The sequence below is a fragment of the Allobosea lupini genome (assembly GCF_900109525.1).
In the GTDB taxonomy this organism is placed as follows: domain Bacteria; phylum Pseudomonadota; class Alphaproteobacteria; order Rhizobiales; family Beijerinckiaceae; genus Allobosea; species Allobosea lupini.
This window is the reverse complement of record NZ_FOAN01000002.1, coordinates 713,466-825,574: the sequence shown is the minus strand read 5'-3', so window position 1 is coordinate 825,574 and position 112,109 is coordinate 713,466. Positions and strand designations below refer to the sequence as shown.

Annotated in this window: 108 protein-coding genes (2 of these 108 cut by a window edge); 63 read left to right on the top strand and 45 right to left on the bottom strand. The window is 66.9% G+C overall.

Translation table 11 applies throughout. The features are described 5' to 3' along the window. From BMZ21_RS09440 to BMZ21_RS09390, 12 genes are all read right to left on the bottom strand, one after another. Positions 1 to 1,184: the 5' portion of an aldehyde dehydrogenase family protein gene (locus BMZ21_RS09440; RefSeq protein WP_091832260.1), read on the bottom strand. The gene continues 208 nt to the left of window position 1, outside the view; the window shows 1,184 of its 1,392 coding nt (coding positions 1–1,184); it begins with the start codon at positions 1,182 to 1,184; its stop codon lies beyond the left edge, outside the window. Positions 1,185 to 1,200: 16 nt separating this feature from the next. After that, entirely contained in the window at positions 1,201 to 2,574 is a 1,374-nt protein-coding gene (locus tag BMZ21_RS09435) for a glutamine synthetase family protein (RefSeq protein ID WP_091832489.1), read from the bottom strand. A 589-nt stretch (positions 2,575 to 3,163) separates the two neighbouring features. Next, positions 3,164 to 3,295 carry a hypothetical protein gene (locus BMZ21_RS30990; RefSeq protein ID WP_280141472.1) on the bottom strand — a complete coding sequence of 44 codons (132 nt, stop codon included), beginning with the start codon at positions 3,293 to 3,295 and terminating at the stop codon, positions 3,164 to 3,166. A 132-nt stretch (positions 3,296 to 3,427) separates the two neighbouring features. Continuing rightward, on the bottom strand, positions 3,428 to 3,637 hold the full coding sequence (locus BMZ21_RS09430; RefSeq protein WP_091832257.1) for a hypothetical protein: 210 nt from the start codon (positions 3,635 to 3,637) through the stop codon (positions 3,428 to 3,430). 119 nt (positions 3,638 to 3,756) lie between these two features. Continuing rightward, the gene (locus tag BMZ21_RS09425) at positions 3,757 to 4,740 is read right to left on the bottom strand and encodes a TAXI family TRAP transporter solute-binding subunit (protein WP_091832254.1); all 984 of its coding nucleotides are present in this window, start codon (positions 4,738 to 4,740) and stop codon (positions 3,757 to 3,759) included. A gap of 33 nt (positions 4,741 to 4,773) precedes the next feature. Beyond that, positions 4,774 to 5,475 carry an RraA family protein gene (locus tag BMZ21_RS09420; RefSeq protein ID WP_091832251.1) on the bottom strand — a complete coding sequence of 234 codons (702 nt, stop codon included), beginning with the start codon at positions 5,473 to 5,475 and terminating at the stop codon, positions 4,774 to 4,776. Between the two features lie 8 nt (positions 5,476 to 5,483). After that, positions 5,484 to 5,879 carry a carboxymuconolactone decarboxylase family protein gene (locus BMZ21_RS09415; protein WP_091832248.1) on the bottom strand — a complete coding sequence of 132 codons (396 nt, stop codon included), beginning with the start codon at positions 5,877 to 5,879 and terminating at the stop codon, positions 5,484 to 5,486. Continuing rightward, positions 5,876 to 7,270, bottom strand: a complete 1,395-nt coding sequence (locus BMZ21_RS09410) for an FAD/NAD(P)-dependent oxidoreductase (RefSeq protein WP_091832245.1) — start codon at positions 7,268 to 7,270, stop codon at positions 5,876 to 5,878. Before BMZ21_RS09410 ends, BMZ21_RS09415 begins: the two co-directional genes overlap by 4 nt. Continuing rightward, complete coding sequence (locus BMZ21_RS09405; RefSeq protein ID WP_091832242.1) at positions 7,267 to 7,578, bottom strand: (2Fe-2S)-binding protein; 312 nt, start codon at positions 7,576 to 7,578, stop codon at positions 7,267 to 7,269. Before BMZ21_RS09405 ends, BMZ21_RS09410 begins: the two co-directional genes overlap by 4 nt. Beyond that, entirely contained in the window at positions 7,553 to 8,677 is a 1,125-nt protein-coding gene (locus BMZ21_RS09400; RefSeq protein WP_091832238.1) for an NAD(P)/FAD-dependent oxidoreductase, read from the bottom strand. Before BMZ21_RS09400 ends, BMZ21_RS09405 begins: the two co-directional genes overlap by 26 nt. Positions 8,678 to 8,686: 9 nt before the next feature. Beyond that, positions 8,687 to 9,409, bottom strand: a complete 723-nt coding sequence (locus BMZ21_RS09395; RefSeq protein WP_091832235.1) for an aspartate/glutamate racemase family protein — start codon at positions 9,407 to 9,409, stop codon at positions 8,687 to 8,689. After that, a complete protein-coding gene (locus BMZ21_RS09390) occupies positions 9,406 to 11,331 on the bottom strand; it encodes a TRAP transporter permease (protein WP_091832232.1) in 1,926 nt (641 codons plus the stop codon). Before BMZ21_RS09390 ends, BMZ21_RS09395 begins: the two co-directional genes overlap by 4 nt. Before the next feature lie 286 nt (positions 11,332 to 11,617). Here BMZ21_RS09390 and BMZ21_RS09385 point away from each other — a divergent pair, with 286 nt between their 5' ends. Genes BMZ21_RS09385 through BMZ21_RS09375 form a run of 3 tightly spaced genes read left to right on the top strand, consistent with a single transcriptional unit; the run spans position 11,618 to position 15,062 of the window. Continuing rightward, entirely contained in the window at positions 11,618 to 12,346 is a 729-nt protein-coding gene (locus tag BMZ21_RS09385) for a GntR family transcriptional regulator (protein WP_167561583.1), read from the top strand. Between the two features lie 14 nt (positions 12,347 to 12,360). Continuing rightward, positions 12,361 to 14,697, top strand: coding sequence for a molybdopterin-dependent oxidoreductase (locus BMZ21_RS09380; protein ID WP_091832225.1), 2,337 nt, complete (start codon positions 12,361 to 12,363; stop codon positions 14,695 to 14,697). Between the two features lie 8 nt (positions 14,698 to 14,705). Further along, positions 14,706 to 15,062 (top strand): RidA family protein, encoded by a 357-nt coding sequence (locus BMZ21_RS09375; protein WP_244543762.1) that lies wholly within the window; start codon positions 14,706 to 14,708, stop codon positions 15,060 to 15,062. Between the two features lie 69 nt (positions 15,063 to 15,131). On the opposite strand, the gene BMZ21_RS09370 is transcribed toward BMZ21_RS09375, so the two are convergent. From BMZ21_RS09370 to BMZ21_RS09340, 7 genes are all read right to left on the bottom strand, one after another. Next, a complete protein-coding gene (locus BMZ21_RS09370) occupies positions 15,132 to 15,707 on the bottom strand; it encodes a LolA family protein (protein WP_091832219.1) in 576 nt (191 codons plus the stop codon). An 8-nt stretch (positions 15,708 to 15,715) separates the two neighbouring features. After that, entirely contained in the window at positions 15,716 to 16,423 is a 708-nt protein-coding gene (locus BMZ21_RS09365; protein WP_091832215.1) for a C39 family peptidase, read from the bottom strand. A gap of 2 nt (positions 16,424 to 16,425) precedes the next feature. Then, on the bottom strand, positions 16,426 to 17,556 hold the full coding sequence (locus tag BMZ21_RS09360) for a hypothetical protein (RefSeq protein ID WP_143079682.1): 1,131 nt from the start codon (positions 17,554 to 17,556) through the stop codon (positions 16,426 to 16,428). Positions 17,557 to 17,635: 79 nt separating this feature from the next. Continuing rightward, positions 17,636 to 17,953, bottom strand: coding sequence for a hypothetical protein (locus BMZ21_RS09355; protein ID WP_091832209.1), 318 nt, complete (start codon positions 17,951 to 17,953; stop codon positions 17,636 to 17,638). A 629-nt stretch (positions 17,954 to 18,582) separates the two neighbouring features. Beyond that, the gene (locus BMZ21_RS09350; RefSeq protein ID WP_091832206.1) at positions 18,583 to 19,440 is read right to left on the bottom strand and encodes a PCC domain-containing protein; all 858 of its coding nucleotides are present in this window, start codon (positions 19,438 to 19,440) and stop codon (positions 18,583 to 18,585) included. Continuing rightward, a complete protein-coding gene (locus BMZ21_RS09345; protein ID WP_091832203.1) occupies positions 19,437 to 21,077 on the bottom strand; it encodes an acyl-CoA synthetase in 1,641 nt (546 codons plus the stop codon). The genes BMZ21_RS09350 and BMZ21_RS09345 overlap by 4 nt, the downstream gene beginning before the upstream one ends. Then, positions 21,074 to 21,949, bottom strand: coding sequence for an IclR family transcriptional regulator (locus BMZ21_RS09340; RefSeq protein WP_244543761.1), 876 nt, complete (start codon positions 21,947 to 21,949; stop codon positions 21,074 to 21,076). The genes BMZ21_RS09345 and BMZ21_RS09340 overlap by 4 nt, the downstream gene beginning before the upstream one ends. 152 nt (positions 21,950 to 22,101) lie before the next feature. On the opposite strand from BMZ21_RS09340, the gene BMZ21_RS09335 reads away from it, so the two are divergent. Then, on the top strand, positions 22,102 to 24,012 hold the full coding sequence (locus BMZ21_RS09335; protein WP_091832200.1) for a TRAP transporter large permease: 1,911 nt from the start codon (positions 22,102 to 22,104) through the stop codon (positions 24,010 to 24,012). A 145-nt stretch (positions 24,013 to 24,157) separates the two neighbouring features. Further along, positions 24,158 to 25,171 (top strand): TRAP transporter substrate-binding protein, encoded by a 1,014-nt coding sequence (locus tag BMZ21_RS09330; protein ID WP_091832197.1) that lies wholly within the window; start codon positions 24,158 to 24,160, stop codon positions 25,169 to 25,171. A gap of 144 nt (positions 25,172 to 25,315) precedes the next feature. Here the strand turns inward: BMZ21_RS09330 and BMZ21_RS09325 are convergent, their stop codons facing one another. Then, complete coding sequence (locus BMZ21_RS09325) at positions 25,316 to 26,491, bottom strand: hypothetical protein (RefSeq protein WP_143079681.1); 1,176 nt, start codon at positions 26,489 to 26,491, stop codon at positions 25,316 to 25,318. 257 nt (positions 26,492 to 26,748) lie between these two features. Here BMZ21_RS09325 and BMZ21_RS09320 point away from each other — a divergent pair, with 257 nt between their 5' ends. The 5 genes from BMZ21_RS09320 to BMZ21_RS09300 all read left to right on the top strand — a co-directional run bounded on the left by BMZ21_RS09320 (position 26,749) and on the right by BMZ21_RS09300 (position 32,429). Then, positions 26,749 to 27,021 (top strand): hypothetical protein, encoded by a 273-nt coding sequence (locus BMZ21_RS09320; protein WP_091832191.1) that lies wholly within the window; start codon positions 26,749 to 26,751, stop codon positions 27,019 to 27,021. 146 nt (positions 27,022 to 27,167) lie between these two features. Beyond that, positions 27,168 to 28,343 (top strand): acyl-CoA dehydrogenase family protein, encoded by a 1,176-nt coding sequence (locus tag BMZ21_RS09315; RefSeq protein WP_091832482.1) that lies wholly within the window; start codon positions 27,168 to 27,170, stop codon positions 28,341 to 28,343. Continuing rightward, complete coding sequence (locus tag BMZ21_RS30985) at positions 28,340 to 28,939, top strand: TetR/AcrR family transcriptional regulator (protein ID WP_091832187.1); 600 nt, start codon at positions 28,340 to 28,342, stop codon at positions 28,937 to 28,939. The genes BMZ21_RS09315 and BMZ21_RS30985 overlap by 4 nt, the downstream gene beginning before the upstream one ends. Before the next feature lie 59 nt (positions 28,940 to 28,998). Continuing rightward, positions 28,999 to 31,317, top strand: coding sequence for a putative bifunctional diguanylate cyclase/phosphodiesterase (locus tag BMZ21_RS09305; protein WP_091832184.1), 2,319 nt, complete (start codon positions 28,999 to 29,001; stop codon positions 31,315 to 31,317). A 71-nt stretch (positions 31,318 to 31,388) separates the two neighbouring features. Continuing rightward, positions 31,389 to 32,429, top strand: a complete 1,041-nt coding sequence (locus BMZ21_RS09300) for a histone deacetylase family protein (protein ID WP_091832181.1) — start codon at positions 31,389 to 31,391, stop codon at positions 32,427 to 32,429. A gap of 212 nt (positions 32,430 to 32,641) precedes the next feature. Here the strand turns inward: BMZ21_RS09300 and msrA are convergent, their stop codons facing one another. Together msrA and BMZ21_RS09290 are read right to left on the bottom strand one after the other, a co-directional pair. After that, on the bottom strand, positions 32,642 to 33,148 hold the full coding sequence (gene msrA / locus BMZ21_RS09295) for a peptide-methionine (S)-S-oxide reductase MsrA (RefSeq protein ID WP_091832178.1): 507 nt from the start codon (positions 33,146 to 33,148) through the stop codon (positions 32,642 to 32,644). 76 nt (positions 33,149 to 33,224) lie between these two features. After that, positions 33,225 to 34,781: an acetolactate synthase large subunit gene (locus BMZ21_RS09290; protein ID WP_091832175.1), complete on the bottom strand. Its 1,557-nt coding sequence runs from the start codon at positions 34,779 to 34,781 to the stop codon at positions 33,225 to 33,227. Positions 34,782 to 35,120: 339 nt separating this feature from the next. On the opposite strand from BMZ21_RS09290, the gene BMZ21_RS09285 reads away from it, so the two are divergent. The 10 genes from BMZ21_RS09285 (at position 35,121) to BMZ21_RS09240 (ending at position 45,150) form a co-directional block, all read left to right on the top strand. Beyond that, complete coding sequence (locus tag BMZ21_RS09285; protein WP_425285427.1) at positions 35,121 to 36,074, top strand: ABC transporter substrate-binding protein; 954 nt, start codon at positions 35,121 to 35,123, stop codon at positions 36,072 to 36,074. Then, a complete protein-coding gene (locus tag BMZ21_RS09280) occupies positions 36,071 to 36,586 on the top strand; it encodes a mismatch-specific DNA-glycosylase (RefSeq protein WP_091832168.1) in 516 nt (171 codons plus the stop codon). Before BMZ21_RS09285 ends, BMZ21_RS09280 begins: the two co-directional genes overlap by 4 nt. A 2-nt stretch (positions 36,587 to 36,588) precedes the next feature. Continuing rightward, positions 36,589 to 37,362, top strand: coding sequence for an ABC transporter permease (locus BMZ21_RS09275; RefSeq protein WP_091832165.1), 774 nt, complete (start codon positions 36,589 to 36,591; stop codon positions 37,360 to 37,362). Next, positions 37,359 to 38,144, top strand: coding sequence for an ABC transporter ATP-binding protein (locus tag BMZ21_RS09270; protein ID WP_167561582.1), 786 nt, complete (start codon positions 37,359 to 37,361; stop codon positions 38,142 to 38,144). Before BMZ21_RS09275 ends, BMZ21_RS09270 begins: the two co-directional genes overlap by 4 nt. Positions 38,145 to 38,216: 72 nt before the next feature. Continuing rightward, entirely contained in the window at positions 38,217 to 39,023 is an 807-nt protein-coding gene (locus tag BMZ21_RS09265; protein ID WP_425285419.1) for a FadR/GntR family transcriptional regulator, read from the top strand. 43 nt (positions 39,024 to 39,066) lie between these two features. Beyond that, a complete protein-coding gene (locus tag BMZ21_RS09260; RefSeq protein ID WP_091832159.1) occupies positions 39,067 to 40,038 on the top strand; it encodes a sialic acid TRAP transporter substrate-binding protein SiaP in 972 nt (323 codons plus the stop codon). Positions 40,039 to 40,190: 152 nt separating this feature from the next. Continuing rightward, positions 40,191 to 40,769 carry a TRAP transporter small permease gene (locus BMZ21_RS09255; protein WP_091832156.1) on the top strand — a complete coding sequence of 193 codons (579 nt, stop codon included), beginning with the start codon at positions 40,191 to 40,193 and terminating at the stop codon, positions 40,767 to 40,769. Positions 40,770 to 40,772: 3 nt separating this feature from the next. Then, the gene (locus BMZ21_RS09250; RefSeq protein ID WP_091832153.1) at positions 40,773 to 42,179 is read left to right on the top strand and encodes a TRAP transporter large permease; all 1,407 of its coding nucleotides are present in this window, start codon (positions 40,773 to 40,775) and stop codon (positions 42,177 to 42,179) included. A 173-nt stretch (positions 42,180 to 42,352) separates the two neighbouring features. Next, positions 42,353 to 43,576, top strand: coding sequence for an SAM-dependent methyltransferase (locus BMZ21_RS09245; protein ID WP_483065099.1), 1,224 nt, complete (start codon positions 42,353 to 42,355; stop codon positions 43,574 to 43,576). A 110-nt stretch (positions 43,577 to 43,686) separates the two neighbouring features. Further along, entirely contained in the window at positions 43,687 to 45,150 is a 1,464-nt protein-coding gene (locus BMZ21_RS09240) for a lyase family protein (RefSeq protein WP_244543759.1), read from the top strand. Between the two features lie 8 nt (positions 45,151 to 45,158). Here the strand turns inward: BMZ21_RS09240 and BMZ21_RS09235 are convergent, their stop codons facing one another. Then, positions 45,159 to 46,298 carry a citrate synthase family protein gene (locus tag BMZ21_RS09235; RefSeq protein ID WP_091832143.1) on the bottom strand — a complete coding sequence of 380 codons (1,140 nt, stop codon included), beginning with the start codon at positions 46,296 to 46,298 and terminating at the stop codon, positions 45,159 to 45,161. A 96-nt stretch (positions 46,299 to 46,394) separates the two neighbouring features. On the opposite strand from BMZ21_RS09235, the gene BMZ21_RS09230 reads away from it, so the two are divergent. After that, a complete protein-coding gene (locus BMZ21_RS09230) occupies positions 46,395 to 47,471 on the top strand; it encodes a citrate synthase/methylcitrate synthase (RefSeq protein ID WP_091832140.1) in 1,077 nt (358 codons plus the stop codon). Positions 47,472 to 47,634: 163 nt separating this feature from the next. Here BMZ21_RS09230 and BMZ21_RS09225 read toward each other — a convergent pair whose 3' ends face one another. The 5 genes from BMZ21_RS09225 to hutI form a co-directional block, all read right to left on the bottom strand. Continuing rightward, positions 47,635 to 48,195, bottom strand: a complete 561-nt coding sequence (locus BMZ21_RS09225; protein ID WP_091832137.1) for a HutD/Ves family protein — start codon at positions 48,193 to 48,195, stop codon at positions 47,635 to 47,637. Positions 48,196 to 48,206: 11 nt separating this feature from the next. Then, a complete protein-coding gene (gene hutU / locus BMZ21_RS09220) occupies positions 48,207 to 49,874 on the bottom strand; it encodes a urocanate hydratase (protein ID WP_091832134.1) in 1,668 nt (555 codons plus the stop codon). After that, complete coding sequence (gene hutG / locus BMZ21_RS09215; protein ID WP_091832131.1) at positions 49,871 to 50,677, bottom strand: N-formylglutamate deformylase; 807 nt, start codon at positions 50,675 to 50,677, stop codon at positions 49,871 to 49,873. Before hutG ends, hutU begins: the two co-directional genes overlap by 4 nt. Positions 50,678 to 50,798: 121 nt before the next feature. Further along, positions 50,799 to 52,325: a histidine ammonia-lyase gene (gene hutH / locus BMZ21_RS09210; protein ID WP_091832128.1), complete on the bottom strand. Its 1,527-nt coding sequence runs from the start codon at positions 52,323 to 52,325 to the stop codon at positions 50,799 to 50,801. Further along, a complete protein-coding gene (gene hutI / locus BMZ21_RS09205) occupies positions 52,322 to 53,488 on the bottom strand; it encodes an imidazolonepropionase (RefSeq protein WP_091832476.1) in 1,167 nt (388 codons plus the stop codon). The genes hutH and hutI overlap by 4 nt, the downstream gene beginning before the upstream one ends. Positions 53,489 to 53,648: 160 nt before the next feature. Here hutI and BMZ21_RS09200 point away from each other — a divergent pair, with 160 nt between their 5' ends. After that, a complete protein-coding gene (locus BMZ21_RS09200) occupies positions 53,649 to 55,016 on the top strand; it encodes a formimidoylglutamate deiminase (protein ID WP_342029026.1) in 1,368 nt (455 codons plus the stop codon). 10 nt (positions 55,017 to 55,026) lie between these two features. Beyond that, complete coding sequence (gene hutC, locus BMZ21_RS09195; RefSeq protein ID WP_091832126.1) at positions 55,027 to 55,776, top strand: histidine utilization repressor; 750 nt, start codon at positions 55,027 to 55,029, stop codon at positions 55,774 to 55,776. A 108-nt stretch (positions 55,777 to 55,884) separates the two neighbouring features. On the opposite strand, the gene BMZ21_RS09190 is transcribed toward hutC, so the two are convergent. After that, positions 55,885 to 56,166, bottom strand: coding sequence for a glycine zipper domain-containing protein (locus BMZ21_RS09190; RefSeq protein ID WP_208862240.1), 282 nt, complete (start codon positions 56,164 to 56,166; stop codon positions 55,885 to 55,887). Between the two features lie 306 nt (positions 56,167 to 56,472). Between BMZ21_RS09190 and BMZ21_RS09185 the strand changes: the two genes are divergently transcribed. The 5 genes from BMZ21_RS09185 to BMZ21_RS30315 all read left to right on the top strand — a co-directional run bounded on the left by BMZ21_RS09185 (position 56,473) and on the right by BMZ21_RS30315 (position 59,894). Further along, entirely contained in the window at positions 56,473 to 56,856 is a 384-nt protein-coding gene (locus BMZ21_RS09185; RefSeq protein ID WP_244543758.1) for a PRC-barrel domain-containing protein, read from the top strand. A gap of 233 nt (positions 56,857 to 57,089) precedes the next feature. Beyond that, positions 57,090 to 57,977 carry a transglutaminase-like domain-containing protein gene (locus tag BMZ21_RS09180; RefSeq protein ID WP_091832120.1) on the top strand — a complete coding sequence of 296 codons (888 nt, stop codon included), beginning with the start codon at positions 57,090 to 57,092 and terminating at the stop codon, positions 57,975 to 57,977. 1 nt (position 57,978) lies between these two features. Continuing rightward, on the top strand, positions 57,979 to 58,962 hold the full coding sequence (locus tag BMZ21_RS09175) for a diacylglycerol/lipid kinase family protein (protein WP_091832116.1): 984 nt from the start codon (positions 57,979 to 57,981) through the stop codon (positions 58,960 to 58,962). An 8-nt stretch (positions 58,963 to 58,970) separates the two neighbouring features. Further along, positions 58,971 to 59,666, top strand: coding sequence for a phosphatase PAP2 family protein (locus BMZ21_RS09170; RefSeq protein WP_167561581.1), 696 nt, complete (start codon positions 58,971 to 58,973; stop codon positions 59,664 to 59,666). 75 nt (positions 59,667 to 59,741) lie between these two features. Next, positions 59,742 to 59,894, top strand: a complete 153-nt coding sequence (locus tag BMZ21_RS30315) for a hypothetical protein (protein ID WP_167561580.1) — start codon at positions 59,742 to 59,744, stop codon at positions 59,892 to 59,894. 15 nt (positions 59,895 to 59,909) lie between these two features. On the opposite strand, the gene BMZ21_RS09165 is transcribed toward BMZ21_RS30315, so the two are convergent. Beyond that, positions 59,910 to 61,124 (bottom strand): polyhydroxyalkanoate depolymerase, encoded by a 1,215-nt coding sequence (locus BMZ21_RS09165; RefSeq protein ID WP_091832110.1) that lies wholly within the window; start codon positions 61,122 to 61,124, stop codon positions 59,910 to 59,912. A gap of 139 nt (positions 61,125 to 61,263) precedes the next feature. Here BMZ21_RS09165 and BMZ21_RS09160 point away from each other — a divergent pair, with 139 nt between their 5' ends. Continuing rightward, positions 61,264 to 61,920 carry a glutathione S-transferase family protein gene (locus BMZ21_RS09160; protein WP_091832107.1) on the top strand — a complete coding sequence of 219 codons (657 nt, stop codon included), beginning with the start codon at positions 61,264 to 61,266 and terminating at the stop codon, positions 61,918 to 61,920. Between the two features lie 12 nt (positions 61,921 to 61,932). Here the strand turns inward: BMZ21_RS09160 and BMZ21_RS30575 are convergent, their stop codons facing one another. Further along, positions 61,933 to 62,103 (bottom strand): hypothetical protein, encoded by a 171-nt coding sequence (locus BMZ21_RS30575; protein WP_208862239.1) that lies wholly within the window; start codon positions 62,101 to 62,103, stop codon positions 61,933 to 61,935. Positions 62,104 to 62,195: 92 nt separating this feature from the next. Here BMZ21_RS30575 and BMZ21_RS09150 point away from each other — a divergent pair, with 92 nt between their 5' ends. Continuing rightward, positions 62,196 to 63,641: an aldehyde dehydrogenase family protein gene (locus BMZ21_RS09150; protein ID WP_091832101.1), complete on the top strand. Its 1,446-nt coding sequence runs from the start codon at positions 62,196 to 62,198 to the stop codon at positions 63,639 to 63,641. 225 nt (positions 63,642 to 63,866) lie between these two features. Here BMZ21_RS09150 and BMZ21_RS09145 read toward each other — a convergent pair whose 3' ends face one another. From BMZ21_RS09145 to BMZ21_RS09130, 4 genes are read right to left on the bottom strand one after another with little or no spacing between them, the layout of a single operon-like run. Next, entirely contained in the window at positions 63,867 to 64,577 is a 711-nt protein-coding gene (locus BMZ21_RS09145; protein ID WP_425285426.1) for an HAD family hydrolase, read from the bottom strand. Between the two features lie 11 nt (positions 64,578 to 64,588). Then, the gene (locus BMZ21_RS09140; RefSeq protein WP_091832093.1) at positions 64,589 to 65,467 is read right to left on the bottom strand and encodes a transglutaminase family protein; all 879 of its coding nucleotides are present in this window, start codon (positions 65,465 to 65,467) and stop codon (positions 64,589 to 64,591) included. 10 nt (positions 65,468 to 65,477) lie between these two features. After that, positions 65,478 to 68,000, bottom strand: a complete 2,523-nt coding sequence (locus tag BMZ21_RS09135) for a circularly permuted type 2 ATP-grasp protein (RefSeq protein WP_091832090.1) — start codon at positions 67,998 to 68,000, stop codon at positions 65,478 to 65,480. Between the two features lie 8 nt (positions 68,001 to 68,008). Beyond that, positions 68,009 to 71,392 (bottom strand): transglutaminase family protein, encoded by a 3,384-nt coding sequence (locus BMZ21_RS09130; protein ID WP_091832087.1) that lies wholly within the window; start codon positions 71,390 to 71,392, stop codon positions 68,009 to 68,011. A 257-nt stretch (positions 71,393 to 71,649) separates the two neighbouring features. Between BMZ21_RS09130 and BMZ21_RS09125 the strand changes: the two genes are divergently transcribed. From BMZ21_RS09125 to eda, 8 genes are all read left to right on the top strand, one after another. Next, positions 71,650 to 73,239, top strand: a complete 1,590-nt coding sequence (locus BMZ21_RS09125; protein ID WP_091832084.1) for an ABC transporter substrate-binding protein — start codon at positions 71,650 to 71,652, stop codon at positions 73,237 to 73,239. Between the two features lie 116 nt (positions 73,240 to 73,355). Continuing rightward, positions 73,356 to 74,426 (top strand): ABC transporter permease, encoded by a 1,071-nt coding sequence (locus BMZ21_RS09120; protein WP_091832080.1) that lies wholly within the window; start codon positions 73,356 to 73,358, stop codon positions 74,424 to 74,426. An 11-nt stretch (positions 74,427 to 74,437) separates the two neighbouring features. Beyond that, positions 74,438 to 75,349, top strand: a complete 912-nt coding sequence (nikC, locus tag BMZ21_RS09115) for a nickel transporter permease (RefSeq protein WP_091832077.1) — start codon at positions 74,438 to 74,440, stop codon at positions 75,347 to 75,349. A gap of 5 nt (positions 75,350 to 75,354) precedes the next feature. Next, complete coding sequence (locus tag BMZ21_RS09110) at positions 75,355 to 76,194, top strand: ABC transporter ATP-binding protein (RefSeq protein WP_091832074.1); 840 nt, start codon at positions 75,355 to 75,357, stop codon at positions 76,192 to 76,194. Further along, positions 76,191 to 76,946, top strand: a complete 756-nt coding sequence (locus tag BMZ21_RS09105) for an ABC transporter ATP-binding protein (protein WP_091832467.1) — start codon at positions 76,191 to 76,193, stop codon at positions 76,944 to 76,946. The genes BMZ21_RS09110 and BMZ21_RS09105 overlap by 4 nt, the downstream gene beginning before the upstream one ends. Before the next feature lie 109 nt (positions 76,947 to 77,055). Then, entirely contained in the window at positions 77,056 to 78,564 is a 1,509-nt protein-coding gene (gene zwf, locus BMZ21_RS09100; protein WP_091832071.1) for a glucose-6-phosphate dehydrogenase, read from the top strand. Further along, positions 78,561 to 79,250 (top strand): 6-phosphogluconolactonase, encoded by a 690-nt coding sequence (pgl, locus tag BMZ21_RS09095; RefSeq protein ID WP_167561579.1) that lies wholly within the window; start codon positions 78,561 to 78,563, stop codon positions 79,248 to 79,250. Before zwf ends, pgl begins: the two co-directional genes overlap by 4 nt. A gap of 25 nt (positions 79,251 to 79,275) precedes the next feature. Further along, entirely contained in the window at positions 79,276 to 79,920 is a 645-nt protein-coding gene (gene eda / locus BMZ21_RS09090) for a bifunctional 4-hydroxy-2-oxoglutarate aldolase/2-dehydro-3-deoxy-phosphogluconate aldolase (RefSeq protein WP_091832065.1), read from the top strand. On the opposite strand, the gene BMZ21_RS09085 is transcribed toward eda, so the two are convergent. Further along, positions 79,917 to 80,480 (bottom strand): DUF2239 family protein, encoded by a 564-nt coding sequence (locus tag BMZ21_RS09085; protein ID WP_091832062.1) that lies wholly within the window; start codon positions 80,478 to 80,480, stop codon positions 79,917 to 79,919. The genes eda and BMZ21_RS09085 overlap by 4 nt on opposite strands. 98 nt (positions 80,481 to 80,578) lie before the next feature. Here BMZ21_RS09085 and BMZ21_RS09080 point away from each other — a divergent pair, with 98 nt between their 5' ends. Next, positions 80,579 to 80,914 carry a GIY-YIG nuclease family protein gene (locus tag BMZ21_RS09080; RefSeq protein ID WP_091832059.1) on the top strand — a complete coding sequence of 112 codons (336 nt, stop codon included), beginning with the start codon at positions 80,579 to 80,581 and terminating at the stop codon, positions 80,912 to 80,914. A gap of 184 nt (positions 80,915 to 81,098) precedes the next feature. Here BMZ21_RS09080 and BMZ21_RS09075 read toward each other — a convergent pair whose 3' ends face one another. Together BMZ21_RS09075 and BMZ21_RS09070 are read right to left on the bottom strand one after the other, a co-directional pair. Further along, entirely contained in the window at positions 81,099 to 82,205 is a 1,107-nt protein-coding gene (locus tag BMZ21_RS09075; protein WP_091832056.1) for an NAD(P)/FAD-dependent oxidoreductase, read from the bottom strand. Beyond that, a complete protein-coding gene (locus tag BMZ21_RS09070; protein WP_091832053.1) occupies positions 82,202 to 83,377 on the bottom strand; it encodes a M20 aminoacylase family protein in 1,176 nt (391 codons plus the stop codon). The genes BMZ21_RS09075 and BMZ21_RS09070 overlap by 4 nt, the downstream gene beginning before the upstream one ends. 227 nt (positions 83,378 to 83,604) lie before the next feature. Between BMZ21_RS09070 and BMZ21_RS09065 the strand changes: the two genes are divergently transcribed. Both BMZ21_RS09065 and BMZ21_RS09060 read left to right on the top strand, forming a co-directional pair. Beyond that, complete coding sequence (locus tag BMZ21_RS09065; protein ID WP_091832050.1) at positions 83,605 to 84,555, top strand: phosphoribosylaminoimidazolesuccinocarboxamide synthase; 951 nt, start codon at positions 83,605 to 83,607, stop codon at positions 84,553 to 84,555. A 97-nt stretch (positions 84,556 to 84,652) separates the two neighbouring features. Then, a complete protein-coding gene (locus BMZ21_RS09060) occupies positions 84,653 to 85,228 on the top strand; it encodes a hypothetical protein (protein ID WP_091832047.1) in 576 nt (191 codons plus the stop codon). Positions 85,229 to 85,298: 70 nt separating this feature from the next. Here BMZ21_RS09060 and BMZ21_RS09055 read toward each other — a convergent pair whose 3' ends face one another. After that, positions 85,299 to 86,267: a threonine ammonia-lyase gene (locus BMZ21_RS09055; RefSeq protein WP_091832044.1), complete on the bottom strand. Its 969-nt coding sequence runs from the start codon at positions 86,265 to 86,267 to the stop codon at positions 85,299 to 85,301. Positions 86,268 to 86,418: 151 nt separating this feature from the next. Between BMZ21_RS09055 and argE the strand changes: the two genes are divergently transcribed. The 6 genes from argE (at position 86,419) to BMZ21_RS09025 (ending at position 93,426) form a co-directional block, all read left to right on the top strand. Then, complete coding sequence (argE, locus tag BMZ21_RS09050) at positions 86,419 to 87,567, top strand: acetylornithine deacetylase (protein WP_244543756.1); 1,149 nt, start codon at positions 86,419 to 86,421, stop codon at positions 87,565 to 87,567. Positions 87,568 to 87,803: 236 nt separating this feature from the next. Continuing rightward, on the top strand, positions 87,804 to 89,393 hold the full coding sequence (locus BMZ21_RS09045) for an ABC transporter substrate-binding protein (protein WP_091832038.1): 1,590 nt from the start codon (positions 87,804 to 87,806) through the stop codon (positions 89,391 to 89,393). Positions 89,394 to 89,495: 102 nt separating this feature from the next. Further along, a complete protein-coding gene (locus BMZ21_RS09040; RefSeq protein ID WP_091832035.1) occupies positions 89,496 to 90,476 on the top strand; it encodes an ABC transporter permease in 981 nt (326 codons plus the stop codon). 7 nt (positions 90,477 to 90,483) lie between these two features. Then, complete coding sequence (locus BMZ21_RS09035) at positions 90,484 to 91,431, top strand: ABC transporter permease (RefSeq protein WP_091832032.1); 948 nt, start codon at positions 90,484 to 90,486, stop codon at positions 91,429 to 91,431. Between the two features lie 4 nt (positions 91,432 to 91,435). Continuing rightward, positions 91,436 to 92,437 (top strand): ABC transporter ATP-binding protein, encoded by a 1,002-nt coding sequence (locus tag BMZ21_RS09030; protein WP_091832029.1) that lies wholly within the window; start codon positions 91,436 to 91,438, stop codon positions 92,435 to 92,437. After that, complete coding sequence (locus tag BMZ21_RS09025) at positions 92,434 to 93,426, top strand: ABC transporter ATP-binding protein (protein ID WP_091832026.1); 993 nt, start codon at positions 92,434 to 92,436, stop codon at positions 93,424 to 93,426. Before BMZ21_RS09030 ends, BMZ21_RS09025 begins: the two co-directional genes overlap by 4 nt. 8 nt (positions 93,427 to 93,434) lie before the next feature. On the opposite strand, the gene BMZ21_RS09020 is transcribed toward BMZ21_RS09025, so the two are convergent. Both BMZ21_RS09020 and BMZ21_RS09015 read right to left on the bottom strand, forming a co-directional pair. Continuing rightward, positions 93,435 to 93,659 carry a hypothetical protein gene (locus BMZ21_RS09020; RefSeq protein WP_091832023.1) on the bottom strand — a complete coding sequence of 75 codons (225 nt, stop codon included), beginning with the start codon at positions 93,657 to 93,659 and terminating at the stop codon, positions 93,435 to 93,437. Between the two features lie 74 nt (positions 93,660 to 93,733). Beyond that, positions 93,734 to 95,047: a peptide ABC transporter permease gene (locus BMZ21_RS09015; RefSeq protein WP_167561578.1), complete on the bottom strand. Its 1,314-nt coding sequence runs from the start codon at positions 95,045 to 95,047 to the stop codon at positions 93,734 to 93,736. Between the two features lie 118 nt (positions 95,048 to 95,165). Here BMZ21_RS09015 and BMZ21_RS09010 point away from each other — a divergent pair, with 118 nt between their 5' ends. The 4 genes from BMZ21_RS09010 (at position 95,166) to BMZ21_RS30980 (ending at position 97,416) form a co-directional block, all read left to right on the top strand. Beyond that, entirely contained in the window at positions 95,166 to 95,687 is a 522-nt protein-coding gene (locus tag BMZ21_RS09010; RefSeq protein ID WP_167561577.1) for a DUF2478 domain-containing protein, read from the top strand. 20 nt (positions 95,688 to 95,707) lie between these two features. Further along, complete coding sequence (locus BMZ21_RS09005; RefSeq protein WP_091832014.1) at positions 95,708 to 96,598, top strand: formate dehydrogenase accessory sulfurtransferase FdhD; 891 nt, start codon at positions 95,708 to 95,710, stop codon at positions 96,596 to 96,598. After that, on the top strand, positions 96,591 to 97,223 hold the full coding sequence (mobA, locus tag BMZ21_RS09000; RefSeq protein ID WP_091832011.1) for a molybdenum cofactor guanylyltransferase MobA: 633 nt from the start codon (positions 96,591 to 96,593) through the stop codon (positions 97,221 to 97,223). The genes BMZ21_RS09005 and mobA overlap by 8 nt, the downstream gene beginning before the upstream one ends. Positions 97,224 to 97,293: 70 nt before the next feature. After that, a complete protein-coding gene (locus BMZ21_RS30980; protein ID WP_280141471.1) occupies positions 97,294 to 97,416 on the top strand; it encodes a hypothetical protein in 123 nt (40 codons plus the stop codon). Here BMZ21_RS30980 and BMZ21_RS08995 read toward each other — a convergent pair. Continuing rightward, a complete protein-coding gene (locus BMZ21_RS08995; RefSeq protein ID WP_091832008.1) occupies positions 97,413 to 97,814 on the bottom strand; it encodes an SRPBCC family protein in 402 nt (133 codons plus the stop codon). The two genes, BMZ21_RS30980 and BMZ21_RS08995, sit on opposite strands and share 4 nt — an antisense overlap. Before the next feature lie 161 nt (positions 97,815 to 97,975). Between BMZ21_RS08995 and BMZ21_RS08990 the strand changes: the two genes are divergently transcribed. Then, positions 97,976 to 98,464, top strand: coding sequence for a VOC family protein (locus BMZ21_RS08990; protein ID WP_091832005.1), 489 nt, complete (start codon positions 97,976 to 97,978; stop codon positions 98,462 to 98,464). 18 nt (positions 98,465 to 98,482) lie between these two features. On the opposite strand, the gene BMZ21_RS08985 is transcribed toward BMZ21_RS08990, so the two are convergent. After that, complete coding sequence (locus tag BMZ21_RS08985; RefSeq protein WP_091832002.1) at positions 98,483 to 99,613, bottom strand: Mrp/NBP35 family ATP-binding protein; 1,131 nt, start codon at positions 99,611 to 99,613, stop codon at positions 98,483 to 98,485. Positions 99,614 to 99,640: 27 nt separating this feature from the next. Next, complete coding sequence (locus tag BMZ21_RS08980; RefSeq protein ID WP_091831998.1) at positions 99,641 to 99,871, bottom strand: sulfurtransferase TusA family protein; 231 nt, start codon at positions 99,869 to 99,871, stop codon at positions 99,641 to 99,643. Between the two features lie 138 nt (positions 99,872 to 100,009). On the opposite strand from BMZ21_RS08980, the gene BMZ21_RS08975 reads away from it, so the two are divergent. Continuing rightward, a complete protein-coding gene (locus BMZ21_RS08975) occupies positions 100,010 to 101,281 on the top strand; it encodes a c-type cytochrome (protein ID WP_091831995.1) in 1,272 nt (423 codons plus the stop codon). A 119-nt stretch (positions 101,282 to 101,400) separates the two neighbouring features. Here the strand turns inward: BMZ21_RS08975 and BMZ21_RS08970 are convergent, their stop codons facing one another. Then, positions 101,401 to 103,440, bottom strand: coding sequence for a 4Fe-4S binding protein (locus BMZ21_RS08970; protein ID WP_091831992.1), 2,040 nt, complete (start codon positions 103,438 to 103,440; stop codon positions 101,401 to 101,403). Between the two features lie 130 nt (positions 103,441 to 103,570). Here BMZ21_RS08970 and BMZ21_RS08965 point away from each other — a divergent pair, with 130 nt between their 5' ends. The 10 genes from BMZ21_RS08965 to BMZ21_RS08920 form a co-directional block, all read left to right on the top strand. Continuing rightward, positions 103,571 to 104,314 (top strand): biotin/lipoate--protein ligase family protein, encoded by a 744-nt coding sequence (locus BMZ21_RS08965; RefSeq protein ID WP_091831989.1) that lies wholly within the window; start codon positions 103,571 to 103,573, stop codon positions 104,312 to 104,314. 154 nt (positions 104,315 to 104,468) lie between these two features. Then, entirely contained in the window at positions 104,469 to 105,020 is a 552-nt protein-coding gene (locus BMZ21_RS08960; protein WP_091831986.1) for a DUF6505 family protein, read from the top strand. Next, positions 105,017 to 106,027 (top strand): DUF6352 family protein, encoded by a 1,011-nt coding sequence (locus tag BMZ21_RS08955; RefSeq protein WP_091831983.1) that lies wholly within the window; start codon positions 105,017 to 105,019, stop codon positions 106,025 to 106,027. The genes BMZ21_RS08960 and BMZ21_RS08955 overlap by 4 nt, the downstream gene beginning before the upstream one ends. A gap of 10 nt (positions 106,028 to 106,037) precedes the next feature. Next, the gene (locus BMZ21_RS08950) at positions 106,038 to 106,544 is read left to right on the top strand and encodes a DUF3305 domain-containing protein (RefSeq protein WP_091831980.1); all 507 of its coding nucleotides are present in this window, start codon (positions 106,038 to 106,040) and stop codon (positions 106,542 to 106,544) included. Beyond that, positions 106,544 to 107,260 (top strand): DUF3306 domain-containing protein, encoded by a 717-nt coding sequence (locus BMZ21_RS08945; RefSeq protein ID WP_091831977.1) that lies wholly within the window; start codon positions 106,544 to 106,546, stop codon positions 107,258 to 107,260. Before BMZ21_RS08950 ends, BMZ21_RS08945 begins: the two co-directional genes overlap by 1 nt. 105 nt (positions 107,261 to 107,365) lie before the next feature. Beyond that, positions 107,366 to 108,157 carry a Cro/CI family transcriptional regulator gene (locus tag BMZ21_RS08940; RefSeq protein ID WP_091831974.1) on the top strand — a complete coding sequence of 264 codons (792 nt, stop codon included), beginning with the start codon at positions 107,366 to 107,368 and terminating at the stop codon, positions 108,155 to 108,157. After that, the gene (locus BMZ21_RS08935; protein ID WP_425285418.1) at positions 108,154 to 108,375 is read left to right on the top strand and encodes a formate dehydrogenase; all 222 of its coding nucleotides are present in this window, start codon (positions 108,154 to 108,156) and stop codon (positions 108,373 to 108,375) included. The genes BMZ21_RS08940 and BMZ21_RS08935 overlap by 4 nt, the downstream gene beginning before the upstream one ends. 12 nt (positions 108,376 to 108,387) lie before the next feature. Beyond that, on the top strand, positions 108,388 to 111,366 hold the full coding sequence (locus BMZ21_RS08930) for a formate dehydrogenase subunit alpha (RefSeq protein ID WP_091831968.1): 2,979 nt from the start codon (positions 108,388 to 108,390) through the stop codon (positions 111,364 to 111,366). Between the two features lie 14 nt (positions 111,367 to 111,380). After that, entirely contained in the window at positions 111,381 to 111,977 is a 597-nt protein-coding gene (gene fdh3B / locus BMZ21_RS08925; RefSeq protein ID WP_091831965.1) for a formate dehydrogenase FDH3 subunit beta, read from the top strand. Positions 111,978 to 112,066: 89 nt separating this feature from the next. Next, positions 112,067 to 112,109, top strand: partial view of a formate dehydrogenase subunit gamma gene (locus BMZ21_RS08920; RefSeq protein ID WP_091831963.1) — the 5' portion only. It continues 962 nt past the right edge of the window; 43 of the gene's 1,005 nt are visible here — the first part of the coding sequence; it begins with the start codon at positions 112,067 to 112,069; the stop codon falls past the right edge of the window.

Genomic DNA, 112,109 nt, shown 5'->3' with positions numbered 1-112,109 from the left:
GCGGTGAGCCCATAGGGGCTGTCGTTCATCAGCGCGACCGCCTCGTCATCGTCCGCGACCGCCATGATGCCGACGGTCGGCGCGAAGCTCTCGTCGCGCATCAGGCCCATCTGGTGGTTCACGTCGACCACGATCTGCGGCGCCATATAGGGCGTGCCGATGCGGTCGCGCGGGAACAGGCCGGAATCGATGAGCGCTTTAGCACCGCCACGCACGGCTTCGATGACCTGCCCACGAGCGAACTCTGCCGCTTCGGCCTTCACCATCGGGCCGAGCGTCGTCGTCTCGTCGAGCGGATCGCCGAGGAGATAGGTCTTCGTCAGCGCGACGAAGCCGTCGACGAACTCCGGATAGAGGTCGCGATGGACATAGATGCGCTCGATACCGCAGCAGGATTGGCCGGAATTGAAGAAGGCGCCGTCGACGAGATTCTCGACCGCCAGGGCAAGGTCGGCATCGGCCCTGACATAGGCCGGGTCCTTGCCGCCGAGCTCGAGCCCGAGGCCGATGAACGTGCCGCTCGACGCCGCCTCCATCGCCTTGCCGCCCGCGACAGAGCCGGTGAAGTTGACCTGATCGACCTTTCGGCCGGCGATTATCCGGGCGGTCTGGGCATGGTTGAGCGCAAGGTTCTGGAACAGCCCCGCCGGGAGCCCCGCGACCTCCGCGGCCTTCTGGAAGCGCTCGCCGACCAATAGCGTCTGGGCCGCGTGCTTGAGGATGACGGCATTGCCCGCCATCAGAGCAGGCACGACCGTGTTGACCGCGGTGAGATAGGGGTAGTTCCAAGGCGCGACGACCATGACCACGCCGAGCGGCTCGCGCGCGATCCAGCGCTCGAACTTGACCTTGGGCTCGGGCTGCAGCGGCGCCAGTGCGCTCGCGGCGATCTCGATCATATGGCGGGCGCGCTCCTCGAAGCCGCGCAATTCGCCGGCGCCGTAGCGGATCGGCCGGCCCATCTGCCAGGCGAGCTCGGGAACGATCTCGTCCCTCATCGCCAGCATCGCATCGACGAAGGCGGAGCAGAATCGGGCACGGCGGGCGATATCGAGCCTGCGCCAGTCGCGTTGGGCGTCTCGGGCCGCGCTCAGCGCCGCAGTGATTGCGGCATCGCCGGCGACCTCCCTCTCGGCATAGATGCGCCCGTCCACGGGCGACACGCAGCGCACTACATCGGTCATTGCCTGGCTATCCGTCTCAGTAGCGTTCGAAGCCGCGCTTCAGTTCCCAGTCGGTGATGCGGCGGTCGTATTCGAGCTGCTCCCAGCGGGCGGTGTGGACGTAATGGTCGACCACGTCATTGCCGAGTGCGGCCCGCAGCATTGCCGAGCCATCGAGCGTCTGCGTCGCCTCGCGTAGCGTATTGGGGATCTGGCGCAATTCCGCCCCGCCATAGGCGTCGCCGACGAAGGCCGGCTCCAGCTCGAGCTTCTGCTCGATGCCGGAGAGGCCGGCGGCGATCAGCGCCGCAAAGGCGAGATAGGGGTTGAGGTCGGAACCGCCGATCCGGCACTCGATTCGGATTCCCTTGGTGCCGGCCCCGCAAAGCCTGAAGCCCGCGGTGCGGTTGTCGTCGCTCCAGACGGCGCGCGTCGGCGCGAAGGTACCGACCTGCTGGAAGCGCTTGTAGGAGTTGATATAGGGCGCGAGGAAGTAGGTGATCTCGCGGGCATGGGCGAGCTGGCCGGCCACGTATTGGCGCATCAGTTCCGACATGCCGTGCTCGTTATTGGGGTCGGCGAACAGCGATTTTTCGCCCGTCGCATCCCAGAGCGAGGCGTGGACATGGCTCGAGGAGCCGGCGAGGTCGTAGCGCCATTTCGACATGAAGGTGACGGCCTTGCCCTGGGCGTGGGCGATCTCCTTGATGCCGTTCTTGATCAGCACGTGGCGGTCGGCCATGTCGAGGGCGTCGGCATAGCGGACATTGATCTCGGCCTGGCCCGGGCCCCATTCGCCCTTGGAATTCTCGACCGGTATGCCGCTGTCGTGCAGCCCGTTGCGGATCGCCCGCATCACCGGCTCTTCCTTGGTGGTCTGGAAGATGTGGTAGTCCTCGATGTAGTAGCCGGCGGTCTTCGGATCGCGATAGCCTTTGGCGTGGATCGCCTCATAGCTCTCGTCGAACAGGTAGAATTCGAGCTCGGTGGCGAAATAGGCCTTGATGCCCATGGCATCCAGGCGAGCGAGCTGCTTCTTCAGCATCCCGCGCGGCGCATGCGGCACGTCCTCATGGCTGTGATGGTCGAGCACGTCGGCGATGACCAGCGCCGTGCCCGGCAGCCAGGCGATGCGCCGCAGCGTCGCCATGTCGGGCCTGAGGACGAAGTCGCCATAGCCTTTCGACCAGTTGGCGGCGGCGTAGCCGGGGACCGGCTCCATGTCGATGTCGTTCGCCAGCAGATAATTGCAGGCATGCGTCTCGTCATGGGCGGTCGCGACGAAGTGCTCGGCGTGGAAGCGCTTGCCGATCAATTGCCCGGCCATGTCGACCATGGCGACGATCACGGTGTCGATCTCCCCGGCTGCGACCGCAGCCTTCAGGGCCTCGAAGGAAAACGCAGCGGGCATCGGCATCCCTGAAGGCTGGAGCGGCGGAAGCGCAATCGTCGAAGGACCAAGAGAAGCCCAGTTCGGCCAGCTCGTGCAACTGTTCTGCGGGGTGTTGGCAGCGATCGGGAACAGATTTGTTGCCGGCTATCGGATCGACGGTGTCGCCGTCGGCCTCGCTGCGGCCAGGGCAGCTGAGCCTGTGCTTGCGACCGAACAAGGGAAGGCGCTATGGGGGAGGGATGCAATGCTGCCGCCCGCTCCACGGGCGGCCTTTCCAACTCGCCTCTCGTGAATCCGGCTGCAGCGGAGCCGAGCGCTGGACACCATCGCACGGCTCCGGCGCGCTACGCCGGATTCCGGAGCTGCGCGGCGTCGCCGCTGGTCAGGAATGCTGGCTCGGGTGCTCGTGAAATGTCCTGGCCGACACGCAAGCTTGGCCAATTGCACCCAAGCGCGCGGCGCAATGTTTCGCATGGCCAGCAGGCGATCGACGAGGAGCAGCGGGCGAATAACGCGGAGTCGCGTCAGGCGGCGTCGTTCAATGGAAGTTTGGTAGGGAGAACCTGGCCGGCGGAGGGCACCGCGCCCTCCGCCTTGCCCTGTCTGGCTAGCTCCAGAAGCCTGCCTGGTGGTCGCGCGGAGAGAACGTTTCGCTGACGTCCTGCTGCTGCGCTTCGTGGTTCTCCTCGTGGTCGTGCTCGGTCTCGAGCACACACTCACAATCGTGCCGTTCCAGCATTGATCGCTCCTTTCGAAACGTGGGGAGGTTGCTTCGGCACGGGTTAGATATGAACTATTGCTGCATCGCACAAGCAATCTTAGCGGGTGCGGGACAACCGCCAGCGCATGGAACAAAATGAACACCGCGAAATCAGCTGCTGCCGGCATCCTTTGGGCCGGCGACGGTCGCCGATTGTTGCTCTGCCGCGCGGTCGAGGCAGGCGGCCATTTCCGCGGTGCCCCATTTGAATTTCGAGCATTGCTCGGTGCCGATGGTCAGATTCCTGGCGACGCCGCGCGAGCTGTCGCCTCCGCTGCAGCCGGCGAGAACGATGGCGATTGCCGCGAGTGCTATGCGCATGGTTGTCCCTCCTTCCGACCGGCCGAGTCGAGCAGGCGCATGGGGCGATAATTTGATCGGGCCCGCGCAGGGATGCGCGAGCCCGATTTTGGCGGCCTGACGCTGCGGGCGGCAAGCCCCTATTTCAGGAAGCCGGCCTCGCGGAAGGCCTTCTCGGCGCCCGGATGCAGCGGCACCGGCTGCGTCTTCCAGGCAGTGGCAGGGTCGTAGCGGCCCATCGCCTGGTAGATGTTCGCCAGGCGCGACTTGTTGGCGATGATCGCCTTGGTCATCGCGTAGACGAAATCGTCGGGGAGTTCCGAGGAAACCAGGTAGATGTTGCCCATCGAGGAGACGGAGACATCCGCGCTCTGCAGCTCGGGGAAAGTGCCGGCCGGAATGGTGCCCTTGGAGTAGCCGAACTTCTCGGTCAGGACGTTCTGCAGGTCCGCCGGGAAGGCGGCGAACTTCACCTTGCGCCGGCCGTCGACGATCTGGCTCGCCAGGCCCGAGGGGATTTCGCCCGCCGTCCACAGCACGCTGAACTGGTTGTCGTTGAAGCCCTGGATCAATTCGCCATAGGCCGAGATCACGACCTTGCCGCCGCCCGCGCGGATCTTGGCGAAGGAATTGCCGTAGTGCTCGAGCGCCCGCTGCAATGTCAGGTGCTCGGAGGTCGCGGCCGAGGTCACGCCGATGGTGAGCTTGGGGTCGGCGAGGATTTCGGCGAGGGAGCGCTTCTCCTCCACCGGCACGTAGACCATGAAATAGACGTCGACGCCGGTCGAGCCGAGCGTGCGCAGCTTGTCGTGCTTCTGCTTGTAGGGCTCCTCGCCCCTCAGCGCCGCGGCGCTGAGGAAGTCGATGCCCATGCCGATCTGGCTGAGCCCGGCCTGGATGCGGCTGGGGTTATCCTTGCCGCCACCCGGCACGATGCGGATGTTCACCCCCGGCGTCGCCTCCATCACCAGGGTCGAGACGCCGGTGGTCTGGGTGAACCAGGCGCCGCCTGGCGAGCCGGAGGTCCATTCCAGGTTCTTGCTCTGGGCCGCGGCGGGCAGGGGCGCGGCAAGGGCAGCGCCGATGAGCGCCAGCAGCGAGAGACGTGGGAGGAAGCGTGACATCCTTCAGGTTCCGATCATGGTGAGGGTTGCGGTTCAGGCGGTTCGGGCGGCGTCGTCTGCGTCGAACTCGGCGAGCGTGGTCTCGTTGGCGGGGTAGAGTCCGACGAGCTGCGCGCCGGCGGCGACGCGCTTCTGCACCCAGAGCTCGAACCGGTTCTGTTTCTCGCCGCCGATGGCGACCGCTTCGGCGAGCTCGGGCGGGACGACGAGGACGCCGTCCTCGTCGGCGACGATCAGGTCTCCCGGCCAGATCGCGGCGTCGCCACAGCCGATCGGCTCGCCCCAGCCGGCGAAGCTGAGCCCGCCGATCGAGGGTGGCGAGGCGGTGCCGCTGGCCCAGATCGCCAGGCCGACCTGGCGCAGGCCGGGCAGGTCGCGCACGACGCCGTCGCTGACGATCGCCTTGACGCCCTTGAGCCGGAGGCGATCGGCGAAGATGTCGCCGACCGTGCCGGCAGCAGGATGGCCGCGTGCGTCGATGACGACGATGCTGCCGGGTGGCGCCGCGTCGATCGCGGCCGGCAGGGCGCCGGGCCAGCCATAGCTCGCCGGCACGGCCTTGTCGTCGCGAGCGGGCACGAAGCGCAGGGTGAAGGCCGGGCCGCAGACAGTCTTCTCACCAATGAGCCGGCGCGGGCCGGACAGATAGCTCTGGCGTAGGCCGTGCTTGATCAACTGGCTCGACAGGGTCGGCGTGCCGATCGCGGGGAGGCGGGCCTGGATGTCGTTTGCCATGGCTCTGCTCAGTCGAAGGCCGGATCGACCGGCACGCGATAGGCGGTGACCAGTCGATTGGTCTCGTTGGCCATGCCGATCACCGCGACGAGCTCGGCGAACATCGCCTCGCTCATCCCGGCCTTGCGGGCGGCAGCCGTGTGGCTGGCGATGCAATAGGTGCAGTTGTTGGTGACGCTGACCGCGAGATAAATGAGTTCCTTCGTCAGCGGATCGAGCGCGCCCGGCGCCATCACCTCCTTGATGCTCTCCCAGGTCCGCTTCAGCGTCTTGGGATCGCGGGCGAGGTATTTCCAGAAGTCGTTGACATCGGGCACGTTGCGGCTGCGCTTGATGTCGTCGATCACCGCTTTCGCTTCGGGCGAGGCCTCCTCATAGGAGACCGGCTTCGGCCTGCTGCTCATGCTGCGTTCCTCCCTTGCTCGATCGGCCCGGCGATGTCGCCGAGCGTCACCGGTTTCACCGGCATGCGGATGCGCAGGTAGCCGATCTCGGCCGGCGAGCGGCCGGTCAGGGCCGCCATCGCTTCGGTGACGCTGTGGCCGCACATGCGTCCCTGGCAGGGCCCCATGCCAGCGCGCGTGAAGGCCTTGAGCTGGTTTGGCCCCTGGCATTGCTCGCCGACGGCGGCGGCAATCGCCCCGCGCGTCACCTCCTCGCAGCGGCAGAGAAGCGTGTCGTCGTCGCCGGGCGCGAGGAATTGCGGTGCCGGTCGGTAGAGCGCTTCGAGGAAGGGGCGGATCGCGCTTTCGCGGCGCAGCCTGGCGAAAGCTGGAGCGGCGGCGCGCTCCGCGGCCTCCTGCGACAGGCGGCCGAGATCGGCGCAAATCGCGAGCGCCGCGATCTCGCCGGTCAGCTCGGCGCAAGCCGCGCCGAGGATGCCGCCGGCATCGCCGGCGATCAGGATGTCGTCGCGGCTGGAGCGGCCCCAGCGATCGCGCTCTGGCCGCCAGCAGCGCTGGCTCTCGTCGAAGACATGGCGGCAGCCGAGCGCCATGGCGAGATTGACGTTGGGGATGACGCCCTGGTGCAGGAAGACCGTCGCGGTCGCGATCTCGCCGCGTTCGCCGCCGGCCTGCCAGCTGATGCTGCGGACGGCGCTCTCGCCCTCGATCCGCAGAGCCTCGACATGCCTGACGACCTTGATGCCGGCCCGCCTGATCTCCGCCAGCAGACCGAGACCCTTGCGCAGATAGGATGGCGCCGTCAGCGCGCCCGGCAGATGGCGCAGCGCCTTCAGGCGCGCTCCGCGTGGTGTCGTGTCGAGCAAAGCGGCGACCGGCACGCCGGCGCGGGCATATTGCGCCACGACGAGATAGATCAGAGGCCCGCTCCCGGCGAAGACGGCGCCGGGCGCGGCGCTGGCCGCGGTCTTGAGCAGGATCTGGGCGGCGCCTGCCGCCATCACCCCGGGCAGCGTCCAGCCGGGGACCGGGAAGGCGCGCTCCATCGCCCCGCCAGCGACGAGGATCCGCTGCGCCTGGAGGCTTCGCGGGCCGTCCTGCCCGGAGAGGTCGAGCGTGCCCTTCTCCTCCTGCCAGACCAGCGAGCCCGGCCGGTAGTCGGCGCCGCAGGCGAGGAAGCGCTCCGCCAGCGGTCGCCCGGCGTGGTAATCGCGGCCAAGCACCGCAGCGGGTAGCGGCGCCGGCTCGGTGACGGCCCGGAAGACCTGCCCGCCTGGAGCCGGCTGTTCGTCGATCACCGCGACGCTGAGCCCATGCCGTCGCGCGGTGATGGCGGCGGCCATGCCGGCCGGTCCCGCGCCGATGATGGCGAGGTCCACGGTTCCGCTCATGCCTTGCTCCCGATCGCAGGGAGGAGGGCAGCGCCCTGCTGCGGCTCGACACAGATGCCGGCGCGCACGCGCTCCTGGCAGGCCTGGCGGTTCGGACGGCCGTCGATGGTGACGAGGCAGTCGAAGCAGACGCCCATCATGCAATAGGCGGCGCGCTCGCGCCCGCCGGCCGGCGTGGTGCGGAACGGCCCGAAGCCCTCGCGCAGCAGCACGGCGGCCAGCATCTCGCCTTCGGGCGCGCTGACCACGCGACCGGACAGGACGATGCCGACCAGGGGCCGGTCAGGCTGCGCGAGTTGCTTGAACATGGAAGCGGGCCGGAGAGAAGGGCATGGCGATATCGTCGGGCAGAGCGCCGGCGGCGATGGCGCCGGCGAGGGGACCGGCATGGAAGGGGGCGAGCGTCACCCCGCTATGGACCGAGGTCAGGAAGGCTTGCGGGTAGTCAGTTGAGTGCTGGTAGATCGGCTGCCCGTCCGGGCTCATCACCCGGAGCGCCCCCCAGGCGCGTACGGCCCGGACATCGCGCAGGAAGGGGAAGACGGTGGTGGCGCGCCGGGCCGTGTCCTGCAGGACATTACGGGTGGTGGCTTCCTCGAAACCGGCTTCCTCCGAGGACTCTCCGCAGATCAGCCCGCCATCGGCTGTCTGGCGGATGAAGCTGATGCCGCGCGGCATGAACGGGCGCAGCTTCTCGGTGATCAGGATCTGGCCGCGCGCCGGCCGCACCGGCGCCTCCAGCCCGAGTTGCGGCGCCAGGCGTGCATTGCCGAGCCCGGCGGCGAGCACGATCCGGTCGGCATGGCCTACGCCGGCGGCAGAGGCGATGTGGAAGCCGCCGGCGTCCGGCGCGATACTTTCGACCCGTGCACGCGGCAGGTAGCGCCCGCCGCGCTTCTGGAAGGCGGCGAGCAGGGCGCGCAGCAGGCGCAGCGGGTCGACCATGCCGTCGAGCTTGCAGAACGTCGCGCCCGCGACGTCGTCGCCGAGCATCGGGAAATCGGCCCGCATGTCGGACAGGCCTACGCGCGCATAGCCGCTGGGGATCTGCGAACGCGCCTCGGTCGCCTCCAGCTGTCCGGCGCGCTTGTCGAGCTCCTCGGGCGAAAAGCAGCAGAAGAAGGCGCCGTCCTGCCGGAAACGCAAGTCGATCCCGGTTTCGTCCGTCAGTGCCGCGGCGAAGCCGCGCCAGGCCAGGGCGGCTCGGCGGGTGAGCTCGGCATAGGGTGGGCTCGCCAGCCCTTTGCCCTGCACCCAGACATTGCCGAGATTGCCGCGGGCGGCGCGGTGCGCGATGTCGCCCTCGTCATAGAGCGCGACGCTAGCCCCGCCGCGCACGAGCCCGAGCCCGATCGCGGCGCCGACCAGGCCGCCTCCGACGATCGCGATCTCGGTTCCCGCCGCCATGCCAGCGCCTCAGCGCTCGTCCTGCCGGAAGCGGCGTGGCCGCAAGCCGGCATGGAACCAGTTCACCAGCGACACAGCGTCATAGACCGGCACGCCGAACTTCTCGACGATGTCGGCGCTGTAAGGCGTGAGATTGGTGCATTCGGAGACGATCGCGCCGATATTCGGATTCTCGCGCAACAGGCGGCCGGCCGCTTCCAGCACCTCGGCCCGCAAGGTGTCGAAAGGCACGCTGTTGTCGCCGTCGCGGATCGAGCGGACGAACTCGCTGTCCTGAGGCATGCCGACGACCGGCGTGTCGGCGGCGACGGCGACGCCCTCGAAATAGCGCCCGCTCAGCGAGGCCGCGTTGTAGGTGAGGACACCGACGCGCTTCGAGGCTGGGATCAGGCGCTCGACCATGGGTACCTGCAGCAAGGCGCTGGTCGCGACCGGCACGGAGCAGAACTCGGCGAGCTCGCGCTGGTAGATCGAGAGGAAGCCGCAGGTGGTGGTGATGCCGTCGACCCCGGCGTCGATCAGCTCCTGCGCCGCCGCCTTGAACTTGTCGAGCAGGTCGACATTGTGCAGGTCGGTCATCCGCGCCGGAATCGCGTCATGGACGATGCGGTACTGCACCGGGAAGTTCCAGGTGCCGGCATGGCCGATATCGCCGAGGAAGCGCTCGAAATAGGAGCGCACCATCAGGATGCCGACGCTCACGCCATAATAGGTCTTCTTCCGCTCATTCAACGCAGTTCTCCTTCGGCATGGCTGACCAGCGCCGGCTTGAGTTCGGGCGCAGTGCCGCGCGCGCTCGCGATCCGGCTCATCAGGATGGTGGCGCCGACCAAAGCGATGCCGGCGAGCCCGCGCTGCCAGACCGGCACGATGTAGGCGAGCGAACACAGGCTGCCGGCGGTGACATAGGCGAGGCGCAGCCAGGCCGGCAGCGGCCCCCAGGTGTAGCCGACGAGGCCGGCCGAGATCAGCACCAGCCCGGTCGCGAGCGCGATCGCCGTCGAGACGATGCCGAACAGCGAACCCTCCAGGATCAGTCCGGGCTCGTAGATATAGGCCATGCCGGTGACGAAGCCGCCGAGCGCGAAACGACAGGCATACCAGCCGGTCGTCATCGGCGGGGCGCCGGCGATGGTCGCGGCCGCATCGGCGACGGGCGCGACCGGCGGCGAGGCGTCGGCGAGGACGGCGAAGTAGAAGATGAAGAGATGGATCGCGATCAGCGGCACGCCGTGCTCGGCGATCAGCGGCGCGCCGATCGCGGCGGTGATGATGTAGGCCGGCGTGGTCGGGATGCCGACGCCCAGGAACAGGCAGGTGCCGGCGATCAGCAGCGCCAGCAGCAGGAGCGAGCCGCCGGCCGCCGCCTTGATCATGCCGGTGAAGGCGAGCAGCAGCCCGGTCGCGGTCAGCGCCGCGGTGATGATGCCGGCGGAGGTCACGGCGACCGCGATCATCGAGATCAGGAAGCCGCCGTCACGTAGGGCGATGAAGAGCGCGCGGGGCCCCATGCGGGTATGGCTCCGGAGCGCCGCGACCGCGACCGTCGCGATCGTGCTCCAGAACGCCGCGAGATAAGGCGAGAACCGCATCATCATCATCGTCACCAGCAGCGCGAGCGGCAGGACGAGATGGGCGTCGCGGGCGAGATCGGACAGGCTGGGCAGCATGTGGCGCGGGATCGCGCCGATGCCGAGCTTCTTCGATTCGTAGTGAACGGCGGCGAGGATGTTGACGTAATAGAGCGCTGCGCCCATCGCCGCCGCGACGATGATCGCCGAATAGGGCACGGCGATCATCTCCGACATGATGAAGGCCGCCGCGCCCATCACCGGCGGCACCAGCGGCCCGCCGACGCTCGCTGCTGCCTCTATGCCGGCGGCGAAGACCGGGCGGAAGCCGAGCCGCTTCATCAGCGGGATCGACATCGAGCCGGTGACCACGACATTGGCGACCGACGAGCCACTCATCGTGCCGAACAATGCCGATGAGATCACCGCGACCTTGGCCGGCCCGCCGGTGAAGCGTCCGCCGGTAAGGGCGCCGAAATTGCCGAAGAGCCGGCTCATGCCGCTCGCCTGCATCAGCGAGCCGAAGATCAGGAAAGAGGCGACGATGGTCGCGCTCATCACCGTCAGCGAGCCGTAGAGACCGCTGCCGACCGAGAGGAAGTTGATCTCGGTGATGTGGGCGAAGGTGAGCTCGCGGTAATACCAGGCGCCCGGCAGGAGATGGCAGATCGCCATATAGCCGATCACCGCGACGACGAGGCCTGCGAGCGTGTAGGAGATCGACCGGCGCGTCGCCTCGACCACGGTCGCGACCATTGCCGTGCCGAGCACGTACTGGACCGGCGTCAGCGGGTCGATGAAGCTTGTGCGCTCGTAGATCTGCTCCTGGTTCAGGTAGATGTAGACATTCGGCACGAAGGCGCAGACCGCCAGCACGAGGTCGAGAAGGCTCGGCCGGTTCTTCGGCGAATGCTCGGTCGCCGGAAACAGCAGGAAGACCGGCGGCACGAACAGCGCCAGATGGATCGCAGCGAGCTCCAAGGGCTCGGGATAGCCCGTGCCGGCGAACCAGATATGGACCAGCACCGCGGCCACCGACCAGAGGCCGAGAAGGACGCCTGGAATTCCGTCTATCCGCCGCATCGTTCGTTGCCCCCGAGCGCAGCCGCCATGCCGGACATGCACCGACCGAAACCTGAGGAAGAACGTCGGGCTTGACGGGTTCCCGCTTTTGTCGATTGCATGCAATAATCAAGACAGCTAAGTTCCGTGTCGTCAATTCTCTTTGACGCGCAATTTTCGGAAAAAATTTCTCCACACCGAACGGATCGTTCGTTGAGGCGGACAACTCCCGGTTGCCTGGCGAGCGGGTATGATCTTGCAGGGAATCGCGGATGCCGGGAGCGGCGCAAGGAATGGAGGCGGGAACGTGACGGTGCCGTTCAGCATGCCGATGCTGGAAGCCTCAGTGCGACGGGTCGCGGCCCAGCCGCTGCCCCAGCAGATCGCCGCCCATCTGCGCGAGCTGATCATCCATGACGAGCTGAAGCCGGGCGAGCGGATCCGCGAGCAGCCGCTGTCGCTGGAGCTCGCCGTGTCGCGCACGCCTTTGCGCGACGCCCTCAAGATCCTTGCGGTCGAGCGGCTGGTCGACCTGCACCCGAACCGCGGGGCGACTGTCGCGAATCCCAGCGTGGATGAGCTGCGCGACCTGCTGCGGGTCTACTCGACCATGGAGGGCCTGGGCGGGCAGATGGCCTGCGAACGCGCAGTTCAGGGCGATATCGACGCCGCCCACCGCTGGCACCAGGAGATGGTCGGGGCCTTCGAACGGCGTGACAAGCTCAGCTATTTCCGTGCCAATCAGGCCTTTCACCTCGGCATCATCGCGGCCTCGCGCAACGCCTCCCTGATCGAGGTTCACGGCCAGCTCAATCTGCGTCTGCACCGCGTGCGCTATCTCGCGATCATGCAGCAGAAGGACTGGACCTTCGTCAGCAACCAGCACGAGGCGATCATCGAGGCGCTCGACAAGCGCGACGGCGCGCTACTCGGGCGGCTGCTGGTCGAGCATTTCTCCAGCGCCTGGCGGGCGCTCGACCTGCTCGAGGCGCAGCAGGCGACGGCAGTCGATACGCCAGCTGCGGCCGGGCTCTAGCGCGGGAGGACGAGATGCTGCCGCAGCCGGAACGACAGACGCTGGCGACACATTGGGGCACCTATCGTGTCAGGACGGAGGCGGGCCGCCCCGTCGCGCTCGATCCATTCGAGGCCGATCCCGATCCTTCGCCGATCGCCTCCGCGATGCTGGAGGCGCGCACCGCCCCGGCCCGCATCCTGCGGCCGGCAGTGCGACGCTCTTTCCTGGAGCGCGGTCATGCCGCCGGCGGGCAGGGTCGCGGCGGCGAGCCCTTCGTCGAGATCGGATGGGACGAGGCGCTGGCGCTGGTCGCAGGCGAACTCGACCGGGTGCGCAGCCACCACGGCAATGGCGCGATCTATGGCGGCTCCTATGGCTGGGCCAGCGCCGGGCGCTTCCACCATGCGCAGAGCCAGGTCCACCGCTTCCTCAACACGATCGGCGGCTACACGCGCTCGGTCCAGAACTACTCCTTCGCCGCCGCCGACACGATCCTGCCGCATGTGATCGGCGATCGCAGGGGGCTCGCCAGCGGCCATACGCCCTGGCGGCTGCTGGCCGGCCATGCCGAGCTGATCGTGATGTTCGGCGGTGCCTCGCCGAAGAACGCACAGGTCTCCTCCGGCGGACTCAGCCGCCACGCTTTGCGCGAGGGCATCCTCGCCTGTCGCGATAACGGGGCGGAGCTGGTCTCGATCAGCCCGATCCGCGACGACACCGCGCTGGAGGCCGGCGCGCAATGGTGGGCGCCGCGGCCGCAATCCGACGTCGCTCTGATGCTCGGCCTCTGCCACACGCTGTTGAGCGAAGGCCTGCACGATCGCGACTTTCTGGGGCGCTGCACGACCGGCTTCGACAAGGTCGAGGCCTATCTCACCGGCGCCGCCGACGGCACGCCCAAGACGGCGGACTGGGCTGGGGCGCTCTGCGAGATCCCGGCCGAAGAGATCCGTGCGCTCGCCCGCAGGATGGCGGCGAAGCGGACCTTCATCATGATGTCCTGGTCGCTGCAGCGCGCCGACCATGGCGAGCAGCCTTATTGGATGGCGATCACCCTTGCTGCCATGCTCGGCCAGATCGGCCTGCCCGGAGGCGGCTTCGGCTTCGGCTACGGCTCGGTCAACGGCGTCGGCAATGCCGCACAGGAGATCACCTGGCCGTCGCTGCCGCAGGGCGAGAATGCGGTCGCCGACTTTATCCCTGTCGCGCGCATCGCCGACATGCTGCTCGATCCCGGCGGCGCCTATGACTTCAACGGCGAGCGCCGGAACTATCCCGACATCAAGCTGATCTACTGGGCCGGCGGCAACCCCTTCCACCACCATCAGGACCTCAACCGCCTGGTCCAGGCCTGGCAGCGGCCGCAGACGATCATCGTGCATGAGCCCTGGTGGACCGCGACCGCCCGCCATGCCGACATCGTCCTGCCCGTTACCACCCAGCTCGAACGCAACGATATCGTCTGCGCCAACCGCGACCTGATGCTCGCGGCCTCGCACAAGGCGGTCGAGCCGGCTGGCGAAGCGCGCGACGACTATGCGATCTTCTCCGGCCTCGCCGCGCGGCTCGGCGTCGAGGAGGCTTTCACCGAGGGGCGCGACGAGGAGAGCTGGCTGCGCCAGCTCTATGGGCTGGCGCGCCAGCGCATTGCCGCGGCCAATCTCGATATTCCCGATTTCGACAGCTTCTGGCGCCAGGGCGTGACGCTGCTGCCCGAGCCGGAGATGGTGAAGCCGCTGCTGGCCGATTTCCGCAACGATCCGCAGGCTCACCGGCTCGCGACGCCATCCGGGCTGATCGAGCTCTTCTCCGAGCGCATCGCCGGCTTCGGCTACGCGGATTGCCTCGGCCACGCCGCCTGGCTGCCTTCTCAGGAATGGCTGGGGGCGCCCGCAGCGGAACGTTTCCCGCTGCATCTGATCTCGAACCAGCCGGTGACCAAGCTGCACAGCCAGTACGACCACGGCAGCCATGCCCGCGACAGCAAGGTCGCCGGGCGCGAGCCGGTCCGCATGAACCCACGGGACGCTGCGAATCGCGGCCTGAAGGATGGCGACATCGTCAGGATCTTCAACGATCGTGGCGCCTGTCTCGCCGGTCTGCGCCTGTCGGATGCGCTGCGGACCGGCGTGGTCCAGCTCTCGACCGGTGCCTGGTTCGACCCGCTCGAGCCGGGTCGGCCGGGCACGCTCGACAAGCATGGCAATCCGAACGTGCTGACGCCAGATCGGGGCACGTCGCGCCTGGGGCAGGGGCCGAGCGCCCATTCCTGCCTCGTCGAGATCGAAGCCTATCGCGGGCGGCTGCCCGAGATCACCAGTCATGCGCCGCCGGCAATCGTGCCAACGAGCGTCGAAAAGCCTGAATGAGGATTGCCGTGTCGACCAACCAGATCCGCCGCATCGATTCCAACGGTCGCCGCAGCCGCGTCGTCGTCCATAACGGCACGCTGCATTTCGCCGGCCAGGTCGCCGACGATCTCAGCGGCGACATCGGCCAGCAGACGCAGGAAGCGCTCGCCCGCATCGACAAGCTCCTGGCCGAGGGCGGCAGCGAGCGTCGCAAAGTCCTCAGCGCCACGATCTGGCTCAAGGATATGGCCGACTACACCGGGATGAACGCGGTCTGGGATCGCTGGATCGATCCCGACCACGCCCCGGCTCGCTGCTGCGGCGTGGTCGAGATGGCCGATCCGGGCATCAGGGTCGAGATCATCATGACGGCCGCACAGTAACCGGGCCTCGCGCGGCGCCGGATAGCCCTGAGCCGCGCGCTCATGCGAGCGATCAGCACTGGCCGTCTGTCAGCGGACGAACTTGACTCCGCCCGGCACGGCAAAGAGCGAGGCCGGCTGCGGCCCGACGACGACATTGCTGTCGCGGATGACCAGCGTGCCTTTCGAATTGCCTTGTTCGTCCGGGATGGTGTGCCTGGCTTCGATCAGGACACCGTCCTTGCGGCAGGTCAGCTGCGAAATCTGCTGGAGCTGTCCGTTGACGTCCGCGGTGATGGTGACGACGACAGTCCCGTCGCCGCGATCCTGGGAGTTTACCTTGATGTCGCGGCGCCGGGTATTGGGCGGCGCAGGAAGCCGCGAGCCGACCTTGGTCTCGGGGTTGAACAATGTGACTCCCTGGCCCGGGCCGTTCATGATCTTGACCTCGGGGCCGGCCTGGCCGGAGCTTTCCTCGCGGAGCTTGCCGCCGGAGACAAACACCTTGACCCGCAACGATGCGTCAGGGCCGGATATGCTGCGATCGGCACTGTAGGAGCCGGGCGCGACCTTGATGCATTCATTGGCGGCCGCCGTATGGGCGAAAGCGAGCGTGCCGCACAGCGCGAGGAGGGCCAGGCGGACGGGAATGGGGCTTGGGGTCATGACTGTCCTCATCGCAGGGCCGGGGGCAGGAGCTCGGAGCCCCGCAGCATGACGTCGCCGACGAGTCGCGAGACAGAGGTGCCGTCCCGGACGGCCGACAAGGCGGCACCCGTCGGCAGGTCGGCCTTTCGTTTCGCGATCGCGAGTGCCTTACCTGTATATTGCGACCGAAGATCGGGCAGTGTCAGCACTGTCTGGCCAACGATCGAATCGGCCATGTAATAGACCTCGGAGACCGCCCGGCGCAGCACGCTGAAATGCTGGAACTTGCCCTTGTCGAGATGTAGGATCACCGGGGCCGCCAGCTTCGGCAAATCCTCCAGTCCGATCTCCGCGCCGGCGGCCTGAAAGCCAAGTTTCTTGGCCGCGAAGATCAGATCGTCGAAAGAGACGCCGTTGCCTTCGCGATTCTTCCACTGCTCGGCGGTGTAGCGCGAGCGGATGATCTCGAGCACCTCGATCTCGGTCGTCGGTCGATTCCAGTAGTAGGTCAGGATCGTGGCGACCGACGCGGCGCCGCAGGTGAAGTCAGCGGTCTGGCCGACGACGCCGTCGAATCTGCGCTCCAAAAAGGATTTCGGCCTGCGCACCGAGCTCTCCTGGGCCGGAGTCTCCTCGGCCCGCGCTGGCAGGCCGCTAGCTAGCGAAGCGGACAAAGCCACACCGTAGCCCATGAAGCGGCGTCGTGTCGGTGCGGGTCGCAGCATGGCTGCCATCCTCAAAAGCGTTTGCGCAAGGACAGCGAGAAGGCGGCGTCTGCCGCATCGTCAGTCAGGCCAAGCGTCACGGCCGGCTCAAGCCAGAAATCTTGGCCGACCCGCTGGATCAACGTGAAGCGGGCGTTCAGGTTCTCGTTGACCGAATTGGCTACGGGAACGCCGCCAACCTTCAATCGCTCCGACAGTGAACCGTTGAAGGACACGCCCAGCGTCGTGCGTTCCGAGACGGCAAAGCCGAAGCCCATATTATAGGTAATGCGGTAGCCCGGCTCGACCTTGGTGCCGTTGAAGGTTCGCGGCAGCGCATAATCAGTGCCGACACCAAAGAACAGGATCAGCGGGTCGACTGTCTTGAAGAATTGAATCGAACCGCGCGGCACCCAATGGCCGCTCGACTGGTTGAGCGCCAGCGGATCGGTCGGAATCACGCCTGCGCGCAGGTTCTGGATATCATAAGGTGCATCGCCGGTCGGAATCGACAGGCCGAGCGTGAGCGCGGCACCAGGGTACCACTCACTCTCGCGCCATAGATTGGCGGAGGCCTGGACCGATATGTCGCTGAGCCCGGAGCGATTGCGCACGATGGTCTGGTTGAAGGCGTTGGTCCGGCGCTGCGAAGCGAAATAGGGCACGGAGAGAGCGAGTTCGACATCGTTGGCGATGCCGTAGCGCATGGTCGTGGTGGCGCGGAAGCTGCGATCATTCTGGACGAAGCTGGTGCCACGCCCATAGTCGAAGCTCTGCGAGACCTCGAACTTGTTGCTCTGTAGTGTTGGAATGTTGTCGCGCGCCAGGAATGCCTCTTGGGCGACAGTGCTCTTCTGCTGGGCCGCAGCTTGCTGCGCACCGCCTTGCGGAGTCTGGGCAGTCTGGTCGCCCGTGGCGGCAGCTTGCTTCTGTTCTCCGGCTCGGCCTGGCGATGACGCAGGCTTGGCCTTCTCGCGCTTGCTGACTTCGCCTTCAAGCAGCTTCAATCGCGCTTCGAGTTGCTGAATCCGGCGCTCAAGCAGCTCTTCCTTCGACTGGGCAAAGGCAGAAACGCTGGCGGTCACTAAAACCGCCAGCGACACTCCGGCCGAGCGCGCCGCGAGACGCGCGATGTTAATAGAAGTCTTACGCAACAAACCCAATCCCTATCCACCGGGCAGGCCGGAATCGATTGAAACAAGCCGGATCAGCCGAACGCGATCCGGCCCGTCGGTGGAGATATCAGACGTTATAGTACTGATAGTAGTAGGCGTTGTAGAGATACTGGGTCGCGTAGTATGAATAGTAATAGGCATTGTAATAATAGTCGGCGTTCGAGTAGACATAGCCGTAATATGCGTAGTAGTTCGCATAGTACGAATAATAATACCCGTAGTAGCCGTAGTAGTCGGCGTAATAGCCCTTGCCGACGACCTTCTTGTTGGCGTCAGGCGTCAGCACCTTGGCGCTGGCATTGCCGAAAATCTGCGCGGTGTCGGCAGCGGCCGGAACCGCACCGAGCGCAAGCACTGCGACGGAGGCGAGCAACAACTTCTTCATCGAGAGTCCCCTTGCTGTCACGACAGGCGAGAATGGTTCCACCTTGCAATAACTGGGTACACTGCTGACGTTGCGGCGTCAAGCAATGAATCTGACCTGAGAAAGATTTCGGTGAGTTTACCGTTCTTGTGGAAAAAGAATGAGCTATAAAAATTGAATTCACTGAAGTCTTATGATTTAAAAATTAAACTAACAATAATTCCTTTTGCAAAAATGATATTAAATCAAGGTCAATTCGCTTTTTTTGTTACTAAACTAGATAAACATGCCCTTAGGTCATGGAATTATAAACCTAGGCATATTCTTGTTTTAGGGTGCTGCTCATGTTTTGGCCTGAAACGTTGCGTATCGGGCCTTGTCAATCATGCGGGCCACGGCGCGACCCGGCGAGCGGCGTGCCTCTTACCCCTCTTCCGGCTCAATCTCGGCGATGGTCGGTCCGCTTGTCCGCTCATGCAAAAGATTCTCGGCAGCCTCTGGGATTCGACAAGGTGCTGGCGGACGGAATTGTACGGTTCGGCCGGAGCACCAACTGCGAGCCTCCCCGAGCCGCTCGGGGAGCGCTGCTGCCCTCGCCGACAGTCCATACTCCCCCGTGACGGGCGACCATGTCCAGGGGGTAGGGGATGCTACTGCGCCTCCAGCACCAGCTCCAGCGTCATCAGCACCGGATTGTCGCCGCGCTTGAGTGTGCCTTGCGCCATGCCGCCGGTATAGTCGACCAGCGCGATCGCGAGCGCCGCTTCCGGCTTGCCGTCAATGCCGGGGGCGACATGGCCTGCGGTGATCGCGATCTCGGTGGCAAAAGGTTCGATCGAGCGGCCATCACTGAAGCGCGCGCCGATCGTCGAACCGACGCCGCCATGGATGACGGCGTGGGCGATCCCGCGTTCGGCGCAGAACGTTTCCAGCGCGGTGAAGACGTCGCGGTTCGGCCGCAGCCGCAGCACGAAGAAGCGGCTTTCCGCTTTCGTGTCGCGACTTGGCTGTACCGCCGGCATGAACAGCTTGAAGTTGGTTTCAGGATCATGGCTGGCGACGAAGCCGGCGCCATCGAGCCCGACCGCATCGACGGTGACCGGCTGGGCCAGTACGCTCTGGTCCGGCAGGATGTGTCCGCCATTGTGCCGGCCGTCGGCCTCGCGCCAAAGCGCGTGCCCGTGGAAGAACGGGGCGCCGTCGCGCTCGCCGAAAGTCAGTGCGCCCGTCTCGATCCGGGTCACGCCCTCCGGCCGGAAGGTCTCGCTATAGAAGGCGGCATGCTCCGGCGTCGCCGAGAGCGCCGGCATGACATAGGCGAAGGGCGCGAGCGGAAGGCCGGCAGGAAGGCGCAGCACGCCGCTGAAGAAACCCTGGGCTGCGAAGGCCTCTGCGATCGCGTCGAGCAGCAGGCCGGGTTTCAGCTCCAGGGTCAGCTTGCGACCCCGGGCCTCGGCCCACTGGACACGCTCGGCCTCGGCGGGCCCCGGCTGCTCAATCGTCCTCACACTGAGCCTCCCGGCGTGCGGACGAAGTCGAGCAGGCCGCGCCTCTCCAATTCGTCGCGCACCAGGCGCTTGGGCACCTTGCCATAGCCGGATTTCGGCAGTTCCTCAAAGAAGAAGAAGCGCTTGGGCATCTTGTAGCGCGGGATCTTCTCGGCGAGGTAGCCCGCCAGCTCATTCTCGTCGACAGGGCGGCGCGCGACGCAGACGGCGACGCCGATCTCGCCCCAGACCGCATCTGGCACGCCGAGGACCGCTGCTTCCGCGATCGCCGGATGGGTGAGGATCTTCTCCTCGATCTCGCGCGGATAGATGTTCGAGCCGCCGGAGATGTACATGTCCGAGGCGCGGCCAGTGATGTAGACGAAGCCCTCCTCGTCCATATGGCCGAGATCGCCGGTGCGGAACCAGCCACTGCGGAAGGACTTCGCATTGGCCTCGGGGTTCTCGTAATAGCCGGCGAAGACGGCCGGGCCGATCACGCAGATCTCGCCGGTCTCGAACGGCTTCAGCTCCTCGCCTGCGTCGTTCTGGATCGCGACCTGGATGCCGGTTCGCTCGACGCCGCAGCTGCCGATGCGCGCCTGTGGCCCATCCTCTTCCTCGTGCAGATAAGTCGGCAGCACGGTGATGTTGCCGGTGACTTCGCCGAGGCCGAAATACTGCACCAGCACCTTGCCGAGCTTGGCCAGCGCCGTCTTCTGGTCCTCGCGATACATCGGCGCGCCGGCATAGATGACATGGCGCAGGCTGGAATGATCGTGCTGGTCGACCGCCGGGTGCTCGACCAGCATCTTCAGGATGGTCGGCACGGTGAAGATGTTGGTCACGCGGTGCTTTTCGATCAGCCGAAAGGCTTCGTCGATGTCGAAGCGCTCGGTCGGAAGCAGGATCGTCGGCGCGCCGCGCGCCGTCAGCACGAGCTGGTGCACGCCCGCGCCGTGCGAGAGCGGCGCGACGACCAGCGAGGCGTCTGCTTCCGTCGAGCCTGGCACGAGGTCGGCGAGGTGGTTGGTGACGACGAAGCCCATCTGGCCATGGGTCAGCACCGCGGCCTTGGAGCGGCCGGTGGTGCCGGAGGTGAAGAAGAACCAGCAGGGATCGTCGCGGTCGACGACGGCGTCCGGTACGCGCTGGCCCCGATGAGCGGCGATCGCTTCCGTAAGCGTCGTCTCGCCGAACGAGCCGGCGCCGATCCGCCAGGTAAACTGCAGCGTCTTGCTCTCTTTGGCGACAGCCGCGGCATGATCGGGAAAATCGCCATGACAGAGAAAGCCCTTGGCACCGGAGGAGGTGGCAAGATAGGCGACCTCGTCCGGCATCAGCCGGAAATTGGTCGGCACCCAGACCGCGCCGAGCCGGAAGGCGGCGAACATCGAGACGAACATCTCGCCGCAATTCTTCGAGTGGACGAGGATGCGATCGCCCTTGCCGATGCCGCGCGCGGCCAGCGCCGCGCAGAGCGCATGCGTGGCCGCATCGAGTTCGCGCCAGCTCCATTGCCGCTCGCCCCAGATCAGCCCGGGGCGGTCGCCGAAGCGGCGGGCATTGCGCGTCAGGAAATGCGCGAGGTTCATCACTCGCGTGGTAACGGGTTTCAGCCCGCCCGCCGGCTCGGCGCCCGCTGCGCTCGTCGTCATGGCGTCGTCTCCACTATTCTGATCTCGGCTGTCGCCGGCTTGGCCTGTCGCCGGCCGAGCATGTCGACAATCCGCGTCTCGACCTGCCGCGCCTCGTGACGCAGCAGCGCCCCAAGTTCATCCTGCCGCTGCGGCTGCATGCGCGAATCGATCGCGGCGATGCTGAGCGCCCCGGCGACACGCCCGTCGGGATAGCGTACGCCGACGCCGATGCCCCAGGAATTGGTGACGATGCGGCCGGGGTTGAGGGCGAAGCCCTGCTGCCTGGCAAGGGCGATATCGGTGATCAGCTGCGCCGGCGAATAGGCCGGGTAGCGCGCTGCGAGCACGGCGCGATTGGCCTCGATCATCGCGGTCGACTCGGCGTCCGGCATCAGCGCCAGCATGGCGAGCGAGCCGGCGCCGACACCGAGCGGGTGCTGGTCGCCGGCTTGCAAGGCATGGGTACGCACCGGCCAGGTGCCTTCCTCGCGATGCAGGCAGATGGCGAAGCGGTCGCGCCGGATTGAAAAGAAGCTGGTGTCCTGCGTCGTGTCCGAGAGCGCCCGCAGGCTGGGCATGGCGAGGTCGAGCAGTCCGTGGCGCTGGCCGCAGAGCAGTCCGAGCACGAAGGTCTCCTCGCCGAGATGGTAACGCCGCGTCCGCGCGTCCTGTTCGACCAGCCCGGCCCGCATCAGCGCTAGCAGCAGGCGCCGGACGGTCGGCTTGTTCAGCCCGCTTTCCCCGACGATCTCGCTGAGCGGCAGGCCAGATGCACTCTCGCGACCGACGAGCGCCAGCAATCGCAAGGCGCGATCGACGCTTTGCGAGCCTGACAGATCGGGCGTCGGCATGGACTCGGACTGCATTTCCTCGATCACGTTGGGGTCCATGATGCGGACCTCTCATCTGCGTTAAAGGTGTAGATGGCCGCGCTGGCGATTGCAACAGCGGTTGATCCGTGTATGTTCCAGCCGGAACGAGCGAGTTAATTCGCCATAATGTGGACCCGTCGGATCGGCGGGCGATGGGAGGAGCGGCCCTTATGGCCGAGACAAGCACAGGCGTGGCCGCCGGCGCGCATGTCAGCGCAAACTCCAGCGACGGCGTTGCCGCGGTCCTGGAGAGCCTCGACCATACCCCGAAGCGTGTCGGCTCGGCGCTGGTGCGCCCGCTCGAGGTCATCGCCGCGTGCCTGCTCGTCGCCATCGTCACGCTGCTGCTGGCTGGGGTGACCTCGCGCTATGTCCTCTCGATCCCGGTGGTTTGGATCGACGAGGCCGCCTCGATCTGCTTCCTCTGGCTCGCCATGCTCGGCGCCGCCATCGCGATCGACCGCAACGAGCACCTGCGCCTGACCCTCTTCGTCGGCATGCTGCCGGAGCGCCTGCGCGGTCTCGCCCATGCCTTCGGCCTGCTCGCGGTCGCGACTTTCCTCGCGGTGATGACCTGGCCGGCGATCGACTATGTCATCGAGGAATCCTACGTCACCTCGGCGGCGCTCAACATTCCCTCGAGCTACCGTGTCTCGGCGATCGCCTTCGGCATCATCGCCATGCTGGCGCTGGTGCTGACCTATGCAGTCCGGACCTGCACGCTGCGCGATCTCCTGATCTCGGCTGCGGTGATCGGCCTCGTCGCGGCCGCCTTCTTTCTGCTGACGCCGGTGTTCAAGACGCTGGGGTACGTCAACATCGCCATCTTCCTGCTCGGTGTCGTCGGCCTCTGCCTCGTCGCCGGCATCCCGATCGCCTTCTGCTTCGGGTTGGGGGCGCTCTGCTTCCTGTCGTTCAGCACGACCGTGCCGATCTTCGTCATGATCGGGCGCATGGACGAAGGCATGTCGAGCCTGATCCTGCTGTCGGTTCCGATCTTCGTGCTGCTCGGTTGCGTGCTCGACGCCACCGGCATGGGCAAGGCGATCGTCGACTTCCTCGCTTCATTGCTCGGGCATGTCCGCGCCGGCATGTCCTATGTGCTGCTTGGCTCGCTCTTTCTGGTCTCCGGCATTTCCGGCTCCAAGGTTTCCGACATGGCGACGGTGGCGCCGGCCCTGTTCCCTGAGATGAAGCGGCGCGGCTATCAGCCCAAGGAGCTGATCGCGCTGCTCTCGACCGGCGCCGCCATGGCCGAGACCGTGCCGCCCTCGATCGTGCTGATCGTGCTCGGCTCGGTCGCTGGCGTCTCGATCGCGGGGCTCTTCACCAACGGCCTCGTCGTCGCGACCGTGCTGCTGCTCGTGCTCGCCATCCTGGCGCGCTGGAAGGCGCGGGGCGAGATGCTGAAGGGCGTGCGCCGCGCGCCGTTCGCGACGATCTGGAAGACGGCGCTGGTCGCGGCACCTGCCCTCGTCCTGCCCTTCCTGATCCGCAGCGCCGTCGGCGGCGGCGTCGCCACCGCGACCGAGGTCTCGACCATCGCTGTGCTCTATGCGCTGATCGTGGGCATCGTGCTCTATGGCGGCATCAGCTGGCGCACCTTCTACGGCATGCTGGTCGAGACCGCGGCGCTCTCGGGTGCGATCCTGATGATCCTCGGCACTGCCTCGGCCATGGCCTGGGCGCTGACCCAAACCGGCTTTGCCCGCGACCTTGCAACCGCGATGTCGCATCTGCCCGGCGGCTGGATCAGCTTCATGGCGGTGACGATCGTCGTCTTCATGATCCTTGGCTGCGTGCTCGAGGGCCTGCCGGCGATCGTGCTGATGGCGCCCCTGATGTTCCCGATCGCCAAGAGCCTGGGGATCAACGACATCCACTATTCGATGGTCGTCGTCACCGCGATGAACATCGGCCTGATGACGCCGCCGGTCGGCATCGGCTTCTATATCGCCTGCAAGATCGGCAATGTCGAACCGGATGAGGCGATGGGCGCGATCTGGCCCTATCTGCTCGCGCTGCTCGCCGGCCTGGCCATCATCGCCTACGTCCCGTCCTTCTCGACGATATTCCTGTGATGGGCGCCATGTCGTTCCATCATGGCCACCCGTCGCGCCCGTCGATTGCCGGATGGCGGAAACCCGCGCCAGCATGACCGAAACGCCTTGGCGTCCCCAAATAAGGGCGCGCTGACCAATGAAGAACCTTCAGGGAGGAAACACCATGTCGATCTCACGCCGCACGATCCTGCAGGGCGCCACTGCCGCCGCCACGATCGGGACCTTCTCGGTCGCCCGTGCCCAGACGCCGGAATTCACCTACAAATACGCCAACAACCTGCCGCTGGCGCATCCGATGAACGTGCGTGCCGCCGAGGCGATGGAGAAGATCAAGGCCGAGACCAATGGCAAGGTCGTCATCCAGATCTTCCCGAACAACCAACTCGGCTCCGACACCGACATGCTGAACCAGGTCCGCTCCGGCGGCGTCGAGTTCTTCACGCTGTCGCCGCTGATCCTGTCGACCCTGGTGCCAAACGCCTCGGTCAGCGGCATCGGCTTCGCCTTCCCGGACTATGACGCGGTCTGGAAGGCGATGGATGGCGAGCTCGGCGCCTATGTGCGCGGCCAGATCGCAAAGGCGAACCTGCATGTCCTCGACAAGATCTGGGACAATGGCTTCCGCCAGATGACCTCGTCGAAGGGGCCGATCAATTCTCCGGCCGATCTCAAGGGCTTCAAGATCCGGGTGCCGGTCTCGCCGCTCTGGACCTCAATGTTCAAGGCCTTCGACTCGGCTCCGGCCAGCATCAACTTCGCCGAGGTCTATACCGCGCTGCAGACCAAGATCGTCGATGGCCAGGAGAACCCGCTGGCGATCATCGCAACCGCCAAGCTGTTCGAGGTGCAGAAGTACCTCTCGCTCACCAACCACATGTGGGACGGCTTCTGGTTCCTGGCCAATCGCCGTGCCTGGGAGCGCCTGCCGCAGGACCTGCGAACGATCGTCGCCAAGAACATCGATGCTGCCGCTCTGCTGGAGCGCGACGACGTCGCCAAGCTCAATGCCGGCCTGCAGGCCGAGCTGACCTCGAAGGGCATGGTCATCAACCAGACCAAGGCCGACGAATTCCGGGCCGCGCTGCAGAAGGCCGGCTTCTACGGCGAATGGAAGGGCAAGTACGGCGACGAGGCCTGGGCGATCCTCGAGAAGGCAGTCGGCGGCAAGCTCGCCTGAGGTCTTCGGACGAGCGAACCACAGCCGTCATGGTCGGGCTTGTCCCGACCATCCACGCCTTCGTAGGTCGAGGGCTGTGGTCAAGGCGTAGATGCTCGGCACAAGGCCGAGCATGACGGTAGTGGTTGGCCGTGGCGCGACCGTTCACCCGCCCTTCTTCGCGCCCTTGCCCGGCTCGCTGAAGTCGAGCTGCTTCTGCAGGCCGAGCTGGACCATGAAGGCCGGCACCGCTTCCAGTCCCGTGTCCTTGGTCCTGCGCCAGGCGGCCGAGGCGGTTGCCGTCATGCCGTTGCCGAGGCCGCGCGCATAGTCGAGGCCGATGCTGGCCGTGCGCGTGGTCGAGTCGAGTCCGAGATAATCCTCGAGCTTCTGCCGGACGGTGAACGAAAGCGCGTTCGTGTCGTTGAAGCGCGCAGTGAGCTTGCCTTCGTGCTGGGTCACGAGGTTGATCACCGCGAAGGGCAGGGTGGTGTCCTCGACGGTGCGGCCCGACGACAGGTCGAGCGTCAGCCATTCATGGGGGATGCGCAGCTTGGCCGTGTAGAGCAGCGACTTCTGGTTCTCGAACTCCTTGTCCGGAAAGATGATCTGCAGCGGCGACAGCGAGGCCTCGAACGTCGCTCCCTTGAGTGCTGTCGAGACGAACAGATTGGGCTGCAGCCGGTAGTTGTCCCGGCGCATTCCGAGATAATCGATGCCATTGGTGAAGCGCGTGCTCGACGTCGTGAACGAGACGCCGATCTCGGTCTCGCTCTGGCGCCAGGCGATGCCCGGCGTGATGCCGAGCGTGGCAAGGTTCTCGTCCTGCGGCAGGAAATCGCCGTCGGCGAAGACGTTGCGCTCGTTCAGCGCGGCAAGCCGCGCCTCGGCATTGGCGAAGAGCCTGAAGGAGCCGAGGCTGAGATTGAGCCGCTCGCGCCAGGTCAGGGTATTGCGGCGGCGCGACCAGCTCTGCTCGTTCTCGATCGCGAGCGAGGACTGCAGAGAGAGCGTCTCGCCGATCCCGGTCGCATGCTTCAGCGTCAGCGCATGGGAGCGGCTGGCGGCGAGCTGGCGCGGATCGTACTGGGTGTCGACCAGCAGGACGTCGAGCACGTAGCCGTCCTGCAGCGTGCCGCGCAGATAATTCCAGCTTGCGAAGCCCGTCAGTGTCGGGCTGCCCCGCTCGCCTTTGCTGTTGGTCGGGCTGGAGTCGAAGCCGCCGCGCAGGCCGACCACGGCTGTCGAGGTCAGGGTCTCCGTCGTGTCCTCCCCTGCAGTGGCAGGAAAGGCACTGGCCGCAATGCAAAAGAGCGCGAAGACTGACCTGATCGGACGCATGAACATCACCTCTCTCAGTCGAGGATAGGTGATAATGCCTAATTGTCAGTTAATATTATCAATATGTCGGCTGTATAGCTAAGAAATGATCTAATAGAATATATGTCATACTATGAGTTGCTTCAGATCGTATTCGGACGCGCGGCGGTTAACGCTAGCAAGTATGGTTAACAATGTGTTCAGGTTGCGACGAAGATAAAATACAACCAAAACGTGCATATCGCTTCGACACCCGAAGCGAGTGCAGGGAGAGAAAGATGAAATACGCATTTGTTCTTGCCTCGATCGCCGCCTTCTCGGTCAGCCCCGCCTTCGCCGGCGGTCATGGCGGCTCCGGCAGCCGCGGCGGCGGGCTCCTCGGCAACGTCGTGGCGTCGGTTGCTTCGGTCACGACCGCCGTCTCCAACGTCAAGGTCCTCAACAATGTCTCGGTGCTGAGCGGCAACGGCATCCTGAACGGCAACAAGGTCAGTGTCGGCCGTGGCGGCGTCGGAATCGGTAATGGCGGGCATGGCTGCGGCTGCAACTGATCCTGCGATGTGACGACCGGGGATCGCACCGGCATGGAGGAAGAGGGGCCTCGCAGCCCCTCTTTTCATGTGCGAGTTCGGATAGTTGCCTACCTGCCAGTCGGTAGGTTAGGCTCATGCAGGAACAGCGGAGCATGATGGCGGCGATGGACGGTTTCGATACGGTCGGCGGTGGAACGCTCCGCTCGCCCTATTTCGGCGAGGAGCACGAGGCGCTGCGCGATCAGTTGCGCCGCTTCGTCACGAACGAGGTCAAGCCGCACGGGCTCGCCTGGGAAGAGGCCGGCATGGTGCCGCGCCAGGTGCTGGCCCGCATGGGCGAGCTCGGCTTCCTCGGCATCCGCTATCCCGCCGAGTATGGCGGCTCCGAGCTCGACACGCTCGCGACCGTGGTGCTTGCCGAGGAGCTCGGCCGCTCGACCTTCTCGGGCTTCGCCATCACCGCGCTCGTCCATACCGACATGGCCTCGGTCCATGTCTTCAATGCCGGCAGCAAGGCGCAGCGCGACCGCTGGATGCCCGATATCGTCGCCGGCAAGGTGATCTGCGCCATCGCCGTCACCGAGCCCGACGCCGGCTCCGACGTGAAGGGCATCCGCACCACGGCGCGGCGCGACGGCGATTCCTACGTGCTGAACGGCGCCAAGATGTTCATCACCAACGGCGTCCATGCCGATCTCTACTGCGTCGCCGCCAAGACCGATGCATCGGCCAGGCCCTCGCAGTCGGTCTCGATGTTCCTGATCGAGAAGGGCACGCCCGGCTTCCGCGTCAGCCGCGCTCTCGACAAGCATGGCTGGCGCTCCTCCGACACGGCCGAGTTGGTCTTCGAGGATTGCCGGATTCCGGCGGAGAACCTGCTCGGCGGCGAGGGGCGCGGCTTCTACGCGATCATGCGCAATTTCCAGAACGAGCGCACCGTGATCGGCGCCATGGCGATGGGCGAGGCGCAGGCCGCGATCGAACTGACGGTTGACTATGTTCGCACCCGCACCGCCTTCGGCGCGCCGCTCTGGGACAAGCAGGCGATCCGCCAGAAGCTCGCCATGCTGGCAGGCAAGGTCGAGGCCGGGCGCCAGCTCGTCCATCACGCCGCCTGGCTCGACGCCAAGGGCTTCGATGCGACGCGCGAGGTCTCGATGGTCAAGGCTTATTGCGGCGAGCTGGTCAACGAGGTCATGTACGCCTGCGTCCAGTTTCATGGCGGCATGGGCTTCATGCGCGAGAGCGCGATCGAGCGCATGGCCCGCGACGCGCGCGTCCAGGCGATCGGTGGCGGCGCCACCGAGGTCATGCTCGAAGAGGTGGCGAAGCGGCTGTGACGGTCGTGACCGGACGCGCCGAACGGGCAGTGCTCGAAGGCGGCGCGCGCCGCCTGATCCTCGACCATGCGGCGCGCCTCCTGCGCAGCAATGGCTACCACCAGACCAGCCTGCGCGAGATCGCCGAGGCGGTCGGGATCCGAAAGGCCAGCCTCTATCATCATTTCCGTTCGAAGGAGGAGATCGTCGAGGCGGTGGTCAATGACGGTGTCGGCTTCGTCCATGACGCTGTGCGCGCCGCCCTGGACGCGACCGGCAAGGCCGATATGCGCCGCCGGCTCGAAGCGGCGATCGCGGCGCATCTCGCCGCCCTGCACGGCCATTCCGACTACACCTGCGCCAGCATCAAGGTCTTCAGCTTCGGCGATAATCCGACGCCGGAGAGCGTGCGGGGCATCCGCCGCGCCTATGACGATCTCTGGCGGGCGCTGATCGAAGAGCTTGCCGGTGCTGGTGTCCTCGCGCCCGGCATCGCACCGGAACGGCTGCGGCTTTTCCTGCTCGGGGCGATGAACGGCTCGGTCGATTGGTATCGCGAGGGGCGTTTCGACATCGCACAACTTGCCGGCGAGCTCGCCGCGCTCGTCGCGCCTTAGGATGCTGATCGCCGGTTCGCTTTAACCTGGCCTTGACCGCTGCCGAACGAGTGTACGGCATGACACGCGACGGCCTGTTTCGATTTGGTGGCGAGTTCCGGGATTCCGTCCGCGAGGCGGCGTTCCGCGATGCGCGCTTCGGCGAGACGCTGCGGCAATGCCGGCTGATCTTCCTGATCTCGGCGGTCCTCAACACGCTCTTCCTCGCCAGCGACTGGCGCTTCCACGGCACACCGCATTTCTTCGTCGCCGTGCCGGCGCGGCTCGCGGTCGTCTTCGTCTCGCTGCTCTGCTTCGCGCTGGTTCGCAAGGCGGCACGCATCTCGCAGGCGCAAGGCGTGCTGATCGGCTGGGAGGTCTCGACCGCGCTGATGGTCGCGCTGCTGGTGTCGTCGCGCAGCGATCTAGCCCTCTTCGTCGTGCTGATGCTGCCTTCGATCTTCTATCTGGTCGCGCCGACGGCCTTCCGCTGGACGCTTGTCCTGGGGGGCGGCTGCAGCGCTCTCATGCTCGCAGGCTATCTCGGTAACGGGCCGCTGCCCTCGACGCTGCCCGGCCTGATCCTGGTCCTCGTCATGCTCAACTTCGCGCTCGGGCTGGTCGTCGTCCACGGCAACCGGCTGCGCCGACTCGAATGGGCGGCGACGCAGGCCGAGCGCCAGGCCAAGGACGAGCTCGGCGCCAGCCAGGCGATGATCGAGCGCATCTTCATGGCTGTGCCGATCCCGCTCGTCGTCACCTCGCGGGGCGAGGGCCGCTTCCTGCGCGGCAACGATGCAGCCAAGCGCTATTTCGGCGACGCGGTCACGCAGGCGCAGGTCCAGGATGTCCTGCTCGATGGCGGCAATCGCCGCGTCATCGCGCGCCTGCTCAAAGACCACGATCAGATCGAGGGCCATGAGGCGCAGGTCCGCGATGGCAGCGGCGCCGTCCGCGACGTGCTGATCACCGCTACGACGTTGCCGATCGGCGAGAACCCGGCCGTCGTCGCGGGGATCGTCGACATCACCGATCGCAAGGCGGCCGAGGCCCGCACCCGCCGCCAGGCGACTCATGACGCTCTGACCGGCCTGCCCAATCGTCTGCTGTTCCACGAGCGGATGCAGCAGGCCCTGGCGCGGATGGCGAGCAAGGGCGGGGCGGTCGCGCTCTTCCTGATCGATCTCGACGATTTCAAGTCGATCAACGACACGCTCGGCCATGACGCCGGCGACGCGCTGCTGATCGAAGCGGCGAAGCGGCTCGCCGCCGCGATCGGCCCGGACGAGTTGGTCGCTCGGCTCGGCGGCGACGAGTTCGTCGTGCTCTCGACGCAGCGGTTGACAGGGTTCGAGGCGTTGGTGCGAGGCGAGGCGCTGATCGAGGTCCTGCGCCAGCCCTGCGAGCATGCCGGCCAGATGATCGCGACGCGGGCGAGCCTTGGCATTGCGCTCGCGCCCGAGCATGATCGCGATGGCGTCGAATTGATGAAGGACGCCGATCTCGCGCTCTACCGGGCCAAGGCGAACGGCCGCAACATGGCGATCGTCTACGAGCCGGCGATGCGGGCGGCGATGGCGCGCCGCGTCGCGGTCTGCCAGGGGCTGGCCGGCGCGCTGAAGGACGAGCGGATTCTGCCTTACTACCAGCCGCAGGTCGCGGTCGACACCGGCCGGATCGCCGGCTTCGAGGCTCTGGCGCGCTGGCGTCATTCCGAGCGCGGGATCATCCCGGCCGCCGCCTTCCAGGAAGGCTTCCAGGATCCCGAGATCGCCAACGGGATCAGCGACGCGATCATCGCGGCCGTGGTGAGCGATCTGCGCCGCTGGCTCGATGCCGGGCTCGATGTCGGCCATGTCTGCGTCAACCTCGCGGCCAGCGTCTTCCGCGACCCGGCGCTGCCGGAGCGCCTGCTCGGCCAGCTTGCCGCAGCCGGCGTGCCGGCCAGCCATTTCGGCGTCGAGGTCACCGAGACCGTGCTGCTCACCCGCAATGCCGACGAGGCCGAGCGCACGCTGAAGACCCTGCGCGCTGCGGGCCTGCGCGTCGCGCTCGACGATTTCGGCACCGGCTACGCCTCGCTCACCCATCTCAAGCGCTTCCAGGTCGATGCGCTCAAGATCGATCGCGGCTTCGTCAGTCACGTCACCGAGAACGGCGGCGATGCGGCGATCGTGCGGGCGCTGCTCCGGCTCGCAGACGATCTGCGTCTCGATGTCATCGCAGAGGGTGTCGAGACAGCCGAGCAGGAGGCTTTCCTCAAGGATCAAGGCTGCCGCTTCGCCCAGGGCTATCGTTACGCCAGGCCTGCTCCGGCCGGCCGCGTGCCCTGGTTGCTGCAACTGCCGGACCTGCTGCCCAAGGGCGACGCCATGCACGGGGATAGTGCCGCCGCCTGATCCGGCGCACTGGTCGCAGCACAATTTTCGTGGCGCTATGCCGCTCTCAATGTCGATGCCGAGAGCCCTGCATGCGCGCCTTCTATCATCCCGACCAGTCCAAGCACGATCCGCAGCAATATATGCGCTTCGGAAGAATCGTCGCGCCGAAGGACCTGCCGGAACGGACCGAACGGCTGCTGGGCGCGCTCGCCAAGCACGGCGTCACGCCCGAGCGCCCGGCCGAGCATGGCACGGCGCCGATCCTTGCGGTTCATGACGAAGGCTTCGTCCGCTTTCTGGAGGGACTCTGGCAGCGCTGGCTCGCTCTGCCCGAGCACGGGCCGGAGGCCTGGCCCAATACCTTCCCTTATTGGAGCGGCCGCACCGACGAGGATGTTCGCCCGCCTTGCCGGCCGACCGGGATCATGGGCCAGCTCGGCTGGTATCTCGGCGATCTCTCGGTGCCGGTCGGCGAGCATTGCTGGCTCTCGACCCTGCGCTCGGCCGAGACCGCGGTCTCCGGCGCCGATGCAGTCATTGCCGGTGAGCGCGCCGTCTATTCGCTCTGCCGTCCCTCGGGCCATCATGCCCGCGCCGACCGCGCCACCGGCTTCTGCTATCTCAACAACAGCGCGATCGCCGCGCAGCGCCTGCGCAGCAAATTCGGCAAGGTCGCGATCCTCGATGTCGATGCCCATCACGGCGACGGCACCCAGCAGATATTCTATCGCCGCGACGACGTGCTGACGATCTCGGTCCATGCCGATCCGGCGGATTATTACCCCTTCTTCACCGGCTATGCCGACGAGCGCGGGAACGGACCGGGCGAGGGCTTCAACCTCAATTTGCCGCTCGCCCATGGTGCCGGCGGCGCCGAGATGGAAGCGGCGGTCGACCGTGCCGGCCGCGCCATCCGCGAGTTCGGTGCGGAAGCCCTGGTGATCGCGCTCGGCTACGACGCCCACAAGCATGACCCGATCGGCGTGCTCAAGCTGGAAGCAGCTGATTTCGGCACGATCGGCGAGCGGGTGAAGGCGCTAGGACTGCCGACGCTGGTGGTGCAGGAGGGTGGCTACGCGATCGAGGCGATCGGCGATTGCCTCGATGCGTTTTTGGGTGGGTTCAAGTAGAGCTTCCTTCTCCCACCCATCTCGGGCCTGCCCAAGATGGGCACTCTGGATGGTGCATGTCGGAAATATCCGACATGCACGGGGAGAAGGTCCCGGCAGGGGGATGACGGCGCTTTGACTGGGTGAAACGAAAAAGGGCCGCCTACGCGACCCTTTCCTCATCCGTCAGCGCTTCGCGCTGCCACCTTCTCTCCCGTGGGGAGAAGGCTTCACTACTCCGCCGCCTCGCGCCGCGGCAGCACCCAGTCCGGGCGGACCCAGTGGCAGGTATAGCCGGCCGGGTAGCGCTCCAGATAATCCTGGTGCTCCGGCTCGGCCTCCCAGAAGTCGCCTGCGGGCTTCACCTCGGTGGTCACGCGGCCCGGCCAGCGGCCCGACGCATTCACCTCGGCGATCACCTCCTCGGCGATCTTCTTCTGGGTGTCGTCGACATAATAGATGCCCGAGCGATAGCTGGTGCCGAGGTCGTTGCCCTGGCGGTTCAGCGTGGTCGGGTCGTGGATCTGGAAGAAGAACTCGACCAGTTGCCGATAACCGATCCTGGCGGGATCGAAGATGATCTCGATGCCCTCGGCATGGGTCCCGTGATTGCGATAGGTCGCGTTCTTCACGTCGCCGCCGGTATAGCCGACCCGGGTGCTCTCGACGCCGGGGAGCTTGCGGATCAGGTCCTGCATGCCCCAGAAGCAACCGCCTGCGAGTACAGCTCGTTCCGTCATGTCAAACCTCCTTGCTGCTGCCCAGATAAGTATCGACGCCTGAATTCGCCATGCCCGCGTATCTGGTTACAGAGCCTCAGATCACCGCCTCGATCAGGAACGGCCCCTTGCGGCTGAGCGCGCCCTTGAACAGCTTGGTGAACTCCTCCGCCGTCGTGGCGCGGCCGGCCTCGACGCCCATGCCCTTGGCCATAGACACCCAGTCCAGTGCCGGCTCGTCGAGATTGAGCATCAACTTGGCGTTGCGGCCGAAATCGTTGACGCCGACATTGCGCATCTCGCCGTGCAGGATCGCATAGGTCCGGTTGGCGAAGACGACGGTGACGACGTCGAGGTTCTCGCGCGCCTGCGTCCACAGGCCCTGGACCGTGTACATGCCGGAGCCGTCGGCCTGCATGCCGATGACCTTGCGGTCCGGGCAGGCGACGGCAGCCCCGACCGCGAGCGGGATGCCTTCGCCAATCGCGCCGCCGGTGAGCTGGATGTAGTCGTGCTGGGGCGCGCCGTGGCAGTCAAAGTAGAAGCTGCGGCCCGACGAGACCGACTCGTCGCAGATGATCGCGTTCTCCGGCAGCAGCCGCGCGACGATGGCGCAGACCTTGTCGGCGTCGAGCGTGCCGGTCGGCAGTGCGCCGTCGGCTGCCTGCGGCGTGGCGATGAAGGCCGGCGGCGTCGCCCGCGCCGAGAGCTCCTCGGCCAGCGCCTCGATCGTTCCCGGCAGGTCGTCCCCGGGCACGGCCAGTTGCTCGACCTGGCAGTTCTCGTGCACCAGCCGGCCGGGCTTGCCCGGATAGGCGAAGAAGCCGACCGGCACCTGGGCGCCGATCAGGACGAGCAGGTCGATGTCCTTGAGCTGCTGCAGCGCCATGTCGATCGGATAGAACACCTTCGGGATGGCGACGCGGCCGGCGCCGCGCTCGATCCGCCCGTTCGACATCTGCGCGAAGATCTGCGCGCCGGTCGCAGCGCAGACCCGCGCCGCCATCGCCATCGGCCCCTCGCGCAGCGCCGAGCCGGTCAGCATGATCGCGGCGCGCGAGCCGTGCTTGCGCAGCAGGCCGGCGACCGCGCGGATCTGGGCCGCATCGACCTGCCTGGGCGCCGGCACCGGCGTGCGCGTCAGCTCCGCGGGCTCGACGCTGCCCCAGGCGCAGTCGGCCGGCAGGATTACCGTGGTGACGCCGGGCAAGGACAGCGAGGCGGCATAGGCTTCGCCGATCGCCGGGCCGACATCCTCAGGCGAGGCGATGCGGCGCACGAATTGCGACATCGGCCGGGCGAGGCTCTCGATGTCGCTGGTCAACGGTGCATCGTGCTGGAGATGGTAGGTCGCATGGTCGCCGACCACGTTGATCATCGGGGTCCAGGCGCGCCTGGCGTTGTGCATGTTGGCGAGCGCGTTCGCCATGCCCGGCCCGCAATGCAGCAGCGTCGCCGCCGGCTTGTCGGCCATGCGGGCATAGCCGTCGGCCGCGCCGGTGACGACGCCCTCGAACAGGCCGAGCACGCAGCGCATCTGCGGCTTGCGGTCGAGCGCCGCGACGAAATGCATTTCGGACGTGCCGGGATTGGCGAAGCAGACATCGACATCGTTGACCAGCAGCGTGTCGCACAGGCGGTCGGCGCCATTCATCCGGGAAAACCTCTTTCATAGCCAAAGGCGCGTGGCGCCTGTCACGCCGAGGGGAGGGGATCGCCGCGGGAGTGTCAAACAAGAGAATGTCATTGCTTTCCCAAGCGGGGGTGATCGGCGGCTCATTCGCCGGCCCGCCTCGAGCCCTTATCCTTCGAGATGCGATCTGCGATCGCTCCTCAGGATGACGGCTGATTGGGCGATCGCCGCCTTGACCGGTTTGCATATGCATTTAACGTGATTTGGAACGAAGCTTGCTTTATGGGCGCGATCGGGCTGCGTTGGCCGGGGTCTCCGCCGCAAGCGGGAACAAGTGGGGAAGGGTTCGTCATGACAGGTTTGAAGCGTATCGGGATGCTGGCCGGGATCGGCCTTGCAGCCCTCATGACCGCCGGCGGCGTGCAGGCGCAGACCAAGGTGAATATCGGCATTTCCGGCTGGACCGGCTTCGCGCCGCTGACCCTCGCCAAGGAAGCCGGCATCTTCGCCAAGAACGGCCTCGACGTCTCGATCAAGAAGATCCCGCAGAAGGATCGCCACCTCGCCATCGCCTCGGGCGACATCCAATGCGCCGCGACCACGGTCGAAACCTGGATCGTCTGGGACGCTGCCGGCATCAAGACCAAGCAGATCTTCCAGCTCGACAAGAGCTATGGCGCCGACGGCATGGCCGTGCGCGGCTCGACCGCTTCCATCAAGGACCTCAAGGGCAAGACGGTCGCGGCCTCTGCGCCCGGCACCTCGCCCTATTTCGCCCTCGCCTGGATCCTCAAGGAAAACGGCATGTCGGTGAAGGACGTCAACGTCGTCAACATGGAGCCCGGCCCGGCCGCGCAGGCCTTCATCGCCGGCCAGAACGACGCGGCGATGACCTATGAGCCCTATCTTTCGGCCGTGCGCGAGAAGCAGGAGGCCGGCAAGATCATCGCCACCACCCTCGACTATCCGATGGTGATGGACACCTTCGGCTGCACGCCGAAATTCCTGGCCGAGAACGATGCGGCCGCCGTCGCGCTGACCAAGAGCTATTTCGAGGCATTGGAGCTGATCAAGGCCGACCAGGCCAAGGCCTATGGCATCATGGGCGCCGACGTGAAGCAGACCGGCGAGCAGTTCGGCAAGTCGGCCGGCTATCTGCGCTGGTCGGACTCTGCCGGCAACAAGGCCTTCTTCTCCGGCGAGTGGCAGGCCTTCACCAACAAGGCGGCCGACCTCCTGCTCGAGATCGGCCTGATCAAGGCCAAGCCCGACATCGCCACGCTGGTCGAGACCAAGTACGTCGCCGGCAAGTGAGCGGCGACGTCCTGCCGGACGTTCTGACGTCCGGCCTGCGTGTCGTCTTCTGCGGCACGCAGGCCGGAGCGGTCTCCGCCCGGCGGGGCGCCTACTATGCCGGCCCCGGCAACAAGTTCTGGAAGACCCTGTTCGAGACCGGGCTTATCCCTGAGCCGCTCGGCCCCTCGGATTTCGCAGGATTGCCGCGATACGGCATCGGCTTCACCGATGTCGCCAAGGGAACCTCCGGCCCCGACACGGCGCTGATGCGGCACCATTTCGATAGCGCCGGCTTCCTGGCCAAGCTTCGTGAATGCGCTCCGGCGATCGTCGCGTTCAACGGCAAGCGTGCCGCCCAGGCTGTGCTGGAGGAGGAGAGGGGCCGCAGGCTCGCCTATGGCCTCCAGCCGTCCCTGCTCGTAGGAAGCCGCGTCTTCATCCTGCCCTCTACCTCCGGGGCGGCCTCCGGCTACTGGTCCATCGAGCCCTGGCGTGAACTCGCCGCCCTCGTGAAGGAAACAAGTTTCTGACGATGAAACCACTCCAGCCTGTCTCCGCCGGCGCCCGCGTCGGCTACGGCATCGCCTTCTTCGCGCTCTTCGTCGTCGTCTGGTCGGTCGCGACCTTCGGCGGCTATGTCCAGAAGCTGTTCCTCGCCGATCCGCTGACCATGGTCGGCGAAGGCTGGAACCTGCTCGTCAACCACGGCTTCATCGTCGATATCGGTATGACGATCTGGCGGGTCGTCGGCGGCTTCATCCTCGCCGTCATCTTCGCACTGCCGCTCGGCATCCTGATGGGCGCCTACAAGCCGGTCGAAGCCTTCCTCGAGCCCTTCGTTTCTTTCGCACGCTATCTGCCGGCCTCGGCCTTCATCCCGCTGCTGATCCTCTGGGCCGGCATCGGCGAGACGCAGAAGCTGCTGGTCATCTTCATCGGCTCGTTCTTTCAGCTCGTGCTGATGATCGCCGTCGCGGTCGGTGGCATCCGGCGCGACCTGGTCGACGCCGCCTATACACTGGGCGCGAGCGATTCCTCCGTGGTGCGCCGCGTGCTCCTGCCTAATGCCGCGCCGGAGATCGCCGAGATCTTCCGTCTCGTGCTCGGCTGGGCCTGGACCTATGTCATCGTCGCGGAGCTGATCGGCTCGTCCTCCGGCATCGGACACATGATCACCGACAGCCAGGCGCTCTTGAACACCGGGCAGATCATTTTCGGCATCATCGTCATCGGACTGATCGGTCTGATCTCGGATTTCCTCTTCAAGGCGGTCAACCAGCGCCTGTTTCCATGGGCGCAGGCATGAGCAAGCTTCTGATCGACCAGGTCGGCAAGGTCTTCCCGGCTAGAGGCAAGGGCCAGCCGACGCGGGCGCTGATGCCGACCTCGCTCACCGTCGCCGACAACGACTTCATCACCATCCTCGGCCCCTCCGGCTGTGGGAAGTCGACGCTGCTGCGTATCATCGGCGGGCTGGAGACCGCGAGCGAAGGCAAGATCCTGCTCGACGGTACGCCGGTCACCGGGCCGGGCGCCGATCGCGGCTTCGTCTTCCAGAGCTACACGCTCTTCCCCTGGCTGAGCGTGGTGCAGAATATCGCCTTCGGCCTGCGCGAGAAGGGCGTGCCCGAGCGCGAGCGGCTCGGCATCGCCCGCAAATGGGCCGAGCGTGTCGGGCTTTCCGGTTTCGTCGACCATTTCCCCAAGCAGCTCTCCGGCGGCATGCAGCAGCGCACTGCGATCGCCCGTGCGCTTGCCAACGATCCCAAGATCCTCCTGCTCGACGAGCCCTTCGGCGCGCTCGACAACCAGACCCGCGCGCTGATGCAGGAAATGCTGCTCGGCATCTGGGAGCGCGAGCAGAAGACCGTGCTCTTCGTCACCCACGACATCGAAGAGGCGATCTTCGTCGGCTCGCGCGTGGTGGTGATGAGCGCTCGCCCCGGGCGGATCAAGGCCGACATACCGGTCGAGCTTCCCCATCCCAGGCCCTACACGATCAAGACCACGCCCGAATTCGTCGCGCTGAAGGAACGCCTCGTGGAGGAGATCCGGATCGAAGCTGTGCTCGCGGCCGAAGGGCACTAGCAACCAAGCCACCATACCGGTTGACTCGGGTCCGGTATGGTGGTTCCTTCCTCGCGAAATTGGCCTGACCACATGGCCAAATCGATGCCGCATGACCAGGCGGTGCAGGGAAGGGTCCAGGGTCTGATGCCGCTCGCAGTCGTCGAGTCGCCGCGCCTGTATCGGCAGATCGCCGATCAATTGCGCCATCTCATCGACCAGCATGAATTCCCGGTCGGCAGCCGCCTGCCGCCCGAACGCGAACTTGCGGAAAAACTCGGCGTTTCCCGCCCCTCGGTGCGCGAGGCGCTGATCGCGCTGGAGGTCGAGGGCCGCGTGCGCATTCGCATGGGCTCGGGCGTCTACGTCGTCGATCCCGCTCAGGCTGCTGCACAGCTCGCCGGCGCCGGCTTTCCCGTCGAGGGTCCGTTCGAGGTGCTCGCGGCGCGCCGGCTGGTCGAGGGCGCCGTCGCGGCCGATGCGGCAGGGCAGGCGACGCCCACCCAGCTGGCCGGGCTCGCCGGCATCCTCGACCAGATGGAGCAGCCCGGTTTGCCGGCGGAGCACCTGATCGCGCTCGACCGCGCCTTCCATGTCGAGATCGCGGCGATACTGGGAAACACCGTGCTGGTGCGCTGCGTCGGCGAGCTCTTCGACCAGCGCATGAGCCCGTATTTCCGCCAGCTCGCGCAGTATTTCGAGAACGAGGGCTCGTGGTGCTCGGCGGCGCGCGAGCATCGTGCCATCCATGCTGCACTCGCCAGCGGCGATCGCGAAGCCGCCCGCGCGGCGATGTGCGCCCATCTCCAGGCTTCGCAGGAGCGCTTTTCGCAGAGCTTCGGCGACGTCGACTTCAAGCGGGCAGGCGAGCGTCAGCGCCGGCCACGTCCGATCAAATGACGCAAGGCCAGACCTTATTCGTGACCTTCAGGGAGGACAGACGATGAAACTGCACTACGCTCTTGCCGCGCTCGCCGCCGGCGCTCTCTTCGCCGGCGCCCCGGCGCAGGCTCAGACCAAGCTGAAATGGGCCCATGTCTACGAGACCTCCGAGCCCTTCCACACCGAGTCGGTCTGGGCGGCCGAGGAGATCAAGAAGCGCTCCAACGGCAAATACGATATCACGGTCTACCCGGCCTCGCAGCTGGGCAAGGAGACCGATATCAACCAGGGCCTGACGCTCGGCACGGTCGACATGATCATCTCGGGCTCGAGCTTTGCGGCGCGCGCCTATCCGCCCATCGGCGTGACCTACTACCCCTTCATCTTCCGTGGCCCCGACCATCTGCTCGCCTATGTGAAGAGCGACGTCTTCAAGGAGATGGCCAAGGGCTATGAGGAGAAGAGCGGCCACCAGATCCTGGCCGTGACCTATTACGGCACCCGCCACACCACCTCGAACAAGCCGATCAAGACCTGCGCCGACATGAAGGGCCTGAAGATCCGCGTGCCCGACGTGCCGGCCTATCTCGCCATGCCGCGCGCCTGCGGCGCCAACACCACGCCGATCGCCTTTGCCGAGGTCTATCTCGCCTTGCAGAACGGCACCGTCGAGGCGCAGGAGAACCCGCTCAACACCATCGACGCCAAGAAGTTCTACGAGGTGCAGAAGCACATCGTGCTGACCGGCCACATCGTCGACCACCTCAACACGGTCGTCTCGAAGCAGCTCTGGGCCAAGCTCTCGCCCGAGGACAGGAAGATCTTCACCGACGTCGCCCAGGAAGCGGCCGAGCGCGCCACCAAGAAGATCCAGGCCGACGAGGTGAAGCTCGTCCAGGTCTTCAAGGACAAGGGCCTCTCGGTCACCGAGATCGACAAGGCCGACTTCCTTGCCGCCGTCGAGAAGAACGTGACCTTCGAGCAGTACGGCTATCGCAAGGCCGACTGGGAGCGCATCCAGGCGATCAAGTGATCGCCCGCCTCTTGCAGTGACGGTTTGTCGTCATTGCGAGGGGCGACAGCGACGAAGCAATCCAGGGGCCGCCGAGCGGGTCTCGCTGGATTGCTTCGCTACGCTCGCAATGACGCCAAGCGCCGCGGCCCAGACATGACCGGATCCAGCCCATGACCACGACGCCGGAAGTCCACACCCAAGTCTCCAGCGAGGAGATCGCCCACGTCTTCGACGAGGCGCCGCCGCCGGCGGATCTCTCCGGCTACGGCCTCGAGGACTGGGTGACGCTCGCCGCGTTCTGGCTGATGGTCGCCTGCGTCGTGGCGCAGTTCTTCACCCGCTATGTCCTCAACGACAGCTTCGCCTGGACCGAGGAGATCGCGATCTACGCGCTGATCGTCGTCGTCTTCCTGGGTTCCTCGCTGTGCGTGCGTGCCTCCAGGCACATCCAGGTCGACTTCCTGTATCGGTATCTGTCGCCCGGCGCCGGACGGGCGCTCTCGACCGCGGTCGATCTCATCCGCATCGGCTTCTTCGCCTATGGCACGGTGCTGGTGCATCGTTATGCCGAGCTCATTCCCGACGAGACGATGACGACGATCCAGTTCCCGAAGTCGCCGGTGTTCTACGCCGTCGTCGTCGCCTTCGCGCTGATGACGCTGCGCTCGATCCAGGTCGCCTGGCAGAACTGGCGCCGCGGCTACTCCGTGCTGGAGCGTCCCTCGGCCTTCGACGGCTCGGAGGCCTGACCCATGCTGATCCTGCTCGGAACCTTCCTTTGCCTGATGGTGCTCGGCGTTCCCGTCGCCATCTCGATGGCCGTCGCCTCGCTTGCCTTCATCCTCGTCTCCGGCACCGTGCCGGACGTGATCCTGGCCCAGCGCATGATCGCCGGCGTCGAGAGCTTCCCGTTGCTGGCAGTGCCGTTCTTCATCCTCGCCGGCAACCTGATGAACATCGCCGGCGTCACCGGCCGCATTTACTCCTTCGCCGTCGCGCTCGTCGGCTGGATGCGGGGCGGCCTCGCCCAGGTCAACATCATCGGCTCGGTGATCTTCTCCGGCATGTCGGGCACCGCGATCGCCGACGCCGCCGGCATCGGCACGATCGAGATCAAGGCGATGAAGGACCATGGCTATTCGGCCGAGGTCGCGGTCGGCGTCACCGCGGCTTCCGCCACGCTCGGCCCGATCATCCCGCCATCCTTGCCCTTCGTCATCTACGGCATGATGTCGAACACCTCGATCGGTGCGCTGTTCCTCGGCGGCGTCATCCCCGGCGTGATCATGACGCTGTTCATGATGCTTACGGTCGCGATCTTCGCCCGCATCTACAAATGGGGTTCCGACACCAAGTTCTCGCTGCGCGAGCTCGGCTCTGCCGGCATCGAGGTGCTCGTCGTCCTCGGCTTCCCGGTCCTGGCCTATGGGCTGGTCTTCGCCGGACTCGATCCCAATCTCGCAATCGGCATCGCGCTCGCCGTGCTGCTGGCGGTCGATTACTATTTCGACTTCTCGGCGGTGATGGCGCTGATGACGCCGGTCATCCTGATCGGCGGCATGACCATGGGCTGGTTCACGCCGACGGAAGCCGCTGCCGCCGCGGTGATCTGGTCGCTCTTCCTCGGGCTGGTGCGCTATCGCTCGATGACCATGCGCAGCCTGACCAAGGCGACCTTCGACACCATCGAGACCACGGCCTCGGTGCTGTTCATCGTCACCGCCGCCTCGATCTTCGCCTGGTTGCTCACGGTGTCGCAGACGGCCCAGCTGCTCTCCGACCTGATCCTCGGCTTCACCCAGAACAAGTGGGTGTTCCTGATCCTGGTCAACCTGCTGCTGCTCTTCATCGGCTGCTTCCTCGACACCATCGCCGCGATCACCATCGTCGTGCCGATCCTGTTGCCGATCGCGCTCAAGCTCGGCGTCGACCCGATCCATTTCGGCCTGATCCTGACGCTGAACCTGATGATCGGGCTCTTGCATCCGCCGCTCGGCATGGTGCTGTTCGTGCTCTCGCGCGTCGCCAAGCTTTCGGTCGAGCGCACCACCATGGCGATCCTGCCCTGGCTGATTCCGCTCTTTGCCGCACTGTTCGCGATCACCTTCATCCCTGAGCTGACGCTCTGGCTGCCGCGTACAATGGGCATGATCCGGTAAGGCTTTGCGGGGGGCGGACTGGCGAGAATGAAGCGCCGCCCCCATTTTTTCTGTCAGGAGGCTGACAGCTGCATGCGGCGGGCGTGGATCAGCTTTGCGCCGAACCCACTGTTACGCTGCCGCGGGTGATCGCCATCTTTGATGGCGAAGGGGCACTGCCGTGAGGTGGCGCCATGCGCAGTCTGATTATGAATATGTTGTCTCGGCTCATTTGCGAGCCGCGGGTGGATGTGGTGTTCGCCGATGGATCGCTCCATTCGGCCGGGCGGGGTTCGGCGCCCGCGATCACGTTGCGTATCGCCGACCGCGAAACCGAGTTCAAGCTGGCCCTCGATCCCGAGCTCGCGCTCGGCGAGGCCGTGATGGATGGCCGTATCATCGTCGAGCGCGGTACCATCTACCAATTGCTCGAAACCCTGATCCGTGGCCTGTCGCGACAGCCGCCTTCCGCCTTCGCGGGAACGCTGACGCGGCTGCGTACGGCAGTGCGTCGTCTGAAGCAGCACAACACACCGCGTTGGGCCAAGCGCAACGTCCATCACCATTACGATCTGAAAAGCGAGTTCTTCCAGCTCTTCCTCGATGCCGACCGGCAGTATTCCTGCGCCTTCTTCGAGCATCCGGGTGCGACACTGGAGGAGGCCCAGGCCGCCAAGAAGCGCCGCATCGCGGCGAAGCTGGCGCTGAGGCCGGGCCAGCGCGTGCTCGACATCGGCTCCGGCTGGGGCGGGCTCGGGCTTTCGATCGCGCGTGAGACCGGCGCGAAGGTCACCGGCATAACCCTCTCCGAGGAACAACTCGCCGCTTCGAACAAGCGGGCCGAGGAATCGGGGCTGCCGGTCGCGTTCCGCCTCCAGGACTACCGGGCCGTGACCGAGCGTTTCGACCGCATCGTCTCGGTCGGCATGTTCGAGCATGTCGGGGTCGGCTACTATCGCGACTATTTCCGCAAGATCAGGGAACTGCTCGAGGATGACGGCGTCGCGCTGATCCACACGATCGGCCGCAGCACGCCGCCCGGCGCGACCAACCCCTTCATCGCCAAGTACATCTTTCCCGGCGGCTATATCCCCGCTTTGTCGGAAGTCACGGCGGCGGTGGAGAAGGAGGGGCTGATCGTCACCGATGTCGAGGTGCTGCGCCTGCATTATGCCGAGACGCTGAAGGCCTGGCGCGAGCGTTTCCTCGCTCATCGCCAGGAGGCGGTCACGATGTATGACGAGCGCTTCGCACGGATGTGGGAGTTCTATCTCGCCGCCTCCGAGGCGAGCTTCCGTCATGACGGCCTCGTCGTCTTCCAGCTCCAGCTCGCCAAGCGTCTCGGCACGTTGCCAATGACCCGGGACTACATGAGCGAGAAGGCGCGGGTCGCGGGCGCGATCGACCGGGCCGCCTGAAACGTACGCGATTGAGCTAACGCAATGTCCCAGCTACGCTTCGCCCGGCGGGGGCATTGCGGAGGTCGATCGTGCGATCATCGATGATTGCGCTCGCGGTAGCGGCGCAGATGTCAGCTCTTCCAGCCCTCGCCCAGGAGCGCCAGGTCCGCGACGAGTTCTTTTGGCTCGGCGAGATCAACAAGGCCACGGCCGTGATCAACACGGATGAGGGCCTGCTCGACAAGGCGCTGGCGCCGCGCATTGCGGCCGGTCTGTCCAAGGTTCTAAGCGAGGGCGCTAAGCCGGGAGGCAAGCGGCCTTCGACCGTGATCAGCTTCGAGCCGCTGCTGATCGCGGCTGGCGGGCAGGAGGTCACGCTGCTGCATGCCGGCCGTTCGAGCCAGGACATGCATGCGACCTACCGTGCCGCGATCCTGCGCGACGACATGCTGGCGCTCGCCGAGCAGCTCAACCGCACCACGGCGACGCTGGTCGGGCTCGCGGAGAAGCACGCCGCGACCATCGTGCCGAACTATACCAATGGCGTCGCCGCCCAGCCGAACAGCCTCGGCCACACCCTGCTCGGCCATGCCGCCGGCCTCGAGCGCGACGCCCAGCGCATCCGCGAGGCCTATGCCCGGATCGACCGCTCCGCGATGGGCACGACCGTGCTCAATGGCACGAGCTGGCCGCTGAACCGCAAGCGCATGGCCGATTATCTCGGCTTCGCGGCGATCGTCGACAACGCCTATGACGCCGGCCAGATCTCCTCGGCCGAGCATCCGGTCGAGGCCGGCGCGATCGTCACCAGCATCGCGCTGCATGCCGGCGCCTTCGTCGAGGATGTGATGACGCAATACGCCTTCGCGCGGCCTTGGATGCTGCTGCAGGAAGGCGACGGCAACACCTATGTTTCCAGCGCCATGCCGCAGAAGCGCAATCCCGGCCTGCTCAACACCACGCGCCAGCAGGCCTCGACCTCGCTCTCGCTCGCCATGGGAGCCGCGATCCAGGCCCACAACATCACGCCGGGGATGAGCGACCCCAAGGATGTCAGGCCCAACAGCGCGATGATGAAGAGCGCGGCCACCGTGCTCGCCAATTGGGACCGCATCCTGAAGGGGCTGGTGATCAGCCCCGAGCGGGCGCTTGAGGAATTGAACAGCGACTGGACAGCGTCACAAGAACTCGCCGACCTGCTGATGCGCAAATACAGGCTGCCCTTCCGCGTCGGCCACCACTTCGCCTCCGAGGTCGTGACCCACGCCAAGGACCACGACGTCAAGCCGCTCGACTTTCCTTATGCCGAGGCGAAGCGGATCTATGCCGCGGCGGTCAAGGGCACGGAGTATCCGGCCGAGCTGCCGATCAGCGAAGCCGAGTTCCGCGCTGCGCTCGACCCCGTGGCGATCGTACGCAGCCGCGCAACCGCAGGCGGCCCGCAGCCGGCCGAGATGGAGCGGATGCTGGCGGCGGCGAAGGGCAAGATCGCGGAGCAGGGTACCTGGATCAAGGAGCGGCGCGAGCGGATCGCCGGCTCGCTCGGCAGGCTCGACAGGGATTTCGAGGCGCTGCGCGCCCAGGCGCAGTAGCGGAAGTCTCAGCCAGGCGCCGGCCCGACATAGCGGGCTCGCGGGCGGATCAGCCGGCCGGTCTCGTTCTGCTCCAGCGCATGGGCGAGCCAGCCGGTACAGCGCGCCGCGGCGAAGATCTGGAACGGCGCGGTCTCCGGCAATGCCAGTTTCGCCGCCAGCGCCGACAGCGCGAAGTCGATGTTCGGTTCCTCGCCCGTCAAGGTGGCGATGGCGGCCTGGGCCTGCGCATAGGCCGGCGGCGGCTCGAACGCTGCGAACAGGGCTCGCGCTCGCGGGTCGCCATCGGGATAGAGCGGATGGCCGAAGCCGGGCAGCTTGGCGCCGGCCTCCAGCCTTGCCGCCAGCGCAGCCTCCAGCCCGTCGCGCTCGATGTCCCGCATCAGTGCCAGCACGCGCGGCGCGACACCACCATGCGAGGGCCCTGAAAGCGCCGCGAGCCCCGCCAGCGCGCAGCCGGCGAGCGAGGCGCCGGTCGAGGCGGTGACGCGGGCGGCGAAGGTCGAGGCGTTGAGCTCATGGTCCGCGAGCAGGACGAGCGCCCGCCGGATCGGCTCGGCGTCTTTTGTTTCGCAACCCCAGGCCCGGGCCAGCCGGGCATGGATAGGCCCTTCGCCCGGCCCACCGGCGATCGCGTCGACCAGCGTGTCGAGCACGGCGGCGGCTTCGAGATACAGCGCCTTCTTGGCGCGCCCGACCATTGGCCGGTCGGTCGCGGTCCGCGCTGCGATCGTCACGAAGACGCGCGCCAGCGGTTCGCCCGGCGGCACGATCGTCGCCAGAGGCGGGAAGCGCTGCGTGCCGCAATCCCAGAGCAGGCGAGCGACGTCCTCAAGCTTGGCGCTCTCGGCGAGGCGCGCCGCATCCTGCCCGCGATACCAGAGGCCGCCGCGCTCGATCGTGGTGATGCTCGAAGACAGGACAGGCTCGCCATAGGCGATGGCATCCTCGGCGATCGCGGCCGGACGCCGGCCGCGCGCCTTGCGATGCTCCAGCCGGGCGATGTCCTCGGCCCGGTACAGGCTGCGCCTAGAATCGCCTTCGTCGCCGCGCGCTTCGATCAGCCCGCGGCTGACATAGGCGTAAAGCGTCTGCGGCTTCAGCCCGAGCCGCGTCATCGCCTCCTGAGCCGTCAGCCAGTCCTGCATCGCCCCTCCTTAGATATATTGATTATATTGTTCAAGATTGATTGTTGCAATGCGGGAGCCGATTTTCGGGCCGAACGCTTTTGAGGAGTTCCTGACATGTCCGATGGTCTCGATGACGTCGTCGCCGCCCATACCGTGCTCTCCGAGGTCGACGGCGCTGCCGGCCGCCTGGTGATCCGCGGTCACAGCCTCGCCGAGCTCGCCGGCCGCACCAGCTTCGAGGAGATGGTGGCGCTGATGTTCGACGGGCTGCTGCCCGGTCTGCCGCAGGGCCGCGAACTCTCGATGGCGCTCGGCCACGCCCGCGCCGATCTCTTCGGCATTGTCGAGAGGACCGCGCTCGCGGACGGTCTCGGACCGGTCGAGGCAGTGCGGGCCTGGACCGCTCAGATCGCCGATGGTGAAGGGCCGGACACCGCGCTGAAGCTGCTCGCCGCGCCGGCCGTCTTCACGGCCGCCGCCGTGCGCAAGCAGCGCGGGCTTGCGCCGATCGCGCCCGATCCGGCGCTGTCGCAGGCCGCCGATACGCTGCACATGCTGCACGGCGAAGCGCCGACGCCGGCGCAGGCCGCGGCGCTCGATACCTATCTCGTCACCGTCGCCGATCACGGCCTCAACGCCTCGACCTTCGCGGCGCGCGTCGTCGCCTCGACTAGGGCCGGGCTGGTCTCGGCCGTGCTGGCGGGGATCAGCGCGCTCAAGGGCCCGCTGCATGGTGGCGCGCCGGGGCCGGTGATCGAGATGCTCGATGCGATCGGCGAGCCTGCCAATGCCCGCGCCTGGTTGGAAGACGCGCTGGATCGCGGCGAGCGGCTGATGGGTTTCGGCCATCGCATCTATCGCGTCCGTGATCCGCGCGCCGATGCGCTGAAGCAGGCGATCGCCAGGCTCGGCGCCGATGCGGGGCGCCTGCGCCTTGCCGAGGCGGTCGAGCAGGCGGCGCTCGCCATCCTGCGCGAGCGCAAGCCCGGCCGCTCGCTGGAAACCAATGTCGAGTTCTACACGGCTTTGCTGCTGGAGGCGCTCGGCTTCCCGCCCGAGGCCTTCACCTGCGTCTTCGCGCTCGGCCGCACCACAGGCTGGCTCGCCCATGCCCGCGAACAGATCGAGACCGGCCGCCTGATCCGGCCGCAATCGGTCTATGTCGGCCCGCAGCCGCGGCAGGCGGCGTAGCCGTCGTAGGGCGCGGGGAACCCTTCTCCCGGATGGGAGAAGGGCAGGGATGAGGGCCTGCCCTAACCGATTGAGGTGCAGCGGAGCCGTTGCATTCCAATAACCAGCGGCGGTCCCTCACCCCTACCCCTCTCCCATCCGGGAGAGGGGATCCCGCGCATGCCTATATTGCTGTCAGCCAAACCGCATAGAGCTCAGCCTCACCGCCGCTCGCCACCAGCTCGACGCCTCCCGGCGCATCCAGCACCGCACTGTCGCCGGCGGTGAGCGTCGCGCCGTTCACCTGCCAGTCGCCCTTGCGGGCGACCAAGACCAGCAGGCCTTCGGTCGCGTTGAGCGAGCCTGCGCCGGAGAGACGCTCGACCCGGTGCCGCCAGCGCCCGCGCCGGCTCATCACGTTGAGATCGTCGATCGGGCCGTCCACCAGCAGCCCGTCGACCGCCCGGTCGGCGGCGAAAGCGTAGGGCGCGCTGCTGCGATCGAGCTGGGTGCGCTCGCCATCGCCGAAGGCCAGCGTGATGCCGGCCCCGGTCAGCACCGACAATGTCCGGTCGATGCCGGGGAAGGACGAGAACGGTCCGTCCTGCCCGACATGGGCCATGCTGATGCGCCAGTCGAAATCATTCAGCGAGGCGCCTTCGGGCGCCACCGCGATCTCGGTCGTCGTCCCGCCGCCGTTCTTCCACGGCATGGAGAGGCAGTCGGCGGCGCGGATGATGCGCATGATGCCGATCCTCAGCCCAGTATGCCGGGCAGCTTCAGACCCTTCTCCCGCGCGCAGTCGAGCGCGATGTCGTAGCCGGCATCGGCATGGCGCATCACGCCGGTGGCCGGGTCGTTCCAGAGCACGCGCGACAGGCGGGCGGCGGCGTCATCCGTGCCGTCGGCGCAGATCACGACGCCCGAATGCTGCGAGAAGCCCATGCCGACGCCGCCGCCATGGTGCAGCGAGACCCAGGTCGCGCCTGACGCCGTGTTGAGCAGGGCGTTGAGCAGCGGCCAGTCGGAGACCGCGTCCGAGCCGTCCTTCATCGCTTCAGTCTCGCGGTTCGGCGACGCGACCGAGCCGGAATCGAGGTGGTCGCGGCCGATCACGACCGGCGCCTTGAGCTCGCCGGTCCTGACCATCTCGTTGAAGGCGAGGCCGAGCCGGTGGCGATCGCCGAGGCCGACCCAGCAGATGCGCGCGGGCAAGCCCTGGAACGCGATGCGCTCGCGCGCCATGTCGAGCCAGTTGTGCAGGTGCTTGTTGTCGGGCAGCAGTTCCTTCACCTTGGCGTCGGTCTTGTAGATGTCCTCCGGGTCGCCGGAGAGCGCGGCCCAGCGGAACGGGCCGATGCCGCGGCAGAACAGCGGGCGGATATAGGCCGGCACGAAGCCGGGGAAGGCGAAGGCGTTCTCCAGCCCCTCGTCCTTGGCGACCTGGCGGATGTTGTTGCCGTAGTCGAAGGTCGGGATGCCCATGTCCTGGAATGCGATCATCGCCTCGACATGCTCGCGCATCGAGGCGCGGGCCGCTTTCTCGACGGACTTCGGATTGGCTTCGCGCGCCTGCCGCCACTGGCCCATGGTCCAGCCCTTCGGCAGGTAGCCGTTGACCGGGTCGTGGGCCGAGGTCTGGTCGGTAACCATGTCCGGCCGGATGCCGCGGCGGACCATTTCGGGCAGGATCTCGGCGCAGTTGCCGAGCAGGCCGACCGATTTCGCTTCGCCGTTCCTGGTCCAGCGCTCGATCATCGCCAGGGCTTCGTCGAGCGTCTCGGCCTTCTCGTCGAGATAGCGGGTGCGCAGGCGGAAATCGATCGAGTCCGGGTTGCACTCGACCGCGAGGCAGGAGGCGCCGGCCATCACCGCAGCCAGAGGCTGGGCGCCGCCCATGCCGCCGAGGCCGCCGGTCAGCACCCATTTGCCCTTGAGATTGCCGCCATAATGCTGGCGCCCGGCCTCAACGAAGGTCTCGTAGGTGCCCTGCACGATGCCTTGCGTGCCGATATAGATCCAGGAGCCGGCCGTCATCTGGCCGTACATCGCGAGCCCCTTCTTATCGAGCTCGTTGAAATGGTCCCAGTTGGCCCAGTGCGGCACGAGATTGGAATTGGCGATCAGGACGCGCGGCGCATCCCTGTGCGTGCGGAACACGCCGACCGGCTTGCCGGACTGGACCAGCAGGGTCTCGTCGGCCTCGAGCTGGCGGAGCGCCGCGACGATGCGGTCGAAATCCTCCCAGGAGCGGGCCGCGCGGCCGATGCCGCCATAGACCACGAGCTCCTGCGGGTTCTCGGCGACATCCGGATGTAGGTTGTTCATCAGCATCCGCAGCGGCGCTTCGGTCAGCCAGCTCTTGGCGCTGAGTTCGGTGCCGGTGGCGGGGCGGATGACGCGGGTATTGTCCAGGCGGGTCATGGCTTGCTCCGTTCGAGCTGGGTCGCAGCGGCGAGCGCGGCGTCGATCATGGCGGAAAGGGTGGCTTGCAGGCTGGCGGCCTTGCCCGGAGCGAAGGTCCAGGGTGGAGCTTCGTCGTCGAGATAGGCTGACAGCGCGATCTCCATCTGGAGCGCGTGCACGTGTTCAGCCGGTTGGCCGTAATGCCGGGTGATCCAGCCGCCCTTGAAGCGGCCATTGATCACCTGCGTGAAGGTGCTGCCGGCCATCGCCTGCGCCGCCGCGACTTCCACGGCGGGCGCAGGGCTCTGGCCGGAGTTGGTGCCGAGGTTCAGCGTCGGCAGCGTGTCCGGGAACAGGCGCGGGATCACCGACTTGATCGAATGGCAGTCCCAGAGCAGGCAGAAGCCGTGCTGCGCCTTGGCGTGTGCGATCTCGTTGGCGAGGGCGTCGTGATAGGGCTGAAAGTAAGCCTCGCGCCGGCGTGCGATCTCGGCCTCGTCCGGCGCCGTGTTCCAGATCGGCGCGCCGTCGAAGGTGGTGGTCGGCACCAGCTCGGTCGTCGCCTGGCCGGGATAGAGCGAAACGCCGGCCGGGTCGCGGTTGAGGTCGATGACGAAGCGCGACAGCTGCGCTTCGACGATGGTCGGCTGGAAGCGTTCGGCGAAGCCATAGAGCTGGCGCATATGCCAGTCGGTGTCTTCGACTTGGCTGCCGCGCGCATTGAGCTGCGCCGCGACCTCGGCCGGCAGGCCGGTGCCGGGATGCGGCATCGACAGGACCAGCGGCGAGGAGCCGCGCGTGACGGAGACGATGTCGGTCATGGGCGCCCTCCGACGTCATGCTCGGCCTTGTGCCGAGCATCCACGTCTTGAACACCACGCTTGACCAGCGAAGACGTGGATGGTCGGGACAAGCCCGACCATGACGGAAAGAGGGAGTTCTTCATGCGGAGAACTCCCCATAACTGTCGACGCCGGCCGCCTTGCCGAGCGCGCCCGAGAGCACGAGTTCCGTCGCGGCGGCGAGATCGGGAGCGAGGTAGCGGTCTTCGGTCAGCGGTGCGATTCTTTCGCGTATCAGCGCCAGCACCGGCTCGAGGCGCGGCGAAGTCTTCAGTGGGCGGTGATGCTCGATCGCCTCGGCGGCGGCCATCAATTCGACCGCGATGATGCTCGCCGCGTTCTTCGCCATCTCGATCAGGCGGAAGGCGCCATGCGTCGCCATCGAGACATGGTCTTCCTGGTTGGCCGAGGTCGGGATGGTGTCGACCGAGGCTGGGTAGGCCCGCTGCTTGTTCTCGGAGGCCAGCGCCGCTGCGGTCACCTGCGCGATCATGAAACCGGAGTTGAGCCCGGCATCGCGGGCGAGGAAGGGCGGCAGGCCGCTCATGACGGGGTCGACCAGCAGCGCGATCCGCCGTTCGGCGAGGTTGCCGATCTCGCAGACCGCCATCGCCAGCATGTCGGCGGCGAAGGCGACCGGCTCGGCGTGGAAATTGCCGCCCGAGACGATCTCGCCCGGCCCCAGCACCAGCGGGTTGTCGGTGACGGCGTTGGCCTCGATCGAAAGCGTCGTCGCGGCATTGCCGAGGAGGTCGCGCACCGCGCCCATCACCTGCGGCTGGCAGCGCAGCGAATAGGGGTCCTGCACCTTGCTGTCGCCAAAGCGGTGGCTCTCGCGGATCTCGCTGTTGGCGATCAGGTCGAGCAGGAGGGCCGCGACCTTGATCTGGCCGGGCTGGCCGCGCAGCTGCTGGATGCGCGGGTCGAACGGCGTGTCGGAGCCCTTCAGCGCATCGACCGAGAGCGCGCCGGCGATCAGCGCCGCATCGAAGACACGGGCGACGCTGGCGAGGCCGGCGAGCGCCAGAGAGGCCGAGACCTGCGTACCGTTGATCAGCGCCAAGCCTTCCTTGGCGCCGAGCGCGAGAGGCGCCTGACCGATCCGTGTCAGGGCCTCGGCTGCGGGCAGGACTTCGCCCTTCAGCCTGATCTCGCCAACGCCCATCAGAGCGGCGGTCAGATGGGCGAGCGGGGCGAGATCGCCGGAAGCGCCGACCGAGCCTTTGGCGGGTACGATCGGCAGCGCGCCGGCTTTCAGCGCGCCGACCAGTGCATCGACCACGACGGGGCGTACGCCCGAGGCGCCGCGCGCCAGGCTCGCCGCCTTCATCGCCAGGATCAGCGCGACCACGGAATCGGGGAGAGCAGGGCCGGTGCCGACCGCATGCGACAGGATGAGATTGCGCTGCAGCGTGGCGAGATCGCTGTCGGCGATGCGCACGCTGGCGAGCTTGCCGAAGCCGGTATTGACGCCATAGGTCACGGTGCCGGCGGCGACGATGTCGTCGACGATCGCCTGGGCGCCGGCGATCGCGCCGGTATCAGCGAGAGCGACGGTGGCGCCGTCGATGATATGGCGCCAGTCGGCGAGGCGGGCCTGGCCCGGAGTGAGCGAGAGCGTGGTCATAGTCCGTTCCGAATGCGGGTGTGAAGCGGGTTGAAGCCGATGCGGTAGGCGAGCTCGGCGGGGCGCTCGATCTCCCAGATGGCGAGATCGCAGGCCTTGCCGGCCTCCAGCGTGCCGATCTCGTCCTGAAGGCCGAGGGCGAGCGCCGCGTTGCGGGTCATGCCGGCGAGCGCCTCCTCCGGCGTCAGCCGGAACAGGGTGCAGCCCATGTTCATGGTCATGAGCGGCGAGGTCAGCGGCGAAGTGCCGGGATTGGCGTCGGTGGCGAGCGCGATCGGCACGCCATGCTGGCGCAGCAGGTCGATCGGCGGCTTCACCGTCTCGCGCAGGAAATAGAACGCGCCGGGCAGCACGACGGCGACCGTGCCGGCCTTGGCCATGGCGATCACCCCGGCCTCGTCGAGATGTTCGAGATGGTCGGCCGAGAGTGCGCCGAAGCCGGCGGCCAGCGCCGCGCCGCCGAGATTCGAGAGCTGCTCGGCGTGGATCTTGACGGGCAAGCCCCTGGCCTTGGCCGCAGTGAAGACACGGGCCGTCTCCTCGGGCGAGAAGGCGATGCCCTCGCAGAAGACGTCGACGGCGTCGGCGAGGTTCTGCTCCGCGATGGCGTCGAGCATTGGGCCGCAGACGAGGTCGACATAGTCGCCCGAACGTCCCTTGAACTCGGCGGGAACCGCATGGGCGCCGAGGAAGGTGGTCTGCACGCCGACCGGACGCTCGCGCCCGAGCCGGCGGGCGACGGCGAGCACCTTCACCTCGCTGTCGGTGTCGAGGCCGTAGCCTGACTTGATCTCGACCGTGGTGACGCCCTCGGCGATCAGTGCGGCCAGGCGCTTGTCGGCGCTGGCGAAGAGCTCGTCCTCGCTCGCCGCGCGCGTCGCCTTGACCGATGAGACGATGCCGCCACCGGCGCGGGCGATCTCCTCATAGCTCGCGCCCTTGAGGCGCAGTTCGAACTCGTGCGCGCGGTCACCGCCATAGACGAGATGGGTATGGCAATCGATCAGCCCGGGGGTGATCCAGCGGCCCTCGCAGTCGATGACCTCGGCCTGGCCGATGCTGGAGACCTCGCTGCTCGGTCCGGCGAAGACGATGCGGCCGTTGCGGGCGATGACGATGCCGTCCTCGATCGCGCCATAGGGTGTGCCCGTATCGGCCACCATGGTCGCGAGCCGGGCATTGGCCCACACTCGGTGGCTGGGGGAAGGGGTGGTCGCCACGTCGCTTCCTCTCGACTTCGTCCGCTTTCAGATTATGCTAGACAATTGCATATGCAAATAGCAAGCTCCATTTGCATATGCAAATAAAAAGAGGACAACCCGCGTGACCGGAATCACGACCCTGCATCTCGCCCAGGCGCTCCTGCCCGAGGGCTTCGCCGAGAACGTCACGCTGACGCTCGATCGTGGAGTGATCATGTCGGTCGCGGCGGGGCAGGCGGCTCCTGCGGGCGCGACACGGCTCGCCGGGCTCGCGCTTCCCGGCCTGCCGAACCTGCACAGCCACACCTTCCAGCGCGGCATGGCCGGCCTGGCCGAGCGCCGCGGCGCCTCCGAGGATTCGTTCTGGACTTGGCGCGAGGTGATGTACCGCTTCCTCGATCGTCTGAGCCCCGACGACGTCCAGGCAATCGCGGCGCAGGCGATGGTGGAGATGCTGGAGGGCGGCTTCACCGCGCTCGCCGAGTTCCATTACCTCCATCACGACAAGGACGGCACCGCCTATGCCGATATCGCCACCATGGGTGGGGCGATCGCTGCGGCGGCCGAGGAAACCGGCATCGGCCTGACCTTGCTGCCGGTGCTCTATCGCTACGGCAATTTCGGCAAGGCGCCGGCCGCTGCCGGCCAGCGCCGCTTCCTCAACGACCGCGACGCCTATGCCCGGCTGATCGAGGGCAGCGAGAAGGCGGTCGCCGGCCTCCCCGATGCCCGCGTCGGCATGGCGCCGCATTCGCTGCGCGCGGTGGCGCTCGAGGACCTCGACTGGATCGCTGAGCTTCGTCAGCGCGTGCCGCTGCACATCCACGTCGCCGAGCAGACGCGGGAGGTCGAGGACAGTCTCGCCATCACCGGCCGGCGGCCGGTCGAACTGCTCATGCAGCATACCGCAGTGAACGAGCGCTGGTGTCTAATCCATGCAACGCATCTCAGCGATGCCGAGCGCGACGCCATGGCCCTCTCCGGCGCGGTCGCGGGACTGTGCCCGATCACCGAGGCCAATCTCGGCGACGGCATCTTCGACGGTGTCCGCTATCGGGCGAATGGCGGGCGCATCGGCGTCGGCAGCGATTCCAATGTCGAGATCGGCGCCGGCGGGGAATTGCGCGTGCTCGAATATTCGCAGCGCCTGCGCGACCGGCGCCGCGCGCTCTGGGCCGAGCCCGGCATCTCCGCCGGCTTGAGGCTCTGGCAGGATGCCTGCGGCGGCGGCGCCCAGGCCTGCGGCCGCAGCATCGGCGCGATTGCGGTCGGCCATCGCGCCGACGTCGTCACCCTAGATGCCGAGCATCCGGCGATCGTCGGCAAGGCCGGCGACTTTGCCCTCGACAGCGCGATCTTCGCTGCGCCGGCCCTGCCGGTCGCGGAGGTGATCGTCGGTGGAAAGCCTGTGGTCAGCGGCGGCCGGCACATTGACCGCGCCCGCATCGCTGCCCGCTATGGCCAGGTGATCCGCACCGTCCTCGATTGAGCCGCAGGGAATGTCAGCCACTCAGATCGACGCCGTGACGCTGGATGGAGCCGGGCCGCTCTACGACCAGATTCGCCGCGCCATCCGCGATCTGATCCTCGCCGGCACCTGGCCGCCAGGGACGTCGGTGCCGCCCGAGCACGCGCTGATGGAGAAGCTCGGGGCCTCGCGCATGACCGTGCACCGGGCGCTGGCGCAGCTCGCGCGCGAGGGCCTCATCCTGCGTCGGCGCCGGTCGGGCACGGTGGTGGCGAGCCCGCCGGCGAGCCATGCCATGCTCGACATCCTCTCGATCCCAGAGGAGGTCGGCGAACTCGGGCAGGCCTACAGCTATCGCATCCTGCAGCGGCGCGACGGCAAGGCCTCTCGCGAGGTCGCCGCGCGCTTCGAGCTAGGCCGCTCAGTCAACGTCACCCATCTCACTCTGCTGCATTTCGCCGATGGCGCGCCGCATGTGCTGGAGGATCGGGTGATTCACCCTACTGCCATGCCGCAGGTCGCGGATGAGAGCTTCGCGCAGACGCCGCCGGGCGACTGGCTGCTGCAGAACAGCCTGTGGACACAGGCCGAGCACGCGATCAGCGCCATAGCGGCCGAGCCGGACGAAGCGGAATTGCTGAAGATCGAGGCCGGTTCGCCATGCCTGCTGGTCGAGCGCCGGACGTGGAACCAGTCCGAGCCGATCACCGCCGTGCGGCTGCTCTATCCCGGAGGCCGACACCGCTTCGTCGGCCGCTTCGGGCCTTACGGCGCTGTCTGAGAGCTGCTGTCGTCATTGCGAACGCAGAAAAGCAATCCACGCGGCCACGGAGTTCCGCGGCCGCTGGATTGCTTCGTCGCTCACGCTTCTCGCAACGGCGCGTGAACCTCAGCAGGCGTAGCGGACGCGCCGGCCCCATTCGTCGCGACCATAGCAGATCTGGTCCGGGGAGGTCGCATTGCCGATGATGGCGCCACTGGCACCGCCGATCGCGGCGCCGGCCAGCGCGCCACCGGCTCGGCCGGTCGCGGCGCCGCCGATGACGGCGCCAGCACCGGCACCGATCAATGCGCCGGTGGCGGTCCTTTCCTCGCGCGGCGTACAGGCGCCGAGCGCGGTCACGGCGGTGGCGACAAGGAGAAGCTTCTTCATCGTCATCGGGATCGTCATCGGGCGTTTCCTTTACTTTGAGGGCGAGGGCCGACGACACGCGGCAACACCGCTAGCGTTCATCCGCCTCGTGAATCGCGTCGCTTAAAGCCGCGTTCGATCGGTCATCAAACCGCAGCCGTCCGCATTTGTTCCGGGCATGGGCTGACAGGCCGTCCGCTGAATGTTCGCGATGGCCGGGATGCCCCGTCGCGGCACTGTCTTGAGGACGCGCTTTTTTCGCTCGCGCCTCGGAACCAGGCAGCAGCCTCGGGGTTGATTGAGCAGGCCGGCCTACCGGCTTGTCAGATATGCATGGAGGGACCGATGAGCGCTACGATGACCGCAGCCTCTCACGCCGCCAACCCGCTGATCGCCGGTGCCCGTGTCGCCGGCACCGATGTCTACAATACCGCCGGCGAGCATCTCGGCTCGATCTACGACGTGATGCTCGACAAGGCGACCGGCAAGGTCGCTTATGCGATCATGTCTTTCGGCGGGTTCCTCGGCCTCGGCGAGAAGTATCACCCGATCCCGTGGAGCATGCTCGACTACGACGTCGACAAGGGCGGTTACGTCGTCCCGCTGACCCGCGAGAAGCTCGAGGCCGCTCCGATGTACGGCGCCGACGGCGAGCCCGACTGGCACGACAAGGAGTATGGCAAGCGCGTGCACGACTATTACGGCACGATGCCCTACTGGATGATGTGAGAGCGCGCCGCTAGGCCGTCGCTCCACGCCAAGGCGCAGCTCGCGGCGATCGCTATCCCCCCAGCCGGATCGTCGTGATTGCGTGGTGCGGGCCGAAAGGCCCGCACCTTTTTTATGCACTCAGGCTGGTCATCGGGCGGGAACTTCGGCCGGCCGAGCGCGTCATTAAGGGCCGGTCGGGGAGCTCCCCCGCCGCGGCGGGGCGGCTCCCATCGCGCAGCGTCGAGGTCACTATGCATATCCGCTATGGCTACCGGATCGAACTTGTCTGTGAACAGCCGAGCGCGTTGTTGACGCTTCTGGACGTTCATCCTTCGCGCCGGCACGATCTGATCCACCCCGACGAGATGCGCGCCACCTCGCTGCGCGGCCCAGGGCGATCGATCGAGATCAGTCAGCACATCGACGCGTTCGGCAACATCTGCCGGCGTCTGGTCGCGCCTGCGGGCGGCGTGCTGCTCGCCTGCGAGGGGCTCGTCTATGACGACGGCGAGCCGGATCGCATCGATCTCTCCGCACGTCAGGCCCAGCCGGCGGAGCTGCCGGACGAAGTCCTCCCCTATCTGCTCGGCAGCCGCTACTGCGAGACCGATCGACTGGCCGACACCGCCTGGAACCTGTTCGGCCAGGTGGAGCCAGGCTGGGCCCGCGTACAGGCGGTCACCCAGTTCGTCCACAATCATATAACCTTTGGCTACGCATTCGCCCGCAACACGCGCACCGCGGCCGAAGCGTTCAACGAACGCATCGGCGTCTGCCGCGACTTCGCCCATCTGGCGATCGCCCTGTGCCGCTGCCTCAACATTCCGGCGCGGTACTGCAATGGCTATCTCGGCGATATCGGCGTGCCGCCCGATCCGGCGCCGATGGACTTCAACGCCTGGTTCGAGGTCTGGCTCGGCGGGCGCTGGCACACCTTCGACGCGCGCCACAATGAGCGGCGCATCGGCCGGATCGTCATCGCTCGCGGCCGCGATGCCACGGACGTTCCGATGCTCACCTCGTTCGGCCCGCACTGGCTGCAGCGCTTCGAGGTGATCACGGAGGAAGTCGACGAGGAATCGTTGCGTAACATGGCCCGCCTTGTTCCCGCCAGAAGGGACGTCCATATCGCCGCCTGATATGGCGAAACCGTCGGACCCGTTGCAGGAGCTCGATGCGCAGGCGAAGCTTCGCTGCTTCCGCGTGATCGCCAACGCGCGCGCCGGAACGGTGCTGGAAGCCGGAGCGGAGAGCTTCGCGCGCCAAATCGAGGCGGCCTTCGAAGCGGCGGGGTGTCGGGCCGAGGTCGAGCTGGTCCCTCCGCGACAGCTGGAGGAACGCTTGCGGGCCGCGATCGCCGACGAGGCGGTGACGACCGTCGTCGCCGGCGGCGACGGCAGCATCAACGGGGCCTTGCCGGTTCTGGTCGGGTGCAAGCGGCCCGTGGGCGTGCTGCCGCTCGGTACCGTCAACGTCCTTGGCCGCGATCTCGGTCTGATCGGCCCGCTCGAAGAGCAGATCGCTGCGATCTGCGCGGGCGAGCCGGTCTCAATGGATCTCGGCAGCGTCAACGGCCGGCTGTTCCATTCGATCTCTGGCATGGGCTTCTTCAGCCTGATGGCGCGTGAGCGCGAATATGCGCGCCGGCGCTTCCCGTTCAGCCGTCTCGTCGCCTTTCTCTTCGCGGCGACGCGATCGATCCTGTTCACCCACTCGATCCGCATCGAGATGGAGATCGCCGGTGAGCGTCGGCAGGTCGAGGCCGACGCGGTCCTCGTCACCGTCAACCAGTTCGACGGCACCGAGTGGCGCCGCAACCGCCTCGACGGCGGCGAGTTCGAGGTCCACATCCTCGATACCGGCGGCCTGCTGTCGCGCTGCAAGGCCGCCTTATCGATGCTGACCGGCGGCTGGCGCAATTCGCAGCATCTGGTTTCGCTGACCGGCACGGCGGTGACGATCAACCGTCGCGACAAGCGCCGCGGTCACGTCACCTTCGACGGCGAGGTCGAGCGTCGCGCCAGCCCTTTCACCTATCGCCTGTTGCCGGGGGCGCTGCGGGTTATAGCGGCGCGACCGGCCAAGATCGAACCGCACCCGGCCGAGCACATGTTCCCCTCATGAGGCATGCGATGTTCCTCCTCCAGCCGCGCTTCCTCCTGCCTGTCGCGGCGGCCTTCGGTTTCGTCGGGCTGGCCTTCTATGTTATCTCCGATGGCGGCGCCGCGCTCGACAGCGCCCTGGTCATGCTGTTCCGCGATCCGGCCAACCCGTCGCTGCCGATCGGCCCGGCCTGGTTCCGCGAGATGATGCGCGACCTGACGGCTCTCGGCAGCTTCATCGGGCTCGGCATCGCGACCGTGATCGCGACGCTGACGCTGCGGCTCTGCGGCCATCGCCCTCTTGCGATCGGCCTGGTGCTGAACGTCCTGGCGGCCGTGGTGGCGAGCACCCTGCTCAAGATCGGCATCGGCCGCGAACGGCCGGATATCGTCGAGCACGCAGCGTTGACCTTCACGGCGAGCTTCCCGAGCGGTCACGCCTTCCTTGCCGCGGTGGTGCTGCTGAGCATTGCGAGCTTCGCCGGCATCGCGTCGCGCCGCGCCGATATCGCGCGGCTCTGCCTGTGGGTGGCCTGGGCGCTGATCATCGCGATCGGCCTAAGCCGGATCTATCTCGGCGTGCATTGGCCGAGCGACGTGCTCGGCGGCTGGTGCCTCGGAGTGGCCTGGTCAAGTCTTGCCACTTTCCTGATCGGGCGCCGGGCAGCCCGCTCGGAGGACGATCTCGCCCAGGTCGTCGCATCCCGCAGCGAGGCCGCAGACTGAGAAGGTCGGAACCCGCGCGCCGGCGTCGGCGTTGATGAGTGGCGCCGTGTCGGCGTCCCCGCAACGGAGTTCCTGATGACGCTGTCCCGCAACACGCTTGTTCTCCTCGTCGCCATGCTCGTGCTCGGCCTCGGGGCCGTCAGCTATGCGCTTTACCAGGAGAAGAAGCAGCCGGAGGGCGTCGAGATCTCGGTCGGCAAGAACGGTCTGTCGATCAAGGAGAAGTAAGAAGTAAGCGGCTGCTCAGCTGTTCGCCAGGATCATGTTGCGGACGATCGGGTAGATCTGGTTCTCCCATTTGCGGCCCGAGAACACGCCGTAATGGCCGACGCCGGCCTGCATGTGATGGCGCTTGCGGAAGGGCTTGAGCCCGCGGCAAAGGTCGTGCGCCGCCGCGGTCTGCCCGAGCGAGCAGATGTCGTCGCGCTCGCCCTCGACTGTAAGCAGCGCCGTCCTGCGGATCGCGCTGCAATCGACGCGCTCGCCGCGATAGGTCAGCGTGCCGGCCGCCAGCCGCGCCTCCTGGAAGATCCACTGCACGGTCTCGAGATAGAACTCGGCCGGCAGGTCGAGCACCGCGAAATACTCGTCGTAGAAGGCCTTGATCGTCTGCGCCTTCTCGGTCTCGCCGGCGGCGAGGTGGGTGAAGAGATCGATATGCGCGTTGACGTGCCGGCTCATGTTCATCGCCAGAAACGCGCCAAGCTGGACGAAGCCTGGATAGACCCGGCGGCCGCCGCCGCCATAGCGCCGCGGCACGGTCGAGATCAGGTTGCTGCGGAACCACTCGATCGGCTTGTCGTTGGCGAGCCGGTTCACCGCCGTGGGGTTGATGCGGGTATCAACCGGCCCGGCCATCAGCGTCATGCTGCGGGCCTGGGCGCGGTGGCCGGCCTGCGCCATCACTGCCGCCGCGGTGAGCACCTGCACACAAGGCTGGCAGACTGCGACGAGATGTGCCTGTGGACCGAGCACGTCGAGGAACCGGATCAGATAGTCGACATAGTCGTCATAGCCGAAGGGCCCGGCCTCGAGTGGCACGTCGCGGGCATTGTGCCAGTCGGTGATGTAGACGTCGTGATCCTGCAGCAGTGTCGCGACGGTGTTGCGCAGCAAGGTGGCGAAGTGCCCGGACATCGGCGCGACCACCAACACCTTCGATTGGGCGAGATCGCTGTCCTTGCGGAAATGCAGCAGGGTGCCGAAGGGAAGGGTCAGTGCCGCCTCTTCGGTCACCGGCACGTCGCGATTGCCGGTGCGGACGCTGGCGATGCCATAGGGCGGGCGCTTATGCGTCAGACCGGCCCGCGTCACCATCTCGTAGCCGGCGGCCGCGGCACGCAGACTCAGCGGCTCGCCGAGCAGGGCCCGGCTGCCGAGCGTCACGATCGCCGCCTGGGCGAGCGCGCGAGCCGGGTCCAACAGGTCGGATTGGGCCTGATAGGCGAGATAGAGCATCCGTCTGCGATCCCGATCGTGCCGCGCCGGCATAGGCCGTTGCCCCGTGCAATCGGCATGCCCACGCCGCCCCACGCATGCCGGCGCCGCTGGAACATCTCTTGCTACGCCGGTTCTACGCGCGCCGAGGATGCCGAGCATGCCCGCCACCACGCTGACCATCAGCAGCAAGAACTACTCGTCCTGGTCGCTGCGCGGCTGGCTGCTCTGCCAGCTCGCAGGTCTCGAGGTCGAGGAGATCATGCTCTCGGTCGACGACCCCTCGGCGCGGGCCGAACTGCTGCTGCTCTCGCCCTCCTTCCTGGTGCCCTGCCTGCGCCATGACGGCGTGGTGATTTGGGACACGCTCGCCATCGCCGGCTATCTCGACGAGCTGAAGCCGCAGGCCGGACTGCTGCCGGCCGAGGTCGGCGCGCGCGCCCGTTGCCGCGCCATTTCCGGTGAGATGCATTCGGGTTTCGCCAATCTGCGCTCGGCCCTGCCAATGAACCTCAAGGCGCATTATCCTGGCTTCAAGCTCTGGGCCGGAGCCCAGGCCGATATCGACCGCGTCATAGAGATCTGGCGCGACTGCATCGCGAGCTATGGCGGGCCCTATCTCTTCGGTGAACGTCTCACCATGGCGGATGCGATGTATGCGCCGGTCTGCCTGCGCTTCCTGACCTATGACGTCGCGCTCGACCCGCTCAGCCGGGCTTATTGCCAGACGATCCTCGGCTGGCCGGCGCTGCAGCGCTGGATCGCCGCTGCGAAGACCGAGCCGGACGAACTCGAGGAACTCGACGCCGAATTCTGAGGGCGTCGGAGATCAGGCTGCGCGGCGCGCGACGACGACGCGGTCGCGGCCGGCCTGCTCTACCCGGTAGAGCGCGGCATCGGCTTCCTGCAGCAAGCGGCAGTAGCGGCCATGAACTGCGGCCAACGACCTCTTGTCAGCCCTGCCGCATGCGCCCATGGCGGGGCGCACATCGCCATTCATCGGGCCGTCCTGCATGGCCTTGCCGACATAAAACGGTTAAGACCGGCTCCTCAATTCGGTTTGGCACGTTTGGTTAGGCAAGAGGTTTTGCGATGAATGCTCCCTTCAAGAACCTGATCGCCGGTGAATGGACCGGCTCGCAGAACGCTTCGCGCAACATCAACCCCTCCAACACCAACGATGTCGTCGGCGAGTATTCGCAAGGGTCCGTCGACGACCTGAACAATGCGGTCGCCGCCGCCAAGGCCGCGTTCCCGGCCTGGAGCCGCACCACCCCGCAGGAGCGCTACGAGGTCCTGAAGAAGGCCTCCGACGAGATTCTCGCCCGCAAGGAAGAGCTCGGAAAGCTGCTCTCGCGTGAGGAGGGCAAGACCCTGCCCGAGGGCATCGGCGAGGCGACCCGCGCCGGCCAGATCTTCGCTTTCTTCGCCGGCGAGTGCCTGCGTCTGAACGGCGAGAGCATCCCCTCCGTGCGTCCTGGCGTTGGTGTCGAGGTCACCCGCGAGCCGGTCGGCATCGTCGGCATGATCACGCCCTGGAATTTCCCGATCGCGATCCCGGCCTGGAAGATCGCCCCTGCGCTCGCCTACGGCAATTGCGTGGTGATCAAGCCGGCCGACCTGGTGCCCGGCTCGGCCTGGGCGCTGGTCGACATCATCCAGCGCGCCGGCCTGCCCAAGGGCGTGCTCAATCTCGTGATGGGCCGCGGCTCGGTGGTCGGCCAGGCGCTGCTCGAGCACAAGGATGTGCACGCGATCTCCTTCACCGGCTCGGTCTCGACCGGCCGCAAGGTCGCGGCCGCCTGCATCGCCGGGAACCCGATGAAGAAGGTCCAGCTCGAGATGGGCGGTAAGAACCCGCTCGTCGTGCTCGACGATGCGGATCTCAAGGTTGCGGTCGAGGCTGCCGTCCAAGGCGCCTTCTTCTCGACCGGCCAGCGCTGCACGGCCTCCTCGCGCCTGATCGTCCAGGCCGGCATTCACGACCGCTTCGTCGAGGCCTGCATCGAGCGGCTGAAGGGCGTCACCGTCGACGACGCGCTGAAGGCCGGCACCACGATCGGCCCGGTCGTCGACCAGAGCCAGCTCGACCAGAACCTGAAGTACATCCAGATCGCCCGTGACGAGGGCGGCAAGCTCGCCTTCGGCGGCGAACTGCTCAATCGCGATAACCCCGGCTTCTACCTGCAGCCGGCGCTGTTCACCGAGACCACCAACGCCATGCGCATCTCGCGCGAGGAGGTCTTCGGCCCGGTCGCCAACGTCGTCCGGGTCAAGGATTACGAAGAGGCGCTCGCCATCGCCAACGACACCGAATTCGGCCTGTCTTCGGGCATCTGCACGACCTCGCTGAAGTATGCGACGCATTTCAAGCGCAATGCCGAGGCCGGCATGGTGATGGTCAACCTCGCCACCGCGGGCGTCGACTACCATGTGCCGTTCGGCGGCCGGAAGGGCTCGAGCTACGGCCCGCGCGAGCAGGGCGCCTATGCCCGCGAGTTCTACACCACGGTGAAGACCTCCTACACGCTCGCCTGAGGCGGGACGTCATCCAAGGCTATCGGGGCCGCGCCGCAAGTGCGGCCCTTTTCATATTGCTCTTCGGTTTGTTCTTCTCAGCCCTCATCCTGAGGAGCCGCGAAGCGGCGTCTCGAAGGATGCTCCAGGAGGCTCGCGAGACCACTGGAACATCCTTCGAGACGCGAGCTGTGCTCGCTCCTCAGGATGAGGGCTGTGAGTTTCCACGAGCCTCGAACAACGCGCTCAGTCGAACAGCGCCTGCTCCAGCCCGGCGATGCTCGGCAGCAGGATATGGCTGAGCGGGCGCAAGGTCTCGGCGCTGCCGGCGCCGGTCAGGACGGCGACCCGAAGGCCAGCCCCGGCCGCGGCCGCCATGTGCATGTCATGGCTGGAATCGCCGACGACGGCGACCGCATCCGCGGGCAGCCCCGTCGCGGCACAGAAGCCGTCGACCATGCCGCGCTCCGGCTTGGCGCCATGGCCGGAATCATAGCCGCACTGGAAGACCAGATGCGATTCGAGGCCGAAGCGCTCGGCCGTCGCGGTCACCGCCGCTTCGCTGTCGCTGGAGGCGATACCGAGCGCGAGGCCGCGATCGGCAAGGCTGGCGAACAGGGCAGCAAGATCGCAGACCGGCACGGCGGCGACGACCGCGGATCGAAAGAGGGTGTCGAGCCGGTCGGTCAGCTCCGCCATCCCGAACCGGGCGCCGGCCTCCACCCAAGCCTGAGCCACGTCCTCGGTATTGCCGGAGGCGAGCAGGCCGTCGGAGGTGGCGTAGCCTGTCGCGGGATCGACGCCTGCGATCGTCAGCAGCCGCGCCGCCAGCTCGATATCGCCCCGGGCCGCGAGCCGGCCGGCGCCGAGATTGGTTGGGGCCCAGCTCGCCTGGTAGTCGATCAGCGTGCCGTCCTTGTCGAACAGGACGCCGCGGATGGAAGGGCGCGCCATCACGTCACCGGCAATCATATGACGGGGACCACGTCGACCTTGACGTCGAGCTTCTGGCTGCCGGGTCCAACCAGAACGCCGTCGAGCGGCGAGACGTCGGCATAGTCGCGCCCCGTCGCGGTAACGATATGATCGTCGGCGACGACGAGATCGTTGGTCGGGTCGAGCCCGATCCAGCCGGTCTCCGGCCCGCACCAGAGCATCACCCAGGCATGGGTGGCGTCGGCGCCCTCCAGCCTCGGCTGACCCGCCGGCGGGATCGTGCGCAGATAGCCGCTGACATAGGCGGCCGGCAGGCCGAGGCCCCTCAAGCCCGCGATCATGATATGGGCGAAGTCCTGGCAGACGCCGTGTCGGTTGGCGAAGGCCTCGCGGATCGGCGTCGAGACCTCGGTCGCCTCGGGATCGTAGACGAACTCCTTGCGGATCCGGGCCATCAGCTCGCCCGCCGCCTCGAAGACCGGCCGCTTCGCGGCAAAGCTCCTGCGGGCATAGTCGGTGATCTCCGACACGGTCGGCGCCAGCCGGCTGGGATAGAGATACTGGGCGGGGGAATCCGGGGAGAGGCTCTGCGCCTGCAAGGCGAGTTCGGCGACCTCCTCCCAGCCTCGCGTCAGGGCCGGAAAGGGCGGCGCAGTCCGCATCACCTCGACCCGCGAGGTCATCTCGATCCTGAGCTCGCGATGCGGCTTGGCGATGGTCAGCGTCGTCGTGCGATTGCCGAAGAAGCAGACACCGTCGCGCCGCTCGGCACCGCGCGGCGCCACGGAGAGTTGGCTGGTCAAGACACGCTGGCCGACGCCGTCGCGCGGCAGCACGCGCAGGATGCAGCGCGCGAAGGGTACCGGCCGGCTATAGCTGTAAGCCGTGAGATGGCGAATGGCGTAGATCACCCGGACTCCCTTACGCGAGTCGCGTCATCCGCGAACCTTCCGGCGTGGAGTTCTGCAGGAAATAGCGCTCCGCGACTGCACTCGAGAGCCCCATCAGCAATTGCTCGAAATAGAGGATGCCGGTGCGGTCGAGACGGCTGGCCTCAGCGGTGCGGCATTCGGCAGCGAGCTTGAGTGCGAGCCGGCGCGGCTCCTCCAGCATCCCGTCGTCGTTGAGGGAAGGCAGTGCCGCAATCTCGGCATCGAGCTGCTCGATCTGGAAAGCGACGGAGCGCGGATTGTAGGGATCGAGCATGACGAGATCGAGAACCGGCTGCAGCGCGGCGCCGAGCATGTAGCGCGAGCGATAGGTGATCTGCGAGTCCGTCAGGTCGAGCAGCGCGTCGAGGCAATTGCCCGGTGCGTTGTTCTCGACGAAATGGCGGGCGAAGCGGCAGGTGGTGATGCCGCGCTCGATCCGCCGGCCGATGTCGAGGAAGCGCCAGCCGGCGCCGCGCACCATGTTCTCCTGGGAGAGCCCCGAGAAGGCGGCGAGCGACTTCAATCCGGTATCGGCGATCTCGAAAGCCTCGCCCTCGCTGGTCGCCTTGCCGGGGTCGGCGAGCTGCCGTTGCAGATCGCCGAACAGCCGCCAGGCATCGACCGAGAGCCGCTCGCGGATGACGGAGGCGGTGCGCCTGGCTTCGCGGACCGAGGCGGCGGCCGAACCGTAATGGTCGAGATCGTGCAAAGCGGAGCGTGCCTGGACCACGACGGAGCGGGCCTTGGACGCCGTCGGCGCCGCGCCCCAGGCGACGAGCAGATTGGCGAGCCGCTTGATCGTCTCGCCGTGGCCGGGTGCCTGGTCGTCGGCATTGATCAGGCGCCCCAGCAAGGCGCGCACCAGCCGCAGCGTAGCCTCGCTGCGCTCCAGATAGCGCCCGAGCCAGAACAGGTTGTCGGCGGCGCGGCTCGGCAGGATGCCGACGATGCGGCGGATGCCGATCCGGTCCGGGCTCGGCAGCAATGTCACCTGCTCGACCGGCTGGTCGGAGGTCACCCAGACATCGCTGGAGCGCACGCCCGCGCGCATCGTCACGGCGCGCGCATCGCAGTCCTCGGAGATGCGGCAGAAGCCGCCTGGCATCACTTGCCAGCCATCGGGCGTCGCGGCAGCAAAGACACGCAGTGTCATCGGCCGCGGCTCCAGCCGGCCGCCCTGCATCACCGGCATGGTCGAGAGGTTGACGACCTCCTGCCCGACATAGTCGAGCCCGCGCTCGCCGATCCGGGCGCGCAGTGCCTCGCGCTCGGCCTTGTCGAGATCGGCGACCAATACGGTGCCGCCGTCGAGCCCGTCGCCTGGCGCGCGGAAGGCGGGGGAAACGCTCATCTCGTCCAGCCGGTCGAGCACGATCCCGCGCTCGCGCGGCTGGCCGCACCACCAGGTCGCGACGTTCGGCAGGATCAACTCTTCGCCGACTACCTCCCGCGCCAGCCGGGGAATGAAGCCCATCAGCGCGCGCGCCTCGACCACGCCGGAGCCGAGCCCGTTGGCGACGGCGACGTTCTCGGCCCGCACCGCCTCGACCAGGCCGGGCACGCCCAGCGCGGAACGGGCGTTGAGCTCCAGCGGGTCGGCGAAATCGCCGTCGATGCGCCGCCAGATGATGTCGGCGCGCTTGAAGCCGGCGATGGTGCGCACATGCACCAGCCCGTCGCGCATGACGAGGTCGCCGCCCTCGACCAGCAGGAAGCCGAGATAGCGGGCAAGATAGGCCTGCTCGAAATAGCTTTCGTGCATCTGGCCAGGCGTCAGCAGGCAGATGCGCGGCTCGACCCGCCGGGCGCGCGAGACGAGCCCGGCGCGGAAGCCCTGGAAGAAGCCGGCGAGCCGCTCGACGTTCATCGTCCGGAACAGGTCGGGGAAAGCGCGGCCGAGGGCGAGCCGGTTCTCCAGCGCATAGCCTGCGCCGGATGGTGCCTGGGTGCGGTCGTTCAACACCCACCAGCGCCCATCCGGCCCGCGGCCGAGATCGGCGGCGTAGATCTGCAGTTGTCCCGCGCCGGCCGTGCCTTGCACCGGCCTGAGATAGTCGGGGCTGCCCGTGATGGCCGCGGCCGGCAGTGCACCTTCTGCGATCAATCGGCCGGGGCCGTAGATGTCTCCGAGCACGGTGTCGAGCAGGCTTGCGCGCTGGGCGACGCCGGCGGCGATCACCTGCCATTCCTGCCCGGTGAGTACGAGCGGGGCATGATTCAGCGGCCATGAGCGCTCGCCGGCGAGAGGATCGCTCTCGTCGAGGTCGCCATGGACGCGATAGGACACGCCGGTGTCGCGCACATGCCGGTCGGCGAGGCCGAAGCGGCGCTGCAACTCGTCGCTGGAGAGCGAAGACCATTCCGCCAGGAAAGGCTCCCAATGCGGCCGGATCGAGCCATCAGGCGCCATCAGCTCGTCGTAAGCGCCTGGCAGCGGCCGATAGCCCGCGAGAAGGGCGTTGCGGCGCTCGTTGCGCGTCCTCGTCGAACTCGATCGGCGCTGCAAAGCCATCCTTGACCTCAAACCCCCGGCGGGCGGCGCAGGTCGAGGGTCATCGGGAACTCCGGATTGCGCTCTTCTGCGGGAATCGCCAGCGGTCCCGGACTATGGCCGATCGCTTCGAACCGGGCCAGCCTCCTGGCCTCCGCCTCGTAGGAATTCACAGGCGGTGTCTCGTAATTGCGCCCGCCGGGATGGGCGACATGATAGACGCAGCCGCCGAGCGAGCGCCCAGCCCACGTATCGACGATGTCGAAGGTCAGCGGCGCATGCACCGGTATCGTCGGATGCAGTCCAGAAGCCGGCTGCCAGGCTTTGAAGCGCAGGCCGGCGATGCAGGTTCCGGCGGCGATATCGGTCATCGGCAGCGCGCGGCCATTGCAGGTGATCACGTGCCGGCCGGGGGTCAATCCCGTCGCCTTGACCTGCAGGCGCTCGACCGAGGAATCGACATAGCGGACAGTGCCGCCGATCGCGCCTTCCTCACCCATGACGTGCCAGGGCTCGAGTGCCTGGCGCAGTTCCAGTTCGACGCCGCCCTGGTTGATCCTGCCGAAGAAGGGGAAGCGGAACTCGTGCTGCGCCGAGAACCAGGCGGGATCGAAGCGGTAGCCGGCCCGTTCCAGATCGGCGAGCACGTCGCGGAAATCCTGCGAGACGATCTCCGGCAGCATGAAGCGGTCATGCAGGCTGGTGCCCCAGCGCACGAGCCTGCCTTGTTGCGGCTCACGCCAGAACCAGGCGATCAGCGCCCGGATCAGCAGTTGCTGCGCCAGCGACATCCGCGCATCCGGCGGCATCTCGAAGGAACGGAACTCGATCAGCCCGAGCCGGCCCGTCGGCCCATCCGGCGAATAGAGCTTGTCGATGCAGATCTCGGTGCGGTGGGTGTTGCCGGAGACATCGACCAGGAGGTTGCGATAGAGCCGGTCGACCAGCCAGAGCGGGATGGCGGGATCGTGCGGGCCGGGCGTCTGCGCCAGCGCGATCTCGAGCTCGTAGAGCTGGTCGTGCCGGGCCTCGTCGATGCGCGGCGCCTGGCTGGTCGGGCCGATGAACAGGCCGGAGAACAGATAGGACAGCGACGGGTGACGCTGCCAGTAGAGCACGATGCTCTTCAGGAGGTCCGGCCGGCGCAGGAACGGGCTGTCGGCCGGGGTGACGCCGCCGAGCACGACATGGTTGCCGCCACCGGTGCCGGTGTGACGGCCGTCGACCATGAATTTCTCGGCGCAGAGCCGGGACTGGCGGGCTTCCTCGTAGACGCCGCGGGTGATCGCGACAGCTTCCGCCCAAGTCTTCGCCGGGTGGATGTTGACCTCGATCACGCCAGGGTCGGGCGTGACCTTGATGACGTTGAGGCGCGGGTCATGCGGCGGTGAATAGCCTTCGATATGCACCGGCTGGCCAGTCTCTTCCGCTGTCGCCTCGATGCTGGCGATCAGGTCGAGATAATCCTCAACTCGCTCGACCGGCGGCAGGAAGACGCAAAGCACGCCGTCGCGCACCTCGATGCTGAGCGCGGTGCGCACCGATTCGGCGCCGAGCTCCTGCTCGACGATGTCCTGGCGCGCAGTCTGGGGCTCGCTGCTTCCGGCCGGCCGCGTCGGCTGGATCGGGCCGTCGAAGCTCGGCGGGGAATCGGCGGCGCGCGGTGCGCCAGGTGAGCTGGCCGTCGCAGGCGGCAGCGGTCCGCGCGGCTCCAGAGGGTCCTGCGGATGAATATGTGGATAGGATTTGGCCGGGACATGCGGCAGCGATCCGAGCGGCAGCCGGAATCCGACGGGTGAATCGCCCGGTACCAGGAAGAGCTTGCCGCGCCTGAGCTTCCACTTCTCCGAGCGCCAGCGCCGGTCGTCCGCTGCTGCCTGCCAGCGCTGCACCGGGATGACATAGCCGCTCGGCTTGCCGAGCCCGCGCTCGAAGACGCGGACCATGCGAGCGCGTTCCTCCGGATCCGACAGCTTCGGGTCGAGCGGGTCGACATTCTCCGGTAGCTGGCCTTCCTTCACCAGCCAGTGGCCGGTGTCCTCATAGGCCGGCAGCACATAGTCGGCCCCGAGGCCGAGCCGCTCGGACAGGCCCGCGGCGAGTCTCTCGACTGCGGCCGAACTCGGCACGACTTCGTGCTCGCGGTCGCCGCCCGTCTTGACGCCGGGCTCGCGCGCGATCAGCGCGGCATTGCGCCAGATCGGCTCGCCATCCTCGCGCCAGTAAAGCGCAAAGGCCCAGCGCGGCAGGCTCTCGCCCGGATACCATTTGCCCTGGCCGTAATGCAGCATGCCGCCCGGTGCGAAGCGCTCGCGCAGGCGCCGGATCAGCACGTCGGCGCGCTCGCGCTTGGTCGGCCCGACGGCGGCGGTGTTCCATTCCTCGCCGGTCTGGTCGTCGATCGAGACGAAGGTCGGCTCACCTCCCATGGTCAGGCGAACGTCCTGCGCCGTGAGATCGGCCTCGACCTGCTCGCCGAGCGCGTCGAGCTCGGTCCAGGAGGCATCCGAGAAGGGCAGGGTGATGCGCGGCACCTCGTGCACGCGCGTGACGCTCATGTCGAAAGCGAACTGCGTCTCGGCATAGCTCGCGACGCCGCTTACGGGGGCGGCCGAGCGGTAATGTGGCGTCGCCGCCAGCGGCAGGTGGCCCTCGCCGGTGAGCAGGCCCGAGGTCGGATCCATCCCGATCCAGCCTGCGCCGGGAAGATAGACCTCGGCCCAGGCGTGCAGGTCGGTGAAGTCCTTGTCGGTACCGCGCGGCCCTTCCAGCGGATCGACGTCCGCCTTCATCTGGATCAGGTAGCCGGAGACGAAGCGGGCGGCGAGGCCGATATGCCTGAGGATCTGGACGAGCAGCCAGGAGGTGTCGCGGCAGGAGCCGGATTTGATCGCCAGCGTCTGCTCGGGCTCCTGCACGCCCGGCTCCATCCGGATGCCATAGGCGATCATCTGCTGGAGACGGGCGTTGAGATCGACGATGAAGTTGACTGTGTTGGTCTTCTCGCGCGGGATCGTGGCGAGGAATGCGGCAAGCAGTGGCCCGGCCTCCTCCTTGACCAGGTAGGGCGCAAGCTCGTCGCTCAATTCATCCGGGTAGGCGAAGGGAAATTCCTCGGCTTCGCTGGCGACGAAGAAGTCGAACGGATTGATGATCGAGAGCTCGGTGACGAGGTCGACCTCGATGCGGAATTCGGTCACCGGCTCGGGGAAGACGTAGCGCGCCAGCCAGTTGCCGTTCGGGTCCTGCTGCCAGTTTACGAAATGCTCGGCCGGCGTGACTTTGAGCGAATAGCTCTTGACCGCCGAGCGGCAATGGGGCGCCGGCCTCAGGCGGACGATCTGCGGGCCGAGCGTGACCGGGCGGTCATAGCGATAATGGGTCAGGTGATGCAGTGCAGCGATGATGGCCAAGAGCGGGGGTCCTGCTGTGCCATGAACCGGCCCGGGCTGGCCGCTGCCATTACGATAGCGGCAGGGGCAAGCGGAGCAAGCCCGTTCCTGCGCAGGAATGCGCCGGCAATTCAGGCTGTTGCGCAACAAGCGTGCATGCTGGACGCCATCCCTCGAACACTGCTCTTCCCCGGCTGGACATCGGCCATGATCTGGCCACAGAGTGCGCGCCAACGGGCGCCTGCGAGTGCCCGCAGACCACACAACGGGGATTTTCCATGCGTCATGTAGCGAAATTGATGGCGGCTTCGGCTTTCGCCGCCCTGCTGGCGAGCGCTGCCCAGGCCCAGACGCCCAAAGACACCATCGTGATGGCCAAGCAGATCGACGACATCATCACGCTCGATCCGGCCGAGGCCTTCGAGTTCTCCGGCGTCGAGGTCGTCACCAATCTCTACGACAAGCTGATCGGCGTCGATCTCAAGAACAACAATGCGCTCGTCGGCGAGCTCGCCGAGAGCTGGACCGTCAGCCCCGACAACCTGACCTACACCTTCAAGCTTCGCCCCGGGATCAAGTTCCACTCCGGCAATCCACTCACAGCCGCCGACGTGGTCTATTCCTTCCAGCGCGCGGTGACGTTGAACAAGTCGCCTGGCTTCATCCTCACCCAGTTCGGCCTGAACAAGGATACAGTGCTGGATAAGGTCAAGGCGGCAGACGCCAACACCGTCGTCATCACCGTCTCCAAGCCCTTCGCGCCGAGCTTCTTCCTGAACTGCCTGACCTCGGGGGTCGCCTCGATCGTCGATTCCAAGCTGGTCAAGGCCAACGAGAAGGACGGCGACTGGGGCAATGGCTGGCTCAAGCTCGCCTCGGCCGGCTCCGGCGCCTACAAGGTCCGCGCCTACCGCCCGAACGAGCAATACGCGCTCGACGCCAATGAAGGCTGGTACAAGGGTGCGCCGAAGAGCAAGCGCATCATCGTGCGCCACGTCGCCGAGCCGGCCTCGCAGCGCCTGCTGCTGGAGAAGGGCGACATCGATATCGCCCGCAATCTCTCCAAGGACCAGCTCGCCGCGGTCAAGAGCAACGCGAATGTCGAGATCACCCAGGGCGACAAGGGCTACATCCTCTATCTCGGCCTGAACCAGAAGAATCCGAACCTCGCCAAGCCCGAGGTCCGCGAGGCGCTGAAGTGGCTGGTCGACTACGACGCGATCGAGAAGAACATCGTCGAGGGCACCTATAAGGGCCACGAGTCCTTCCTGCCCAAGGGCTTCCTCGGCGCCATCGACGACAGGCCCTACAAGCTCGACGTCGCCAAGGCCAAGGAGCTTCTCGCCAAGGCCGGCCTGCCGAACGGCTTCACTGTCACGATGGACACGCGCTCGGTCAACCCGATCACCGATATCGCTCAGGCGATCCAATCGACTTGGGCTCAGGCCGGGATCAAGCTCGAGATCCTTCCCGGCGACGGCAAGCAGACCCTGACCAAGTACCGCGCCCGCACCCACGACATCTATATCGGCCAGTGGGGCCCGGACTATCTCGACCCGCACACCAATGCCGAGACCTTCGCCATCAACGAGGACAATGGCGAGGAGGCAAAGTCGAAGACGCTGGCCTGGCGCAATGCCTGGGATATCCCGGACATGACCAAGATCACCCAGGCCAACGTGCTTGAGAGCGATGCGACCAAGCGCGCCGCCGTCTATGGCGAGCTGCAGCGCGACCACCAGAAGGTTTCGCCCTTCGTCATCATGTTCCAGCAGATCGAGGTCTCGGCGCAGCGCAAGGGCGTCGGCAACTGGGTGATCGGACCGAGCTCCGACACCAATTTCTACGCTCCGATCACCAAGAACTGAGGCGTTTCGCCAGCGCAACCCGCCGTAGCCCATCACCAGGCTGCGGCGGGTTCTTGCCATTGGTCCTGGCCTGATCTGGCCGACGCCCTCCAAGAACAAGAAGAACGGAGCCGACGATGGTTTCCATCACTGCACCGACCCCGCCCGCACCCCCGCCACGCGCCAAGAGCGGTGTCGTTCGCTGGGCCAAGATCCTCGGCCGCGAGCTGACCACGGTCGCGATCACCATCTTCGGCCTGCTGCTGGTGACCTTCCTGATCGCCCGCGTCATGCCGATCGACCCGGTGCTCGCGGTGGTCGGCGACCGCGCCCCCGCCGATGTCTACGACAAGGCCCGCCTCGCGCTCGGCCTCGACAAGCCGTACTGGCAGCAATTCGCCGTCTATATCGGCAAGGTGTTCACCGGCGACCTCGGCACGTCGGTGCTGACTGCGCAGAAGGTCACCGACGACATCAAGACCGTGTTCCCGGCGACGCTGGAGCTGGCGACGCTCGGCACGCTGATCGGCGTCGCGCTCGGCGTGCCGCTCGGCATCCTGGCCGCCGTCAATCAGGGCCGCTGGATCGACCAGGTCGCCCGCGTGATCGGCCTGATCGGCTATTCGATCCCGGTGTTCTGGCTCGGCCTGATGGGGCTCCTGCTGTTCTACGCCAAGCTCGGCTGGGTCGCCGGCCCCGGCCGCCTTTCGATCGCCTATCAGGATTTCGTCACGCCGATGACCGGCATCGTCATGCTCGATGCCGCCATGCAGGGCGAGTGGGAGGCGTTCGTGGACGCCTTCTGGCATCTGATCCTGCCGGCCTCCGTGCTCGGTCTGCTCTCGGTCGCCTATATCAGCCGCATGACCCGCAGCTTCATGATCACCGAGTTGCAGCAGCAATACGTCGTGGCTGCACGGGTGAAGGGGCTGTCGGAATGGCGCGTCGTCTGCGGCCATGCGCTGGGCAACGCCCTCGTACCGCTCGTCACCGTGATCGCGCTCTCCTACATGCACCTGCTGGAGGGCTCGGTCCTGACCGAGACGATCTTCGCCTGGCCGGGGCTTGGCCGCTATCTCACCAATGCGCTGCTCAACGCCGACATGAACGCGGTGCTCGGGGGCACGCTGGTGGTCGGCGCCGTCTTCATCGCGGTCAACCTGTTCTCCGACATCCTCGGCCGGCTAGCCGATCCGCGAGCGCGCTGAGGAGGATCGCCATGACCGATCACGCCACCTCACCCGTCACCTGGCATGCCTGGCTGACCACGACCTCGCCGGAATCTCGCCGGCAGGCCAAGCTCGGCCAGCTCTACCGGCAATGGCTCGCCTTCAGGAAGAACCCGGCCGCCGTGGTCGGGCTCGTGATCGTGCTGGCGCTGTTACTGATGGCCGCCTTCGCGCCGCTGATCGCGCAGCATGACCCGCTGGCGCAGGCGCTCGACCAGCGCCTGCTGGCGCCCTCGGCCAAGCACTGGTTCGGCACTGACGCGCTCGGCCGCGACATCTTCAGCCGCGTCGTCTACGGCGCCCGCGTCACGCTGGTGATCGTCATGCTCGTCGTCATCACGGTCGGGCCGGTCGGCCTGCTGATCGGCTGCGCCGCCGGCTATTTCGGCGGCTGGGTCGACACCGTGCTGATGCGCATCACCGACGTCTTCCTCGCCTTCCCGCGCCTCGTGCTGGCGCTCGCCTTCGTCGCGGCGCTGGGGCCGGGCCTGGAGAACGCCGTCATCGCCATCGCCTTCACCGCCTGGCCGCCTTATGCCCGCGTCGCCCGCGCCGAGACGATGATCATCCGCAATGCCGATTACATCTCGGCGATGCGCCTGCAGGGCGCCAGCCAGATGCGGATCGTGCTCAAGCACGTCGTGCCGATGTGCATGCCCTCGCTGATCGTGCGCACCACCTTCGACATGGCCGGCATCATCATCACGGCCGCCGGCCTCGGCTTCCTCGGCCTCGGCGCCCAGCCGCCGATCCCGGAATGGGGCGCGATGATTTCGACCGGCCGCGAGCAGATCTTCGACCAGTGGTGGGTCGCGACCTTCCCGGGCATCGCTATCTGCGTCGTCGCGCTCGGCTTCAACCTGCTCGGCGACGGCCTGCGCGACGTGCTGGATGCGAGGTGAGCAGCATGTCTGATCAAGCCCTGCTGACGCTCGACGACCTGCGCGTCGACTTCCACACCCCGACCGGCATCGTCAACGCGGTGCGCGGGCTCTCCTTCACGCTTGGCCGCGAGAGGCTCGGTATCGTCGGCGAATCCGGCTCCGGCAAGTCGATGACCGGCCGCGCCATCCTCGACCTGATCCCGCATCCCGGCGTGGTCACGGCCAAGCGCATGGAGTTCCGCGGCAAGGACCTCACGACCATGGACAAGGCGAGCCGCCGCAAATTGCGCGGCCGTCACATCTCCATGGTGATGCAGGACCCGAAATTCTCGCTGAACCCTGTCCAGACCGTCGGCGACCAGATCGCCGAGGCCTATCGTGTCCACCACAAGGCGAGCGCGCGCGAGGCGAAGGAACGCAGCCTCACCATGCTCGAAGCGGTGCAGATCCGCGAGCCCAAGCGCGTCTACGATCTCTACCCGCACGAGGTCTCGGGCGGTATGGGCCAGCGTGTGATGATCGCGATGATGCTGATCGCCGAACCGGAGATCCTGATCGCCGACGAGCCGACCTCGGCGCTCGACGTCACCGTGCAGTTGCAGGTGCTGAAGATCCTTGACGATCTCGTCACCAGCCGCGGCATGGGGCTGATCTTCATCAGCCACGATCTGCATCTGGTGAAGTCGTTCTGCGACCGCGTCATCGTCATGTATGGCGGCAAGGCGCTGGAGACGCTGCCGGCCGGCGAGCTCGACAAGGCACAGCATCCCTATACGCGCGGCCTGCTCGGCTGCCTGCCCGATCTCGACCATCCGCGCGAGAAGCTCGCCACCCTCAACCGCGACCCGGCATGGCTGGCATGAGCACGAACCCCGCGATCAACGTCGACAAGCTCAACGTCTCCTTCGGCGACTCGCATGTCGTGAAGGATCTCTCCTTCGCGGTCGAGCCGGGCGAGAGCTACGGCATCGTCGGTGAATCCGGCTCGGGCAAGTCGACCGTGCTGCGCGTCCTCGCCGGCCTCAACCGCGACTGGAGCGGCGAGGTCGACATCCTCGGCAAGCGCCAGCCCAAGCTCCGCGACAAGGCCTTCTATCGCGCCGCCCAGATGGTGTTCCAGGACCCGTACGGTTCGCTGCACCCGAAGAAGACCGTCGACGACACCTTGGCCGAGCCGCTCGCCATCCATGGCATCCGTGATGCCGAGGCGAAGATCAGCCGCGCCATGCAGGATGTCGGGCTGCCGACCTCTTTCCGCTTCCGCTATCCGCACCAGCTCTCCGGCGGCCAGCGCCAGCGCGTCGCCATCGCCCGCGCCCTCGTGCTCGAGCCGACGATCCTGCTGTTGGACGAGCCGACCTCGGCGCTCGACGTCTCGATCCAGGCCGAGGTGCTGAACCTGCTGCAGGCGCTGCGCCATGAGCGCAAGCTGACCTATATCCTGGTCAGCCACGACCTCGCCGTGGTCGGCCATATGTGCGAGCGGCTCCTCGTCATGCAGTTCGGCCGCGGCGTCGAGGAGATGACGGCGGCGACGCTGGCTGCCCGCGCCCCGCAGACGGCCTATGCCCAGCAATTGCTGACGGCGAGCGAGGGCTTCAGGCGGGCGGGGTAGGGGCGCACCGCGCGCCATCCCTGAGCCCAAACCGTTTGGCAAGCTGCCTGCTTGGTCGCATTGTCGTCGCAGGATTCGGTTCGACTGGACCGATCAGGAGTATGCCGCCATGGACGCCATCGCCGAACGCCTGCTGAAGCCGGAGGCTGCGCCGGAGCGCACGCCGGTCCCGCCCTTCGATCTGGTGATCTTCGGTGCCGGCGGCGACCTCGCCTTGCGCAAGCTCTTCCCGGCGCTGGCCCAGCGCAATGAGGAGGGCGTGCTGCCGGAGGAGAGCCGTATCCTCGGCATCGTCCGCAAGCAGGAGGATGTCGAGGGCATCCCCAACGAGATCGCTGCGAAGCTCGCTGCCGCCGGCCTGTCGCAGGACCGCGTCGCCGCCTTCCGCCGCCGCCTCACCATGGTGCTGCTCGATGCGGTCAAGCCCGAGACCTATGGCGCGCTGAGGGAAGCGCTCGGCGATTCCCAGCGGGTGCGCTCCTTCTACCTCTCGACGCCGCCGGACCTGTTCATCCCGATCTGCGAGAACCTCGCGAGCTCCGGCATTCTGACGCCGACTTCGCGCGTCATCCTGGAGAAGCCGCTCGGCCGCGATCTCGCCTCGGCCCGCGAGATCAATGACGCCGTCGCCCGCATCCTGCCTGAGAGCCGGACCTACCGGATCGATCATTATCTCGGCAAGGAGACGGTGCAGAACCTGTTGGTCCTGCGCTTCGCCAACACGCTGTTCGAGCGCTCCTGGTCGAGCCGCGACATCGATAATGTCCAGATCACTGTGGCCGAGACCGTCGGGCTGGAATCGCGTGCCGGCTATTACGACAAGGCCGGCCATCTGCGCGACATGGTGCAGAACCACGTCCTGCAACTGCTCTGCCTGTTCGCGATCGAGCCGCCGAACCAGCTCGAGGCCGATGCCGTCCGCGACGAGAAGGTCCGGGTGCTGAAGGCGCTCCGCCCGATCGTCGGGCCCGATGTGCAGCGCCACACGGTCCGCGGCCAATACGGGCCGGGCGTCATCGATGGCCAGCGGGTCAAGGGTTATGCCGAGGAGCTCGGCCATGTCAGCGGCACCGAGACCTTCACCGCGATCCGCTGCGAACTCGACACCTGGCGCTGGGCCGGCGTCCCGATCTATCTGCGCACCGGCAAGCGCATGGCGCAGCGCTATTCCGAGATCGCCGTTACCTTCAAGCCGGTGCCGCATTCGATCTTCGGCCGCGCCCCGGGCTGCGAGGAGCTCTACGCCAACCGACTGATCATCCGGCTCCAGCCCAATGACGGCGTCCAGCTCCAATTGATGATGAAGGTGCCGGGCTCCGGCAAGCTCAAGGTCGTGCCGCGCCAGCTCGATCTGCGCTACGAGACCGCCTTCGACGTGCGCACGCCGGACGCCTATGAGCGCCTGCTGACCGATGTGATCCGCGGCGACCAGACCCTGTTCATGCGCCGCGACGAGGTTGAGCAGGCCTGGACCTGGGTCGACCCGATCCTCGCCGGCTGGCAGGAATACTATCCCCAGCCGCATCGCTATGCCGCCGGCTCCTGGGGGCCGTCGCAGGCGATCGGGCTGATCGAGCGCGAGGGCCGCTCCTGGGCCGATCCGGAGTTCGGCGAGTGAGCGCGGCCGGCCCGCTGATCCGCCATCGCTTCGAGACGCTGGCCGACGCTTCCGAGGCGCTGGCCGAAGCGGTCGCGATCCGGCTGCGTGCGCTCGTCGCGGTGCAGGGCAGGGCGTTGCTTGCGGTCCCTGGCGGCACCACGCCAGCGCGCTTTCTTGTAGCGCTCGGCGCGCATGACCTGCTTTGGGAAAGCATCACGCTGATGCCGACCGATGAGCGCTTCGTCGCCCCCGACGATCAGGCCTCGAACGAGCGCATGATCCGGGCGACCTTCGCTCCCTTGCGCGAAGGCCGAACCCCGTTCGTCTCGTTCCATAACGCCGGCGATGACCTCGCCGCGGCCGCAGCCAGCCTCGACCGCGTGCTGAAGACCCTGCCGCCGCTCGACATCGTCGTTAGCGGCATGGGGGCGGACGGGCATATCGCCTCGCTCTTCCCCGGGCAGACGGCGGCGCTGACCGCGCCGGCTTCGGTGCATGCGCTCGCCGCGACCCCGCCCGACTTGCCGCCGCGGCTGTCGCTCTCGCCCGCCCGGCTGCAGGGCGCCGGCCATGTCGCCTTGCTGATCTCCGGTCGGGAGAAGGAGGACGTTTTGGCTTCAGCGGTCGAATTGCCGGCAGCCTTCCCGGTCGGCCTGCTGCTCTCGCGCCCGCAGGGGCTCGACGTCTACTGGGCCAAGGCGTAAGCGAGGCGCGAAAGGAACTTTGCCGATGTCGATCGCTCCCGAAATCGCCCGCCTCAAGGCCTGCGGCGTCGTCCCCGTCGTCGTCATCGACGAGGCCGAGATCGCCGTGCCGCTGGCGGAAGCCTTGCTCGCCGGCGGCATCGACGTCATCGAGATCACGCTCCGCCGCCCGGCCGCGATGGCGGCGCTCGAGGTCGTCGCGAAGAAGGTTCCGGGTATCCTGCCGGTTGCCGGCACGGTGGTGACGCCGGCCCAGGCGGCCGAGGTCCACAATGCCGGTGCGCTCGCCGTGGTCAGCCCCGGCTTCACAGAAAGCGTCGACGAGGCCATGCGCAAGACCGGCCTGCCCTGGCTGCCGGGCGTCGCCACCGCCTCGGACTGCATGCGCGCAGTGGGAGCGGGACGCGTCACATGCAAGTTCTTCCCGGCCGAGCAGGCCGGCGGCGTTGCCGGCCTGAAGGCGCTGTCGGGGCCGTTCCCGCAGATGCAGTTCTGTCCGACCGGCGGCGTCTCGCTCGCCAATCTCGGCAGCTACCTAGCGTTGCCGCAGGTGATCTGCGTCGGCGGCTCGTGGCTCGTTCCGGCCGAGGCGGTGAAGAACCGCGATTGGGCGCAGGTGACGAAGCTGTCCAAGGAAGCGCGCGAGAAGGTCGCCGAACTGCGCGGCTAATCCTCCGTTCGCACTGCGCTCCAGGCCAGTTCCTGTGTGTAGGTGCGGATGTCCGCCGGCCAGCCTGCGGCCTGCCGGAAGAAGCCGATCTCGTCATTGGCGAAGAGCGCGCGCGTCGCCTCCTCGAAGCCGGACAGGTTGCCGGCGAGCGCGCTCATGAAGCGATAGGCCGCCTCGCGGGCGATGCGTCCTTGCGTCTCGCCGCGATCGCCGCGCCGCGCTTCGTCGATCAAGCGTCGCAGCGCCTGCGAGGCTCCGCCCGGCTGCGCCGACAGCCACTCCCAATGCCGCGGCAGCAAGGTCACCTCGCGCGCGACCACGCCGAGCTTCGGCCGTCCGCGCCCGCGCGGCTCGTCCCCCAGCCGCGCCACGATCTCGGCTGACGTGCCGCGCAGGTCGAGATCGACTACCCGTCCGGTCGCATCGTCGAAGGTCAGTAGGGCTGCGTCCGGTCGCTCGATCAAGTGTTGTTGCACCGCTAGGGCGACCTCGGCCAAGCGGCCGCGAGCCAGGATGCTGTTGCCGTCGAAGGCGGTCGAAAGGCGGTCGGCATCGGACATGATCGGTTCCCGAGTGGTGTCATTAAATACCCGGATAAAAATGCTTGAGTCAATATTGCCCGGGTGATATTTGCGGCGCCTCACATGAGGAGGGCGCTATGCGTCACGAAGACAGGAAGGTCGCCGTCGCGGCCTACAAGGAGCGCAAGGTCGTGGCCGGCATCTATCTGCTGCGCTGCCTTGCGACCGGCGAGCGCTGGGCCGGTCAGGCGCCGGATCTCTCGACGATCCAGAACCGCATCTGGTTCACGCTGCGCCATGGCAGCCATCGCGGACGAACGCTGCAGGCGGCCTGGAACACGCATGGCGAGAATGCCTTCGCCTTCGAGGAGGCCGAGCGGCTGGACGAGAAGGCGCTGGAGGCCGGCCGCGAGCGCGTCATGAAGGCGCGGCTGATGCATTGGTGTGCGGAACTGGGCGCGGAGGCGGTGTGAAGTAGAGCGCGGGGAACCCTCTCCTGGAAGGAGAGGGCAGGGTGAGGTGTAGGCCGTTCGACCAGCGCCGCGAGCACTTACCGTGCGGTCGGGTTCAGGCTAACGATGTCTCTCCCGAACACCTCACCCCCACCCCTCTCCTTCTAGGAGAGGGGATCCCGCGTTTCCTCACCACGGTTGAGCGTCAGCTCACCAGCCGCTCCACCACCAGATCGGCGATCGCGAGCGAGCTCGTCAGCCCGGGGCTCTCTATGCCGAGCAGATTGACGAGTTCCGGCACGCCATGCACCGCCGGCCCGTCGATACGGAAATCCGGCATCGGCTCGCCCGGCCCGTGCAGCTTCGGCCGGATGCCGGCATAGTCGGCGACCAGCGCATTGTCCGGCAAGGCGGGCCAATAGGTTCGGATAGCCGCGTAGAATTTTTCGGCGCGGGCCGGATCGACGACCAGGTCCTGATCGTTCTCGACCCATTCGACGTCGGGGCCGAACTTGACGCGGCCGGCCATGTCGATGGTTGCGTGGATGCCAAGGCCCGCCGCTTCCGGCACCGGATAGACCAGATGCGAGAACGGCTGCTTGCCGAGCAGCGAGAAGTAGTTGCCCTTGGCGAAGGACTGCTTCGGCACATGCTCGACCGGGAAGCTGTCGAGCTTGCCGAGCAGGCGCGGAGCGCCATGGCCGGCCGAATTGACCACGGTGTTCACGCTGTAGGTCGCCGGGTCCTCGCCGCCGAAATCGACGCTGAAGCCATCAGCCTCGCGGCGCCAGGCCAGGATCGGCGTGTTGAGCGCCAGCGAGCCGCCGGCCGCCTCGCACTCGCCGAGCAGCGACAGCATCAATGCATGGCTGTCGACAACGCCGGTCTCAGGCGAGAGCAGGGCGACCTCGCACGTCACCTCCGGCTCCAGCGCCTTGGCCTCAGCACCATCGAGCCAGCGCAGCGAGGTGACGCCGGAAGCCGCGGCGCGCGTCGCGATCGTCTCCAGCGCCGGACGCTGGCCGGCATGGGTGCCGACGATCAGCTTGCCGCAGGCTTTGTGCGGCAGGCCGCGCTCCCTGAGATAGGCGTAGAGCAGCTTGCGCCCCTCGACGCAGACTCGCGCCTTCAGCGAGCCAGGCGGATAATAGATGCCGGCATGGATGACCTCGCTGTTGCGGGCCGAGGTCTGGGTGCCGATCCCGTCCGCGGCCTCGGCGATCACGACCTCGCGGCCGGCGAGCGCAAGCGCGCGCGCCGTTGCGAGGCCGACGACGCCGGCCCCGATCACCAGGCAATCGATGTCGCTCATGCCGCGCGCTGCGGCATCGCCATCTCGACCAGGCTCGCCCAGTAGGTCATGCCCACGGGGATGGCTTTGTCGTTGAATTCATAGGCGGGGTGGTGCAGCCCGGCGGACTCGCCATTGCCCATGAAGATGTAGGCGCCGGGACGCTCCTCGAGCATGAAGGAGAAGTCCTCCGAGCCCATGGTCGGCGGCACCGTGGTGTCGATCGCCTCCTTGCCGAAGGTGCTCTTCGTCGCGCTGGTGACGAAGTCGGTCTGGCCGGCATGGTTGAAGGTGACCGGGTAGCCGCGCTCGTATTCGATCTCGAAGGTCAAGCCGAAGGCCTGGCAGGTGCCGGCGACGATCTCGCGGAAACGCTTCTCGGCGAGGTCGCGCATCTCCGGCGAGAGCGAACGCACCGTACCCTTGATCACGGCATGCTGCGGGATGACGTTGAAGGCCTCGCCGGCCTGCAGCGCGGTGACCGAGACCACGACGGAATCGAGCGGGTCGGCATTGCGCGAGGCGATCGTCTGCAGCGAGGTGACGATCTGGCAGGCGGAGACCAGCGGGTCGATCGTCTCGTTCGGCTTGGCGGCGTGGCCGCCGCGGCCTTCCAGCTTGATCAGGAAGCGGTCGGCCGCCGCCATCATCGGCCCCTTGCGGATGGCGAACTGGCCGATCGGCAGGCCAGGCATGTTGTGCAGGCCGTAGACCTCCTGCACGCCGAAGCGCTCCATCATGCCGTCCTTGCACATCTCGCGGCCGCCGCCACCGCCTTCCTCGGCCGGCTGAAAGATCACGATCGCGGTGCCGTCGAAATCGCGGGTCTGCGCCAGATATTTGGCGGCGCCCAGCAGCATGGCGGTGTGCCCGTCATGGCCGCAGGCGTGCATCTTGCCGGGCACGGTCGAGCGATGCTCGAGATTGGTCTCCTCATGGATCGGCAGAGCGTCCATGTCGGCGCGCAGGCCGATGACCTTGCCGGAATCCTGGCCCTTGCCCTTGATCACGCCGACGACGCCGGTGCGTCCGATCCCGGTGACGACCTCGTCGACGCCCCATTCCCTGAGCTTGTCGGCGACGATGCCGGCGGTGCGCTGCACGTCGAAAAGCAGCTCGGGGTGGCGGTGGAAGTCGCGGCGGATCGCGCTGATCTCGGGTTCGATCGCGGCGATGAGATCGGATTTGGGCATGGTGTCCTCGACAGGTCGCGGCCCTGCGGAAAGCAGGTCGGCAGAAAACGGGTTGCCAGGCGCGCACGCTAGCCCGGAGCCATGCGTCCTGTCCAAGCCGAATGCGGCATGAGGGGTGGGAGGCTGGCGAATGCGTGGTGCGCGCTGTCCACATCGCCACGAAACCGTTAAGAGCCACGCAGCCGGAGAGTGTCGCTCCGGGCGATCCCGAGCTGACGAGCATCCCCATGTCCGAGGCGAACACCATTCGCGATGTCACCATCCCGGAGCTGCCGAACCATTATCGCGGCAAGGTCCGCGAGAACTACGACCTGCCGGACGGCCGCCGGATCATCATCGCGACCGACCGGCTCAGCGCCTTCGACCGCGCCATCGCCTGCATCCCGTACAAGGGCCAGGTGCTGACGCAGACGGCGCGCTTCTGCTTCGAGCAGACCGCCGACATCTGCCCCAACCATGTCCTCGACTATCCTGACCCGAATGTCGTCGTCGGCCAGCGGCTCGACATCCTCCCCGTGGAGATCGTCGTGCGCGGCTATCTCGCCGGCACCACCGGCACCTCGATCCTGACCATGTACAAGCAGGGCCAGCGGGAGATGTATGGCACCCGCTTCCCCGATGGACTGCGCGACAACGAGGCGCTGCCGCAGGCGATCATCACCCCGACCAGCAAGGCCTTCGACGGCGGCCATGACGAGCCGCTCTCGCCGGCTGAGATTCTCGAACAGTGCCTGCTGACAGCGGCGCAGTGGGAGACGCTGTCGGACTATGCGCTGAAGCTCTTCGCCCGCGGCCAGAAGATCGCCGCCGAGCGTGGCCTCATCCTCGCAGACACCAAATACGAGTTCGGCACCGATGCCGAAGGCAGGATCATTCTGGCCGACGAGATCCACACGCCCGATTCGAGCCGCTACTGGTTCGCCGGCAGCTATCCCGAGCGTCTCGCGAAGGGGGAGAAGCCCGAGAGCTTCGACAAGGACTTCGTGCGCAATTGGGTCGCGGCCCGCTGCGACCCCTATCACGAGCCGATCCCCGCAATCCCGGACGAGCTGATCGAGCAGACGTCGCAGGTCTATATCCGGGCCTTCGAGACGATCACCGGCAGGGCCTTCGTGCCGCCGGCGGCCGATGTGGCGCCGCTGGAGCGGATCAGGCGGAACCTGGCACGTTATTTCTGAGGCGGGTCGCGGCTCGGCTGGCACGAGCCGGCGCCACGGAACAGCCGCAGTGCGCGCGCGTTGATGGTTGACCGTCCTGCTGCCGAGGGAGGCTGCCATGCGCCGCTTGATCGTTCTTGCCGCTTCACTCGTTCCCCTACTCGCCTTCTCCGCCAGCGACGTCTCCGCGCAGGCCTTGAGCGGTGGCGTTGGTCCTGGCGGCGTCCGTGCGATCGGCGGTCCCAGCGGCGGAGGCCGAGCTCTCTCCCGTGGCGGCTTGGGCGGTGGCTATCGTCCCAGCCTTGGAGGCGCAGGCTACGGTTATCGCGGCGGTTCGTATCGCGCTGGTGGCGGCAACTGGGGCTATCGCCCCAACCGCTGGTATGGCGGCGGCTATTACGGGCGGCGCGGCTATTATGGCGGTGGCTGGGGATTGGGCGCTGGAGCTTTGGCGGCAGGGGCCATTCTCGGCAGTGCCGCAGCCTATCCCTATTACTATGGCACGCCGTATTACGACGAGCCGGCCTACTACTATTACCGCCGGCCCTACTATGCCGCTCCGGTCTCGTCGGGCGTTGGCGACTACTGCCGGACGCCGGTCCGGACCTGCCAGCTGATCAATCCGGCCGAGCTCGGCGCGAACTGCTCTTGCCGCGTCGCCGGCGGGCGGGCTCGCGGCAGCGTCGTTCCTTAGAGCTGCGCATCGCACGAGAGTGCGCCGATGACCGGCGTGCTCCGCCGTCTGGCTCATACCCCCGAAGTTTTTATACCCCGAAGTCCTGCCGCCAGCGCTCGATGTCGTCGAGTGAGACGTTCGAGCCGCACAGCACCAGCGCGACGCGATCGCCTGGCTTGAATTGGTCCTTGCGTGCCATCGCGGCCGCGACCGTGCAGGAAGCGGCCGGCTCGAGCAGGACGCGCCCGTTCTGCAGGACCCAGACCAGCTCGCGCACCGCCTCGGCGTCGGGCACGACCACGATCTCCTCGAGGAACTGGCGCGCTGCCGCCATGGTCCGCTCGGTCGCGAAGGGCGCGCCGAGGGTCCGGGCGATCGAGGTCGGGCGGATCGGCACTGGCTTTCCGGCCTCCAGCGCCTGGGTCATCGTGGTGGCGCCCTCGGTCTCGACGCCGTGGATGCGAACGGCGGGATCGAGCCCCTTCAGCGCCGCGCCCACGCCGGCCGAGAAGCCGCCGCCGCCGATCGAGATGAAGACATGGTCGATCCGCCCGCCGGCATCGGCAGCGAGCTCGAGACCGACCGTGCCATGGCCGGCGATGATCGCCGGATCGTCATAGGAATGGACATGGGTCATGCCCTTGCCCTCGTACTCCTCCGCCCTTGAGAAGGCAGCGAGGGCATCCTCGCAGAGCTCGACCTCGCCGCCGGCCTCCTGCGTCAGGCGAATGTTGAGCGGGGCGACGTTCTTCGGCATCAGCACCAGCGCCTTGATGCCGAGCATGCTGGCGACCAGCGAGACGGCGATGGCGTGGTTGCCGCCGGAGACGGTGACGACGCCCCGCGCTCGCTCGGCGTCGGAGAGCCCGAGCAGCTTGTTGTAGCAGCCGCGGACCTTGAACGAGCCGGCGAGCTGCAGGCTCTCGACCTTGACCACGGTTTCGACGCCGAGCCGGGCCGAGAGGCCGGCGCTCATGAAGGTCGGCGTGCGCCGGACCTTGCCGGCGATGCGGGTGGCGGCGGCCTGGATGTCGGCGAGGGAGACGTCGAAGGGCATGGCGGACTCACGGGGAAGCTTTGCTTGGCCGGCACATCAGCGCGCCGGGCGCAGCCCGGTCAAGCGCCGAGAAGCGATTGACGACAGGCAATGCCAGCGTAGCCTGCCGGCACGGTTCATGCCTATTCGCCGATTTCTGGAGATTTTACCCGTGCGATATTCACCCAAGGAGATGCTGGCCAAGCTGGTGTCGTTCAACACCGAGTCCTGGCGAAGCAATCTCGAGCTGATCCATTTCTGCCGCGACTATCTCGCTGCGCACGGCGTCGAGAGCACGATCGTGCCGAGCCCGGACGGACAGAAGGCCAATCTCTACGCGACCGTGGGCCCCAAGGTCGAAGGCGGCATCGTCCTCTCCGGCCATACCGATGTCGTTCCGGTCGAGGGCCAGGACTGGAGCTCCGATCCGTGGACGCTGACCGAACGCGACGGCAAGCTCTACGGTCGTGGCGCCTGCGACATGAAGGGGTTCGATGCGATCGCACTGGCGCTGGTGCCGGAGATGCTGGAAGCGGGGTTGAAGCGGCCTTTCCACATCGCTCTCTCCTATGACGAGGAGGTCGGCTGCATCGGCGCCGCGATCATGATCGACGCCATGGCGGAGGCAGGCCTGAAGCCCTCGGCGGTGATCGTCGGCGAGCCCTCGATGATGCAGGTGGTCACCGGCCACAAGGGTGGCACCCGCATGAAGACGACGGTGCGCGGCCACGCCGTGCATTCGAGCCGCGTCGACATCGGCGTCCCCGCCGTGATGGTCGCCGGCAAGCTGATTGCCTGGCACGACGACGTGATGCAGGAGAACAAGGCGAAAGCGCAGCCCGGCATTGCGTTCGAGCCGCCCTATTCGACGCTGCATGTCGGGGTCGTCGCCGGCGGCACGGCGGTCAACATCACCGCCGAGCACGCCAGCTTCAGCCATGAGGTTCGCGTCATGCCCGGCGACGATACCGACTACGTCGCACGCTATCGGGCGAAGATCGCCGAGCTCGAGGCGCCGATGAAGGCGATCGCCCCCGAGACCGGTATCACCATGGAGATCACCTCCCAGACGCCGCCGCTGGCGCCGGAGCAGGACGGCGTGGCGGAGACGCTGTCGCGTCGCATCACCGGCGACAACGCCAGTCACGTCGTTGCCTATGGAACAGAGGGCGGACTGTTCCAGGCAGCCGGCTGGTCGACGGTGGTCTGCGGACCCGGCGATATCGCCCAGGCGCACCAGCCGGATGAGTTCCTCACGGTGACCCAGCTCGACGCCGGCACCGCCTTCGTCCGTGCGCTGATCACGGAACTGGCCCGCTGAGCGCACAGGGCGGGGTGCTTCATTGCAGGCTTTTGCCTCGCCCTTCGCAGCTTCGTGCGCCGCATTAGTTGGATTCGCAACAAAGTTCGATCTGGAACGAAGTCGATTGGACGCACTGGACGCGGGCTTCGAACCGTCATTAATCTGCCGCCTTCGTCGTCCTGCCGCCAAAATAGGCGCGCGGCCGGCACCGCTCCTGGGGAGGAGTGGTTTTCAACCAAAGGGAGCAGTCTCACATGTCGTTCAAGACCAATTGCCTGGCAGCCGTTGCCGCCCTGGCCTTGATGTGCGGGGCTGCGCAAGCCCAGACCTTGCGATACGCCAACCAGGGCGAGCTGAAGTCGCTCGATCCCTATACCGTCAACGAGACCACCACCAACGCCCATCTCGGCCATCCCTATGAGGGCCTGACGGCTCGCGGCAAGGATCTGAAGATCGAGCCGGCCCTCGCCGAAAAGTGGGAGATTTCGGCGGACGGCCTGAAGTGGCGCTTCTACCTGCGCAAGGGCGTCAAGTTCCACGACGGCTCGGATTTCACCGCCGACGACGTGATCTTCTCGGCCGACCGCGTCCGCGCCCAGGGCTCGAACTTCACCACCCGCATCCCGACGAGCGCCAAGTTCGTCAAGGTCGACGACCACACCGTCGACGTGGTCCTGACCGCGCCGAACCCGATTCTGAACGCGCAGTGGGACACCTGGTACATCATGTCGAAGAAGTGGGCGGAGGCGAACAACGCCGTCGCTCCGACCCCGGCGGCCGCGACCACCCCGAGCCATGCCTCGCTCAACGCCAACGGCACCGGCCCCTACAAGATCGAGAGCCACCAGCCGGGCGTGAAGACCGTCTTCAAGCTCAACGAGAACTACTGGAAGAAGATCGAAGGCAACATCAAGGAGATCATCTTCACCCCGATCTCCTCGGATGCGACCCGCGTCGCCGCGCTGCTCTCCGGTGAGGTCGACGTGATCGAGCCGGTTCCGATCCAGGACATCCAGCGCGTCAACGCTGCCGGCAACGCCCAGGTTCTGACCGGCCCCGAGCTGCGCACCATCTTCCTCGGCTTCGACCAGACCCGCGACGAGCTGCTGGAATCGAGCGTCAAGGGCAAGAACCCGTTCAAGGACCCCAAAGTCCGCCAGGCCTTCTACCAGGCGATCGACATCGAGACGATAAAGAGCCGCGTCATGCGCGGACTCTCGACCCCGTCGCCGCTGATGATCGCGCCGGAGCTCTATCCGCATGCCGGCTTCACCCGGGCCAAGTTCGACACCGAGGCCGCCAAGAAACTGCTTGCCGAGGCCGGCTATCCGCAGGGCTTCGAGCTCGGCATGGACTGCCCGAACGACCGCTACGTCAATGACGGCCAGATTTGCCAGGCCGTGGTCGGCATGCTCGCCCGCATCGGCGTCAAGGTGAACCTCAACGCCCAGCCCAAGGCGCAGTACTTCGCCAAGGTGCTGAAGCCCGGCGGCTACAAGACCTCGTTCTACCTGCTCGGCTGGACCCCCGGCACCTTCGACAGCCACAATGTCCTCTACGACATCCTCGGCTGCCGCGACGTCGCCGGTTCCTCCCGCGGCGAGTCGAACCTTGGCAACTACTGCAACAAGAAAGTCGACGAGCTGACCGACAAGATTCTCGTCGAGTCGGATACCGCCAAGCGCAACGCCATGATCGGCGAGGCGTACAAGATGACCGTCGACGAGTTCTCCTACATCCCGCTGCATCAGCAGGCCCTGGCCTGGGGTGTGTCGAAGAAGGTGAAGCTCGCCCAGCGCGCCGACAATTCGGTGCTGCTCTACTACGCCACCAAGGAGCAGTGAGGGCCTGAGGGCGCGTAGGCGAGGAGCCAACGCGCCCTTTCTCTATCTGCAGCAGAGAGGCCGTTCCTGCGGAGCGGCTTCAGATTCCTTGTAAGGGCGATCATGCTCGCATTTGTCCTGCGCCGGCTGTTCCAGTCGCTGATCGTGATGCTCGCGGTCGCGCTCATCGCCTTCGCCATGTTCCGCTTCGTCGGCGATCCGGTGAACCAGATGGTCGGCGTCGACACGCCGCAGGAGCAGGTCGCGCAACTGCGCCAGACGCTCGGCCTCGACGAACCGGTGGTCGTGCAGTTCGCGCGCTACATCTACAACGCCGCACGGCTCGAGTTCGGCGTCTCGTATCAGTTCCGCCTGCCGGTGATCTCGCTGCTCGGCGAGCGCGCCCCGGCGACGCTGGAGCTCGCCTTCATGTCGGCGCTGTTCTCGCTTCTCGTCGGCATACCGATGGGCGTCTACACCGCGCTGCGCCGCGACAGCTGGCTGGCCAAGATCTTCCAGACGGTCTCGCTGGTCGGCATCAGCCTGCCGACCTTCCTGATCGGCATCCTGCTGATCTACCTGTTCTCGGTCACGCTCGGTTGGCTGCCCTCGTTCGGGCGCGGCGAGGTCGTCAAGCTCGGCAACTGGTGGACGACCGGGCTTTTGACCGCCTCGGGCTGGAAAGCGCTGATCCTGCCTTCGATCACGCTCGGCCTGTTCCAGATGACGCTGATCATGCGTCTCGTCCGGGCCGAGATGCTCGAGGTTCTGCGCACCGACTACATCAAGTTCGCCCGTGCCCGCGGCCTCAAGACCCGCGCCATCCATTTCGGCCATGCGCTGAAGAACACGCTGGTGCCGGTCATCACCATCGCCGGCCTGCAGCTCGGCTCGATCATCGCCTTCGCCATCATCACCGAGACGGTGTTCCAGTGGCCGGGCATGGGCCTGCTCTTCCTCAAGGCGGTGCAGCAGGTCGATATCCCGATCATGGCCGCCTACCTCATGTTGATCTCCTTCCTGTTCGTCAGCATCAACCTGATCGTCGACCTGCTCTACGCATTGGTCGATCCGCGCCTGCGCGCGACGATCGGGGCGCATTGAGGCCGTCATGAGCGCGCAACCCGCTTCCCCCACGAAACAGCCACCCTCGCTCTGGGCGCGCATCCTCGACAGCGACATCCTCGCGAGCTTCCTGCGCTCCAAGGTGACGATGGTCGCAGCCGTCATCGTGCTGGCGCTGTTCATCGGCGCCTTCTTCTCGCCCTGGATCGCGCCGACCAACCCGTTCGACCCGGCGACCGTCTTCCTCTCTGACGCGAACATCCCGCCGGCCTGGCAGCAGGGTGGCGATCCCAAGTTCATCCTCGGCACCGACGACCAGGGCCGCGACCTCTATTCGGCGATCCTCTACGGCCTGCGCGTCTCGCTGATCGTCGGCCTGCTCGGCGTCGCCCTGGCGGCGACGATCGGCATCACGCTCGGCCTGCTTGCCGGCTATCTCGGCGGCCGCGTCGACTCGCTGATCATGCGCATCGCCGACGTGCAGCTGACCTTCCCGGCGATCCTGATCGCCCTGCTGATCGACGGCGTCGTCCGCGGCATCTTCAAGCACGCCAACCGCGAGGACACCGCGCTCTACGTGCTGGTGATCTCGATCGGACTGAGCTTCTGGGTGCAGTATGCCCGCACCATCCGCGGCTCGACCCTGGTCGAGCGCAACAAGGACTATGTCCAGGCTGCCCGCCTCGTCGGCCTGCCGGCGCCTCTCATCATGCTGCGCCATGTCCTGCCGAACGTGATCGGCCCGGTGCTGGTCATCCTGACGATCAATCTTGCGCTTGCCGTCATCACCGAGGCGACGCTCTCCTTCCTCGGCGTCGGCCTGCCGCCGACCCAGCCCTCGCTGGGCACGCTGATCTCGATCGGCAACCGCTACCTGTTCTCGGGCGACTGGTGGATCGTCACCTTCCCGGGCGTGACGCTGGCGATCCTGGTGCTCGCCGTGAACCTGCTCGGCGACTGGCTGCGCGACGCCCTGAACCCGCGGTTGAGGTGAGCCGATGAGCGAGACCGTCCTCTCCGTCCAGGATCTCACCGTCGAGTTCGTCACCCGCCGCGGCACGTTGCGCGCGCTCGACAGGATCTCCTTCGACATCGCCCGCGGCGAGGTGCTCGGCGTCGTTGGCGAATCCGGCGCCGGCAAGTCGGTCACCGGCTCGGCGATCATCGGCCTGATCGATCCGCCCGGTCGCATCGCCGATGGCAAGGTCGTGCTCTCCGGCGAGCGTGTCGACCATCTCCCGCCCGAGCAGATGCGCCGCGTTCGCGGCAAGCGCATCGGCATGATCTTCCAGGACCCGTTGACCAGCCTCAATCCGCTCTACCGGGTCGGCGAGCAATTGATCGAGACGATCCAGACTCATACCGATCTCAACGCGGCCGATGCCCGCAAGCGCGCCATCGCCTTGCTCGACGAGGTCGGCATCCCCGCGCCCGAACGGCGCATCGACGGCTACCCGCACGAATTCTCCGGCGGCATGCGCCAGCGCGTCGTCATCGCGCTCGCGCTCTGCGCCGAGCCCGAATTCATCATCGCCGACGAGCCCACCACGGCGCTCGACGTCTCCGTGCAGGCGCAGATCATCGGCCTGATCAAGCGGCTCTGCAAGGAACGCGGGACCTCGGTGATGCTGGTGACGCACGACATGGGCGTGATCGCCGAGACGGCCGACCGGGTCGCGGTGATGTATGCCGGCCGTGTCGCCGAGATCGGCCCGGTGCGTGAGGTGATCAAGCAGCCGCTGCACCCCTATACGCAGGGATTGATGGGCGCGATTCCCTCGATCACCGGCGATGCTTCCAGGCTTGTGCAGATTCCGGGTTCGATGCCCAGGCTTTCCAGCATCCCCCAAGGCTGCGCCTTCAATCCGCGCTGCGCCAAGGTGTTCGACCGCTGCCGGATCGACCGGCCGGAGCTCATCGATGTCGGCGGCCACCAGGTCGCCTGCCATCTCTACGACAAGGCCAAGGCGCCGGCCGGCAAGACGGAGATCGCGGCGTGAGCGACAAAGCCTTCGTCCAGGTCCGCGACCTCAAGCGCGTTTTCGATGTCTCCAGGCCCTGGCTCAACCGGGTGCTGGAGCGCCAGGACAAGCAATTTCTCAAGGCTGTCGACGGCGTCTCCTTCGATATCCGCAAGGGCGAGACCTTCGCGCTCGTCGGCGAGTCCGGCTCGGGCAAGTCGACCGTGGCGCGCATGGTCGTCGGTCTCCTGAAACCATCCGGCGGTACGGTCGCGATCGACGGCGTCTCGATGAACGACGTCAACGTCGCCCAAGAACGCCAGCGCCTGCGCAAGCGCATCCAGATGATCTTCCAGGATCCTTACGCCTCGCTCAATCCGCGCTGGCGTGTCGGGCGGATCATCGCCGAGCCGATCCGGGCCTTCGGCATCATCCAGGGCGATGCCGCGATCGAGGCGCGCGTCGGCGAATTGCTCTCGCTGGTCGGCTTGCATCCGGACGACGCCAAGAAGTTTCCGCACGAATTCTCCGGCGGCCAGCGCCAGCGTATCGCGATCGCCCGCGCGCTCGCCTCCAACGCCGAGTTCATCGTCTGCGATGAGCCGACCTCGGCACTCGACGTCTCCGTCCAGGCGCAGATCCTCAATCTGATGCGCGACCTGCAGGAGAAGTTCGGGCTGACCTATCTCTTCATCAGCCATAATCTCGCGGTCGTCCGGCACATGGCGACGCGCATCGGCGTGATGTATCTCGGCCGCCTGGTCGAGGTCTCGGACGGCAAGCAGCTCTTCGCCGCGCCGCGCCACCCCTATACCAAGATGCTGCTCGACGCGGTGCCAGACCTCGCCATGGTCGGCAAGCCGCGCGAAGGCGTGAAGGGCGAGATTCCGAACCCGATCAACCCACCCTCGGGCTGCACCTTCCATCCGCGCTGCCCGCTGGTCTTCGATCGCTGCCGCATCGAGAACCCGCCGGTGATCGACGGCGTCGCCTGCCATGCGGTCAATGCGGGCCGGGAAGCGGCGTAAGGACCTGCTCAGGCGACGCGTCGGCCGCTCGTCTTGAGCAGGGCCCAGCCCTTTGCTGTCACGGCGATCAGTCCGCCCTGCCGTGCGAGATAGCCATGCTCGATCGCGTCCTCCCAGACCGTCAAGCGCGGGCAGGAGGTGCGCCAGCTCTCCATGAGGTCGGCATGGCTGCGCTCGCCGCGCGCGACCCATTCGACGAGATCGAGGATCAGCGGATCATCTGTGGCAAGCATCGCGGCCTCGCCTTCCGATCGGCACGGACGTGCGATGATAGCGCTCCGCAGCGGGCGGGAGAAGCCGCCTCAGATCACTGCCCGGCGTGGAGGTTCGGCGCCTTGGGACGACGGCTCAGCGGCGCCACCGGCCGCTCGGTGCGATACTGGCCGCGCGCGATGGCGGTGAAGAGCAGCGCGACCGCCGTCAGCGTCATCAGCCACCAGGTCTGGAACGAGGCGAAGCCGAGCGCCGCCAGCGCAAAGGCCGTGACATAGGCCGCGACGCCGCCGGCGGCGAGCGCACCCGGCATCCGTCCGGCGGCGCTGACCGCGAAATAGAGGCAAAGCGCCGCCGTCGCCGCGCCGACAAGACCGAGCTCGTACCAGGTCTCGAACAGGATGGTGGTCGGCACCTCCAGCGGCAGCGCCCCGGTGGTGCGTCCGCGCAGCACGGTGTCGAGTCCATGGCCGGTGATGAGCTGCACCGGGCGGCTCGAGATGATGTCGGCCCAGATGTCGAGGCCGGCGCCGACCGTGCTGAATACCGCCGGCGAGAGCCTGAAGAACGGCAGCAGCAGGAAGGGTAGCAGCGGCGCGAGCAGCATCAGTCCGGCCATGATCCCGCCCATCAACCGCGCGCCGACGATGCGGTTGGCGCTGACCGCGCCGAAGGCGATCGCGCCGCAGAGCATCGCCATCGCTTCGCCGTCCTCGATGCGCGAGAGCGCAAGCAGCCCGACGACCAGTGCCAGTCCCAGCGCCGTCAGCCCGCGCTCGCGCGACAGGAGCCAGGCGAGCGCGGGCCAGGACATGATCAGGACGACGCTGATGCCGCGCTCGACGCTGCCCGCGGCGTCGGCGGCGCGCGAGTCGACTGGGCCGAGCGCTTCCGTCAGGAGCAGCCCGAGTGCGAAGATCGCAGCGGTGCCGGCGCCGAGCGCAGCGAGGTTGAGATTCGAGGCGCGCATGCGCTCGGGCAGCGCCGCCGCGCCGGCGAAGCCGAGCGCCACGGCAAGGAACAGGTTGGCCGCCTTTTCGGTGGCCGAGCCGGTATAGGGGCTCCAGATCAGCGAGAGCACGGCCCAGCCGACCAGCGCCCACAGCGTCAAGCCGGCGCGACTGAAGATCGAAGCCCGGATATTGCCGGCGAACCAGCGCGGCGCCTCGATCAGCGCGGCGATCGACAAGAGGATCACCCCGATCGGCACCAGCACGACGGCGGCGCGGCGCGAGACCAGCGAGGCGAGTGGCAGGGCGAGCGCCAGCGTCGCAAAGCCGATGCGGCGCAGCAGCAGCGCGGCGTCGGTCGCAGGGTCGAGGGGCGTCTGGGCGTTGGGACGGATCATCGGCAAGCGGGTACTCGGCGAGCCGCGCCCGGCCAGGATGCCGGGAACAGCCCATGTCACCCTAGCGCCTGCCTCAAGCTTCGACTGTAGGTGCGCTGCAACACTGGCAAAGCATCTCGCGCATTTTGGAACACCTAAAGTTCACTGGCAGTGGGTGCCGTTCCGTGGGATGAAGCAGATGATGACTGCTCCGCTTGCCGCGATCGTCTATTCCTCGGGCTTCCCCATCGACGAACTGATGGCGGAGGTCGCCGATATCCTGAAGCGCGAGGCCGTCCGGCTCGGCGGCGTCGTCCAGCACAACAATGGCGACTGCACGAGCGGCTGCGCCAGCATGGCGCTCGAGGACCTCGCCTCCGGCCGGCTCTTTCCGATCAGCGAGGATCGCGGTGCCGGCTCGGCTGGCTGCCGGCTTGACGCTGCCGGCCTCGCGGCTGCTGGTGCCGCCGTCTCTGGCGCGCTGTCTGGGCCGGTCGACCTCGTCATCGTCAACAAGTTCGGCAAGCAGGAGGTGCTGGGCCAGGGGCTGCGCGCCGAGATCGCCGCCGGCGTCGTCGCCGGCCTGCCTCTTCTGACCGCAGTGCGCGACGACATGCTTGCCGCCTGGTCGCAGTTCGCCGGCGAAGACTGGCAGCGCCTGCCGCCCGAATCTGCTGCCGTGACCGATTGGGCGATGGCAGCGCTCCGCCAGCCGGCCTGAAGGCTAGCAAGGAACGATCCGTGCCCCTCGGCAGCGATTTTCTCGACGATTACCTGATCCGGCCCGACCCGGCTGCCGCGCGGCTCGGCGCGACCGTTGCCGGAATCGACCATAGCGGCGCCCATGTCGAGACCCGCGTCGTCACCGAACGGGCTCTGACGCTCTATCTGAACAGCCAGGAGATCGTCACGATGATGACGATCGGCGACCATCCCGAGTATCTCGCGCTCGGCTATCTCCTGAACCAGAACATGCTGAGGCGCGGCGATCCGGTCGAGGCGGTCGACTATGACGAGGAACTCGAGGTCGTGGTGGTGCGCACGCCGGAGCGCACCGATTTCGAGCAGAAGCTGAAGAAGAAGACGCTGACCTCGGGCTGCGCGCAGGGCACCGCCTTCGGCGACCTGATGGAAGCGATCGACGAGATCGTCCTGCCGAAGGCCGAGTTGCGTACCAGCTGGCTTTATGCGCTGACCCGCAAGATCAACACCACGCCCTCGCTCTATCTGGAGGCGGGCGCGATCCATGGCTGCGTGCTCTGCGAGCGTGACAAGCCGCTGGTCTACATGGAGGACGTCGGCCGCCACAATGCCGTCGACAAGGTCGCCGGCTGGCTCTTCCGCCATGATGTCGATCCCGGCAGGATGATCTTCTACACCACCGGCCGACTGACCTCGGAGATGGTGATCAAGACGGTGCGCATGGGCATCCCGATCCTGGTCTCGCGCTCGGGCTTCACCGAATGGGGTGTCGAGCTCGCCCGCAAGGCCGGCCTCACCCTGATCGGCCGCGCGCGCGGCAAGCGCTTCCTGGCGCTGGCCGGCGAGGATCGCATCATCTTCGACCAGGACCCCGACAGCGTCGAGGAGGAGGGCGGCAAGCATCGCCGCAAGGGAGCCGGCGATGACTGATCCCGGCCCTCCCACCCTGGGCCTGCTCCTTGCCGGCGGGCTCGCCCGGCGCATGGGTGGCGGCGACAAGCCGCTGCGCACCATCGCCGGCCGCACCATCCTCGCCCATGTGCTCGAGCGGCTGGCGTCGCAATGCGACGGGCTTCTGCTCAACGCCAATGGCGATCCCTCTCGCTTCGCCGATTACGGTCTGCCTGTCGTCGCCGATAGCGTGCCGGACTTCGCCGGGCCGCTCGCCGGCATCCTCGCTGGCCTCGACTGGCTCGCGGTGAATCGGCCGGGCGCGGAGTGGCTGGTCAGCGTCGCCGCCGACACGCCGTTCATCCCGCGCGATCTGGTGGCGCGGCTGCATGCGGCGCGGGAGGCGGGGAATGTCCCGCTCGCCTGCGCTGCCTCAGGCGGCTGGACCCATCCGGTGATCGGTCTCTGGCCGGTCGCGCTGCGCGAGGAGTTGCGCCATGCGCTCACCGTCGAGGACGAGCGCAAGATCGACCGCTGGACGGCGCGCCATGGCGTCGTGTCGGTCGAATGGCCAGTCGAGCCGGTCGATCCGTTCTTCAACGCCAATCGGCCTGATGATCTCGCAGACGCCGAGCGGCTGCATGCCGCGCTCGGCGACGCTTGATCAGCCGCAGCCCCGCCCCTAGATTCGAGGGATGAGCGAAGCTTATTCGCCTGCCTCTGGGGGAAGTCGCATGAAGTCGTTTGCCATCGCCGTCGCTTTCGCTGCCATTGCCGCCTATGGGGCGAGCCTGGTGCTGGCGACCTATCAGCGCCCGGTCGATGTCGCCTTTGCGACCAGCAGCGTGCGACTCTAGCCCTCCAGCAGCTTCTTCAACCGGGCGAGATCGGCCGCGATCCATTCGGCATCGCGGGCGAAGGCGTCATCCGTCATCTCTGGCCGCCTGAGCAGCGTGAACACCACCTCGCTGCCGCTGCCATTCGCCAGCGCACGCATCGGGTTGTGCATCGGCGCGCCGCTGTCGGGGATGACGGCGTGGTCGAGCACGCCGTAGCGGTTGGGCTCGCTGAACATCACCCGCATCGGCCCCATCGGCGTCTTCGCGCGATAGGTCATGCCCTCGACATGGCTGAATTCAGCCCCGAGCCCCTCCGCCCATGTCGGGAAGTTCATGGGATCGGCGAGGAAGCCGTAGACCTCCTCGATCGGCCGGTCGATCGCGATGCTGATATGGCGCGTTGGCAGCACGGGCATGGCCGCGTCTCCATCATTGTCACCTTGGAACATAACATGAACAAGATTCTTTGTCATCGCGGATCGGTGATGGGCCGTGCGCGAGCTCGCCGCGGATCGATCAAGAATCCGCCGGTTTCGCCCACCCTCTATTCCAGCGGCGACGGATCAGGAGATTCGAGATGAAGCAGACCATCGGCTTGGGCCTGGGGATTTTCGTGCAGCATGGGCGTGAGCAGGAGGCCGCGGATTTCTACAGCGAGGCTTTCGAGGCGCGGCAACTCAAGACACACAGGATCGACGGTGAGATCGCCGGGGTCGAGATGCTCATCGGTGGAACCCGCGTTTCCGTCGCCGGTTCCAATCCGCGCCGCGAGGAGGAGCCGTCCTATGGCGGCCCGTTCTTCCCCAAAGCGGCCGGGGCGGTCAGCATGACGATCCTGCTGACGGTTCCCGATCTCGAGACCTGTTTCGCGCAAGCGATCGTGGCGGGCGCTGCGCTGCGTGACCGCGTCCAGACCGATACCGAAGGCAGGCGGGTCGCCTCGCTCTTCGATCCGTTCGGCCATATCTGGATGTTGACGGAGCGACAGACGGAAGCGGAGAGAGCGTCTTCCGACCAGTTCGTGGCGCAGGCCGACAGGCCTGGTGTCTCGGTGCTCCGCGGCTAGCGTCGAAGCCGGTTGGCCTTACTCGATCACGATCCGTGGCGCGGCCCGGGCGGGCCCGCCAAGTCCGGCCTTCACCTGCCGCGCCAGGGCGACATAGGCCTTGGCATGGGCGCTGTCCGGGTCGCTCGCCACGATCGGGCGGCCGCCATCGGAGGTCTCGCGGATCGGCATGGCGAGCGGGATTTCGCCCAGGAACGGCACGCCCTGCCGCTCCGCCTCGTGCCTTGCCCCGCCATGGGCGAAGATGTCCGAGCGGTGGCCGCATTCCGGGCAGATGAAATAGCTCATGTTCTCGATGATGCCGAGGATCGGCACCTCGACCTTCCTGAACATGGCGACGCCGCGGCGGGCATCGAGCAAGGCGAGGTCCTGCGGCGTCGAGACGATGACGGCGCCGGCGAGCGGGGTCTGCTGGGCCATGGTGAGCTGGGCGTCGCCCGTCCCGGGTGGCATGTCGACGACGAGCACGTCGAGCTCGCCCCAGGCGACCTCGCGCAACATCTGGGTGATCGCCGAGATCACCATCGGCCCGCGCCAGATCATCGGCGTTTCCTCGTCGATCAGGAAGCCGATCGACATGATCTTGAGGCCATAGGCCTCCATCGGTGCGAGCGTGCGGCCCGAGACCAGCCGCGGCTTGCCGGTGATGCCGAAGATCTTCGGTACCGAGGGGCCGTAGATGTCGGCATCGAGTACGCCGACCTTGAGGCCGAGGGTCGCCAGGCCAACGGCGAGATTGGCCGTGGTGGTCGATTTGCCCACGCCACCCTTGCCGCTCGCCACCGCGATGATCTGCTTGACGCCGGGAATGCCGGCCGCCTTCGGCACCGGCCCGCCGGGCGCAGGCTGGCCGTGCGCCTGCCGGCGTGCCTCCGCCGCCTGTGAGGGGGCTCGCCCCGGCGCCTTGTCGGCGGTGAGGCCGACCAGGACCTGCGTCACGCCCGGAATGCCGCCGACCGCACTCTCGGCCGCCTTGCGCACCGGCTCCATCGCGCCGGCTTCGGTCGCATCGATGCCGATTGCGAAGATCACCTTGCCGTCGTTGATCAGGATGTCGCCGACGCGGCCGGAGGCCGCCAGCGATTGCCCACTCGCCGGCAGCTTCACCAGCTCGAGCGCGCGCAGGATGTCGTTTTGCGAAAGGGCCACGATCTGGGCTCCGGTTGTTGCGCGACGCTAGGCCGCGGCCTTGCGGATGTGGAAGACCAGCAGCTCGCCCTCGCTGCTGCTGAGTTCGATCGCGTCGCCGGTCTCGCGCATCAGATTGGGGATGTCGATCGCCGCCATCGGATCTGTGCACTCGACCAGGAACAGATCGCCGGGAGCCGCCGCTTTCAACGCCTTGCGCACGCGCAAGGCGGGGAGGGGGCATTTGAGGCCGCGCAGATTGAGCGGGATGGACGTCATGGGCGAAGGCCGATCGAACGAGACAGCGCTTCATATGATGGCTTTTTGTACGGGAGCAACAGGTGGGAGGCTCTTCTCCCGCGGGGGAAGAAGGCGAGGCCGCCTTGCCAAGGCTGATTGAAGCGACATGATCGCTGCATGATCAGGATCGTCCTTGCCCTGTTTGCGCTCGCCTTCGGCAGCCATGTCTTCGCCCAGGAGCTGCGTGGCCATGGCGGACCGGTTCGCGCGGCCGCCGTCTCGGCCGATGGCACGGTGGCGCTGACGGGCTCCTTCGATCAGTCGGCGATCCTCTGGGACCTGTCCCGCGGCAGCGCGATCAGGGTGCTGCGTTTCCATCAGGGCGCGGTCAACGCCGCCGTCGCGGTCAAAGGCCTGGGCTTCGCCACTGGCGGCGAGGACGGCAGGATCGGGCTCTGGCGCGGCGATGCCGCCGAGCCGGCGAAGGTGATCGAAGGCCACAAGGGGCCGGTCGCGGCGCTGGCGATCTCACCCGAGGGCGGGCATCTCGCTTCCGCCTCCTGGGATGGAACGGTTCGGGTCGCCGCGCTGGCCGATGGTACGGCGCGTGTGCTCGAAGGCCATCAGGGGCCGGTCAACGGCGTCGCCTTCGCGCCGGGCGGGATGGTCGTCTCCTCCGGCTATGATGCGAGCTTGCGCTTCTGGCCTGCGGATGGCGGCGCCCCGCTGATCGTCACCGCCCCCGCGCCGCTCAATGGCGTTGTCGCTGCGCCCGATGGCGAGATCGCGGTCGCTGCTGCCGATGGCCGCTTGCGTCTGTTCGGCTCGGATGGCACCCGGCGCGCCGAGATCGCCGTCGGCGACACCCCATTGATCGCACTCGCCATCTCGCCGGATGGTGCAACGATCGCAGTTGGTGGCCTGCGCGGCCAAGTCGCGCTGATCGACCGCAAGATGCGCACGATCCGCGCCACGCTTGTCGGGCCTGGCCTGCCGGTCTGGTCGCTTGCCTTCCTGCCCGATGGCAAGCAGCTCCTATCCGGGGGCGCCGACCGGCTGGTCCGGCGCTGGAACGCCGTCACCGGCGAGCATGTCGGGGCGGTGGTGCCGCGTGCCGGCGAGGATGCGCTCGCCGCCTTCCAGGGCGAGCGGGGTGCGCAGCTCTTCCGCGCCTGCGCGGCTTGCCACACCTTGACGCCGGCGGATGGCAACAGAGCCGGTCCGACGCTGCACGGCATCTTCGGTCGCCGCATCGCCACCGCGCCCGGCTATACCTATTCCGATGCGCTCAAGGGCATGGACATCGTCTGGAGCAAAGAGACCGTCGCCAGGCTGTTCGAGATCGGCCCGAACACCTACACGCCCGGCACCAAGATGCCCGAGCAGACGATCGGCGCTGCCGAGGATCGACAGGCGCTGGTGGACTGGCTGGAGAAGGTGACGCGGTAGGGAGGACCGCTCTCTCCGTCATGGTCGGGCTTGTCCCGACCATCCACGCCTTCGTTCGGGCAATGCGGTGTTCAAGACTTGGATGCTCGCCACAAGGGCGAGCATGACGGGAGCGTATCCTACCCCAGCGGGTCCTCACCGCGCTCCGCCCGCTCCCGCAGATAGTCGTCGGTGGTGCGCACCGGCGGGCGCTGCGGCGAGTGATGCGGGTCGAAGCTCTCGTTGACCACCGCCTCGACCCGGCAATCCTCGCACATGCGCAGGATCGAGGCGCGCTTGGCGCCTTCGCCAGCGAACATCCAGTGCTTGTTCTCGAGCTTGGCGGCGATCTTTTCGATCGTGCTGCGCACGCCGAAGGGCTTGGCGCAGGCGATGCAGTGGAACGGCTCCTCCTGCTTGACGACCCGTCGGCCGCCCTTCCAGGCGTCGAAATCGACGCGCGGCTCCAGCGTGATCACCTTTTCCGGGCAGGTCGCGGCGCAGAGCCCGCACTGCACGCAAAGATCCTCCTGGAAGGTCAGCGTCGGGCGCTCCGGGTTGTCGCCGAGGGCGCTGACGGGGCAGGCGGAGACGCAGGCGAGGCAGAGCGTGCAGCCCTCGGTGTCGACATGAACGGTGCCGAAGGGTGCGCGTGGTGGCATCGCCACGTTTGCGACCGGCACCGGCGCGGCGGCATGCAGTTCACCGATCGTCTGGCGCAGCAGCGGGCGTCCGGCTCCCATCGGCCGGAAGCGCGCTGGTTGCGCGACGTTGGGGCCGGGCGTGATCTTCGACAGGGCGGCGTTGAGTGCGTCGGGATCGTCGGTCTCGATCAGCGCGGCGCGGGCTTCGCCATAGCCGAGCGCGCCCGCGAGGGCGTTGGCGTAGTCGAGATTGCGGGTGAGGCCGGAGAGGTCGTGCTTCGGCTTGGCCCGGCCGATCACGCGGATGGCGGAGGCGCCGAAGGCGAGCGCGGCAGCGAAGGTTTCCAGACCGATCTGGGTGATCTCGTTGACGCGCAGGGGCAATACCCGCGCCGGCAGGCCGGCCCCATGGCGCGCGAGCGCCTCGATCAGGGGTTCGCCGTGGTCGCCGTCATGCAGCAGCACGACGGGCTCGCGCCCGCCGGCCTCGGCATAGGTGACAAGCAGCGTCCGCAGCTTGCGCAGCAGCGCATCGGCCGGCGGCAGCGCATAGGTCACCGCGCCGGTTGGGCAGACAGCGGCGCAGGCGCCGCAGCCGGCGCAGATCTCGGCGGAGATCGCGACATGATCGCCGGCCGGGGTTATCGCGCCGGTCGGGCAGAGTTCGAGGCAGCGCGTGCAGCCTGTCTTCTGCGAGCGCGCATGGGCGCAGAGGCCTTCGTTCAGGGCGACATAGGCCGGCTTGTCGAACTCGCCGAGGAGCCCGCTCGCCTGGAAGGCGAGCCGCTCGACCGCGGCCGCATCGCGTGGATCGGCTCGCAGATAGCCGGCGCGGAGGTCACCGGCCGGGAAGAGCGGCGTGCCGCCGGAGACGTCGATGACGACATCGCAATGCGAGACCGCGCCATTGCGCGGTGCCTCGAAGACGAGCTTCCCGCGCGAGGACGGGCTCGGGGCGGCGTAGTCGTTGACGGTGAGTTCGAAGGCGCCGAGCCAGCCGCTCGCCTGCGCGATCGTGCCCTTCAGCACGGGGAATTCGTCGCTGCGCGGTGGCGAAATTTCGCCGGGACGCGACAGCAAGACGGTGACGTCGAGATGCTCGGCGAGCCGGTGAGCCAGCGTGATCGCGATCTCGTCGCGGCCGTAGATCAGCGCGACGCCCTTGCTGGTCAGCGTGGTGAAGGAGGCCGGCGGCATGGGTTCGCTTGCCGCGGCGAGCAGGGCGGCCATCTTCGGGCCGGCGGACCCGGCCTCGTCCGACCAGCCGGCCTGTTCGCGGATGTTGGTGAAGATGAGATCGCCGGTGTAGTCGAGGTCTGCTGCGATCTCCTCAAAGAGGGGCGCCTCCTGCGTGCAGGCGACGGTGATGGCATTGCTCTTGGCCAGCATGGCGTGGAAGCGTTCGACCTGGCTGCGGCAGAGATGGCGATGCTCGCTGATCTCGGCGCCGGCGCAGCCGCGCTGGATCGCCTTGCCGTCGAGCGGCATCGTATCCTCGCACGAGCAGATCATCAGCGTGCGGGCGACATCGGTCATCGGCCAGGCGTCCTCATGATCGAAGCAGCGGCTTTCGTCGCGCTTGCGATAATTCCTCCCTATATGGGATTGGAATGGCTCCAAAGAAGCAAGCCTCTCCCTTGGGATAAGAGGCGACAGGGCAGCAACGATGGCGGCAGGGCCGGTCAGGCAGAACGATCTCAGGCGCGAGCCGGTGCTGCCGCCGGGCTTTTCGCTCGTCACCCTGCGCGAATCGGGCGACGCCTTCGCCCATGCGCAGGCGATCGCGGCCGAGGCCGGAGCCGCGACCCTGGTTTGGGTGCGACGTTTCGACATCGTCGAATTCGCGGTGGTCCTGGAGCCCGACGCCATCCTCGCCGAGGCGAGGCTCGCCCATTACCTCGCCATGAACGCGCTCGCCGATGCGCTTGCCGTGCATTCGCCGCCGGAGCGGCCGGTGCTGTTCCGCTGGCCGGATGCGCTGACCTACGATCTCGGCCTGATCGGCGGCGGCCGCCTCGGCTGGCCGACGGATTGCCCGGAGAATCAGGTGCCGGACTGGCTCGTCTTCGGCGCCATGGTCCGGGCGACCACGATGTCGCCCTTCGAGCTCGGCCAGACCGGCGTCGGCATGGCCGAGGAGGGCTTCGAGGAAGTCGATGCCGTCGACCTGATCGAGTCCTTCTGCCGCCATCTCATGCTCGGTGTCAGCCACTGGCAGGACGAGGGCGCCAAGGCGGCTGCGCGGCGATGGCTCGACCGGCTGGAAAAGGTGGTCGGCGTGCGCCACGGCATCGAGCCGAACGGCGACCTGATCGCGACCTCGCAGTTCGGCACGGAACGTCGGAGCCTCACCGAGGCGCTGGCGAAGGTCGACTGGCTCGACCGCGACAGCGGAGCGCCGAAGCTGTGAGCGCCGTCGACACCGCCCCGCCTTTCTCCTCAGCCCTCATCCTGAGGAGCCGCGCTGCGGCGTCTCGAAGGATGTTTCAGAAGGCTCCGGAACCGGCTGGAGCATCCTTCGAGACGCGCTCCTGCGGAGCGCTCCTCAGGATGAGGGCTTCACATTGAATGCCCTCAAGCTCCCACGCGCGATCCGGCTCGATCCGTCGGACGGCTTCGTCTTCCGCAAGGCGGCGGAACCTGGCGAATGGCTGGTCACCGGCTCCTTCCTGTTCACGCCGGATAGCGTTGCCGGACTCGACACCAAGGGCCGCGTCGCCTTCCGCTCCGGCTTCCTCGGTATCGGCAGCTTCGGCTGGAGCACGCTCGCGGTCGTCACCGAAGTGACGGTGGAGGAACGTCAGCAAGCGGTTGCCCAGCTTGCGACGCAACTCGTCGACAAACTCGGAGCGCCCGATCTCGCGGCGGCGCGCGCCGCAGCCGAGGAGGAGGTCGCATTCGCCGCTTCGCTCTGCGATCATCCCGCGCAGACTCTGCTCGCTTTGCATCGCACGCTCGAGGATGGCGAGATCCGCGAGCGCTTCCGGACCTTGATGCCGCGCGGTGATACGCCCAAGGATGCGTTCCGCGCCTTCGAATTCATCGAGACCGATGGCGAGGACGAGCCTGAGGAGCATGTCGACCTGATGCAGTTGATCAAGGACGCGCCGAGATGACCCATTTCTGGGCGAGCTCCGGTCATCTCCTGCTCGACCGTGAGGTTGGCGGCGGACTCGTCGTCACCGATGATTTCCTCAAGGCCTATCTGGCGCGGCCGGAGGTGCTGCCGCCGGAGGAAGCCTGCGATGCCGAGCGGGCACTGCATGCCAAGCTGATGGCGCAGCCGCAGGCCGAGGTCGCCGAGCGCGAGATCGCGGCCATCGCCGATGCCGATGCGCGCGAGAACTGGCGCTTCCTGCTCGGTTGGCGCGAGCGTCTGCTGGCGGCGCCGACGCTGCAGGGTGCCTATGCCGGGATCATCCGCCGCGGCGTCTCCGGCGTCCCGCCCGTCTTCCTCGACCAGCTCGTCCACGTCATCCTGCGCGCCGGGCTAGACGAGGAAGGCGACCCCTTCGTGGTGCGTGCCGCCGAATGCCTGTTCCGGCCGCAGCGCGTCACCTTGCACGAGAACACGATCCTGCTCGCCGATGCCGAGATGATCGAGGGCCACGAGGCTGACAGGCATGCGTCGCCCTTGCTCGCCATGCTCGGCGGTCCGGCAGTGACCTCGCTCGATATCCTCAAGAGCGGCGATGCCGACCGCTACTGGCAGCGCTCGGACGCCTTCGACCTGGTGCTCGACCTCGGCGGCAAGCCCTCCGGCCGCGCTGCGCTCGGCAAGGCGATCGCCCACTGGGTCCGGCAGATCCATGGCTTCGACGTCGAGATCGAAGCGATCGAGAATGTAAGGGACGCAAACTGGCGCTGGTTCGTCGGCCTCGATGCGCAGGCAACCGCGATCGGCAATGCGCTCTGGAAGGGGGAGGCGCTCGATGAGGACAAGGCTTCACGCCTGATCGCGCTCTACCGTTTGACCCTGCCATCCGAGGTGCCGGTGCTGCCGGCGGCCGAGGGAGCGCCTATCTATCTGATGCTGGCGATGGACGGCGACCGACTGGTCAGGATGAAGCCGCAGAACCTGGTGACCGGCCTGCCGCTCGCCGCGCACGAGATGGCGAATTGAGGACGAGGCCATGCAGCAACATCACGAGGTTGGTGTCGTGGTCGAGCGGCGCAAACTTGATTCGCCCTGGGCCGACCATGCCTGGGCGCCGATCGCGGTGCTGCCCGAGCCGCCGCCCCTCGCGCCCTGGAGCCGGCTCGCCGGCGACGACAGGCGCGAGCAGTTCTATCTCGGCTCGGCCGTGCTGACGCTGCATTCGGTCGACACTGCCCATTTCCGCGAGAATTTCGCGAGCGGCAACGCCAAGCTCTGGGTCTCGATCCGGCCGACCGGGATCGAGCCGGCGCTGGAGCTGGTCGGCGTTACCGCCGATCCGTCCGAGGGCGAGGTCTTCCTGGAGAATGTCGACGACATCGTCGAGGCTGTGCCGATGCCGGCTGCGATCGCCGAAGCGGTGCTCGCCTTCTTCGAGGCGCACCATGTCGAGCGCGAATTCGTCAAGCGCAAGCGCACGGAGCATGATCCGCGCAAGGGCGGAATGCGGCCGCGCCCGGGTCTCCAACGTGGAGAGGATTGATGCCGCGCCCCGAGGACGAGGACCGCGAAGAAGGCTTTCTCGGCCGCTGGGCGCGCCGCAAGAAGGAGGCGCAGCAGCCGGCCACGCCCGTCGCCGCAGAGCAGCCAGATGCTCCCGCTCCCATCTCGCAGGCCTCTCCACCTGAACCCGAAGCGGAGATGGTCGAGCCGCCCTCGCTTGACCTCGTCGACAAGGATTTCGACGTCGCCCATTGGCTGAAGCAGAACGTGCCCGAGGAGTGGAAGCTCAAGGCACTGCGGCGCGCCTGGGAGAGCGATCCGGCGATCTCGGGCTATCTCGACCCGGCCCGTGACTATGCGCTCGATTGGAACACGCCGGGTGGCGCGCCGGGCTATGGGCCGCTCAGCGAGTCGGACAATGTCGAGGAGATGCTGGCCAACATCTTCGGCAAGCCGCCCGAGCCGGTTGCCGGTCCAACCGAGGAGGTGCGTAACGACGTCGCAGTTGTTCGACCTTCGTCTAATGACGAGAGCGGGTCTGATTCTGCTGCGGCGCAGCAGGTTCCTGGAATAGCCGCCGATGACGCCCAGCCGGTGCGGCTAGGCGACGAGGCTGTTTCCCAAAAATTCGCTGAAAAAGCTGCTGAATCGAGTGTTTCTCCGGGCGGCAGTTCTGTTGCAGCGCAAAAAATACCTGAAATTCAGCCGCCACAGCAGCGGGCAAGGCGTCGTGGCGGGGGGGCGACGCCGCTCTGAGCTTCAGTTGAGAACAATTGCAATCTAAACCGATAAGGTCTCATTATCGCCGCGTGCTCCGGCGGGTTCTAGCTTGCTGGCGCGGGATTGGAGACGCCTTCGTTCATGCGGGACCAGGCTCTGGAGCGAGCGATCGAAGCGGCCGGCGGCGTGCGTGCGCTGGCGCGAGGGGTCGGTGTCTCGCAGCCGGCGATCTCGACCTGGAAGCGTGTCCCGGCCGATCGCGTCCTCTCGGTGGAGGCTTTGACCGGCGTCTCGCGCAGCGATCTGCGGCCCGATCTCTACCCGCAGGAGCCGATCATCGTCGAGACTGCCGCCCTCGCGATCGACGCGCTCGACGCCGCCCGCGCCGACGAGTTCGAGCTGATCGGCGCTCTGCTCTGGCGCGCTCCGACAATCGAAACCCTTGCGGCCCTGCAGAGCCTGCGCGGCGATGCTTCCCCGCTCGGAATGGCCCATATGGCTCTGGCGGAAGCCGCCGCCGAGGCGAGCCCCGAACAGGTGCGAGACGAGTTTTTCCAGCTCTTCATCGGTGTCGGCCGCGGTGAGCTCCTGCCATATGCCTCCTACTATCTCACCGGCTTCCTGCACGAGCGCCCGCTCGCTTTGGTGCGCGAGGACATGGGCAGGCTCGGTCTCGCCCGCGCCGAGCGCGTCGGCGAGCCCGAAGACCATATCGCCGTGCTGATGGATATCGAGGCCAAGCTGATCCGCGACGAGGTCTCGGGCGAGGGGGTCGACGAGGCATCTTTCTTCGCCCGCCACATCCGCCCCTGGGCCGACCGCTTCTTCGCCGATCTCGAAACCGCGCAGGCGGCGCGGTTCTACCGCGCTGTCGGCCGGGTCGGCAGCCTTTACCTTTCGATCGAGACGCAGGCCGCGAGCCTGCCCGCATGACATACGGCACGGAGGAGACGACGATGTCGCAGAAGAGCAAGGAGACGGCTCTCGACCGCCGCAACTTCTTCAAGGCGCTCGGCGCCGGCGCAACGGTGGCCGTGGCTCCAGTCGCGGTCGCGCCTGCCGCCGCCGTCGATCCCGGCAAGGACGAGACGAAGGCGCGCTATCGCGAGAGCGAGCACGTCAAGGACTTCTACCGTGTCAACCGTTACTGAGGAGGCGGCATCATGCTGATCAAGCGCAAATCCGCCGACGTCCAGCGCGGCCGCCTGCAGAGCGCCCTTGGAGGCCTCGCCTCCGGCGTGATGGACCGCCGCTCCTTCCTGCGCCGCTCCGGCCTCGTCGCCGGCGGTGTCGCGGCTGCCGGCGCCCTGCAGATCGGCTCGGTCCGCAAGGCCGAGGCCGCCGTGCCCGGCCCCGCCACCGGCACCAAGGTCGTCAAGAACATCTGCACCCATTGCTCGGTGGGCTGCACCGTCCGGGCCGAGGTCAACAACGGCGTCTGGGTCGGCCAGGAGCCGGCCTGGGAGAGCCCGATCAACCGCGGCAGCCATTGCGCCAAGGGGGCCTCGGTGCGCGAGCTCGTCCATGGCGATCGCCGCATCAAGTATCCGATGAAGCTGGTCGACGGGCAGTGGCAGCGCCTGTCCTGGGACCAGGCGATCAATGAGATCGGCGACAAGATGACGGAGATCCGGGCCAAGTCCGGCGCGGATTCGGTCTATCTGCTCGGCTCGGCCAAGTTCTCCAACGAAGGCTCCTATCTGTTCCGCAAGTTCGCGGCCTTCTGGGGCACCAACAACGTCGATCACCAGGCCCGCATCTGCCACTCGACCACGGTCGCAGGTGTCGCGAACACCTGGGGCTACGGCGCCATGACCAACTCCTACAACGACATCCGCAATTCGAAGACCGTCATCTTCATGGGCTCGAACGCGGCCGAGGCGCATCCGGTCTCGATGCAGCATATCCTGACCGGCAAGGAGCAGCAGCGCGCAAACGTCATCGTCTTCGACCCGCGCCTGACCCGCACCGCGGCGCATGCCACCGACTATGTCCGTTTCCGCTCGGGCACCGACATCGCGGTGATCTGGGGCCTGATGTGGCACATCTTCAAGAACGGCTGGGAGGACAAGGCCTTCATCGCCGCGCGCGTCCACGGCATGGACGACGTCCGCAAGGAGGTTGAGAAATACGATCCCAAGACGGTCGAGGACATCACCGGCATTCCGGGCGAGCAGCTGAAGCGCGTCGCCCAGACCTTCGCCACGGTTAAGCCGGCGACCTTTGTCTGGTGCATGGGCGTGACCCAGCACTCGGTCGGCACGGCCAATGTCCGCGCTATCTGCAACCTCCTGCTGGCGACCGGCAATGTCGGCTCCAACGGCACCGGCGCCAACATCTTCCGCGGCCACTGCAACGTCCAGGGCGCAACCGACTTCGGCTTGGATATCTCGAACCTGCCTTGCTATTACGGCCTGGTCGAGGGCGCCTGGCGCCACTGGGCCCGCGTCTGGGGCGTCGACTACGACTATTTCGTCTCACGCTTCGACGAAGTGCCGGCCAAGGGCGGCCGGCCGGCCCGCACGCGTAAGGCCAATATGGAGACCTCCGGCCATACCTCGACCCGCTGGTTCGACGCCGCGAACCTGCCGGCCGAGCAGGTCGACCAGAAGGACAACCTCAAAGCCATGTTCGTCATGGGCCATGGCGGCAACACCATCCCGCGCATGCCCGATGCGGTGAAGGGCCTCGAGAAACTCGATCTCCTCGTCGTCTGCGATCCGCATCCGACCAATTTCGTCTCGCTCGGCGGGCGCAAGAACGGGACCTACATCCTGCCGATCTGCACCCAGTTCGAAACCTCCGGCTCGCGCACCTGCTCGAACCGCTCGGTGCAATGGGGCGAGAAGGTCGTCGAGCCGATCTTCGAATCGGCCAGCGACTACGCGGTCATCTACAAGCTCTCGCAGAAGCTCGGCTTCGCCACCGAAATGTTCCGGCCCTATGAGATGGTCCAGGGCAAGATCGGGCTGGAGCCGACGGCCGAATCGATCCTCAGGGAGATCAACCGCGGCGGCTGGTCGACCGGCTATACCGGCCAGTCGCCCGAGCGCCTGAAGCTGCACATGGCGAACCAGGACAAGTTCGACATCGTGACGCTGCGCGGCGCCAAGGGTTCGCCGGTCGAGAACGATTTCTACGGCCTGCCCTGGCCGTGCTGGGGCACGCCCGAATACAAGCACCCGGGCACGCACATCCTCTACAACACCTCGCTCGCGGCCAAGGATGGCGGCGGCACCTTCCGCCCGCGCTTCGGCCTCACCCGCGAGCGCACGCTGCCCGACGGCAGCAAAGTCGAGGATACCCTGCTCGCCGAGGGCGGCTCCTACTCGCTGAACTCGGACATCAAGGACGGCTATCCCGAGTTCACCATGGGTGTGCTGAAGAAGCTCGGCTGGGACAAGGACCTGACGCCGGCGGAACTGGCCACCATCTCCTGGATCGGCGGCAACGCCGTCGATGGCGTCTCCTGGTCGACCGACCTCTCCGGCGGCATCCAGCGCGTCGCGCTGGAACATGGCTGCGTGCCGTACGGCAACGGCAAGGCCAGGGCCAATGCCTGGAACCTCCCCGACCCGGTGCCGGTCCATCGCGAGCCGATCTACTCGCCGCGCGTCGACCTCGTGGCGAAATGGCCGGCGCGTCCGGACGAGCGCACGCTGCGCATCCCGAACCTCCACACCTCCGTGCAGAAGGCGGCGGTCGAGAAGGGCATCGCCAAGTCGTTCCCGATCGTGCTGACCTCCGGCCGCCTCGTCGAATACGAGGGCGGCGGCGAGGAGACGCGCTCGAACAAGTGGCTGGCCGAATTGCAGCAGGACATGTTCGTCGAGATCAACACGGCGGATGCGGCCGAGCGTGGCATCCGGGATGGCGCCTTCGTCTGGGTGACAGGACCGGAGAACAACTCCAAGGCCAGGGTCAAGGCGCTGGTCACCGAGCGGGTCGGCAAAGGCGCCGCCTTCATGCCCTTCCATTTCGGCGGCTTCTATCAGGGCGTCGACCAGCGCGGCAATTATCCGAAGGGCCTCGACCCGATCGTGCTGGGCGAGTCGGTCAATATCGTCACGACCTATGGCTACGACCCTGTGACCGCCATGCACGAAGGCAAGGTCACGCTCTGCCAGATCGCGGCGGCGTGAGGAGGAACTGAACCATGGCCCGGATGAAATTCCTCTGTGACGCCGATCGCTGCATCGAGTGCAACGCCTGCGTCACCGCCTGCAAGAACGAGAACGACGTGCCCTGGGGCATCAACCGCCGGCGCGTCGTCACCATCAATGACGGCAAGCCCGGCGAGCGCTCGGTCTCGATGGCCTGCATGCATTGCACGGACGCACCCTGCATGGCCGTCTGTCCGGTCGACTGCTTCTACAACACCGCCGACGGCGTCGTGCTGCACAACAAGGACCTGTGCATCGGCTGCGGCTACTGCTTCTACGCCTGCCCGTTCGGCGCCCCGCAATATCCGAAGGTCAGCAATTTCGGCTCGCGCGGCAAGATGGACAAGTGCACCTATTGCTCGGGCGGCCCGGAGGCCGACCTGTCGCCGGCCGAGTATCAGAAATACGGCTCGAACCGTCTCGCCGAGGGCAAGCTGCCGCTTTGCGCCGAGATGTGCTCGACCAAGTCGCTGCTCGCCGGCGACGGCGAGGTGATCGCGCAGATTTACAAGGAACGCGTGGTCAAGCGCGGCTACGGCTCGGGAGCCTGGGGCTGGCAGACGGCCTATCGGGAAACCATCACGATCTGAGCTGGGGGAGGAGGGCGCATCACGGCCTGGCAAAAGGTCGGGTGCGTTCTTCCCCAGATTGACGCTGCCTTCGCGAAAAGGATGCCGCAATGTCGCTGCGCGCTCATCTCCGCTTCCTCGTAACGGCGCTGC

Excerpts from the sequence above, each read along its gene's own strand:
- BMZ21_RS09435 (WP_091832489.1), bottom strand. The coding sequence starts at position 2,574 with ATGCCCGCTGCGTTTTCCTTCGAGGCCCTGAAGGCTGCGGTCGCAGCC.
- BMZ21_RS30990 (WP_280141472.1), bottom strand. The coding sequence starts at position 3,295 with ATGCTGGAACGGCACGATTGTGAGTGTGTGCTCGAGACCGAGCACGAC.
- BMZ21_RS09430 (WP_091832257.1), bottom strand. The coding sequence starts at position 3,637 with ATGCGCATAGCACTCGCGGCAATCGCCATCGTTCTCGCCGGCTGCAGC.
- BMZ21_RS09425 (WP_091832254.1), bottom strand. The coding sequence starts at position 4,740 with ATGTCACGCTTCCTCCCACGTCTCTCGCTGCTGGCGCTCATCGGCGCT.
- BMZ21_RS09420 (WP_091832251.1), bottom strand. The coding sequence starts at position 5,475 with ATGGCAAACGACATCCAGGCCCGCCTCCCCGCGATCGGCACGCCGACC.
- BMZ21_RS09415 (WP_091832248.1), bottom strand. The coding sequence starts at position 5,879 with ATGAGCAGCAGGCCGAAGCCGGTCTCCTATGAGGAGGCCTCGCCCGAA.
- BMZ21_RS09410 (WP_091832245.1), bottom strand. The coding sequence starts at position 7,270 with ATGAGCGGAACCGTGGACCTCGCCATCATCGGCGCGGGACCGGCCGGC.
- BMZ21_RS09405 (WP_091832242.1), bottom strand. The coding sequence starts at position 7,578 with ATGTTCAAGCAACTCGCGCAGCCTGACCGGCCCCTGGTCGGCATCGTC.
- BMZ21_RS09400 (WP_091832238.1), bottom strand. The coding sequence starts at position 8,677 with ATGGCGGCGGGAACCGAGATCGCGATCGTCGGAGGCGGCCTGGTCGGC.
- BMZ21_RS09390 (WP_091832232.1), bottom strand. The coding sequence starts at position 11,331 with ATGCGGCGGATAGACGGAATTCCAGGCGTCCTTCTCGGCCTCTGGTCG.
- BMZ21_RS09380 (WP_091832225.1), top strand. The coding sequence starts at position 12,361 with ATGCTGCCGCAGCCGGAACGACAGACGCTGGCGACACATTGGGGCACC.
- BMZ21_RS09370 (WP_091832219.1), bottom strand. The coding sequence starts at position 15,707 with ATGACCCCAAGCCCCATTCCCGTCCGCCTGGCCCTCCTCGCGCTGTGC.
- BMZ21_RS09365 (WP_091832215.1), bottom strand. The coding sequence starts at position 16,423 with ATGGCAGCCATGCTGCGACCCGCACCGACACGACGCCGCTTCATGGGC.
- BMZ21_RS09355 (WP_091832209.1), bottom strand. The coding sequence starts at position 17,953 with ATGAAGAAGTTGTTGCTCGCCTCCGTCGCAGTGCTTGCGCTCGGTGCG.
- BMZ21_RS09345 (WP_091832203.1), bottom strand. The coding sequence starts at position 21,077 with ATGACGACGAGCGCAGCGGGCGCCGAGCCGGCGGGCGGGCTGAAACCC.
- BMZ21_RS09340 (WP_244543761.1), bottom strand. The coding sequence starts at position 21,949 with ATGGACCCCAACGTGATCGAGGAAATGCAGTCCGAGTCCATGCCGACG.
- BMZ21_RS09335 (WP_091832200.1), top strand. The coding sequence starts at position 22,102 with ATGGCCGAGACAAGCACAGGCGTGGCCGCCGGCGCGCATGTCAGCGCA.
- BMZ21_RS09330 (WP_091832197.1), top strand. The coding sequence starts at position 24,158 with ATGTCGATCTCACGCCGCACGATCCTGCAGGGCGCCACTGCCGCCGCC.
- BMZ21_RS09325 (WP_143079681.1), bottom strand. The coding sequence starts at position 26,491 with ATGCGTCCGATCAGGTCAGTCTTCGCGCTCTTTTGCATTGCGGCCAGT.
- BMZ21_RS09320 (WP_091832191.1), top strand. The coding sequence starts at position 26,749 with ATGAAATACGCATTTGTTCTTGCCTCGATCGCCGCCTTCTCGGTCAGC.
- BMZ21_RS09315 (WP_091832482.1), top strand. The coding sequence starts at position 27,168 with ATGGACGGTTTCGATACGGTCGGCGGTGGAACGCTCCGCTCGCCCTAT.
- BMZ21_RS09305 (WP_091832184.1), top strand. The coding sequence starts at position 28,999 with ATGACACGCGACGGCCTGTTTCGATTTGGTGGCGAGTTCCGGGATTCC.
- BMZ21_RS09300 (WP_091832181.1), top strand. The coding sequence starts at position 31,389 with ATGCGCGCCTTCTATCATCCCGACCAGTCCAAGCACGATCCGCAGCAA.
- msrA (WP_091832178.1), bottom strand. The coding sequence starts at position 33,148 with ATGACGGAACGAGCTGTACTCGCAGGCGGTTGCTTCTGGGGCATGCAG.
- BMZ21_RS09290 (WP_091832175.1), bottom strand. The coding sequence starts at position 34,781 with ATGAATGGCGCCGACCGCCTGTGCGACACGCTGCTGGTCAACGATGTC.
- BMZ21_RS09275 (WP_091832165.1), top strand. The coding sequence starts at position 36,589 with ATGAAACCACTCCAGCCTGTCTCCGCCGGCGCCCGCGTCGGCTACGGC.
- BMZ21_RS09270 (WP_167561582.1), top strand. The coding sequence starts at position 37,359 with ATGAGCAAGCTTCTGATCGACCAGGTCGGCAAGGTCTTCCCGGCTAGA.
- BMZ21_RS09265 (WP_425285419.1), top strand. The coding sequence starts at position 38,217 with ATGGCCAAATCGATGCCGCATGACCAGGCGGTGCAGGGAAGGGTCCAG.
- BMZ21_RS09260 (WP_091832159.1), top strand. The coding sequence starts at position 39,067 with ATGAAACTGCACTACGCTCTTGCCGCGCTCGCCGCCGGCGCTCTCTTC.
- BMZ21_RS09255 (WP_091832156.1), top strand. The coding sequence starts at position 40,191 with ATGACCACGACGCCGGAAGTCCACACCCAAGTCTCCAGCGAGGAGATC.
- BMZ21_RS09250 (WP_091832153.1), top strand. The coding sequence starts at position 40,773 with ATGCTGATCCTGCTCGGAACCTTCCTTTGCCTGATGGTGCTCGGCGTT.
- BMZ21_RS09245 (WP_483065099.1), top strand. The coding sequence starts at position 42,353 with ATGCGCAGTCTGATTATGAATATGTTGTCTCGGCTCATTTGCGAGCCG.
- BMZ21_RS09240 (WP_244543759.1), top strand. The coding sequence starts at position 43,687 with ATGTCAGCTCTTCCAGCCCTCGCCCAGGAGCGCCAGGTCCGCGACGAG.
- BMZ21_RS09235 (WP_091832143.1), bottom strand. The coding sequence starts at position 46,298 with ATGCAGGACTGGCTGACGGCTCAGGAGGCGATGACGCGGCTCGGGCTG.
- BMZ21_RS09230 (WP_091832140.1), top strand. The coding sequence starts at position 46,395 with ATGTCCGATGGTCTCGATGACGTCGTCGCCGCCCATACCGTGCTCTCC.
- BMZ21_RS09225 (WP_091832137.1), bottom strand. The coding sequence starts at position 48,195 with ATGCGCATCATCCGCGCCGCCGACTGCCTCTCCATGCCGTGGAAGAAC.
- hutU (WP_091832134.1), bottom strand. The coding sequence starts at position 49,874 with ATGACCCGCCTGGACAATACCCGCGTCATCCGCCCCGCCACCGGCACC.
- hutG (WP_091832131.1), bottom strand. The coding sequence starts at position 50,677 with ATGACCGACATCGTCTCCGTCACGCGCGGCTCCTCGCCGCTGGTCCTG.
- hutH (WP_091832128.1), bottom strand. The coding sequence starts at position 52,325 with ATGACCACGCTCTCGCTCACTCCGGGCCAGGCCCGCCTCGCCGACTGG.
- hutI (WP_091832476.1), bottom strand. The coding sequence starts at position 53,488 with ATGGTGGCCGATACGGGCACACCCTATGGCGCGATCGAGGACGGCATC.
- hutC (WP_091832126.1), top strand. The coding sequence starts at position 55,027 with ATGTCAGCCACTCAGATCGACGCCGTGACGCTGGATGGAGCCGGGCCG.
- BMZ21_RS09190 (WP_208862240.1), bottom strand. The coding sequence starts at position 56,166 with ATGACGATCCCGATGACGATGAAGAAGCTTCTCCTTGTCGCCACCGCC.
- BMZ21_RS09185 (WP_244543758.1), top strand. The coding sequence starts at position 56,473 with ATGAGCGCTACGATGACCGCAGCCTCTCACGCCGCCAACCCGCTGATC.
- BMZ21_RS09180 (WP_091832120.1), top strand. The coding sequence starts at position 57,090 with ATGCATATCCGCTATGGCTACCGGATCGAACTTGTCTGTGAACAGCCG.
- BMZ21_RS09175 (WP_091832116.1), top strand. The coding sequence starts at position 57,979 with ATGGCGAAACCGTCGGACCCGTTGCAGGAGCTCGATGCGCAGGCGAAG.
- BMZ21_RS09170 (WP_167561581.1), top strand. The coding sequence starts at position 58,971 with ATGTTCCTCCTCCAGCCGCGCTTCCTCCTGCCTGTCGCGGCGGCCTTC.
- BMZ21_RS30315 (WP_167561580.1), top strand. The coding sequence starts at position 59,742 with ATGACGCTGTCCCGCAACACGCTTGTTCTCCTCGTCGCCATGCTCGTG.
- BMZ21_RS09165 (WP_091832110.1), bottom strand. The coding sequence starts at position 61,124 with ATGCTCTATCTCGCCTATCAGGCCCAATCCGACCTGTTGGACCCGGCT.
- BMZ21_RS09160 (WP_091832107.1), top strand. The coding sequence starts at position 61,264 with ATGCCCGCCACCACGCTGACCATCAGCAGCAAGAACTACTCGTCCTGG.
- BMZ21_RS30575 (WP_208862239.1), bottom strand. The coding sequence starts at position 62,103 with ATGAATGGCGATGTGCGCCCCGCCATGGGCGCATGCGGCAGGGCTGAC.
- BMZ21_RS09150 (WP_091832101.1), top strand. The coding sequence starts at position 62,196 with ATGAATGCTCCCTTCAAGAACCTGATCGCCGGTGAATGGACCGGCTCG.
- BMZ21_RS09135 (WP_091832090.1), bottom strand. The coding sequence starts at position 68,000 with ATGGCTTTGCAGCGCCGATCGAGTTCGACGAGGACGCGCAACGAGCGC.
- BMZ21_RS09125 (WP_091832084.1), top strand. The coding sequence starts at position 71,650 with ATGCGTCATGTAGCGAAATTGATGGCGGCTTCGGCTTTCGCCGCCCTG.
- BMZ21_RS09120 (WP_091832080.1), top strand. The coding sequence starts at position 73,356 with ATGGTTTCCATCACTGCACCGACCCCGCCCGCACCCCCGCCACGCGCC.
- nikC (WP_091832077.1), top strand. The coding sequence starts at position 74,438 with ATGACCGATCACGCCACCTCACCCGTCACCTGGCATGCCTGGCTGACC.
- BMZ21_RS09110 (WP_091832074.1), top strand. The coding sequence starts at position 75,355 with ATGTCTGATCAAGCCCTGCTGACGCTCGACGACCTGCGCGTCGACTTC.
- BMZ21_RS09105 (WP_091832467.1), top strand. The coding sequence starts at position 76,191 with ATGAGCACGAACCCCGCGATCAACGTCGACAAGCTCAACGTCTCCTTC.
- zwf (WP_091832071.1), top strand. The coding sequence starts at position 77,056 with ATGGACGCCATCGCCGAACGCCTGCTGAAGCCGGAGGCTGCGCCGGAG.
- eda (WP_091832065.1), top strand. The coding sequence starts at position 79,276 with ATGTCGATCGCTCCCGAAATCGCCCGCCTCAAGGCCTGCGGCGTCGTC.
- BMZ21_RS09085 (WP_091832062.1), bottom strand. The coding sequence starts at position 80,480 with ATGTCCGATGCCGACCGCCTTTCGACCGCCTTCGACGGCAACAGCATC.
- BMZ21_RS09080 (WP_091832059.1), top strand. The coding sequence starts at position 80,579 with ATGCGTCACGAAGACAGGAAGGTCGCCGTCGCGGCCTACAAGGAGCGC.
- BMZ21_RS09075 (WP_091832056.1), bottom strand. The coding sequence starts at position 82,205 with ATGAGCGACATCGATTGCCTGGTGATCGGGGCCGGCGTCGTCGGCCTC.
- BMZ21_RS09070 (WP_091832053.1), bottom strand. The coding sequence starts at position 83,377 with ATGCCCAAATCCGATCTCATCGCCGCGATCGAACCCGAGATCAGCGCG.
- BMZ21_RS09065 (WP_091832050.1), top strand. The coding sequence starts at position 83,605 with ATGTCCGAGGCGAACACCATTCGCGATGTCACCATCCCGGAGCTGCCG.
- BMZ21_RS09060 (WP_091832047.1), top strand. The coding sequence starts at position 84,653 with ATGCGCCGCTTGATCGTTCTTGCCGCTTCACTCGTTCCCCTACTCGCC.
- BMZ21_RS09055 (WP_091832044.1), bottom strand. The coding sequence starts at position 86,267 with ATGCCCTTCGACGTCTCCCTCGCCGACATCCAGGCCGCCGCCACCCGC.
- BMZ21_RS09045 (WP_091832038.1), top strand. The coding sequence starts at position 87,804 with ATGTCGTTCAAGACCAATTGCCTGGCAGCCGTTGCCGCCCTGGCCTTG.
- BMZ21_RS09040 (WP_091832035.1), top strand. The coding sequence starts at position 89,496 with ATGCTCGCATTTGTCCTGCGCCGGCTGTTCCAGTCGCTGATCGTGATG.
- BMZ21_RS09035 (WP_091832032.1), top strand. The coding sequence starts at position 90,484 with ATGAGCGCGCAACCCGCTTCCCCCACGAAACAGCCACCCTCGCTCTGG.
- BMZ21_RS09030 (WP_091832029.1), top strand. The coding sequence starts at position 91,436 with ATGAGCGAGACCGTCCTCTCCGTCCAGGATCTCACCGTCGAGTTCGTC.
- BMZ21_RS09020 (WP_091832023.1), bottom strand. The coding sequence starts at position 93,659 with ATGCTTGCCACAGATGATCCGCTGATCCTCGATCTCGTCGAATGGGTC.
- BMZ21_RS09010 (WP_167561577.1), top strand. The coding sequence starts at position 95,166 with ATGATGACTGCTCCGCTTGCCGCGATCGTCTATTCCTCGGGCTTCCCC.
- mobA (WP_091832011.1), top strand. The coding sequence starts at position 96,591 with ATGACTGATCCCGGCCCTCCCACCCTGGGCCTGCTCCTTGCCGGCGGG.
- BMZ21_RS30980 (WP_280141471.1), top strand. The coding sequence starts at position 97,294 with ATGAAGTCGTTTGCCATCGCCGTCGCTTTCGCTGCCATTGCCGCCTAT.
- BMZ21_RS08995 (WP_091832008.1), bottom strand. The coding sequence starts at position 97,814 with ATGCCCGTGCTGCCAACGCGCCATATCAGCATCGCGATCGACCGGCCG.
- BMZ21_RS08990 (WP_091832005.1), top strand. The coding sequence starts at position 97,976 with ATGAAGCAGACCATCGGCTTGGGCCTGGGGATTTTCGTGCAGCATGGG.
- BMZ21_RS08980 (WP_091831998.1), bottom strand. The coding sequence starts at position 99,871 with ATGACGTCCATCCCGCTCAATCTGCGCGGCCTCAAATGCCCCCTCCCC.
- BMZ21_RS08975 (WP_091831995.1), top strand. The coding sequence starts at position 100,010 with ATGATCAGGATCGTCCTTGCCCTGTTTGCGCTCGCCTTCGGCAGCCAT.
- BMZ21_RS08970 (WP_091831992.1), bottom strand. The coding sequence starts at position 103,440 with ATGACCGATGTCGCCCGCACGCTGATGATCTGCTCGTGCGAGGATACG.
- BMZ21_RS08965 (WP_091831989.1), top strand. The coding sequence starts at position 103,571 with ATGGCGGCAGGGCCGGTCAGGCAGAACGATCTCAGGCGCGAGCCGGTG.
- BMZ21_RS08955 (WP_091831983.1), top strand. The coding sequence starts at position 105,017 with ATGACCCATTTCTGGGCGAGCTCCGGTCATCTCCTGCTCGACCGTGAG.
- BMZ21_RS08950 (WP_091831980.1), top strand. The coding sequence starts at position 106,038 with ATGCAGCAACATCACGAGGTTGGTGTCGTGGTCGAGCGGCGCAAACTT.
- BMZ21_RS08945 (WP_091831977.1), top strand. The coding sequence starts at position 106,544 with ATGCCGCGCCCCGAGGACGAGGACCGCGAAGAAGGCTTTCTCGGCCGC.
- BMZ21_RS08940 (WP_091831974.1), top strand. The coding sequence starts at position 107,366 with ATGCGGGACCAGGCTCTGGAGCGAGCGATCGAAGCGGCCGGCGGCGTG.
- BMZ21_RS08935 (WP_425285418.1), top strand. The coding sequence starts at position 108,154 with ATGACATACGGCACGGAGGAGACGACGATGTCGCAGAAGAGCAAGGAG.
- BMZ21_RS08930 (WP_091831968.1), top strand. The coding sequence starts at position 108,388 with ATGCTGATCAAGCGCAAATCCGCCGACGTCCAGCGCGGCCGCCTGCAG.
- fdh3B (WP_091831965.1), top strand. The coding sequence starts at position 111,381 with ATGGCCCGGATGAAATTCCTCTGTGACGCCGATCGCTGCATCGAGTGC.